This window comes from Pseudomonas sp. B21-048 (assembly GCF_024748615.1).
In the GTDB taxonomy this organism is placed as follows: domain Bacteria; phylum Pseudomonadota; class Gammaproteobacteria; order Pseudomonadales; family Pseudomonadaceae; genus Aquipseudomonas.
In genome coordinates this window covers 4,455,097-4,570,439 of sequence record NZ_CP087168.1, presented here as the reverse complement: position 1 = coordinate 4,570,439, position 115,343 = coordinate 4,455,097, and the positions used below count along the sequence as shown (strand labels likewise).

Genomic DNA, 115,343 nt, shown 5'->3' with positions numbered 1-115,343 from the left:
CACGGTGCACCGGTCGGTGACACCCTGACCTTGAGCTCCACGCCAGACGTTGATGTGCTTCCAGGCTTCAAACGCATTCAGCCGCAGGTGTACGCCGGTCTGTTCCCGGTCAGCTCCGACGACTTCGAAGATTTCCGTGAAGCGCTGCAAAAGCTCACCCTCAACGACTCGTCTCTGCAGTACACCCCGGAAAGCTCCGACGCACTGGGCTTCGGCTTCCGTTGCGGGTTCCTCGGCATGCTGCACATGGAAATCATCCAGGAGCGCCTGGAGCGCGAGTACGACCTGGACCTGATTACCACTGCGCCGACGGTAATTTTCGAGTTGTTGCTGAAAACCGGTGAAACGATTTACGTCGACAACCCGTCGAAGCTCCCGGACCTGTCGTCGATCGAAGACATGCGTGAACCGATCGTGCGGGCCAATATCCTTGTACCGCAAGAACACCTGGGTAACGTCATTACCCTGTGTATCGAAAAGCGTGGCGTGCAGCACGACATGCTGTTCCTCGGTACGCAAGTTCAAGTGACCTACGATTTGCCGATGAACGAAGTGGTCCTCGACTTCTTCGACCGTCTGAAGTCCACCAGCCGTGGCTACGCTTCGCTGGATTACCATTTCGATCGTTATCAATCAGCTAATCTTGTGAAACTGGATGTGCTGATTAACGGTGACAAGGTCGACGCCCTGGCGCTGATCGTGCACCGCGACAATGCGCACTACAAAGGTCGCCAGTTGACCGAGAAGATGAAAGAACTGATTCCGCGCCAGATGTTCGACGTGGCAATCCAGGCCGCCATTGGCGGTCAGATTGTGGCGCGTACAACCGTCAAGGCACTCAGAAAGAACGTATTGGCCAAATGCTACGGTGGTGACGTCAGCCGTAAGAAAAAGCTGCTGGAAAAGCAAAAGGCCGGTAAAAAACGCATGAAGCAGGTCGGTAACGTGGAGATTCCACAAGAAGCCTTCCTTGCAGTGCTCAGGTTGGATAGTTAGGTCCTATGTCACTAAATTTCCCGCTGTTGCTGGTCATCGCCGTGTTCGTCTGCGGCCTGCTGGCGTTGCTCGATCTGCTGTTCCTGGCGCCACGGCGCCGGGCTGCCATTAACTCTTACCAGGGTAGCGTCAGCCAGGCTGACATGGTGGTGGTCGAGAAACTGAACAAAGAGCCGTTGCTGGTCGAATACGGCAAGTCGTTCTTCCCGGTGTTGTTCATCGTGCTGGTGCTGCGTTCGTTCCTGGTGGAACCGTTCCAGATTCCTTCCGGTTCGATGAAACCGACCCTGGACGTCGGCGACTTCATTCTGGTGAACAAATTTTCTTACGGGATCCGCCTGCCGGTGATCGACAAGAAAGTCATCGAAATCGGTGATCCGCGGCGCGGCGATGTCATGGTGTTCCGCTACCCGAGCGACCCGAACGTCAATTACATCAAGCGTGTGGTCGGCCTGCCGGGTGACCAGATTCGCTATACCGCGGACAAGCGTCTGTTCGTCAACGGTGAGTCGATTGCCGAACAACTGGTCGGCTCCGAGCCGGGCACGTTGGGCAGTGCCGAGCTCTACAAGGAAAAACTCGGCGCCGCCGAGCACCTTATCCGCAAGGAAATGAGCCGCTACCGCGCAACGCCGGATCATTCGTGGACCGTGCCTGCCGGGCACTATTTCATGATGGGCGACAACCGCGACAACTCGAACGACAGTCGCTACTGGGATGATCCGAGTATTCCCAAGGATCTGCTGGGCATGGTTCCCGACAAGAACATTGTCGGCAAGGCCTTCGCAGTCTGGATGAGCTGGCCGGAACCCAAACTCAGTCACCTGCCGAATTTCTCGCGGGTTGGCCTGATCAAGTAATCACCCACGGCGCTGTTGAACACAGCGCCGAATGCATTTCTGGAACCGGCATAATCGGCGACAGAAGCATGAAAACAACGATATTCAGGACGTTATTTTTGAACACAGCGTTAATTGTCCCAAGCCTGCGCCGCACCACGGCGATGGCGGTGGAATCCAGCCACGAACTCAGCGTGGGTAAACCGTGAGCGTTTCCTTAAGCCGTCTAGAGCGTCAGCTCGGCTACACCTTCAAAGACCAGGAGCTGATGGTCCTGGCCTTGACTCACCGCAGCTTTGCCGGGCGCAACAATGAACGCCTGGAGTTCCTCGGTGATGCCATCCTCAACTTCGTCGCTGGCGAGGCGCTGTTCGATCGCTTCCCGCTGGCCCGCGAAGGCCAGTTGTCGCGTTTGCGCGCACGCCTGGTGAAAGGTGAGACTCTGGCCGTACTGGCCCGTGGTTTCGACCTGGGTGAATACCTGCGCCTGGGCTCCGGCGAATTGAAAAGCGGCGGTTTCCGTCGCGAGTCGATTCTGGCCGATGCCCTGGAAGCGCTGATTGGTGCGATTTATCTGGACGCCGGCATGGACATGGCGCGCGAGCGCGTGCTGGCCTGGCTGGCCGGAGAGTTCGAAGGCCTGACACTGGTCGACACCAACAAAGATCCGAAAACCCGCCTGCAGGAATTCCTGCAGTCGCGTGGTTGTGAGCTGCCGCGTTACGAAGTGGTGGATATCCAGGGTGAGCCGCATTGCCGAACGTTCTTCGTCGAATGTGAAATCATCTTACTGAATGAAAAAAGCCGAGGTCAGGGTGTGAGTCGTCGTATTGCCGAACAGGTAGCGGCCGCCGCAGCACTGATTGCCCTGGGTGTGGAGAATGGCAATGACTGAAACAACCGCAACGCGCTGTGGCTATGTTGCCATCGTCGGCCGTCCCAACGTGGGCAAGTCCACGCTGCTGAACCACATCCTCGGCCAGAAGCTGGCGATCACCTCGCGCAAGCCGCAGACCACCCGTCACAACATGCTCGGCATCAAGACCGAAGGCACCGTGCAGGCGATCTACGTCGACACCCCGGGCATGCACAAGGGCGGCGAAAAGGCCCTGAACCGTTACATGAACAAGACCGCTTCGGCGGCGTTGAAAGACGTTGACGTAGTGATTTTCGTGGTCGACCGCACCAAGTGGACCGACGAAGACCAGATGGTCCTCGAGCGCGTTCAGTACGTGACCGGCCCGCTGATCGTGGCGCTGAACAAGACCGACCGCATCGAAGACAAAGCCGAGCTGATGCCGCACCTGACCTGGTTGCAGGAGCAGCTGCCGAACGCGCAGATCATGCCGATCTCGGCCCAGCACGGGCATAACCTGGACACGCTGGAACGAGTGATCGCCGAGCACCTGCCGGAAAACGATCACTTCTTCCCGGAAGATCAGATCACTGACCGCAGCAGCCGCTTCCTCGCCGCCGAACTGGTGCGCGAGAAAATCATGCGCCAGTTGGGCGCCGAGCTGCCGTACCAGATCACTGTGGAAATCGAAGAGTTCAAGCAGCAGGGCAAAACCCTGCACATCCATGCCTTGATCCTCGTCGAACGTGACGGCCAGAAGAAAATCATCATTGGCGACAAGGGCGAGCGCATCAAACGCATCGGCACCGAGGCGCGCAAAGACATGGAGCTGCTGTTCGACTCCAAGATCATGCTTAACCTGTGGGTCAAGGTTAAGGGCGGCTGGTCCGATGACGAGCGTGCGTTGCGTTCGCTGGGTTACGGCGACCTGTAAACCCGGTCTGCGCTGCACCGTCGAACCCTGTGGGAGCGGGCTTGCCCGCGATGAGGATGTAGCATTCAGCAGAGATGTTGAATGTAAGTCCGCCATCGCGGGCAAGCCCGCTCCCACATTGGTTTTGGTTGTTTGTAGAACTGCGCTCCTTCATTGAGAACTGCGATTTCCATGTCCCCAACCCAACCCATCGGCCAACCCGCGTACGTCCTTCACTCCCGCGCCTACCGCGAAAGCAGCGCGCTAGTGGATTTCCTTACGCCGCAAGGTCGGCTGCGAGCGGTGTTGCGTAGCGCGCGGGGCAAGGCCGGGACGTTGGCACGGCCGTTCGTGCCGCTCGAAGTCGAGTTTCGGGGGCGGGGTGAACTGAAGAATGTCGGTCGCATGGAAAGCGCCGGTGTTTCCACCTGGCTCAACGGCGAGGCGCTGTTCAGCGGCCTCTACCTCAATGAATTGCTGATTCGCCTGTTGCCCGCTGAAGACCCTCATCCCGCGGTCTTCGATCACTACGCCGCGACCTTGCTCGCCCTGGCCGAAGGCCGTCCGCTGGAGCCGTTGCTGCGCTCCTTCGAATGGCGTCTGCTTGACGACCTTGGTTACGGTTTCGCGCTGAACGCCGACATCCACGGCGACCCCATTGCGCCGGATGGCCTCTATCGCTTGCAAGTGGATGCAGGCCTGGAGCGGGTCTATCTGCTGCAACCGGGTCTGTTCAACGGCTCTGAACTGCTGGCCATGGCCGATGCCGACTGGTCCGCGCCCGGTGCGTTGTCCGCTGCCAAGCGCCTAATGCGTCAGGCATTGGCCGTTCATCTGGGCGGGCGCCCTCTCGTCAGTCGCGAGTTGTTTCGCAAGCCGTAGAACTGTTGATGCTTGCGTCAACAGACCCTGTCTCCCCGTGTATGCTGTGCACCGAACTTTCCCTTCTTCAGGAGCGCTTCCGTGACCACCAGCAATCGCATTCTTCTTGGCGTGAACATCGACCACGTTGCCACCCTGCGTCAGGCCCGGGGCACTCGCTACCCGGATCCGGTCAAGGCAGCGCTGGATGCGGAAGAGGCGGGCGCTGATGGCATCACCGTGCATCTGCGCGAAGACCGCCGACACATTCAGGAGCGCGATGTACTGCTGCTCAAGGACGTGCTGCAAACCCGCATGAACTTCGAAATGGGCGTTACCGAAGAAATGATGGCGTTCGCCGAACGCATTCGCCCGGCGCACATTTGCCTGGTGCCGGAAACCCGTCAGGAACTGACCACCGAAGGCGGTCTGGACGTGGCAGGGCAGGAGGCGCGAATCAAGGCAGCGGTGGATCGCCTGGCGAAGATCGGCTGTGAGGTGTCGCTGTTCATCGACGCGGACGAGCGGCAGATCGAAGCCTCCCGCCGCGTCGGTGCGCCAGCCATTGAATTGCACACTGGACGTTATGCGGATGCCGACACGCCGACTGCAGTGGCCGAGGAGCTGAAGCGCGTGGCCGATGGCGTGGCATTCGGCCTGGCCCAAGGCCTGATCGTTAACGCCGGTCACGGTCTGCATTACCACAACGTCGAGGCTGTTGCGGCGATCAAGGGCATCAACGAACTGAACATCGGCCATGCATTGGTGGCTCATGCGTTGTTCGTCGGGTTCAAGTCGGCGGTGTCGGAGATGAAGGCGCTGATTCTGGCTGCCGCTTCCAAGGCTTAAGATCTTTTGCTTTAAAGCGGTGGGGTTTCCTGGCTCGGCTTGGTCTTGTCGACCCCCGGCACATGCAGGTTGCCCTCCGCGATCTGATTGCCTTCCAGCTGCGGCTGCGTGACCCAGGTCAGGATGTCGTAGTAACGGCGGATGTTCGCCACGAAATGCACCGGCTCGCCGCCCCGGGCGTAGCCGTAACGGGTTTTGCTGAACCACTTTTTCTCGGAAAGACGCGGCAGGATTTTCTTCACGTCCAGCCACTTGTCCGGGTTCAGTCCTTCCTTGGCCGCCAGTTTGCGTGCGTCATCCAGGTGGCCGCTGCCGACGTTGTAGGCTGCCAGTGCGAACCACGTACGATCCGGCTCCTGGATCGACTCGTCCAATTGATCCTTCATGTAGGCCAAGTACTTCGCACCACCCATGATGCTTTGTTTGGGGTCAAGGCGATTGGATACGCCCATTGCTTGCGCCGTGTTCTGGGTCAGCATCATCAATCCGCGTACGCCGGTCTTGGACGTGACCGCCGCTTGCCACAGTGATTCCTGATAGCCGATCGCCGCCAGCAGGCGCCAGTCGACTTTTTCTTTCTTGGCGTACGCCTTGAAGTGCTGTTCGTATTTTGGCAGCCGTTGCTGCAAGTGCTGGGCGAAGGTGGTAGCGCCCATGTAACCGAGTACATCGACGTGGCCGTAGTAACGATCTTTCAGACGTTGCAGGGTGCCGTTTTTCTTCACCTTGTCGAGGTAGGTGTTGATCTCGTTGAGCAGGCTGTTGTCTTCGCCAGCAGCCACGGCCCAGCTCTGATTGCTGGCGTCACCAAGATCGAAGGCGACCCGCACGTTGGGGAAGTAGACTTGGTTCATCGCGACTTCGTTGGAATCGACCAAGGTCAGATCGATCTGGGCTTCGTCGACCATGCGCAGCAAGTCGACCACTTCAACCGCGTCGGACTCTTCGTATTCAATGCCGGGATATTTCTTTTTCAGCTCTGCCAATTGCTCGGCGTGAGTGCTGCCCTTGAGCACCATGATCTTCTTGCCGACCAGATCGCCCGCGTCGGTCGGCCGTGACTGGCCGTTGCGGTAGATGATCTGTGGGGTGACTTCGAGGTAGGAGTGGGAAAATCGCACCTGTTTTTTGCGTTGCTCGCTGCTGACCAGGCCGGCAGCCGCCAGCACCGGGCCATTGGGCTTGCCCACCTGACTGAACAGGTCGTCGAGGTTGTCGGCGGTTTCGATCTTGAGTTCGACCCCCAGATCGTCGGCGAAGTGCTTCACCAGCTCATATTCGAAGCCGGTCTCACCGTTGCGATCCTGAAAGTAGGTTGCGGGACTGTTACGGGTAACCACCCGCAGCACGCCATCCTCCTTTACGCGCTCCAGCGTGTTGGGTTTATCAACACAGCCACTGAGCATCAGGAAGAGTCCGGTTGCGATCAGCCATTTGGCGTACCGCGGACGCAAAGCCGTTGGGGAAAACATCTGCGCAGTATACGCAAAGGACCACGAGCGCCATATCTCGACAGTGAAGGGGTTGTCTGATAGGCAACTGAAAACCGCTTCAGAGCCCGCAGGAATGGGCCCGAACAGCATTTTGTGACAGAAAAAATAACCCTCGGCGCGCACCTGTTCAAGGCCCGAATACCCGGCCCGACGTTCGGGTGCAGCCATGCGTAGCGTTTCGGGTGATGTCGCGGGCAGTTTAGGCTAGAATGCACGGCCTCAAAGCACACCCCTTCCCGAGGCTGTCCCGAAGATGTTGATCCTGCGCGGCGCTCCTGCCCTTTCTGCCTTTCGCCACAGCAAACTCCTTGAGCAACTGAGCCAGAAGGTCCCGGCTGTCAGCAGCCTGTATGCTGAATTCGCTCACTTCGCCGAAGTGACCGGCGTCCTGACCGGCGACGAACAGCAGGTGCTCGCGCGCCTTCTGAAGTACGGCCCAAGCGTTCCAGTACAAGAGCCAACCGGTCGTCTGTTTCTGGTGTTGCCACGTTTTGGCACCATCTCGCCGTGGTCCAGTAAAGCCAGCGATATCGCTCGCAACTGCGGCCTGACCAAGATCCAGCGCCTGGAGCGCGGTATCGCGTTCTACGTCGCCGGCCAGTTCAGCGACGCCGAAGCGCAGCTGATCTCGGACGCGCTGCATGACCGTATGACCCAGATCGTCCTCGGTAACCTCGAACAAGCCGCCGGCCTGTTCAGCCACGCCGAACCCAAGCCCCTGACCGCGATCGACGTGTTGGGGGGCGGCCGCGCCGCGCTGGAAAAAGCCAACACCGAGCTGGGCCTGGCCCTGGCCGAAGACGAGATCGACTATCTGGTCGCAGCCTTCGTCGGCTTGAAGCGCAACCCGCACGACATCGAACTGATGATGTTTGCCCAGGCGAACTCCGAGCACTGCCGTCACAAGATCTTCAACGCCAGTTGGGACATCGACGGTCAGAGCCAGGAAAAAAGCCTGTTCGGCATGATCAAGAACACCTACGTGATGCACAGCGAAGGCGTTCTGTCGGCTTATAAGGACAACGCTTCGGTGATCGTCGGTAACGTCGCCGGCCGTTTCTTCCCGGACCCTGAAACCCGCCAGTACGGCGCGGTACAGGAGCCGGTGCACATCCTGATGAAAGTCGAAACTCACAACCACCCGACCGCGATTGCCCCGTTCCCGGGCGCGTCCACCGGTTCTGGTGGCGAGATTCGCGACGAAGGCGCAACCGGTCGCGGCGCCAAGCCAAAGGCTGGCCTGACGGGTTTCACCGTGTCCAACCTGCAAATCCCGGGCTTCGAACAGCCGTGGGAAGTGCCGTACGGCAAGCCTGAGCGCATCGTTACCGCGCTGGACATCATGATCGAAGGCCCACTGGGTGGCGCCGCGTTCAACAACGAATTCGGCCGTCCGGCCCTGACCGGCTACTTCCGTACCTTCGAACAATCGATCACCACCCCGCGTGGCGACGAAGTTCGCGGTTACCACAAGCCGATCATGCTGGCTGGCGGTATGGGTAACATCCGTGCCGAACACGTGCAGAAAGGCGAGATCACCGTTGGCTCCAAGCTGATCGTGCTCGGCGGCCCGGCCATGCTCATCGGCCTGGGCGGCGGCGCGGCTTCCTCCATGGCCACCGGCACCAGTTCGGCGGATCTGGACTTTGCATCCGTACAGCGCGAAAACCCGGAAATGGAACGTCGCTGCCAGGAAGTCATCGACCGTTGCTGGCAGTTGGGTGAACACAACCCGATCAGCTTCATCCATGACGTTGGCGCGGGCGGTCTGTCCAACGCCTTCCCGGAACTGGTCAACGACGGCAATCGTGGCGGTCGCTTCGAACTGCGCAACATTCCAAACGACGAACCGGGCATGGCCCCGCACGAAATCTGGAGTAACGAATCCCAGGAACGCTACGTTCTGGCAGTCGGCCCGGCGGACTTCGAGCGCTTCCAGGCGATCTGCGAACGTGAGCGTTGCCCGTTTGCCGTGGTCGGCGAAGCCACTGCCGAACCGCAACTGACCGTGACCGATAGCCACTTCGGCAACAGCCCGGTGGACATGCCGCTCGAAGTGCTGCTGGGCAAAGCCCCGCGCATGCACCGTTCGGCCGTTCGCGAAAACGAGCTGGGCGACGATTTCGATCCGTCGACCCTTGAGATCGCCGACTGCGTCGAGCGCGTTCTGCATCACCCGGCCGTGGCCAGCAAAAGCTTCCTGATCACCATCGGCGACCGCACCATCACCGGCCTCGTGGCCCGTGATCAGATGGTCGGCCCGTGGCAGGTTCCGGTGGCCGACGTTGCCGTCACCGCCACCAGCTTCGACGTCTACACCGGCGAAGCCATGGCCATGGGCGAGCGGACTCCGCTGGCACTGCTGAACGCTCCGGCGTCGGGCCGCATGGCCATCGGCGAAACCCTGACCAACATCGCCGCCTCGCGCATCGCCAAGATCTCCGACATCAAACTGTCGGCGAACTGGATGTCCGCCGCCGGTCACCCGGGTGAAGACGCGCGTCTGTACGACACCGTGAAAGCGGTCGGCATGGAACTGTGCCCTGAGCTGGGCATCACCATTCCGGTGGGCAAGGACTCGATGTCCATGGCCACCCGCTGGAGCGACGAAGGCGTCGACAAGACTGTGACTTCGCCGATGTCGCTGATCGTGACCGGCTTTGCGCCGGTGGCGGACATCCGTCAGACCCTGACCCCGCAACTGCGCATGGACAAAGGCACCACCGACCTGATCCTGATCGACCTCGGTCGTGGCCAGAACCGTATGGGCGCTTCGATCCTCGCTCAGGTTCACGGCAAGCTCGGCAAGCAGGCACCGGACGTCGATGACGCCGAAGACCTGAAAGCCTTCTTCGCCGTGATCCAGGGTCTCAACGCCGACGGTCACTTGCTGGCTTACCATGACCGTTCCGACGGTGGTCTGCTGACCAGCGTGGTGGAAATGGCCTTTGCCGGCCACTGCGGTCTGAGCCTGAGCCTCGACGGTCTGGCAGAAACCTCCGCCGACATCGCCGCGATCCTGTTCAACGAAGAGCTGGGTGCCGTGATCCAGGTTCGCCAGGACGCCACTCCAGACATCCTCGCGCAGTTCAGCGCTGCCGGTTTGGGCGACTGCGTGTCGGTGATCGGTCAGCCAATGAACAACGGCGAGATCAGCATCACTTTCAACGGCGATACCGTGTTTGAAGGTCAGCGTCGTCTGCTGCAACGTCAGTGGGCCGAGACCAGCTACCAGATCCAGCGTCTGCGTGATAATGCCGACTGCGCCGAACAAGAGTTCGACGTGCTGCTGGAAGAAGACAACCCGGGCCTGAGCGTCAAGCTCAGCTACGACGTCAATCAGGACGTCGCCGCGCCTTACATCAAGAAAGGCATTCGCCCACAGGTTGCCGTACTGCGTGAGCAGGGCGTCAACGGTCAGGTGGAAATGGCGGCCGCGTTCGATCGCGCCGGTTTCAACGCGATCGACGTGCACATGAGCGACATTCTGGCCGGCCGTGTCGACCTGAACGAGTTCAAAGGTCTGGTGGCTTGCGGCGGTTTCTCGTACGGCGACGTACTGGGTGCCGGCGAAGGCTGGGCCAAGTCCGCGCTGTTCAACAGCCGCGCTCGCGATGCTTTCCAGGGTTTCTTCGAGCGTAACGACAGCTTCACCCTCGGCGTGTGCAACGGTTGCCAGATGATGTCCAACCTGCACGAACTGATCCCGGGCAGCGAGTTCTGGCCGCACTTCGTGCGTAACCGTTCCGAGCAGTTCGAAGCTCGCGTGGCGATGGTACAGATCCAGGAGTCGAACTCGATCTTCCTGCAAGGCATGGCCGGTTCGCGCATGCCGATCGCCATCGCGCACGGTGAAGGCCATGCCGAATTCGCTAGCGAAGAAGCGCTGCTGGAAGCCGATCTGTCGGGTTGCGTGGCGATGCGTTTCGTCGACAACCACGGCAAGGTCACCGAAAACTACCCGGCCAACCCGAACGGCTCGCCGCGCGGGATCACCGGTTTGACCAGCCGTGACGGTCGCGTGACCATCATGATGCCGCACCCGGAGCGTGTATTCCGCGCCGTGCAGAACTCGTGGCGTTCGGAAGACTGGAACGAAGACGCACCTTGGATGCGTATGTTCCGTAATGCTCGCGTGTGGGTTAACTAAGCGCCGTGTACAAGCTCAGTTTTTTTGTTCCGGCCAGTCATGTCGAGGTGGTCAAGAGTGCTGTGTTCGCTGCCGGTGGCGGGCGGATCGGGGCTTATGATCACTGTGCGTGGCAGGTGTTCGGGTTGGGTCAGTTTCGTCCACTGGATGGCAGTCAGCCGTTTATTGGTGAAGCGGGGCAGGTCGAGCAGGTTGAGGAATGGAAGGTTGAGCTTGTGGTCAGCGATGAGTTGATTCGGGCGGTGGTGGTGGCTCTCAAAGAGAGCCATCCCTATGAGACGCCGGCTTACGAGGTGTGGCGGTTGGAGGATTTCTGATCTTTCTGGACCGCTGAAATGAAAAACCCGCTGAAAGTGATTTCAGCGGGTTTTTTGTTGTGCTGGATTTGCCCCCCGTAAGAGCTGCCGAAGGCTGCGATCTTTTGATCCTGGCTCCATTTGTAGGAGCGAGGCTTGCCCGCGAAGACTGACTCTCAGCCGCCAAAAATCCAAACCTTGGCACTCACCCCAGAGCGTGGGAACGATCAACGAATCTGGGAGATTTACGGACGAATCTCGATCATCGTCCCATCCGGTACCAACCCCCAAACCTCGCGCATGTCCATGTTGCGCATGGCGATGCAGCCGTCAGTCCAGTCCAGCGTATGGAACAAGTCTTCGGGGTTGTCTTCAGTGTCCGGTGTGCCATGGATCATGATCATGCCGCCAGGCTCGACGCCTTCGCGCCGGGCGCGGGCGGAGTCGCTGATATTAGGGTAGGAAATGTGCATCGCCAGGTTGAAACGGTCGCTGATCTTGCGCCAGTCCACCCAATAGAAGCCTTCGGGGGTGCGTTTGTCGCCCTCCATCAGCTTCGGCCCCTTGGGGCGTTTGCCCAGGGAAATGCGATAGGTCTTGATCGGCTTGCCATCATTGATCAATTGCAATTGATGGGCTGATTTGAGAACCAGAACTTTTTCGATGACCCTGCCGTCCAGCGTTTCCGCGGAGGAAGCCTGGGTGACAGCGACGAACGATAAGCAAAAAAGAGCAAGCAACCAGCGCATTGAAACGATATCCCTAAGAGGTGTCGCGACTATTTATTTTATAGGTGCTTTTATGGGGAGGAGCTTTAAATGATGGCAGGCTGGACCAGCGGCGGGATCGATTCGGACCGCACGGGGTAGACCTCGGTCCGCCGGTCTGCGAAGAAGTATTCTAAGGTACGGCCCACTGTACGGAAAGCCAGTTCGCTCCAAGGAATATCGGCTTCTTCGAACAGCTGCACTTCCAGGCTCTCGGGGCCCGCGGAAAAATCCAGGTCCACCAGCTCTGCGCGAAAAAATACATGCACCTGGCTGATGTGTGGCACGTCGATCAGCGTATAGATGCTCAGGTTGCGGACCCGGGCGCAGGCTTCTTCGGCAGTCTCGCGAATGGCGGCCTGCTCGATGGTCTCACCGTTTTCCATGAACCCGGCGGGCAGGGTCCAGTAACCGAGCCGTGGCTCGATGGCGCGACGGCACAGCAACACCTTCGAACCCCAGGTCGGCACACAACCGGCGACAATATTGGGGTTCTGGTAATGGATGGTATGACAGCTATCGCAGACAAAACGCAGGCGCGAATCGCCTTCGGGAATGCGCTGGGTCACCGGGTTGCCGCATTGGCTGCAAAATTTCATGCTTGGGTTCCTGAATGCTGCGCCTATCTTGGCGTGCAGCGGTGTCGGTCGGCAAGTTGTCGTTTCGCGACATGAGGCTGTTCGGGGCTTGGGCGGCCGATGCGATTGGTGCATGATGCAGGGTAAGGCACAGATCGAGAAGACTCATGCTGGACGAGCTACTGCACCGGGTAAGCAATCACACGCCGCGTACGCTGGAAACCGACCGACGTTTCCCCGAGGCCGCGGTATTGTTGCCCATCACGCGCAGTGACGAACCGGAGCTGGTCCTGACCCTTCGCGCCAGCGGGCTCTCGACCCATGGCGGCGAAGTCGCCTTCCCCGGCGGTCGACGCGACCCCGAAGACCCTGACCTGATTTTTACCGCCCTGCGCGAAGCCGAAGAAGAAATCGGCCTGCCGCCGGGGCTGGTCGAAGTGATCGGCCCGCTGAGCCCGCTGATCTCCCTGCACGGCATCAAGGTCACGCCCTATGTTGGCGTCATTCCGGATTTCGTCGAATACCAAGCCAACGATGCCGAGATCGCCGCGGTGTTCAGCGTGCCGCTGGAGTTCTTTCGCAAGGACCCGCGCGAGCACACCCACCGCATCGATTACCAGGGCCACAGTTGGTACGTGCCGAGCTACCGCTATGGCGAGTACAAGATCTGGGGGCTGACGGCGATCATGATCGTCGAATTGATCAACCTGCTCTATGACACGAAAATCAGTCTGCATCAGCCGCCCAAAAGTTTTATCAAAACTTGAAGCCATCGCGCGTATGGCATGAACCCGTGAACCCACGGCAGTCTGAGCCCTGAGGACAATAAGATGAAATACCGCCTGGGCGACGCCCGCGTCGACACCCATCCGCAGAGTTGGGTTGCACCCAATGCCGTGCTAGTGGGCAAGGTCAAGCTGGAAGAGGGCGCCAACGTCTGGTTCAGCGCCGTGTTGCGTGGCGACAACGAATTGATCCTGATCGGCAAGAACAGCAACGTGCAGGACGGCACCGTGATGCACACCGACATGGGCTACCCGCTGACCATTGGCACTGGCGTGACCATCGGCCACAACGCCATGCTCCACGGCTGCACGGTGGGCGATTACAGCCTGATCGGTATCAACGCGGTGATTCTCAACGGCGCGAAAATCGGCAAGAACTGCATTATCGGCGCCAACTCGCTGATCGGCGAGGGCAAGGAGATTCCGGATGGTTCGCTGGTCATGGGCTCACCGGGCAAAGTCGTACGTGAGTTGACCGAGCCGCAAAAGAAGATGCTCGAAGCCAGCGCTGCGCACTATGTGCATAACTCGCAGCGTTATGCCCGCGATCTGGTCGAGCAGGAAGAATGAGCATCATTGAACGACCCGTCCCGTCGCCGTGCGTGAGCATTTGTGCGCTGGATGAGGATGACATTTGCACCGGGTGTCAGCGCACGGTGGAAGAAATCACCCGTTGGAGCCGGATGGACAACGCAGAGCGGCGCAAGGTGTTGGGGTTGTGTCATGAGCGGGCGAAGTCGAGTGGGTTGATCTGGATGTTGCCTTCCAAGTCCGATTCCTGAATTTTTGTGGTTAGCGCGGCTTTTGTGGCGAGGGGGCTTGCCCCCGTTGCGTTGCGAGGCGGCGCTAAACCTGCGACCTCATTCTTTCAGTCGTATGGCGTTTGGCGATTTTACGACTGCTGCGCAGCCGAACGGGGCGATGCGGCGTTCCGACAAGCCCCCTCGCCACAAAACTCCCTCGCCACAGGTGATCTGTGTGCTGAAGATGAAGTACCCTGAGCCCCAAATTGACAGGTATCCCCCGCCCCATGTTCTTCCTGATCGCCTACATCAGCAGCGTCGTGCTGATCAACTACGCTTTTTCCTCCGCCCCGCACCTGGACATCATCTGGTCGGCCTGGGGTGGTCTGGTGTTCGTGCTGCGCGACATGGTGCAAACCCGCTTTGGCCACGGCGCGATCGCGGCGATGTTGGTGGCGTTGATACTGTCCTACGTCACTTCCGACCCGTCCATCGCACTGGCCAGTGCCATCGCATTCGCCGTGTCCGAGGGCATCGACTGGCTGGTGTTCAGCATTTCCAAGCGTCCATTGCATGATCGCCTGTGGATAAGTTCGGCGCTGAGCATCCCGCTGGACACCTTCATCTTCTTCGGCATGATCGATGCATTCACTCCGGCCGTGATCCTCACCGCCATGGGCTCGAAGTTCGCCGGTGTGACAGTCGTATGGTTGATCATGGCCTGGCGCTTGCGTAATCAGGCCGTCGTCAGCTGAAGCCAAACCCTCAGGTTCATGTAAAATGCCGCGCTTTCTCCCCCATGGGAAGCGCGCTTCCCTCGATGATCCGCTTCTTTGAGGACCTGAGATGACCCGTATCGGAACTCCATTGTCGCCAACCGCGACCCGCGTATTGCTGTGTGGCTGTGGTGAGTTGGGCAAGGAGGTGGTGATCGAGTTGCAACGCTTGGGCGTTGAAGTGATTGCCGTCGATCGCTACGCCAATGCGCCGGCCATGCAAGTCGCCCATCGCAGCCATGTGATCAACATGCTCGACGGCGCAGCCCTGCGTGCCGTGATCGAAGCCGAGAAACCGCACTTCATCGTGCCGGAAATCGAAGCCATCGCCACCGTGACCCTGGTGGAGCTGGAGTCCGAAGGCTTCACTGTGATCCCGACCGCTCGCGCCGCACAGCTGACCATGAACCGCGAAGGCATCCGTCGCCTGGCCGCTGAAGAGCTGGGCCTGCCGACGTCGCCGTACTACTTCGCCGACACCTTCGAGGACTACAACAAGGCTGTCGAAGATCTGGGGTTCCCATGCGTGGTCAAACCGGTCATGAGTTCCTCGGGCAAAGGCCAGAGCCTGCTGCGCAGCGTCGATGACGTTCAGAAGGCCTGGGATTACGCTCAAGAAGGTGGCCGCGCCGGTAAAGGCCGCGTGATCATCGAAGGCTTCATCGACTTCGACTACGAAATTACCCTGCTGACCGTGCGTCACGTTGGCGGTACCACGTTCTGCGCACCGGTTGGCCATCGCCAGGAAAAAGGTGACTACCAGGAATCCTGGCAGCCACAAGCCATGAGCCCGGTTGCGCTGGCTGAATCCGAGCGCGTTGCCAAAGCGGTGACCGAAGCCTTGGGTGGCCGTGGTTTGTTTGGCGTCGAACTGTTCATCAAAGGTGATCAGGTCTGGTTCAGCGAAGTATCGCCGCGCCCGCATGACACCGGTCTAGTGACCCTGATTTCCCAGGACCTGTCGCAGTTCGCGCTGCACGCACGGGCAATCCTGGGCCTGCCGATCCCATTGATTCGTCAGTTCGGGTCTTCGGCTTCGGCGGTGATTCTGGTGGAAGGGCAGTCGACTCAGACCGCATTCGCCAATTTAGGCGCTGCGCTGAGCGAGCCGGATACGGCGTTGCGTCTGTTCGGCAAGCCTGAGGTCAATGGCCAGCGCCGGATGGGTGTGGCGTTGGCGCGTGATGAGTCGATCGAGGCCGCACGGGCGAAAGCGACCCGTGCTTCTCAGGCTGTTGTTGTAGAGCTGTAAACTTCCTCTCTGATCGTTCCCACGCTCTGCGTGGGAATGCAGCCCGGGACGCTCTGCGTCCCCAAAGCGGACGCGGAGCGTCCGTTGAGGCATTCCCACGCAGAGCGCGGGAACGAGCTTATGAGACTCGATTCAAATCGTTATGCCGCGTCTCCTTCAGGCACAGCACCGCGATCAAACTCAACACTGCCGCTCCCGAAACATACCCGCCGACATAACTCAAACCGCCCATCGCCACCAGTTTTTGCGCAAAGAACGGCGCGGCCGAGGCCCCAACAATACCGCCCAGGTTGTAGGCGGCCGATGCGCCGGTATAGCGCACGTGGGTCGGAAACAGCTCTGGCAGCAGCGCGCCCATCGGCGCAAACGTCACGCCCATCAAAAACAGTTCGATGCACAGGAACAGCGCCACGCCCCAGGTCGAGCCTTGGGTCAGCAGCGGCTCCATCAGGAATCCGGACAGAATCGCCAACGCGCCACCGATGATCAGCACCGGTTTACGCCCGAAACGATCACTCGCCCAAGCTGACAACGGTGTTGCGGCCGCCATGAACAGCACGGCGAAACACAGCAGGGCGAGGAAGGTTTCGCGGGTGTAGCCGAGCGTCGACACACCGTAGCTCAGCGAAAACACCGTCGAGATGTAGAACAGCGCATAACACACCACCATCGCCCCGGCACCCAGCAACATAGGCGCCCAGTATTGGCTGAACAGCTCGACCAACGGAATCTTCACCCGTTCCTGGCGAGCCATGGCGTTGGCGAACACCGGGGTTTCGTGGAGCTTGAGGCGCACATACAGGCCGACCATTACCAGAGCGGCACTGAGCAGGAACGGAATCCGCCAGCCCCACGAACGGAATTGCTCGTCGTTCAGGCTCATGGCCAGGATCAGAAACAGGCCGTTGGCCGCTAGAAACCCGATCGATGGACCGAGTTGCGGGAACATGCCGTACCAGGCGCGCTTGCCTTTGGGCGCGTTCTCCGTGGCCAGCAATGCGGCGCCGCCCCATTCACCGCCGAGCCCCAAGCCTTGGCCGAAGCGCAGCACGCAAAGCAGGATCGGCGCCCAGGCGCCAATGCTGTCGTAACCCGGCAGCACGCCAATCAGCGTGGTACACACGCCCATCAATAGCAGGGAAGCGACCAGTGTCGATTTACGCCCGATGCGGTCACCGAAGTGGCCGAACAGCGCCGAACCCAGTGGCCGCGCAAGGAAGGCGATACCGAAGGTGAGGAACGCCGACAGCATCTGGGCGGTGCCGGAGGTTTGCGGAAAAAACACCGGCCCGATCACCAGCGCTGCCGCAGTGGCATAGACGTAGAAGTCGTAGAACTCGATAGCCGTGCCGATGAAGCTCGCGGTGGCGACTCGGGTGGCGGAGTTGGTCGGTTGTGCAGGCGTGGTTTCGGTATACGTCGTGCTGGTCGTCATGCGGTAATCCCTGACAGTCATGTGCCCCAGTGGAGCGAATTATTATGGTCGAATACCCAGGGATGTGGGTGGAGACACGGTCGCTGTTCAAGGTAGGAACAGTCGTCGCAATGGTGCGGATATTGTCGATGAACTAGCCGGAACCTGCTGCATGCGGGGTAAGCACGTGATTCGGCCGGGAGCTTGGGTAAGCGACTTGATTATAGGAAGGCGGCTAATGATTCAACAAGCAACTTGAAGGATGCGATGGCTTTTGTGGCGCGGGAGCTTGCTCCCGCTCGGGCGCGTAGCGGCCGCAAACGGCTGAATGCATTCTTTCAGGATAATCGCGATGTCTGTGATCGGGCCTGCTTCGCAGCCCAGCGGGAGCAAGCTCGCTCGCCACAGCGATCGTGTCAGATTTTGGAAAGGGCAGGCGCTGAGCTGGTATGCCAGATCAGCACCCGCGTGACGCGATTGTCTTCCGTCTCCAAAATCTCCAGCCGATAACGCCCGATCTTCAGGCACACCGCGCTGTCCGGAATTGTTTCCAGCGCCTCGGTCACTAACCCGTTGAGGGTTTTCGGGCCATCGCTGGGCAGGTGCCAGCCAAGGCTTTTGTTCAGCTCGCGAATCGACGCCGCACCCTCGATGACCAAACGCCCATCGGCCAGCGGGTGGATGTGCGGGTTATCCAGGCTGTGCTGGCTTTCGAACTCGCCGACGATTTCTTCGAGAATGTCTTCCAGGGTCACGATGCCCAGCACTTCGCCGTATTCGTCGACCACCATGCCCAAACGCCGCTGCTGTTTGTGGAAGTTCAACAATTGCAGTTGCAACGGCGTGCTTTCCGGTACGAAGTACGGTTCGTGACTGGCTGCCAGCAGCGCTTCCAGGGTCAGGCTTGAATCCGGCAGCAAATGACGGATCTGCCGGGTGTTGAGCACCGCTTCGACCTGGTTGATGTCGCTGTGAAAGACCGGCAGGCGGGTGCGCCTGTTGTGGCGCAGTTGCTCGATGATTTCTTCGAGGGGGTCGTCCAGGTTGATTCCAGCGACCTCACTGCGCGGCACCAGAATATCGTTGACCGTGATGTTATCCAGCGCGTGGATACCTGACAGCGAATGCGGGCGGCAAGCCGCGTGTTCGTGATCGTCGTGCCGATTTGCCGGTGCCTCGTCTTCGCTTTGCTGCACCACATTGATTTTGCGGGCGAATGGTCGCATCAGCAGTTGGCTGATGGCATTGAGGAGCCAGGCAGCCGGGTAGACAATCTTCAAGGGTATGCCGAGCAGTGTATTACCCAGGGTCAGGACGGCATCCGGATAGCGCACGGCAAGGGTGCGCGGCAGATAGTCGGCGAACACCAGCAGCACCGCGCTGGCACCGAGGCAGGCAATCCATGGACCGTTTTGTGCCCAGGTGAAAATCGCCAGCAAGGTGCTGATGACCACCACCAGTGCGCGGCACAGGGTGTTGCAGAGGATCAGGCTGCTGAGTGGGAAACTCAGTTTGACCACGGGTTTGTCGCTCGAGCGCGAGGCTGTTCGCTGGGCCAGCAAGTGCTGATGCGCAACTTCGATGGCGGTAAACAGCCCTGACCATAAAATCAGCAGGGCCAGCACCGCGAGCATCGGCCCTATGGGCAAGTCGTCCATTAATGCCGCCCGTCAGATATGCAGAATGTATTCGCGGACCAGCTTACTGCCGAAATACGCCAGCATCAGCAGGCAGAAACCGGCAAGGGTCCAGCGGATGGCTTTGTGTCCGCGCCAGCCGAGGCGGTTGCGCCCCCAAAGCAGCACGCTGAATACGATCCAGGCCAGGCACGCCAGCAGGGTTTTATGCACCAGGTGCTGGGCGAACAGGTTCTCGACGAACAGCCAGCCGGAGATCAACGACAACGACAGCAGGCTCCAGCCGGCCCAGAGAAAGCCAAACAGCAGGCTCTCCATGGTTTGCAGCGGCGGGAAGTTCTTGATCAGCCCGGACGGATGCTTGTGCTTGAGCTGATGGTCCTGAACCAGCAGCAACAACGCCTGGAACACCGCGATGGTAAACATGCCGTAAGCGAGGATCGACAAGAGGATGTGGGCGAGAATGCCCGGCTCTTCATCAATGATCTGCACCGTGCCGGCGGGGGCGAACTGTGCCAGCAGCACGGTGGCGGCGCCCAGCGGGAACAGTAATAGCAGCAGGTTTTCCACCGGAATCCGCGAGCAGGCCAGCAGGGTCAGGGCAATGACCGCCGCGGCGATCAGGCTGGCGGCGCTGAAAAAGTCCAGGGCCAGGCCGATCGGTGTCAGCAGATAGCTAATCAGGCTGGCGCTATGGGCCAGCAAGGCCAGCACGCCGAGCGTGACCAGCAGGCGCTTGTTCGCCTTGGCGCCGGTGGCCAGACGAGTGCCCTGATAGAGGGTCGCAGCGGCATATAAGCAGGCGGCGGCGAGGGTGGTAAGCAAACTGGGTGACAAGGGGAGCATAAATCCTGTTAGGCAAGCCCGAAAGGCGCTGAGTTTGGCATAGAACCCCCACGGCACGAAAGACCATGCAACCTGACGGCGAGGTGTCCGCCAGGCGCAGTCTTCGCTATAATCCGCGACCTGCCCACGCCGCAGGCTCGCCGAGCACATGTTTATTCCGGTCTGGGCCGCCATTATCCCGGTCTACACAGGGCCTGAAAGGATCGCGCAATGTTTGAAAACTTAACCGACCGTCTCTCGCAGACGCTGCGCCATGTCACCGGCAAGGCCAAGCTGACCGAAGACAACATCAAAGACACCCTGCGCGAAGTGCGCATGGCGTTGCTCGAAGCCGACGTCGCCTTGCCGGTGGTCAAAGACTTCGTCAACTCGGTCAAGGAACGCGCTGTTGGCACCGAGGTGTCGCGCAGCCTGACGCCGGGCCAGGCCTTCGTGAAAATCGTCCAGGCCGAACTCGAAAGCCTGATGGGCGCGGCCAACGAAGACTTGAACCTGAGCGCCGTTCCTCCTGCTGTCGTATTGATGGCCGGTTTGCAGGGTGCGGGTAAAACCACCACCGCCGGCAAGCTCGCGCGCTTCCTTAAAGAGCGCAAGAAGAAGTCGGTCATGGTCGTGTCCGCGGACGTTTACCGTCCAGCGGCGATCAAGCAGCTGGAAACCCTGGCCAACGACATCGGCGTGACGTTCTTCCCGTCCGACCTGAGCCAGAAGCCGGTCGACATCGCGCAAGCCGCTATTAAAGAAGCCAAACTGAAATTCATCGACGTGGTCATCGTCGATACCGCCGGTCGTCTGCACATCGACGAAGAGATGATGGGCGAGATCAAGGCGCTGCACGCCGCGATCAACCCGGTCGAAACCCTGTTCGTGGTTGATGCCATGACCGGCCAGGACGCCGCCAATACGGCCAAGGCGTTCGGCGATGCACTGCCGCTGACCGGTGTGATTTTGACCAAGGTCGACGGCGATGCCCGTGGCGGTGCCGCGCTGTCGGTACGTGCCATCACCGGCAAACCGATCAAGTTCATCGGTATGGGCGAGAAGAGCGAAGCGCTCGAACCGTTCCACCCTGAGCGTATTGCTTCGCGCATCCTCGGCATGGGCGATGTGCTCAGCCTGATCGAGCAGGCCGAAGCGACGCTCGACAAGGACAAAGCCGACAAGCTTGCTAAAAAGTTGAAGAAGGGCAAGGGCTTCGATCTCGAAGACTTCCGCGATCAGCTGCAACAGATGAAGAACATGGGCGGCCTCGGCGGCCTCATGGACAAACTGCCTAACATCGGCGGCGTGAACCTGGCGCAAATGGGCAGCGCCCAGGGTGCGGCAGAGAAGCAGTTCAAGCAGATGGAAGCCATCATCAACTCCATGACCCCGGCCGAGCGCCGCGACCCTGAGCTGATCAGTGGTTCGCGCAAGCGTCGGATCGCCATGGGTTCCGGCACTCAGGTGCAGGACATCGGTCGCTTGATCAAGCAGCACAAGCAGATGCAGAAGATGATGAAGAAATTCTCCGCGAAAGGCGGAATGGCCAAAATGATGCGCGGCATGGGCGGTATGTTGCCCGGCGGCGGCATGCCGAAAATGTAAAGTATTCACGCAAGGGCTTGCCCTTGCATCTCCCACATGGAAGTGGGATCTCCAGCAAACCCGCACTTGGCGGGAGCTGACTGGCCGTTTTCAACGACGGCTCTATAGCAAATCTGGATGGCGACTGAAAGGTCGCCGGAAAAAGACATTTGCAAAAGTCCGGATATTCCTTAGAATATGCGGCCTTTCGGGCACCTATGCCCGCTGTGCCTTTAGATTTGCAGCACCGACTACAGGAACGATGTTCACATGCTAACAATCCGTCTTGCCCTTGGCGGCTCCAAAAAGCGCCCGTTTTACCACTTGACCGTAACCGACAGCCGCAACCCGCGCGACGGTTCGCACAAGGAACAGGTTGGTTTCTTCAACCCTGTTGCTCGTGGTCAGGAAGTTCGTCTGTCCGTGAACCAAGAGCGCGTAGCCTACTGGCTGAGCGTTGGTGCACAACCTTCTGAGCGTGTTGCTCAGTTGTTGAAGGACGCGGCTAAGGCTGCGGCCTGAGCAATATGAACGCGACGCCAGCTGTTGCTGATGATTTGATCGTTATCGGCAAAATTTATTCGGTTCATGGCGTTCGCGGCGAAGTGAAGGTGTATTCCTTTACTGATCCGACTGAAAACCTGTTGCAGTACAAAACCTGGACGCTCAAGCGCGAAGGCAACGTGAAACAGGTCGAGCTGGTCAGCGGGCGTGGGAACGACAAGTTCCTGGTCGCAAAGCTCAAGGGTCTTGATGATCGTGAAGAAGCACGTCTTCTGGCTGGTTATGAGATCTGTGTGCCGCGCAACCTGTTCCCTGAATTGACTGACGGCGAGTACTACTGGTACCAGCTGGAAGGTCTGAAGGTTATTGATCAACTCGGGCAATTGCTCGGGAAAATCGATCATCTTCTGGAAACCGGCGCCAATGATGTAATGGTGGTCAAGCCTTGCGCTGGCAGCCTGGATGATCGCGAACGCCTGTTGCCCTATACGGAGCAATGCGTGTTGGCTGTCGGCCTTGCCGCGGGCGAGATGAAGGTGGAATGGGATGCGGACTTCTAAACGTGGCTAACCTGCGCGTAGAAGTGATCAGTTTGTTTCCCGAGATGTTCTCCGCCATCAGCGAGTACGGCATCACCAGTCGTGCGGTGAAGCAGGGGCTGTTACAGCTCACCTGTTGGAATCCGCGAGACTACACGACGGATCGACATCACACTGTGGACGATCGCCCATTTGGCGGTGGTCCGGGCATGGTGATGAAGATCAAGCCCCTGGAAGATGCTCTGGTTCAGGCCAAGGCAGCAGTCGGGGAGGCGGCGAAGGTAATTTACCTGTCCCCCCAAGGCCGTCAACTGACTCAGTCGGCGGTGCGCGAGTTGGCGAATCTGGATGCATTGATCCTGATTGCCGGCCGCTATGAAGGCATTGACGAGCGTTTTATTGATGCTCATGTCGATGAAGAGTGGTCGATTGGCGACTATGTACTGTCTGGCGGCGAGCTGCCGGCGATGGTCCTGATCGATGCGGTTACACGACTGCTGCCTGGAGCTTTAGGGCATGCGGACTCCGCCGAGGAAGATTCCTTTACGGATGGTTTGCTGGATTGCCCGCACTACACCCGACCGGAGGTGTATGCGGATCAGCGTGTTCCCGACGTATTGCTAAGTGGCAATCACGCGCACATCCGGCGTTGGCGTTTACAGCAGTCCCTTGGTAGGACCTTTGAACGACGCGCCGATCTTCTGGAAAGCCGCTCGCTTTCTGGAGAAGAGAAGAAGCTGCTCGAGGAATACATCCGCGAGCGGGACGATAGTTAACAACGTATCGATGGTAGATCCGACGATCTACCTTAGGAGCACAGCATGACTAACAAAATCATCCTTGCACTCGAAGCAGAGCAGATGACCAAAGAGATCCCTACCTTTGCCCCGGGCGACACCATTGTCGTTCAGGTGAAAGTGAAGGAAGGCGATCGTTCGCGTCTGCAAGCGTTCGAAGGCGTCGTTATCGCCAAGCGTAACCGCGGCGTAAACAGTGCTTTCACCGTTCGTAAAATCTCCAACGGTGTTGGCGTAGAGCGTACTTTCCAGACCTACAGCCCGCAAATCGACAGCATGGCCGTTAAGCGTCGCGGTGACGTGCGTAAAGCCAAGCTGTACTACCTGCGTGATCTGTCCGGTAAAGCAGCTCGCATCAAGGAAAAACTGGCTTAAGTCCAGCTTCCGATGCCGAATCGCCAGCCTGTTCAGGTTGGTGATTCAAGAAAATGCCTCGTATCGAAAGATACGGGGCATTTTTCGTTATGGGTGCATCTAAAAGGCGGTCGATCAATGCCGGTCAGTCAGTGCGACGTTGGGGGATTTTTTCTGCACACAAAAAAACGCCCCGAACAAGTCGGGGCGTTTTCTTGAGGTGCTTTTGCGTTTAGCGCTTCAGCGAAGCCGGCAGGTGCGGCTGGATCGCCGTCAGTACTGCTTTGAAGCACTTGGTGTTGCCGGCGACGATGTGGCCTTTCTCAAGGAAGTCGTGACCGCCGGTGAAGTCGCTCACCAGGCCGCCAGCTTCCTGGATCAGCAGGGCGCCTGCAGCCATGTCCCACTCGGACAGGCCCGATTCCCAGAAAGCATCGAAACGGCCGGCAGCCACGTAGGCCAAGTCCAGGCTCGCTGCGCCAGCGCGGCGGATGCCGGCGGTCTGGCCAACCAGGGCGCGGAACATACCCAGGTAGTTGTCGAGGTTGTCCATCTGGTCGTCGCGGAACGGGAAGCCGGTACCCAGCAGGGCGCCGTCCAGGCTGGTGCGGCCGCTGACGCGCAGGCGACGACCGTTCAGTTGGGCGCCGCGACCACGGCTGGCGGTGAATTCTTCCTGGCGAACCGGGTCCAGAACAACAGCGTGCTCCAGGCGGCCACGGTATTTGCAGGCAATGCTGACAGCGAAGTGAGGAATACCGCGCAGGAAGTTGGTGGTGCCGTCCAGCGGATCGATGATCCACAGGTATTCTTCGCCTTCGATGCCGCTACCGGCGTGCATGCCGGTTTCTTCACCCATGATCGAGTGATTAGGGTAGGCCTTGCGCAGCGCATCGATGATTTTCTGTTCGGCGGCGCGATCCACCTCGGATACGTAATCCTTGGCGTCTTTTTCGTCGACCTTGATGGTATCCAGGCGCTCGATGGAGCGGAAAATCAATTCACTGGCGCTGCGGGCGGCGCGCAGCGCGATATTCAGCATGGGCTGCATGGATGTGTCACCTAAGGTTGTTAAAGAAAGCCGGGCATTCTATCAGAAAGTTTCTACAGGTGAAGGTCGGTGTTCGCTTTCATAGCTTAACGGTAGGTAGAGCTGTAAGATTCTGCTCCCTATTAAAGTGTTCGAGAGCGCCTCCCTTGCTGCAAAACATTCGTGTCGTCCTGGTCAATACCAGCCACCCCGGAAATATCGGCGGGGCTGCGCGTGCCATGAAGAACATGGGGCTGTCGCGGCTGGTGCTGGTCGAGCCGCGGTTGTTCCCGCATCACGAGGCCGATGCGCGTGCGTCCGGCGCGGGTGACATCCTTGAAAACGCTCAGGTCGTCGCCACTCTGGAAGATGCCTTGGTCGGCTGCAATCTGGTGCTCGGTACCAGTGCCCGTGATCGTCGTATTCCCTGGCCATTGCTCGATCCCCGCGAATGCGGTGTAAAGGTGGTCGAGGAGGCGGAGCAGGGTGCCGAGATCGCATTGGTGTTCGGTCGTGAAGACTCCGGCCTGACCAACGAAGAGCTGCAGCGATGTCATTATCACGTGCACATCCCATCAGACCCTGAGTTCAGTTCGTTGAATCTTGGGGCGGCGGTGCAGGTGTTGAGCTATGAAGTGCGCATGTCCTGGCTGGCGGCTGCAGGTCAGCCGAGCAAGGTCGAGAAGGAAGAAGTGGCGTCCACCAAAAGTGGTGAGCTGGCGACCATGGATGAGCTGGAGCGATTCTATGAGCACCTGGAGCAAACCCTGGTGGCCATCGAATTCCTCGACCCGGAAAAGCCACGGCACTTGATGGCGCGCCTTCGCCGGTTGTACGGGCGCAGCTCGGTCAGTCGGGCGGAAATGAATATATTGCGTGGCATCCTCACGGAAACCCAGAAAGCGGCCCGTGGCGAGCTTCTAAAACGGAAGGATTAATGATGTTCGAGCGTTTGCGTGAAGATATCCAAAGTGTTTTCCATCGTGACCCGGCGGCGCGCAATGCTTTTGAGGTTCTGACGTGCTACCCGGGCATGCATGCCATCTGGATCCATCGCCTGTCGTCAGCGTTGTGGGGTATGGGCTGGAAATGGCTGGCGCGGATGGTGTCGAACTTCGGTCGCTGGTTGACCGGGATCGAGATTCATCCGGGTGCCAAGGTTGGTCGTCGCTTCTTTATCGACCATGGCATGGGCATCGTTATTGGTGAGACCGCCGAGATCGGCGACGACGTCACCCTGTATCAAGGCGTGACCCTTGGCGGCACCAGCTGGAACAAGGGCAAGCGTCACCCGACTCTGGAAGACGGCGTGGTGGTCGGGGCGGGCGCCAAGGTGCTCGGTCCGTTTACGGTGGGTGCCGGGGCCAAGGTGGGTTCCAATGCCGTGGTCACCAAGGCGGTTCCACCCGGGGCAACAGTGGTGGGGATTCCAGGGCGGATCATCGTCAAGTCCGACGATGAGCAGGATGCCAGGCGCAAGGCCATGGCCGAGAAAATCGGTTTCGATGCCTATGGTGTTGGCGAAGACATGCCAGACCCGGTGGCCCGAGCCATTAACCAATTGCTCGATCATCTGCAGGCTGTAGATGGTCGGCTTGAAGGGATGTGCGGGGCGCTGAAGGACCTGGGTAGCAATTACTGTGCGAAAGATCTGCCTGAGCTGCGCGAAGAAGACTTTGCCTGTGTGAAGGACAAGGATCAGAGCCAGGCCAGCTAGGTCGTGCAACGATAACGTGCAATTGCTGGCTGTACATGGCCGGCCTTTGTTATGATGCGCGCGCTCGTTTGCGGGTAAACCTGAGTAAAGCACTAGGTCTTATAGTTGACTTAAATACTCGGGAATTGCATACTCGCCCCATTCCGAACTCCGTGGTAATTGTCCATGCGACTGACTACAAAAGGCCGATACGCCGTGACCGCCATGCTTGATCTGGCATTGCACGCGCAGCACGGGCCGGTGTCCCTGGCCGATATCTCCGAGCGCCAAGGCATCTCCCTGTCCTACCTCGAACAGCTGTTCGCCAAATTGCGCCGCAGCAATCTGGTCTCCAGCGTCCGTGGCCCGGGCGGCGGCTACCAGCTGTCCCGCGACATGCAGGGCATCCAGGTCGCCCAGGTAATCGATGCGGTAAACGAATCGGTCGATGCTACCAAGTGCCAGGGCCAGGGCGATTGCCATCAAGGCGACACCTGCCTGACTCACCACTTGTGGTGCGATCTGAGCCTGCAGATTCACGAATTTCTGAGCGGTATCAGCTTGGCTGATCTTGTCACTCGCCGTGAGGTACAAGAAGTAGCCCAGCGTCAGGACCAGCGTCGTTGCAACAGCAAGGCGCCACGCCTGGACAAGATTGAAGCGTCCGCCGTCGAATGACAGCCAAAGAGCTAGCGGCACGCCAGCCAGCCTGATTTAGGAGATAGTCCATGAAATTGCCGATTTACCTTGATTACTCTGCGACGACCCCGGTTGATCCACGTGTCGCGCAAAAGATGAGTGAATGCCTGTTGGTCGACGGAAACTTCGGTAACCCGGCGTCCCGTTCCCACGTATTCGGCTGGAAAGCTGAAGAGTCTGTCGAGAACGCTCGTCGTCAGGTCGCTGACCTGGTTAACGCCGACCCGCGTGAAATCGTCTGGACCTCCGGTGCCACCGAGTCCGACAACCTGGCAATCAAGGGTGCGGCGCATTTCTACTCCACCAAAGGCAAGCATCTGATCACCACCAAGATTGAGCACAAGGCTGTCCTCGACACCATGCGCCAACTGGAGCGTGAAGGTTTCGAAGTGACCTACCTCGATCCTCGCGAAGATGGTCTGGTCACGCCAGAGATGGTCGAAGCTGCCCTGCGCGACGACACCATCCTGGTGTCGATCATGCATGTGAACAACGAAATCGGCACCATCAACGACATCGCAGCCATCGGCGAACTGACCCGCTCCAAGGGTATTCTGTTCCACGTTGACGCTGCTCAGTCCACCGGCAAGGTCGAGATCGACCTGTCGAAACTGAAAGTCGACATGATGTCGTTCTCTGCCCACAAGACCTACGGCCCTAAAGGCATCGGCGCGTTGTACGTCAGCCGCAAGCCGCGTGTTCGCATCGAAGCGACCATGCACGGCGGCGGTCACGAACGTGGCATGCGTTCCGGCACCCTGGCGACCCACCAGATTGTTGGCATGGGTGAAGCTTTCCGTGTAGCCAAGGAAGACATGGCTGCCGAGAACGTCCGCATCAAAGCCTTGAGCGACCGTTTCTTCAAGCAGGTTGAAGGCCTGGAAGAGCTGTACGTCAATGGCAGCATGACCGCCCGCGTACCGCATAACCTGAACCTGAGCTTCAACTACGTTGAAGGCGAGTCGCTGATTATGGCGCTCAAGGATCTGGCGGTTTCGTCCGGTTCGGCCTGCACCTCGGCCTCGCTTGAGCCTTCGTATGTCCTGCGCGCCTTGGGCCGCAACGACGAACTGGCACACAGCTCGATTCGCTTCACCTTCGGCCGCTTCACCACCGAAGAAGAAATCGACTACGCCGCGCAGAAAGTCTGCGAGGCCGTTACCAAGCTGCGCACTCTCTCGCCGCTGTGGGACATGTACAAAGATGGCGTCGACATTTCGAAAATCGAGTGGGCGGCGCACTGATATTCAAGTCGCCGCAACCGGGCCCTGCGAATCCACGATTGGCAGGGCTTCAAGAGCGACTCCTGATGAGTGAGGATTAAGAATCATGGCTTACAGCGAAAAGGTCATCGACCACTACGAGAACCCGCGCAACGTCGGCAAGATGGACGCGGAAGATCCTGATGTCGGCACCGGCATGGTCGGCGCTCCGGCGTGCGGCGACGTGATGCGCCTGCAGATCAAGGTCAACGAGCAAGGCATCATCGAAGACGCCAAGTTCAAGACTTACGGTTGCGGTTCGGCGATCGCCTCCAGCTCCCTGGCGACCGAGTGGATGAAAGGCAAGACTCTGGATGAAGCAGAGACCATCAAGAACACCCAGCTGGCCGAAGAACTGGCCCTGCCGCCAGTGAAAATTCACTGCTCCGTACTCGCTGAAGACGCTATCAAAGCGGCCGTTCGCGACTACAAGCAGAAGAAAGGCTTGATCTGACTTTCAAGATTTGGCGACGAGTAAGGAGTCACCGATGGCTATCAGCATGACAGAAGCGGCTGCTCAACACGTGCGACGCTCCCTCAACGGGCGCGGCAAAGGTGAAGGGATTCGTCTGGGTGTTCGCACCACAGGCTGTTCCGGCCTTGCCTACGTGCTGGAGTTTGTCGACGAGGTGGTGGCAGAGGATCAAGTGTTCGAAAGTCACGGCGAGAAAGTGATCATCGACCCGAAAAGCCTGGCCTACCTGGACGGCACCGAACTCGATTTCGTCAAGGAAGGGTTGAACGAAGGCTTCAAGTTCAACAATCCCAACGTACGCGGTGAATGTGGCTGCGGCGAAAGCTTCAACATCTGAGGCTTCTTGTGGGTACTCCTTGTCATTTCGCTTTATTTGAGCTGCGACCGAGTTTCAATCTGGATCTCGATCAGCTGGCCACGCGCTACCGTGAGTTGGCGCGCGGTGTTCATCCGGACCGCTTTGCCGACGCTTCCGAGCGTGAGCAGCGGCTGGCGCTCGAGCAATCCGCGAGCCTCAACGAGGCCTACCAGACGCTCAAAAGCCCCCCCAAACGCGCGCGATATTTGCTCGCCATGGGCGGTCGCGAGCTGCCGCTGGAGGTCACGGTGCATGATCCGGAGTTTCTTCTGCAGCAGATGGAGCTGCGTGAAGAGCTCGAAGACCTGCAAGACAGCGCCGACCTGGCGGGTGTCGCAGTGTTCAAGCGTCGCCTGAAGACTGCGCAGGATGAACTGAACGAAAGCTTCGCAGCCTGTTGGAATGATGCTGCGCAACGTGAGCAGGCCGAACGCCTGATGCGGCGCATGCAGTTCCTCGACAAGCTCACCTACGAAGTGCGCCAGTTAGAAGAGCGCCTCGACGATTAACCCAGTGCCGCTCCGGTCGCACGCCTGATATACAGATAAGTCCTGATCACGATGGCCCTACTGCAGATCGCCGAACCCGGCCAAAGTCCTCAACCGCACCAGCGTCGTCTGGCTGTGGGGATCGACTTGGGCACTACCAATTCGCTGGTCGCTGCGTTGCGCAGTGGTCTTTCCGAGCCTCTGGCCGACGCGCAAGGGCAGGTCATCCTGCCGTCTGCCGTGCGTTATCACGCCGATCGCGTCGAAGTTGGCGAGTCGGCCAAACTGGCTGCCGCCTCCGATCCTTTGAATACTGTGCTGTCGGTCAAGCGCTTGATGGGTCGTGGTCTGTCCGACGTCAAGCAATTGGGCGATCAGCTGCCGTACCGTTTTGTCGACGGCGAATCGCACATGCCGTTCATCGACACGGTGCAAGGCCCGAAAAGCCCGGTCGAAGTCTCCGCCGATATCCTCAAGGTACTGCGTCAGCGCGCTGAAGCGACTTTGGGTGGCGAATTGGTTGGCGCAGTGATTACCGTTCCGGCCTATTTCGATGATGCCCAGCGTCAAGCCACCAAGGATGCGGCCAAGCTGGCCGGTCTGAACGTGCTGCGTTTGCTCAATGAGCCAACCGCCGCCGCGGTCGCATATGGTCTGGATCAGCACGCCGAAGGCCTGGTCGCGATTTATGACCTGGGCGGCGGCACCTTCGATATTTCGATTCTGCGCCTGACCGGCGGTGTCTTCGAAGTGCTGGCTACCGGGGGCGACAGCGCCCTGGGTGGCGATGACTTTGACCATGCTATTGCTGGCTGGATCATCGAGAGCGCCGGTTTGTCGGCCGACCTCGATCCGGGTACGCAACGTAATCTGCTGCAAACCGCGTGTGCGGCCAAAGAAGCCCTGACCCATTGCTCGTCCGTCGAAGTTGCTTATGGCGACTGGAAGGCCGAGTTGACCCGTGAAGCCTTCAATGCGCTGATCGAGCCGATGGTTGCTCGCAGCCTGAAAGCCTGCCGCCGCGCGGTGCGTGATTCCGGCGTCGAGCTGGAAGACGTACACGCCGTGGTCATGGTCGGCGGCTCGACGCGCGTGCCTCGCGTCCGCGAAGCCGTTGCGCACGCCTTCGGTCGCGAACCGCTGACTGAAATCGATCCGGACCAAGTCGTGGCCATCGGTGCCGCGATCCAGGCCGATACCCTGGCCGGCAACAAGCGTGACGGCGGCGAGCTGCTGTTGCTCGACGTGATTCCGTTGTCCCTGGGGCTGGAAACCATGGGCGGCCTGATGGAGAAGGTGATTCCACGCAACACCACCATCCCCGTCGCCCGGGCCCAGGACTTCACGACTTATAAAGATGGCCAGTCGGCCATGGCGATTCATGTATTGCAGGGCGAGCGTGAGTTGATCAGCGACTGCCGCTCCCTGGCGCGCTTCGAATTGCGTGGTATTCCGGCGATGGTGGCCGGCGCGGCGAAGATTCGCGTGACCTTCCAGGTCGACGCCGACGGTCTGCTCAGTGTCTCGGCCCGCGAATTGGGTTCGGGCGTCGAAGCCAGCATCCAGGTCAAACCGTCCTACGGCCTGACCGACGGCGAAATTGCCAAAATGCTCAAGGATTCGTTCCAGCATGCCAACGACGACAAAGTCGCCCGCGTATTGCGTGAGCAGCAAGTCGATGCCCAGCGCCTGATCGAGGCGGTGCAGGGCGCTCTGGAAGTTGACGGCGAACGCCTGCTCGACGCCGAAGAGCGCATGGTCATCGAATTGCAGATGCAGGAACTGACCGAATTGATGAAAGGCACCGATGGTTACGCCATCGAGCAGCAGACCAAGCGTTTGTCGCAGGTGACCGATGCCTTTGCTGCCCGCCGCCTGAATTCGACGGTGAAAGCCGCTCTGGCGGGGCGCAACCTGAATGAAATCGAGGATAACTGATGCCGCAGGTCATTTTTCTGCCACACGAGAAGTTCTGCCCGGAAGGCATGGTTGTAGAGGCTGAGCCCGGTATTTCCATTCTCGAACTGGCCCACGAACACCATATCGAGATGGAAAGCGCCTGTGGCGGCGTCTGCGCCTGCACTACCTGCCATTGCATCATCCGCGAAGGTTTTGATTCGCTGGAAGAGGCGGATGAGCTGGAAGAAGACTTTCTTGATCGGGCCTGGGGTCTGGAAGCGCAATCGCGTCTAGGCTGTCAGGCGATCGTCGGGACTGAAGACCTGACCGTCGAAATTCCGAAATACTCGCTCAACCATGCAGCCGAAGCGCCGCACTGATTCAAGGAATCGACATGAGTCTGAAATGGGTTGATGTGCTTGAAATCGCGATCCAGCTGGCTGAAACCAAGCCAGATGTGGACCCGCGTTACGTGAACTTCGTCGATCTGCACAAATGGGTGCTGGCATTGCCGGAGTTCAGTGATGATCCGACCCGCGGTGGCGAGAAGGTGCTTGAAGCCATTCAGGCCGCCTGGATCGAAGAAGCAGACTGAGTCTGCGCCGTACGCAGTTAGGCAATACCCAAGAACCCGCGTATAATTCGCGGGTTTAATTTTTCGCAAATTACCGTTTCTGGAGTTACACCATGGCTGTTCAACGTACTTTCTCCATCATCAAGCCTGACGCTGTTGCAAAAAACGTTATCGGCGAGATCACCACTCGTTTCGAAAAAGCTGGCCTGCGCGTTGTAGCTTCGAAACTGAAGCAACTGTCCAAAGCTGAAGCTGAAGGCTTCTACGCTGAGCACAGCGCCCGTGGTTTCTTCGGCGACCTGGTTGCTTTCATGATCTCCGGTCCGGTTGTCGTTCAGGTTCTGGAAGGCGAAAACGCTATCGCTCTGAACCGTGAGCTGATGGGCGCTACCAACCCTAAAGAAGCTGCTGCCGGCACCATCCGCGCTGACTTCGCTGATTCCATCGACGCCAACGCTGTACACGGTTCGGACTCCGAAGCCGCTGCTGCTCGCGAAATCTCGTACTTCTTCGCAGCTACTGAAGTAACCACTCGCTAAGCATTGGCTTAAGAGTGAAGGTGAATCCATGACTACATCGACTGTAAAAACCAACCTGCTGGGTCTGACTCAACAGGAAATGGAAAAATTCTTCGACTCAATCGGGGAGAAGCGTTTCCGTGCCGGTCAGGTAATGAAATGGATTCACCACCTTGGCGTTGATGATTTCGACGCCATGACGAACGTCAGCAAGGCCTTGCGCGACAAGCTCAAGGCCATTGCTGAAGTCCGCGGCCCCGAAGTGGTCAGCGAGGACATTTCCACCGATGGCACCCGTAAGTGGGTGGTGCGCGTGGCGTCCGGTAGCTGCGTCGAGACCGTGTACATTCCCCAGGGCAAACGCGGCACTCTGTGCGTTTCGTCCCAGGCAGGCTGTGCCCTGGATTGCAGTTTCTGCTCCACCGGCAAGCAAGGTTTCAACAGCAACCTCACCGCCGCCGAAGTGATCGGTCAGGTGTGGATTGCCAATAAATCGTTTGGCAGCATCCCGGCGACCGCCGACCGTGCCATCACCAACGTGGTGATGATGGGCATGGGTGAGCCGCTGCTTAACTTCGACAACGTCGTGGCCGCCATGCATCTGATGATGGATGACCTGGGCTACGGGATCTCCAAGCGCCGCGTGACCCTGTCCACTTCGGGCGTGGTGCCGATGATCGATGAGCTGTCCAAGCACATCGACGTGTCCCTGGCGTTGTCGCTGCACGCACCCAATGACGCATTGCGTAACCAATTGGTGCCGATCAACAAGAAATATCCGCTTAAGATGCTGCTCGAGTCGTGCCAGCGCTATATGTCGTCCCTGGGCGAAAAGCGCGTGCTGACTATCGAGTACACCTTGCTCAAGGACATCAACGACAAGGTTGAACATGCCGTTGAGATGATCGAGTTGCTCAAGAACATCCCGTGCAAGATCAACCTGATTCCGTTCAACCCGTTCCCGCATTCCGGTTACGAGCGCCCGAGCAACAACGCGATTCGCCGGTTCCAGGATCAGCTTCACCATGCAGGCTTCAACGTCACCGTACGCACCACCCGCGGTGAAGACATCGATGCCGCGTGTGGCCAATTGGTAGGGCAGGTGCTGGATCGCACCCGTCGCAGCGAACGTTATATCGCCGTGCGCGAGTTGAGCGCCGAAAACGATATCGCCACAAACGCCGCGAACAATAATTAAGAGAGGATCTCTATGTCCCTGCGCTTCGCGCTGCTTGTGCTGTTGGCCAGCCTTTGTGCTGGTTGTGTCCTGTCGGGCGATTTCAATCCGATGAAGACCAGCAAGGGCCGTGATGAAGCGCGTGCCGCCTACGTGCAGCTGGGCCTGGGGTATCTGCAGCAAGGCATGACCGAGCGCGCCAAAGTCCCGCTGAAGAAGGCTTTGGACCTGGACAGCTCGGATCCTGACGCCAACGCGGCACTGGGGCTGGTGTTCCAGGCCGAGATGGAGCCGGAACTGGCCGATCAGCATTTTCGCAAGGCGCTGTCTTCTCGCCCCGCCGATGCACGAATCCTGAATAACTACGGCAGTTTTCTTTTCGAAGAGAAACGTTACAAAGAGGCGTACGAACGCTTCGAACAGGCCGCCGGCGATACCCTGTATCCTGAGCGTTCGCGGGTTTTCGAAAACCTGGGCATGACCGCTTCAAAGCTTGGCCAGCGTGATCTGGCCCGCCAGCAACTGGAAAAAGCCCTGCGTTTGAATCGCCAACAGCCACGTGCATTGCTGGAAATGGCTGAGTTGTCTTACGAAGACAGGCATTATGTGCCAGCGCGTGACTATTACGACCGTTTTAGCCTGCTCACCGAACAAAATGCACGTAGTCTATTGCTCGGCGTTCGGCTGGCAAAAGTGTTCGAAGATCGCGACAAGGCCGCCAGTTTTGGCCTGCAATTAAAACGACTCTATCCCGGTACGCCGGAATATCAGCAATACCTGTCGGAGCAATGATGAAAGCGGCGCATCCCGAAGTTGTAGCAGCGAATCGCGTTAACCCCGGTGAGACTTTGCGCCAGGCCCGCGAAAGCAATGGCTGGTCGCTGGCCGAAGTGGCCCTCAAGCTCAACCTCACCGTCAATTCCCTGAATCATCTGGAAGCCGGCGCTTTCGACAAGCTGCCTGGGCACACCTTTGCTCGTGGCTATATTCGCGCGTATGCCAAATTGCTCGGCATGGACCAGGCCGTTCTGGTCCAGCAGTTCGACCAATCCACCGGCACCGACTCCCAGGGCAGCAACGTTCACAGCCTGGGGCGTATCGAAGAGCCGGTTCGGGTTTCCCACACCATTTTGCGAATTGTCAGCCTGTTGTTGCTGCTCGCGGTGATTGGCGGTGGTTTTGTCTGGTGGCAGGATCAAACTTCCTCGCGTACCAAGGACCTGGTCGGCCTGAGCCCGGAACACGTTGAAGTCGAAGGTGCCGACGGCACCACCCAGATCCATCCGCTGGACGAGCCGGAAGATCAGGCCGTCGCCCAGGGGCAGGCTGAAGGTGAAACACCTCTTGCGCTGCCTCAGGCCGAGTCTTCGACCGAGGAGCCAGTCAGTGCCGAAACGAGCGCACCGGTTCCAGCGCCAGCGGCTCCAGCTGTAACGCCTGCGGCTGCGGCCCACAGCACTGCTCCGGTGGTCGCGACACTGGCGACACCAGCCCCGGCTGTTCCCGCTGTACCGGCACCGGTTATCACTGCTCCGATTGCTCCGACCGCCCCGGCTTCAGCTCCAGCAACTCCGGTGGCCGGCCAAGGCCAGGTTCAACTGCAATTCACCGCCGATTGCTGGACGCAAGTGACCGATGGCACGGGTAAGGTGCTGTTGAGTGGTCTCAAGCGTAAAGGCGAAAATGTTACTGTCAGCGGCAAACCGCCTTTTTCCGTGCGTCTGGGCTTCGCCCGTGGCGCGCAGGTCAGCTACAACGGGCAGGTGGTTGATGTCGCTCCGTTCACCAGTGGCGAGACTGCTCGCCTGAAGTTGGGTCAATAAGTCATGCACGGCGAATCTCCAATCAAACGTCGCGAATCTCGCAAGATCTGGGTCGGCAACGTGCCCGTGGGCGGCGATGCGCCTATCGCTGTGCAGAGCATGACCAACAGCGACACCAATGACGTGGCCGCCACCGTGGCCCAGATCAATCGTCTGGAAGCCGCTGGCGTCGATATCGTGCGGATTTCCGTGCCGGACATGGACGCCGCCGAAGCCTTCGGCAAGATCAAGCAATTGGTCAAAGTACCATTGGTGGCCGACATCCACTTCGACTACAAGATCGCTTTGCGCGTCGCCGAGCTGGGTGTGGATTGCCTGCGGATCAACCCAGGCAACATCGGTCGTGAAGATCGCGTGCGTGCGGTGGTCGATGCTGCCCGTGATCGCGGGATTCCGATCCGCATCGGCGTCAACGCCGGTTCCCTGGAAAAAGACCTGCAAAAGAAATATGGCGAGCCGACTCCCGCTGCGCTGGTCGAGTCCGCCTTGCGTCACGTTGAACACCTTGAGCGCCTGAATTTCCAGGACTTCAAGGTCAGCGTGAAAGCCTCCGACGTGTTCATGGCCGTCGCCGCCTACCGCCTGCTGGCCAAGGAAATCGTCCAGCCGCTGCACTTGGGCATCACTGAAGCCGGTGGTTTGCGTTCAGGCACGGTGAAATCCGCCGTGGGCCTCGGTATGCTGCTCGCCGAAGGGATTGGCGATACTATTCGCATCTCGTTGGCGGCCGACCCGGTCGAGGAAGTGAAAGTCGGCTACGACATTCTCAAATCCCTGCACCTGCGTTCCCGTGGCATCAACTTCATCGCCTGCCCGAGCTGCTCGCGGCAGAACTTCGATGTGGTCAAAACCATGAACGAGCTGGAAGGGCGCCTCGAAGACCTGCTGGTGCCGCTGGATGTCGCGGTAATCGGTTGCGTAGTCAACGGGCCGGGCGAAGCCAAGGAAGCCCATATCGGCTTGACCGGCGGCACGCCAAACCTGATTTACATCGACGGCAAGCCGTCGCAGAAACTGACGAATGACAATCTGGTGGATGAGCTTGAACGTTTGATCCGCCAGAAAGCGGCCGAAAAGGTCGAAGCCGACGCAGCTGTAATCGCTCGCGGCTGACTCTGACTAAAGAGCCGAATGAATTTAAGGATTTAAAGTGAGCAAGTCTCTGCAAGCCATTCGTGGCATGAACGACATCCTGCCCGAGCAGACCCCCCTGTGGCGTCATTTCGAGGGCACTGTTTCGCGTCTGCTGGATAACTACGGTTACAAGCAGATTCGCATGCCAATCGTCGAGTTCACCGAGCTGTTCAAACGCTCCATCGGTGAAGTGACCGACATCGTCGAAAAAGAGATGTACACCTTCGACGACCGCAACGGCGATTCCCTGACCCTGCGCCCTGAAGGCACGGCGGCCTGCGTGCGCGCGGTGCTCGAACACGGCATCACCGGCGGCGGCCAAGTGCAGAAACTCTGGTACATCGGTCCGATGTTCCGTCACGAACGTCCGCAGAAAGGTCGTTATCGCCAGTTTCACCAGATCGGCTGCGAAGTCTTCAATCTCGACGGTCCGGACATCGACGCCGAGTTGATTGTGCTGACCTGGCGCCTCTGGGGCGAGCTGGGTATCCGCGATGCGGTCAAGCTCGAACTCAACAGCTTGGGCACCAGCGAGTCCCGTGGTCGTTATCGTGAAGCCCTGGTCGAATACCTGTCTGCTCGCCTGGATCAACTGGACGAAGACAGCCAACGCCGCCTGAAGACCAACCCGCTGCGGGTTCTGGATACCAAGAACCCCGACACTCAAGCGGCGTTGGCCGACGCGCCAAAAATGGCCGACTACCTCGACGAGGAATCCCGCGCGCACTTCGACGGCCTCAAGGCTCGTCTGGACGCCGCCGGCATTCCTTACGTGATCAATCCGAAGCTGGTTCGCGGGCTGGATTACTACAGCAAGACCGTTTTCGAATGGGTCACCGACAAGCTGGGCGCCCAGGGCACCGTCTGTGCCGGCGGTCGTTACGACGGTCTGGTGGAGCAGATGGGCGGCAAGCCGACCACGGGCGTTGGCTTCGCCATGGGCATCGAGCGTCTGGTGCTGCTGCTTGAAACCCTGGAACAGATTCCCGAAGAAATCTCCCGTCAGGTCGATGTCTACCTCTGCGCCTTCGGTGAAGCCGCCGAACTCGCCGGTCTGGCCCTGAGCGAGCGTGTTCGTGATCAGTTGCCCAACCTGCGCCTGCAGGTCAATGCCGGTGCCGGCAGCTTCAAAAGCCAGTTCAAGAAAGCCGACAAGAGCGGTGCGCTGTACGCATTGATTCTCGGTGAGGACGAAATGGCCCAGCAAGTGGTAGGTTTCAAACCCCTGCGTGGCCAGGGCGAACAACAAAGCATTGCCTGGGATGCGCTTGCTGCACACCTGGCCACCTGCGTCGTGCAGGGTTGAAGCTGTCAAACAGCCGATTTAGCGATTAAGGAGTATTGGGGTGTCGAGTACCGAAGACGAACATCTGGCGGAGTTGAAGGACTGGTGGACACGCAACGGCAAGCCCCTGGTCACTGGCGGCCTGTTGGCGCTGGTCATCGTGTTCGGCTGGCAGGCCTTTCAGAAGTATCAGAGCAATCAGTCGCAAGGCGCCTCGATTCTCTATCAACAATTGCTCGAAACCACGCTGACGCCTGATGGCAAGCCTGATGCCGCACGTGTTTCGGATCTGGCTGGCAAGCTCAACAGCGAATTCGGCGGCACCGCTTACGCACAATATGGCAGCCTGTTCGTGGCGAAAGTTGCGGTCGACAGCGCCAAGCTGGACGACGCAGTCAGCGAGCTGAAAGCCATTGTCGCCAAACCGGCCAACCCGGCACTCGGCGAAATTGCCCGTCAGCGCCTGGCGCAGGTACTGGCCGCGCAGAACAAGGTCGACGAAGCCCTGAAACTGCTTGAAGGCGATGCCGACAAAGCTTTCCTGGCCACTCGCGAAGAACTCAAAGGCGACCTGCTGGTGCAGTTGGGTCGTACCGACGAAGCGAACACGGCGTATCAAAAAGCCAAGGCGGCACTGTCGGATGAAGCGGCGGTCGGTGGCCTACAAATCAAGCTGGACGACCTGGCCAAAGGGGATGCGTGACGTGATCCGTTGGAAACATGCAGCATTGCTGGCTCTGGCCATAATGGCCGCGGGTTGCAGCAGCAACAGCAAAAAAGAATTGCCACCGGCCGAGTTGACCGACTTCAAAGAAGAAGTGGTTCTGCAAAAGCAGTGGAGTCGTTCGGTCGGTAACGGTCAGGGCGAAACCTACAACATGCTGGTTCCGGCGATCGATGGCGATACCATCTATGCCGCCGACGTCACCGGCGTGGTGATGGCGATGGATCGCAGCAATGGCGACGTCAAATGGAAGAAGGATCTCGAACTGCCTGTCTCCGGCGCCGTTGGCGTGGGGTACGGTCTGGTCATGATCGGCACGCTCAAGGGCGAAATCGTTGCCCTGGATGCCAGCAGCGGTGAAGAGAAATGGCGCGCCCGCGTGACCAGTGAAGTGCTCGCGCCGCCGGCCACCAACGGTGACGTTGTTGTGGTTCAGACCCAGGATGACCGTCTGATCGGTCTGGATGCCGCTACCGGCAACCAGCGCTGGTTGTATGACAGCACGCCAGCGGTTCTGACCCTGCGCGGCACCAGCGCACCGATCGTCACCAACCGCCTCGCGGTGGCTGGCCTGTCGACTGGTAAAGTGGTCGCTCTGGATGTTTCCAACGGCGTGCCGGTATGGGAACAACGCGTAGCGATTCCACAAGGTCGTTCGGAGCTGGAGCGTGTGGTCGATATCGACGGTGGCTTGCTGCTGTCCGGCGGTACACTGTATGTCGCCAGCTACCAGGGGCGTGTCGCGGCACTGGACCTGGAAAGCGGTCGTCAGCTCTGGCAGCGTGATGCTTCCAGCTATGCCGGCGTTGCTCAGGGTTTTGGCAGCGTCTACGTGAGCCTGTCCGCAGGCACCGTTGAAGGCGTCGACGAACGTTCTACCACTGCGTTGTGGAGCAACGATTCGCTGGCCCGCCGTCAACTGTCGGCTCCGGAAGTGTTTTCCAGCTATGTTGCAGTCGGTGATATGGAAGGTTACCTGCACCTGCTGAGTCAGGTGGACGGTCGTTTCGTCGGCCGCGAGCGCATCGACAGCGACGGCCTGCGCGCCCGTCCGCTGGTGGTGGGTGACACGATTTATCTGTATGGCAACAGTGGCAAACTGGAAGCCCTGACCATTAAGTAAAGACTATGCTTGGGGTTTAACCCCCAAGCGGCCCCGTTCTGCGGGGCTCGCAGTGCTTACAGGCGCTGCCCCGAGCACCAGCCGCTGCCTCGCAGCGGCTTTTGTATTTTCTGAAATAACGAAGTGGAGAGCCGCATGGTTCCCGTAATCGCCCTGGTGGGCCGACCGAACGTCGGCAAGTCCACCTTGTTCAACCGCCTGACCAGGACTCGCGACGCCATCGTCGGCGACTTGTCTGGTCTGACCCGTGATCGCCAGTACGGTGAGGCCAAGTGGCAAGGGCGTTCCTACATTCTGGTCGACACCGGTGGTATCTCCGGTGACGAGCACGGTATGGACGAAAAAATGGCCGAGCAGTCGCTGCTGGCCATTGAAGAAGCGGATGTCGTTCTGTTTCTGGTAGATGCCAAGGCCGGTTTCACCGCGGCCGACCAGATGATCGCCGAGCACTTGCGCAAGCGTAACAAGCGTTCATACGTGGTTGCCAACAAGGTCGACAACATCGACCCTGAAATGGCCCGCGCCGAATTCGCCCCGTTGGGCATGGGCCACGCGATCCCGATCGCCGGTGCTCATGGTCGTGGCATCACCCAGATGCTGGAAATCGCCCTGAGCGACTTCCCGAAAGACGAAGAAGAACCGGAAGAAGGCGAAGAAGAGATCGTTGCCGAAGGTGAGGAAGCCAAGCGCATTCCTGGCCCGAGCGAAAAAGACGGTATCAAGATCGCCATTATCGGCCGTCCGAACGTTGGCAAATCGACCTTGGTCAACCGCATGCTCGGTGAAGACCGGGTAATCGTTTATGACCAGCCCGGCACCACCCGCGACAGTATCTACATCCCGTTCGAGCGTAACGACGAGAAGTACACGCTGATCGACACCGCCGGTGTGCGCAAGCGCGGCAAGATCCACGAAGAAGTCGAAAAGTTCTCCGTGGTCAAAACCCTGCAGGCGATCAAAGACGCCAACGTGGTGATCTTCGTGATGGATGCCCGCGAAGGCGTGGTGGACCACGACCTCAACCTGCTGGGCTTCGCCATTGAATCGGGTCGTGCGCTGGTCATCGCGATCAACAAGTGGGACGGCATGACGCCGAGCGAGCGCGACTTCGTGAAGGTCGAGCTGCAACGTCGACTGTTCTTCGTTGACTACGCCGACATCCACTTCATCTCGGCGCTGCACGGCACCGGCGTAGGCAACCTCTACGCGTCGGTACAGAACTCGTTCAAGTCCGCGGTCACCCGCTGGCCGACCAACCGCCTGACCCAGATTCTGGAAGATGCGGTCGGCGAGCACGCGCCACCGATGGTCAACAACCGCCGGATCAAACTGCGTTATGCCCACTTGGGTGGTGCCAACCCGCCGATCATCGTGATCCACGGTAACCAGATCGAGAAGGTGCCGAAGTCTTACGTCCGTTACCTGGAAAACACCTACCGTCGTGTGCTCAAGCTGGTCGGTACGCCGATCCGCATCGAGTTCAAGGGCGGCGAGAACCCGTACGAAGGCAACAAGAACTCGCTCACCGACCGTCAGGTCAACAAGAAGCGCCGCATGATGTCACACCACAAAAAGGCCGACAAAAAGCGCCGCGACAAGCGCTGATTCAGGTGGATATTGATCGTTCCCACGCTCTGCGTGGGAATGCTGCCATGGACGCTCTGCGTCCACCGCGAATGTGACGCAGAGCGTCACGGGATGCATTCCCACGCCGGAGCGTGGGAACGATCAAATTAAAGAAGGGTGCCCATGGGCGCCCTTTTTTTATGGGCGCCGTTTGGGCTATCCTCGGGCTCTCCCGTGCCGCCGTTAGAGCCGGGTGTAGCGCAGGGAATCACCGATGATCACCAGTAAGCTGCCGAATGTCGGCATCACCATCTTCACGCAGATGTCTCAGCTCGCGGCGCAAACCGGGGCGATCAATCTGTCTCAGGGGTTTCCCGATTTCGACGGCCCTCAGGCCCTGCGCGATGCGGTCGGTCGGCATATCGCCATTGGCCACAACCAGTATTCGCCGATGACTGGTCTGCCGGTGTTGCGTCAGCAGATTGCGGCGAAGATCGCTCGCAGCTACGGCGCCCATGTCGATGCCGACAGCGAAGTGACGGTCACCCCCGGCGCAACTCAGGCGATCTTCTGCGCCATTCAGGCGGTGATCCACAGCGGTGACGAAGTCATCGTGTTTGATCCGGCCTATGACAGTTATGAACCTTCGGTGGAGCTGGCCGGTGGTCGTTGCGTGCATGTGCAACTGGGCCTCAACGATTTCAGCATCGACTTCCAGAAGCTTGCCGATGCGCTGAGCCCGCGTACGCGGATGATCATTCTTAACACCCCGCACAACCCCAGCGGCGCACTGGTCAGCCGTGCCGAGCTGGATCAACTGGCGGCGTTGATCCGCGACCGCGACATCTATGTGATCAGTGATGAGGTCTACGAGCACCTGGTGTTCGACGGTGTGCCTCACGTCAGCGTATTGGCCCACGAAGAACTCTATCAGCGCGCATTTGTGGTCAGTTCATTTGGCAAGACTTACCACGTCACCGGTTGGAAAACCGGTTACGTGGTGGCTCCGCCAGCCCTTACCGCCGAGCTGCGCAAGGTTCACCAGTACGTCAGTTTCTGCGGCGTGACGCCGTTGCAATACGCGTTGGCCGATTACATGGCCGAGCACCCGGAACACGTCGAAGAGTTGCCGGACTTCTATCAGGCCAAGCGCGATCTGTTCTGCGATCTGCTGACACCATCGCGCTTCCGTTTCACCCGGGTGGCCGGTACGTATTTCCAGCTGGTCGATTATTCGCAGATTCGCCCGGACCTCAATGACGTCGAGATGGCGCTGTGGATGACCCGCGAACATGGCGTCGCGAGCATTCCGATCTCGGTGTTCTACCAGACGCCACCCGCAGGCCAGCGCCTGGTGCGTCTGTGCTTTGCCAAACGCGAGGAGACCCTGCGTGAAGCAGCGGCAAAACTATGCGTGATCTGAGTACTCTGCCCAATCTGAATGTTGCGCTGATCCAGACCACCTTGGCCTGGCATGATCGTCAGGCCAATCTGCAGCATTTCGAGCCCTTGCTGGAGCAGGCTCGCGGCGCGGACCTGATCATCCTGCCGGAGATGTTCACCACCGGTTTCTCCATGGAATCGGAAACCCTTGCCGAGCCGGAAAATGGCCCCACCAGTAAATGGTTGCGGGTTCAGGCGGCGAAACTGGATGCGGTGATCACCGGCAGCATCATCGTTCAGGTGCCTGACGGTAGCCATCGCAATCGTCTGTTGTGGGCGCGGCCAGACGGGGAGGTGTGGCACTACGACAAGCGTCATCTGTTCCGAATGGCGGGCGAGCACAACCATTTCACCCCGGGCGAGCGTCAAGTGCAGTTCGAATTGAAGGGTTGGCGAGTACGGCCGCTGATTTGCTACGACCTGCGTTTCCCGGTCTGGAGCCGCGACCCGCAAGATACCGATTTGCTGTTGTACACCGCCAATTGGCCGGGCGCCCGGCGCCAGCACTGGAACCGTTTGCTGCCTGCCCGGGCGATTGAAAACCTCTGCTATGTGGCGGCGGTGAACCGCATCGGTATCGATGGCAAAGGCTTTGCGTATACCGGAGACAGTCAGGTGCTGGATTTTCAGGGTGAGACATTGCTCAGCGCAGGCGATGCCGATGGGGTCTTCAAGGTCGTTCTGGACGCGGCGGAACTGGCGGCTTATCGCGCACGGTTCCCGGCAAATCTGGATGCGGATACCTTCGAGTTCACGTAACCGATCGTTCCCACGCTCTGCGTGGGAATGCCTCAAGGGACGCTCCGCGTCCAGTGACGCGGAGCGTCACGGGCTGCATTCCCACGCAGAGCGTGGGAACGATCAGGCCCCGTGGTTCACACCCCGGGGCCTTTTGCATTACAGCGCAGGGCTCTTTACGCCGCTTTTGCTTCCGGCTGGCTCAGGGAGCGGTTCAGCGCGCTGAACAGAGCCTTGAAGCTGGCGGTGGTGATGTTTTCATCGATACCGACGCCGTGCACCGCACGCTCACCATTCACCCGCAGTTCAATATAGGCCGCAGCCTTGGCATTGGTGCCCGCGCCGATGGCGTGTTCGTTGTAGTCCATGATTTCCACCGGAATCGGCAGACCGGCCACCAGCGCTTCCAGCGCGCCGTTGCCCTTGCCACGCCAGTGCAGGTTGGTTTCGCCCTGGCCTTTACTGGAGACTTCCACTTCCACGGCGCTGTGACCGTTTTCTTCCTGCAAGCGATGGCTGACCAGCGCGTACGGGGTGTTGGCCTGCAAGTACTCGCTGTGCAGCAGCGCGTGGATTTGCTGGGCTGTCATCTCCAGGCCCAGACGATCGGTTTCACGCTGCACGACCTGGCTGAACTCGATCTGCATGCGGCGCGGCAAGTTGATGCCGTATTCCTGTTCCAGCAGGTAAGCGATACCGCCCTTGCCCGACTGGCTGTTGACGCGAATCACCGCCTCGTAGCTGCGGCCGATGTCGGCCGGGTCGATCGGCAAGTATGGCACTTCCCACAGGGCGTCCGGTTGCTGCTGGGCGAAGCCTTTGCGGATCGCGTCCTGGTGGGAGCCGGAGAACGCGGTGTGAACCAGGTCGCCGACGTACGGGTGACGTGGGTGCACCGGAATCTGGTTGCACTCTTCGACGACTTTGCGCACGCCGTCGATGTCGGAGAAGTCCAGCTCAGGGTTGACGCCCTGGGTGTAGAGGTTCAACGCCACAGTCACCAGATCGACGTTACCGGTACGCTCACCGTTGCCGAACAGGCAGCCTTCGACACGGTCGGCGCCGGCCATCAGGCCCAGTTCGGTGGCGGCTACGCCAGTGCCACGGTCGTTGTGGGTGTGCAGGCTGATGATCACGCTGTCACGACGATTGATGTGGCGGCCGAACCATTCGATCTGGTCGGCATAGATGTTCGGGGTGGCGCATTCAACGGTGGCAGGCAGGTTGAGGATCACCTTGTGCTCAGGCGTCGGGTTCCACACTTCGATCACTGCGTCGCAGACTTCCTTGGCGAACTCCAGTTCGGTGGCGCTGAAGGTTTCTGGCGAGTATTCAAAAGTCCACTCGGTTTCCGGCTGCTGGGCGGCGTATTTGACGAACAGCTTGGCGGCGTTCACGGCGATGGCCTTGACCCCGTCTTTGTCCTGATTGAAGACAATGCGGCGGAAGGAAGGGGAGGTCGCGTTGTACAAGTGAACGATGGCTTTCTTGGCACCGCGCAGGGATTCGAAGGTGCGCGCGATCAAATCTTCACGGCCCTGGGTCAGCACCTGAATGGTGGTGTCGTCCGGGATGTGGCCGTCTTCGATCAGGGTACGCACGAAGTCGAAGTCAGTCTGCGAAGCGGCCGGGAACGAGGCTTCGATTTCTTTCACGCCGACTTGCACCAGGGTTTTCCAGAAACGCAGCTTCTTGACCGCGTCCATTGGCTCGATCAGCGACTGGTTGCCGTCACGAAGGTCCGAGCTGCACCAGATCGGCGCTGCGGTGATGGTCTTCGATGGCCAGGTGCGATCCGGGATGTCGATGGTCGGGAACGCGCGGTATTTCGAAGACGGGTCTTTGAGCATGCTCATCGGAAAATCCTTATTGTGTGGGCCGAAAAAAGGCGGCCTGCCGGTGGATCAAATGTTCTGGGGATAAAGCGTAAGACGAGGCACCGCGATTCAGCCTGGCAGTCGTGCGCTGACGAGGCACAGGCTGCGGTGCTGGCGAAGCTGAATGAGGGTGTGAGAGGTTTTCATGCCTTCAACCCTAACCGCGGGGGGAAAGGATGGCAAGCAGTCGAAAAAAATTGAGAGGAATACTCGAAAAGTGGAGTTTATTGAGATTTTGTTGCGGTGAATGGCAGAGATTGTATTGATGTTTGCGCGAGGTTTGAGCGATGCGCAATTGAAGGTTGGCGATTGCAGTTCGGTCGACGCAGCTATTCTTAAAGCCTCAACCAGGCGACCAGAAAGCAGGAGTCGGCAATGAACGAGTCGGATTGGAAGCTCTATAGCGCACTGCGTCCGGTAGCCCATGAGCGGATGTGTATTCGGATCATGGAGGAGGTCGAGCGTACGGTGCTGGATAAAAGCCTGGCGCCTTATGAACGTATTGAAGCCAGTGAAGAACTGCTGAAGGCCGGGCAAAAAGAGCTGTATTGGGCGTTTGGCGTTTTCGGTCATTCACGCAATGAAGCGCCTGCTCATTTGCTGGGCCTGTGTACTCATGAGCTAATCACACCTGAAGAGTTGGCTGGTTTCTCGGAGGAAACCCAGGCCTGGATCAAAGAGTGTCTGGCGCACACGGAGGTCCACGGGATTGAGGACCTTGAGGCGGAATAAGCGGCGCCAATGAGGCCGCCTTCGCGAGCAAGCCCGCTCCCACATTTGATCGGCGTGAACACATTTCTGTGCACGCCGAAAATCTAATGTGGAGCGGGCTTGCTCGCGAAGGGGCCATCAGCCTCAACAACTATCTATGGCTGAAACGCCCCAATAAAAATCGCCGGATCCACCCGCGCATCATTCAGGCTGATGTTCCAGTGCATATGCGGCCCGGTCGCGCGCCCGGTGGAGCCGACTTTGCCGACCACGCCACCACGGGCCAGTTGCTGGCCGACCTTCACGTCGATCTTCGACATGTGGCAGAACATGCTGATAAAACCCTGGCCGTGGTCGACGAACACCGTGTTGCCGTTGAAGAAGTAATTACCGATCAGGATCACCTTGCCGGCGGCCGGGGTCTTGATCGGCGTGCCGGCAGGCACCGCGAAGTCGAGGCCCGCGTGGGGATTGCGTTCTTCTCCATTGAAAAAGCGGCGCACGCCAAACTTGCTCGACAGCGGCCCGTTGACCGGTTTGTCCAGCAGCAGATTGCTCGGGGTGTTCGGGCTGAAGCTGCGGTAGGCCTGGATCTGTTCCGCCAGCTCACCCTCGATACGCTTGAGATTCTCCGGGTTCGGATTGACCTGCTGAGTGTTTTTCAGGGTGATGTGCTGTTCCGGGTATTGCTTGCCGCCGACGGTGAAGTTCAGGTTGCGACCACCGCTGCTAAGCGACTGGCTGCCCGGTTTGACAGTCAGCGGCACGCCGACAATGGCCAGCCAGTTGTTCTGTTCCTTGACCACCAATACCGGTTTGCCTTGATAGCTGGCTTTCGGCGCCTGGGCGGAGTTGCCCAGATCCACCACCGCCACGCCACCCGGTACCGGCTTGTTCAACAAGCGAGTGATGTAACTGTCGGCGTGGGCATTGAAAGTCAGGCACAGCAACAGCAGCGGAGCTAAAAAGCGCGGCATGGATCAATCCAGTAAAGAAAGGGTGACGGGCGTCAGGTGATTGTCTTCGACCCGCACGTGCAGTTCACCTTCGCCCAGTTTGGCTTTCAGGCGCTGGCCGGTGTGGGTCTGCGCGGCGCTGCGGATTGCGTTGCCGCGCTCGTCCAGCAGAATGCTGTAGCCACGCGCGAGGGTCGCCAACGGGCTGACCACATGCAGCGTCTGCATCTGACTTTGCAGTTGCAGGCGACGGGACTTAAGCCCTTCACGCATGGCTCGGGGCAGGCGCTCGGCGAGGCTGTCGAGGCGCTGGCGAAGCATCGCCAGTTGTCGCCCCGGATGTTGCCCGGCGAGGCGGGTTTCCAGGCGGATCAAGCGTTCGCGACGGGTATTGAGGCTGCGTTCGAACGCGCGGCGCATGCGCATGTCCAGATCATCCAGACGTTGTGCCTGCTGACGCAGACGTTCCCCTGGGTGGCGCAGACGACGGGCCATGCCTTCCAGGCGCAGCCGGTCACGCATCAAACGGTCGCGGATGCGCATCACCAGGCGTCGGTGCAGACTTTCGACGCGCCGCACCAGATCGTTGGAGTCCGGCGCGAGCAGCTCGGCCGCGGCGGACGGTGTCGGGGCGCGGACGTCGGCGACAAAGTCACTGATCGACACATCGGTTTCGTGGCCGACAGCGCTGACAATCGGCGTCACGCAGGCATCTACGGCGCGGGCCACGGCTTCTTCGTTAAAACACCAGAGGTCTTCCAGAGAACCGCCGCCACGGGCCAGGATCAACGCGTCGAAACCGCGGGCGTCCGCCAGTTTCAGCGCGCGGACAATCTGCGCGGTGGCTTCGCGGCCTTGCACGGCGGTGGGGATCAGCGTCAGTTGGATCTGCGGCGCGCGGCGGCGGAACACACTGATGATGTCGCGGATCACCGCGCCGGTGGGCGAGCTGATGATGCCGATGCGTTGCGGGTGCGCCGGCAGCGGCACTTTGCGCTCGGCGCTGAACAGGCCTTCGGCGCTGAGTTTTTCCTTCAACGCATCGAAGGCCAGACGCAGGGCGCCGTCACCGGCCGGTTCCACGGTGTCGAGAATCAGCTGGTAGTCGCCACGACCTTCAAACAGCGAAACCTTGCCGCGAACCTTGACCGCCAAACCGTCCTTCAGCGCCTGGCGAACCCGCGCGGCGTTCTGTCGAAACAGCGCGCAACGCACCTGGGCGCCGCTGTCCTTGAGGGTGAAATACACATGGCCGGACGCCGGGCGGGCGAGGTTGGAGATTTCGCCTTCGACCCAGATGTTGCTGAACACGTCTTCGAGCAACACCCGCGCGCGGCCGTTGAGCTGGCTGACAGTCAGGACTTCCCGGTCCAGGCCGAGTCTTGCAAAGGGATCTTTAATCATGGGGCGCAGTTTAAAGGCATTCGGCGATCAATCTCCATGAGTCAGCGTAAATCCATTGTGGGAGCGAGCAAGCTCGCTCCCACAATGATCTGCGCAGGATTTGATGAAGTGTTGGACCAGTGCCGTGGGATGTTGCCGACAGGCGAGGGCGACGGTGCTGTGGCAATCGGGATCGGCCAAGGGCAGAAAGTGGATATCCGGCGGCGCGATGTCTTGCATCGATTCCGGCAACAGCGCGATGCCGAACCCGGCCAGGATCAATTGCAGTTGCGTGGTTTTGCGTGACACCACCCGAGCCGCTTGGGGAAAGAACCCCTGGCGCATGCACAACTCGGCGGACAGATAACTCAGGCCGCCACGCTGTGGATGAGGGATGGAAATAAACGCTTCATTCTTCAACTGCGCCAGATCGATGCCTTGCGCGAACTTATCCACAGCCAGCCGATGATTCGGCGGTACCGCCAGTAATAGACGCTCGCTGTACAGCGGAACAATCTGCACCCCTTCACGCTGACGTAATACCGGCAGGCGCAACAGACCCACATCGAGGCGACCTTCGGCTAGTTCTTCCAGTTGCGTCTCGGAGGACAGCTTGACGATGTCCACGGACACACCGGCGTGCCGATCCAGATAGACGCTGATGCCTCGCAGCAGCCGACCGCTCATGGGCACGGTACTGGAATGGCTGAGGCGCAAAGTGCCGAGTTGACCGTTTCCCACCTGAGTGGCCATTTCGCTGGCCTTGGTCAGTTCGTTCAGCAGGTTTCTGGCCCGAGGCAAAAAGGCCTCGCCCGCCGCCGTCAAACGGGGCTGGCGCGCGGTGCGTTCGAACAGCGGGGTTTGCAGCCGGGTTTCCATGTCCTTGATCTGCCGGCTCAAGGCAGATTGAGCAATAAACAGTCGTTCGGCCGCAGCGCTGAAGCTGCCGCTCTCGGCGATTTCCACGAAGTAACGCAATTGACGGGTTGAAAGCACAAGGCATGCCTTTTCGAGATAGGTAGTCGATGTTGAAGATATTAGTCGCAACGCTCGGCGCTGGCTAAAGTCAGCACTGGAATAAAAGGAAGCCGTGTCGATGAATGTGCTGGAGCTGTTAAACCAATGGCCGTGGGGTACGGTGGATTGGCTGGTGATCGGGTTGGGCGTTGCCCTGGCCTACATCGTGTTCGGCATCGCCGGTTTTGGCACCGCGCTGGTGGCGGGGCCGATTCTGATCCTGTTCATGCCGCTGTCGAAAATCGTGCCGCTGCTGGTGTTGCTGGATTTCGTCGCGGCATTCGGCAATCTGCTGCCCTCGCGACGGGATGTAGCGAGGCCCGAATTGCTGCGGCTGCTGCCATGCATGGCAGTGGGCTGCACGTTGGGAGTGATTTTTCTGTTGAACCTGAAATCCGATGTTTTGCTGCTGTTGATGGGGCTGTTTATCAGCGCCTATGCGATTTACAGCCTGTGGATTAAAACCCGTCCGGCGCAATTGTCCGCCGGGTGGGCGGTGCCGATGGGCACGGTGGGCGGGATGTTCGGGGCGCTGTTTGGCAGTGGCGGCTTTTTATATGCGATCTATTTGAACAGTCGGCTGCCCAAGGACGCGGCCCGGGCGACCCAGAGTGCGCTGATCAGTTGCAGCACCGTGGTGCGTTTGAGCCTGTTTGCCATCGCCGGTGTGTATGCCGAGCTACCCTTGTTGGTACTGGCGCTGTGTTTGTTGCCGGCGATGGCGCTGGGGTTGTGGATCGGCCGGCGGTTGACCCTGAAATTGTCCCGCGAGGCATTCGTGCGGCTGGTGACCTGGCTGGTGCTGGCCAGCGGGATTGCCTTGATCGGGCGCTATTTGAGTACTTGACCGGATTTCGTCAGGGATTAAGCTGCCGGCCGACTTGGCGCCATCGCAGAACATCCATTTGACGCAGTAGGCTTGCACCATGAACTCCCAAAGCATCATCGTCCCGAAAATCTCCACCCTGCCGGTACACGAACCCCGGGCCCGGGCGGTCGTGCGTTGGCTGGTGCGCAAGAACATTATTAAAGAAGAACTGACCACCTGTGGCCGCACCGGCAATCGCATGGCCCACGCCATCGCCGACGGTGCCCGCGCGGTGGTCCTGCACCCTGACGCGCTGCCGTTCGGCGAGCCGATCAATGGCCTGGAGATCATCACCAAGCGCTGCATCTATACACCGGCCAAGGGGTTTCTCGAAGAAGCCGGCTGCGCCGAGTGCCGCAAGGAAATCGGCGAAGCGCTGTTTGAAAGCCTGGAAGAGTGGATGCCGGGGCGCACCGATAATTTCACGTGCCCTGAATGCGGACATGAGGATGACATCAACGGGTTTCTGTTCTTGCAGGAATGCGGCTTTTCCAACCTGGGGTTTATCTTCAACAACTGGCTCGAGGCCGGGTTCAAGCAGAGCTTTATCGACGAATTTGCCGATTGGCTGGATCAGCCTGTGAGTTGGGTAAAAGTCGAACTGTAGGAGCGAGCGGTGCGGCGATCCGACTTGCCCGCGAAAGCATCGATTCGGTCTACCTGATGTACCGCGGTGAGGCCTTCGCGGGCAAGCCTCGCTCCTACGGGATTTGTGTGCCAAAACCTCCGTCGATCACTGCGTCGATAATAGACAGAGTTTTACATTGAACCCGAGGGGGTGTCTGACTATAATGGCGCGCTTCCATTTTCCCGCTCGGGAGCCCCCGCGATGCTGCGTATCAGCCAAGAAGCTCTGACCTTCGACGACATTCTTTTAGTGCCCGGTTATTCCGAGGTTCTTCCTAACGAAGTCAGTCTCAAGACCCGCCTTACCCGTGGCATCGAGCTGAACATTCCACTGGTTTCTGCTGCCATGGACACCGTTACTGAAGCCCGTTTGGCAATTGCCATGGCTCAGGAAGGTGGCATCGGTATCATCCACAAGAACATGACCATCGAGCAGCAAGCTGCCGAAGTGCGTAAGGTCAAGCGTTACGAAGCCGGCGTGGTCAAGGACCCGATCACCATCGAGGCTGACGCCACGGTTCGTGAACTGTTCGAATTGACTCGCCAGCACAACATCTCCGGCGTTCCGGTACTGCACGATGGCGACCTGGTCGGCATCGTCACGTCCCGTGACGTGCGCTTCGAAAACCGCATGGACGCTAGCGTCCGTGAAGTGATGACGCCCAAAGAGCGTCTGGTCACGGTCAAGGAAGGCGCCAACAAGAACGACGTCCGAGAATTGTTGCACAAGCACCGCATCGAACGCGTACTGATCGTCGACGACAAATTCGCCCTCAAAGGCATGATGACCGTCAACGACATCGAAAAAGCCAAGGCTTACCCGCTGGCCAGCAAGGACGATCAAGGTCGTCTGCGTGTTGGCGCTGCAGTCGGTACCGGTAAAGACACCGGTGACCGCGTCGCTGCCCTGGTCCTCGCGGGTGTAGACGTGGTGGTGGTCGACACTGCCCACGGTCACTCCAAAGGCGTGATCGATCGCGTTCGCTGGGTCAAACAGAACTTCCCTGAAGTGCAGGTCATCGGCGGCAACATCGCCACCGGCGCTGCCGCCAAGGCCCTGGCCGAAGCCGGCGCTGACGCAGTCAAGGTCGGTATCGGCCCTGGTTCGATCTGCACCACCCGTATCGTCGCCGGTGTCGGCGTTCCGCAAATCAGTGCCATCGCCAACGTCGCCGCTGCCCTTGAAGGCACAGGCGTTCCGTTGATCGCCGACGGCGGCATCCGTTTCTCCGGTGACCTGTCCAAGGCCATCGTTGCCGGTGCCTCCTGCGTGATGATGGGCTCGATGTTTGCCGGTACCGAAGAAGCACCAGGCGAGATCGAACTGTTCCAGGGCCGTTCGTACAAGGCTTATCGTGGCATGGGTTCGCTGGGCGCCATGTCCCAGGCTCAAGGTTCCTCCGACCGTTACTTCCAGGACTCTTCGGCAGGCGCCGAGAAGCTTGTACCTGAAGGGATCGAAGGGCGTGTTCCGTACAAGGGCACCCTGAGCGCCATCATCCATCAACTGATGGGCGGCCTGCGTTCTTCCATGGGCTACACCGGTAGCGCCAACATCGAAGAAATGCGCACCAAGCCTGAGTTCGTGCGGATCACCGGCGCGGGCATGGCCGAGTCCCACGTTCACGACGTGCAAATCACCAAAGAAGCGCCAAACTACCGCGTAGGTTGAGGCTTCCAGCAATAAGTTAAGTAACCGGGGCTGTTTTCAGCCCCGAGTTGTTTCTGATTTTCTTCACCGAACTGCATAGACGAGACTGACCACATGGCCCTCGACATTCACGCCCACCGCATCCTGATCCTCGACTTCGGTTCCCAGTACACCCAGCTGATTGCCCGCCGCGTGCGTGAAATCGGCGTGTACTGCGAACTGCATCCGTTCGACATGGACGACGAAGCGATTCGCGAATTCGCTCCAAAAGGCGTCATTCTCGCCGGCGGCCCCGAGTCCGTGCACGTAGCCGACAGCCCGCGCTGCCCGCAAGCGGTGTTTGACTTGGGCGTACCGGTCTTCGGTATCTGCTACGGCATGCAGACCATGGCTGAACAGCTGGGTGGCAAGGTCGAAGGTTCCGAGCTGCGTGAGTTCGGTTACGCCCGCGTTGACGTGGTCGGCAAGAGCCGTCTGCTCGATGGCATCGAAGACCACATCGACGCCGATGGCCTGTTCGGCCTCGACGTATGGATGAGCCACGGTGACAAGGTCACCAAGTTGCCGGAAGACTTCCACATCCTGGCCAGCACCCCGAGCTGCCCGATTGCCGGCATGTTCAACGATGCTCTCGGCTATTACGGCGTGCAGTTCCACCCGGAAGTGACCCACACCAAGCAGGGCGGTCGCATCCTCTCGCGCTTCATCCTCGATATCTGCGGCTGCGAAGCCCTGTGGACGCCTTCGAAGATTGCTGAAGACGCCATTGCCCAGGTCCGCGCCCAGGTTGGCACCGACAACGTGTTGCTCGGCTTGTCCGGCGGCGTTGATTCCTCGGTGGTTGCCGCGCTGCTGCACAAGGCTATCGGCGACCAGTTGACCTGCGTCTTCGTCGACAACGGCCTGCTGCGCCTGCACGAAGGCGAGCAAGTGATGGCCATGTTCGCCGAGAACATGGGCGTCAAGGTGATTCGCGCCAACGCCGAGGACCAGTTCCTCGACAATCTGGCAGGCGAAAGCGACCCAGAGAAGAAGCGCAAGATCATCGGCCGTACCTTCATCGACGTTTTCGATGCCCAGTCCAACAAACTGGATAACATCAAGTACCTCGCCCAAGGCACCATCTACCCGGACGTGATCGAGTCGGCTGGCGCCAAAAGCGGCAAGGCGCACGTGATCAAGTCGCACCACAACGTGGGCGGCCTGCCGGAAGAAATGAACCTTAAGCTGGTTGAACCCCTGCGCGAGCTGTTCAAGGACGAAGTCCGTCGTCTGGGTCTGGAACTCGGCCTGCCGTACGACATGGTCTACCGTCACCCGTTCCCGGGCCCGGGCCTGGGTGTGCGGATCCTCGGCGAAGTGAAGAAGGAATACGCCGACCTGCTGCGTCGCGCCGACCACATTTTCATCGAAGAGCTGCGTAAAGCCGACTGGTACCACAAGGTCAGCCAGGCATTCGTGGTGTTCCAACCGGTGAAATCGGTTGGCGTGGTGGGCGATGGCCGTCGTTACGCCTGGGTCGTTGCCCTGCGTGCCGTGGAAACCATCGACTTCATGACCGCGCGTTGGGCTCACCTGCCTTACGAACTGCTGGAAACCGTCAGCGGCCGCATTATCAATGAAATCGAAGGCATCTCCCGCGTCACCTATGACGTGTCGAGCAAGCCGCCAGCGACGATTGAGTGGGAGTGATCGTGATTGAGCCTGTGAACCCAGGCTCGAGACGATAGTGGCAAAAGAAGCCCCCGATCGAGAGATCGGGGGCTTTTTGCGTTTCAGGGGATGTGTACCTTGTAGAAACGGATGATGAATTAAAGCGGCAGGCGGCCTTCAAGGTTCATGCCCATACGGCTCAGGGCCCAGGACAGTTCGACAATGTTGGCATACGGCACCTGGTGCACTTCGGTCCATGAGGGGCGATTGATCAGATACTTGCCGTCAACTGTACGCTCGACCAGGGTTCGTATAATTCGGGTGTCCCTGGCGCGATGAATCAGCGTCCAGCTACCGTTCGACTTCTCGAAAGTGAACATGCCTTGGCGGAACAGCAGCCGCTCGAGCTCCTCCTGCGTCCTTTCGAGCAAGGGCAGTGGCGTCTTCAGACTCAGGTCGGCAAGCAGAGTGTCGGAATCTCCGTTTGTGCCTTCGGGCTGCGAGGCAAAACCGCGTCCTACATCGATCCCTTGATCCGTTTCGATCAGCAGTTTTTCTTCCGGTAGCACCTCTTCGATGCGCAAACCGATACCCCCCTGCATTTCGCTGATACCAGCCATGCCCCGAAAGGTATTGGTGTTTTCCTGGTCCGTCAGCACCACCCATTTACCGGCTCCGTTGAGCGATTGGTCAGCCTGCATGATGGTGTGGGTGAGGTAGGTTTTTATCGCTTGTTCATGCATGTCGGGAAGTGGCGAGGCGGGATAGCGGTAGCTCGCCAGACAGTCCGTTGCCTGAATTCGAATACCATTGAGTCGTGCAGCCTTGACCACTTCAAGGGGAGTGAATTGTCCCGAAGGATCGCTTTTCAGCTTTTGCAGAGACATCTCAAGATCGTCGGACAATTCTCCGGAGCTGAAGAATTGATTGAGATCCAGTTGACTGAAATCATTGAGCAGGCGTTGGAAGTAGAGCGTCCTGACACCCTGTCGGGCCAGGGTCGGCATGTTCTCGATGAGAAACCGCATGCTGGCAATGCGATCCTGGCTTTCGCCGATGACCATGCCGGGTGTGGCTTCAAACACTTTCTGAATCAGTTCCGCGGCAGTGGTCGATGGTGTTACGGCAGGAATCGCCGGGCGCGGAGGCAATGAGGGAGTGAAGTTACTTCGGGAAAAGAACTGACGGGCGTCCCGTGACAGCTTGACGCGAGGGGCTGCGATGTATTCGTCGTAAGTGGATATCCCGCGCAGACTTCCGTTGGGCTGACGCATGACTTTGATGTGGTTTTCTCTTATACCCAGTGCCAGTTTTCTGAGGCGGAATCCGCCAGGTGCATCGTATTGTGTGGAGGGGCTTCGCAGAGTGACCTGCGGTGGGATTTGAGCAGGGACCTGCGGTGGGATTTGAACAGGGACTCGCGACGGTCCTGGCTGGGTGTTGCCGCCGCCCTTGAGTCCGGCTCGGGGTGCCAGCTCCCAGTCGCCCTGAGCATTGAGGCGTACCGGTATTGATCCTGAAAACGCTTTCGGGTGCTCGGGATCAATGATGGCCCACGTACCGCCTCCGTTGGCATCGGCTTCGTAGCGCACGTAATAGGCCGTGTCATCGAGCATGATCGCGGTGGAAGGGTTGGAATCGAGTTGATAGATGCCCTGGAATTTTCCGGAATCGGTGCCGGGTGTTTTTCCCTCCAGCAGTTCGTTGGCTTGCCAGTTGTCCGGAATGTCTGGTCGCTGTATTTCGGGCTGCGCCTGGGGAAGGTCTTCGATCAGCGATGCAGCGCCGTCAGCCTCGCCAGCCACTTCCGGCCAGCCCATGGGCTTCATACCCTTTGCAATCAATGCTTCTTTCAGTTCGTCGAGGTTATCCACCGTCATGGACTCGTAAGCGGGCCGAAGCGGAGTATCCAGATTGAGCCTCCCGCCGGGTGTCATCCTGATGACGCTGTCCGCCATTCGACCCTCGGCGTTGCGATAAACCACCAGGATGCTGCTTGTATAGCGTTGAAAGGTGAACATCCCCGGTTCCGGCAACAGTGCTTTCAGTTCTCGTGGGGTTCTGTAGGCCCATGGGGTTTCCATCTGAACGCGCCAGTCGCCTTTGATCAGGTCATGGATGTTGTCGAATTCAGTTCCGTCTGACACGTCATAAACAGGGGAGTCCGGAAAGTCTGCGTACTCCACCGCTAACCCGGGATCGGAGGCGATTGATTGCGCCTGCCCGGCTGCAACATCGTCGATGCGGATGCTCAGGGCGTCGGTCTGTTCGCTGATGCCCCGGTAGCCTCGGAACGTCGCCATGTTCTCCTGATTGACCAGGGCCACCCATTTGGCCAGCTCTTTTAACTCTTCATTGAATTGAATGACCTCGCTGGCAAAAAAACTCCTGGCCATCTGGTAATCCGATTCCCAGGCGAAACCTTCTTTGTTGATGTTGTAGGTCGTCGACATGTCGAGCGCTTGAACCCGGATCCGTTGGGCATTGGCGGCTTTCACCAGTGTCAGCAGATTGAATTTTCCATCGGGATCGTTGCCGGCCTTGATATCGAGTTTCTTCAGGTAGCTTTCCAGTTCTTCCGGCATTTCGCCGGTTCGCGCGAAGGTATCCAGTTCAAGCTGGTTGACGTTCGCCAGCAGCTCCTGGAGATACAGGGTTTTCACTGCGCGTTGGGCCAACGCGGGCATGTTTTCGATCAGGAACTGTTTGCTGCCGATACTGCCTCGGCTCTCGCCGACGACCAGCCCCGGTTTTTCCGTGAGTGCCGCATCGAGCAGATCGGTGGAAGTTTCGATCGGTTGTACCGTAGATATCGGTAGACGAGGATTGGGTGGGTTCAGCTCGTAGTATGCCTTAGCGTCACTGACCAGGTTGCTGCGAGGTTCTTCCTGAGCCAAGTCGAACTCACTCAAGGATTCTGTGAGTTCGTCGAGAGGGGACATGAGTACACTACGGGCGCCGACTGTATCTACATCGGACATGAGCACACTGCGCATGTCTATTGAGCCGATTGTCCATACCCTTCTGAACAGAGCGCGAACGTCTGCCCCACCGAGTGCCCAGGCCCTCATTTCGGGGTCTTCGAGCCCGGGGACATGAACGCCCGGCGTTCGCGCCCATCCTTCGACAACGGGTTCAACTGATGGGCCAGCGGTCGCAATGGGCGGTATGTCCATGCCGCCCCTCAGACCCAACTTGGGAACGACTTCCCATTCTTCAGCGGCAGTCAAAAAACGCACTGGAATCGAGCCTGAGAACGAGTCGGGGTTGGCCGGGTCAACGATTGCCCAATGACTACGGCCATTGAGGTTGTTTTCGTAGCGCGCGTAATAGGCATTGCCCTTTAGCTTGATAGCACTGGAGGGATTGGATGGCAGTCGATGGATCCCCTGGAACTTGCCAGGCTCACGGACCAGTGTTTCATCATCCAGAAGCACATCGATCTTGTAGGCGTCCGGTACGGATGACGGTGAGGCGCTCGTCCCGGTGGTGTCGGGTGAGCCTGTTGCAGGTTCAGACGGCTCCGCCGGTTCTGCCGGCTCGCTAACTGACTCGCGGCTTTCGTCTGGCGTTAATCCTTCGCGATATTCGGCCATTTCACTCGCTTCAGCGGCATCGATCTCGGGGCCGATTTCTTCCATCGAGCCCGGTCCCTTGAGTACGAGCAGGTTGAACAGCACATCGATACTGGCGAACACCGCGCCAAGGACACCGGCCTTGCGCTCTTCGGCCGTCTTCGCATTGACCGCCTGATCGATGTTCAAACCCAGGTTGGCGATGCTGGCCCCGACCAAGGGCAGTGCAATGGGCCAGCCGACGACCGCCATCGGGCCGAATACTTTTACGCCCGCGCTGAGGTAACCGATCCAGAGTTTTTTGCGCAGATCGCCATTGGAGGTCAGCGAGAGATCGGCTTCGGCGAACATCGCGGCTTTGGTCGAGTCGCGCAGCCAACTGAAGGCATCACTGCTGATGATCCGGTTTGTCTTGTTGATCAGGTGATGGTCGTACTTGCCCCAGGTGCTGACCAGCCGGTTCATGAGGTCGGTGATGTTCTCGGCGATGGTCTGGCGATCGGCCAGGGAAAAGTGCGTCATGAACGCCTGGCGCGCAGCGTCCTTGTTCATTTGGAGCAGTATCCAGTAGTGCATGTCCGTCGCAGTTTCCAGCACCTTGAAGGCGACGGTTTCACCGGGCAGGTAAACAATCTGCCGGCCTTTGGGCGCGACAAAACGAAGGATGTTGGTGGCGACGTAGCCGTCGACATCCAGAGCCCGAACGTTATCGGCGCAAGGGTGCTGTGCTTGCAGCAACTGCAGGTTGACGGGCCAGGTGATCGGACCGATGACGGCGTTGGTGACGAACTGGAAGTCATCGTCGCTCAACTGGCGTTTGTCCCGGGCCTTCACCGCCGCAATGAGGAAATTGCACTTGGCCAGGGTGCGGAAGTCAGCGGCGGATGCGTTCCAGTAGGTCGTCAGACGGTCGCGGTACTTCGCGCTGAAATCGATGCTCCAGAATTCCTTCAGCACCTCGTTGCCGTGCAGGCGCACTTCGTTGGTTTCATTGAAGGTCCCGGCGTTCGGCCCGGCGCTGTAGAAGCCCGCATAGACGTCCAGCAGGTCGGCGTTGTCCTGGTCGGCAGTGCGGAAGCGATGGATCACCAGCTGCGTCAGGGTCATGGAACTGGTGGGTGTTGCGTCGACGTGCTCCCAACCGGTGAAGGCTTTCGAGCTGCTTTGGGACGCATCGAATCGGTGGAAGTACACCTGATCCGGATCGAGGCCGGCGATGCCGTATTTTTTCAGCAGGTCGCTGGCAACTTCGTGCGCCGTGTCTTGCAGGCTGGGGCATGTCTGGATGACGGTGGTGGCGATTGCCTTGAGCGCGGCCTTGTCGGCGGCATTGGGCAATGGGCGTGTTTCGGTCGGGTTCATGCTCTCTGTCCTTGAGAAATGGACGTCGAGGATGACCCGTTCGCTCAAGGAATGTGCACTACATAGTTATGCCCATTGTCGATTCAGTACCGTGTAGTGTCAGCGCCGGGCCACATCCGAAAAGTAGAACTTGTCCAGGGTATGTCGCGATTCGGTGTACTCGAACTGCCTGCCATCCTGCAAAAACGTCTGGTTACTAACCACGATCACATGGCTTTGCCCATCGAGGTCCAGGTGTTGCTGGTCGTCCTTGCTGCGTGCGCCTGCCCCACTGCTACCCGCTGACCTTCTTCCACCAACCGGGTGAAACCCTTGCCGGCCAGGTTCACTCGCGCGGGCCTTCGGTTTGCCGGCGATCTGTGGCCTGTCGGTTCAGGTGCTGACACTGATCAATGGCACCCGGGTTTTGCTCGATGCCGACAAGGGCGAGTTGCAGCTGGATCCTGAGCTGGCTGCCATTGAGCAGTTGCAAGCCAATCGTCAGCGACAAAAGAAGCGCCAACAATACGAGCTGGAAAATGCAGGAATGGCCGCCTGTACCCGCGATGGGCATCACTTTGAAATCACCGCCAATATCGCTTCTCTGGCCGAAGCCGAACAGGCCATGACGCTGGGCGGCGAGGGCGTCGGTCTGTTGCGTTCGGAGTTTCTTTATCTGGATCGCAATCATGCGCCAAGCCATGACGAGCAAGCCTCCACCTACAGCGCCATCGCCCGTGCCTTGGGCCCGGCGCGCAATCTGGTGGTGCGAACCCTGGATGTCGGCGGTGACAAACGCGCCCGAGGTGGATTTCTTCTCCATCGGCACCAACGACCTGATCCAATACACCCTGGCCATTGACCGCGATCATCCACGGCTGGCCAGTCAGGCCGATAGTTTTCATCCGGCGGTGCTGCGCCTGATCGCCAACACCGTGAAAGCCGCTCATGCCCATGGCAAATGGGTCGGCGTGTGCGGCGCCCTGGCGTCGGAAAAACTGGCGGTGCCGCTGTTGTTGGGGCTTGGGGTGGATGAACTGTCGGTGAGCGTGCCGTTGATTCCAGCGATCAAGACGACGGTTCGCGAAGTGGACCTGCTGGATTGCCAGACCATCGCCCAGCAGGTGCTGGGGCTGGAAAGTGCCGAGCAGGTACGCGAGGCACTGCGGCTGCACCACGAGGCGACGGTCGATACTTCACTGGTTCTGGAGAACTGAGCATGTTCGAGAAAATGCAGCGGGCGTTCTGGAAAGCGTTGACGCCGGACCTGGTGGTGGATGAGCCGAAAGTGGAGGCTCAGCCTGTTTTCGGCTTGGCCGCGAATGTCGTGGCTGCGCTGGGGGGTGTGGATAACCTCAAGTCGCAACAGCACATGGCGTTGACCCGAGTGCGGGTCGAACTGCGAGATGCGGCGCAGATAGATCGGCAGGCATTGACGGCGGCGGGGGTGCCGGGGGTGATGATGCTGAAGGATGGGGTGGCGCATCTGATCACCGGCCTTCAGCCATAATCGGACCTTTGTGGTGAGGGGCTTGCCTGTGGCGAGGGAGCTTGCTCCCGCTGGGCTGCGGACAATCCTGATGTCGCCACTCTACACAGTGATCGTTCCCACGCTCCGCGTGGGAATGCCTCAAGGGACGCTCCGCGTTCCAGCCACACCGCCGCTGTCGAGCCAGACACCGATGTGACGCAGAGCGTCACGGGCTGCATTCCCACGCAGAGCGTGGGAACGATCATTCAGCAACGTTAGTCCGAAGGCCGAGCCCGCAACCGCCGCCCCATCACATCCAGCACATCGCACCCATCCCGTAACGGAATGGCGCAGAGCAAGGCAAAGTCACTGAGAATCATCGAATCACACTCGACTGAGCCGCGCATGGATATGTTCTCAAGCACCTGGGTTACGGCACGAATTCGATAGCTGGCAGCGTCAGTCAAAATATCGAGCGGCGCGTGGGTATCGACGAACAGGGTGGGCATGTCGGTGCAGTTGCTGGTGAGCGCCATGAAGCGGCTTTTGGGGTGGGGAATGAGTTGCCAGAGAGGGCTCCTACACCCTGCCACTGCATTCGCAGTGACAGCCAAAGACTATCGATGGAACGCATTTCACACCAGTTCATGGAAACCGCTACGACTTGAAGGAAACTTCCGACGATCTTGCCCAGAAATTTCGCCGACTGTAAGACCGCCTTCGCGGGCAAGCCTCGCTCCTACGGAAGCGAGGCAGACCGCTAAATATGGGAACGACGTTAATCCTGTGGGAGCGAGCTCCCACAGGGGCTGTGGTGTTCAACTCCTTAACTGACTGGCATTGGGGCAAGTTCCCCTCACCACACGTGCATTGCCAACCATGATTTGACTGCGTCCATCCGCCGCGCTGCCCTTACTGTTTCTCAACCGCAGGTGTATCGTATTCGCCTTTTGCAGGCCCCTCGCCTGTGGCTGATACGTGAGGTAGTTGAGTTCATGTCCTTTACCCGTCGCCAAATCCTCGGTGGCCTGGCCGGTCTTGTTGTCGTTGGTGTCGGAGCCGGTGGCGCGTCGCGTTACTGGCTGGGCAAAATGGCCGACGCTGACGCCGGCCACGACTATGAGCTGATCGCCGCCCCGCTGGACGTCGAACTGGTGGCCGGGCACAAGACGCCTGCCTGGGCCTTTGGCCCGTCGGCGCCGGGCACTGAGTTGCGCGTGCGTCAGGGCGAATGGCTGCGGGTGCGCTTCATCAACCATCTGCCGGTAGCGACCACCATTCACTGGCACGGCATCCGCCTGCCGCTGGAAATGGATGGCGTGCCGTACGTCTCGCAGCTTCCGGTATTGCCGGGCGAATACTTCGACTATAAGTTCCGCGTGCCTGACGCCGGCAGCTACTGGTATCACCCGCACGTGAACAGCAGCGAAGAGCTCGGTCGCGGATTGGTCGGCCCGCTGATCATCGAAGAGCGCGAGCCCACCGGTTTCAAATACGAAAAAACCTTGAGCCTCAAGAGCTGGCACGTTGATGAAGAGGGCGCTTTCGTAGCGTTCAGCATTCCTCGTGAAGCGGCCCGTGGCGGCACGGCGGGGGGCTTGTCGACCATCAACGGCGTCTCGCAAGCGGTGATCGACTTGCCCGCCGGGCAGATCACTCGCGTACGGTTGCTCAACCTCGACAACACGCTGACGTACCGTCTCAACATCCCCGGCGTCGAAGCGCAGATCTACGCGCTGGACGGCAACCCGATCGAACCGCGCCCACTGGGCAAGGAATACTGGCTGGGTCCTGGCATGCGCATTTGCCTGGCGATCAAAGCACCGCCGGCCGGCGAAGAATTGTCCCTGCGCAATGGCCCGGTACGTCTGGGCACCTTCCGCTCAGTGGCCAATACCGATGCGCCGACCGAGTGGCCGCCAGCGCTGCCCGCCAACCCGGTGGCCGAGCCGGACCTGGCCAATGCCCAGAAACTCAACTTCAATTTTGAATGGGTAGGCTCGGTGTCGGTCAATGTCGACAACGGCAAGCCGCCTAGCCTGTGGCAGATCAACGGCAAGGCTTGGGACATCACCGACAAGACCTGCGCCGATCGACCGATTGCCAAGCTCGAAAAGGGCAAAAGCTATATTTTCGAATTGAAGAACATGACTCAGTATCAACACCCGATCCACCTGCATGGCATGAGTTTCAAGGTCATTGCCTCGAACCGACACAAGGTCATCCCGTACTTCACCGACACGTACCTGTTGGGCAAGAACGAGCGTGCGCAAGTGGCGCTGGTGGCGGATAACCCTGGTATCTGGATGTTCCACTGCCATGTGATCGACCACATGGAAACCGGCCTGATGGCCGCCATCGAGGTGGCGTGATGCGTCAGATTCGCCCCGCAGCGATTATCGACCGCAGCCGTGATCGTGATTTCATGCGCGAAGCTCTGGCCTTGGCCGCTCAAGGCGCGGCGCTGGGTGAAGTGCCGGTGGGCGCGGTGCTGGTGCAGGACGGTGAGATCATCGGTCGCGGTTTCAATTGCCCGATCAGCGGCAACGACCCCAGCGCCCACGCCGAGATGGTCGCGATCCGCGCCGCGGCTCAGGCCGCCAGTAACTATCGTCTGCCGGGCAGTACGCTTTACGTGACGCTTGAGCCGTGCAGCATGTGCGCCGGGCTGATCGTGCATTCGCGGATTGCGCGGGTGGTGTATGGCGCGCTGGAGCCCAAGGCCGGGATTGTGCAGAGCCAGGGGCAGTTTTTTACCCAGGGCTTTTTGAATCATCGGGTGTTGTATGAGGGCGGGGTGTTGGCAGAGGAGTGTGGCGCGGTGTTGAGCGAGTTTTTCAAGGCCCGTAGAGCCAAACCAGCAGATTAGGTGGCGACAGGTAGGCCGCCTTCGCGGGCAAGCCTCGCAGGCTTGCCCGCGAAGCTTTTACTTGCGGGCGACGATGACGGCACGCATCGGTGCCGGCAGCCCTTCAATCGTTTTGCTGTGATCTTGCGGGTCAAGGAAGTCGCTCAACGACTGATACTTCATCCACTCCGTCCCGCGTTGTTCCTCGACCGTGGTCACGCTCACATCCACGCAACGCACGTCGCTGAACCCGGCGCGGCGCAGCCACAGTTCCAGCGCCGGCACCGATGGCAGGAACCACACGTTGCGCATCTGCGCGTAACGGTCTTCCGGCACCAATACCTGCTGCTGATCGCCTTCGATCACCAGCGTCTCCAGCACCAGTTCACCGCCCTTGACCAGGCAATCCTTCAGCGCCAGCAAATGCTCGATCGGCGAGCGGCGGTGATAGAACACGCCCATGGAAAACACCGTGTCGAAGCCTTCCAGATTGGGAGGTAGGTCTTCAAAGGGAAATGGCAAGTGCCAGGCATTGGGCTCGGACAGGTACCGCTGCACGGCCTGGAACTGGCAGAAGAACAGCCAGTTCGGGTCGACGCCGATCACGCTGTCGGCGCCGGCGCCGAGCATGCGCCACATGTAGTAGCCATTGCCGCAGCCGACATCGAGGATGCGTTTGCCTTTCAGGTCCAGGTGCGGAGCTACCCGGGACCACTTCCAGTCCGAACGCCATTCAGTGTCGACATGCACGCCGAACAAATCGAACGGGCCTTTGCGCCAAGGCGACAAACCCATCAGTGCGGTGCGCATTTGGGCGCGGGTCTCAAAGTCGCAATCGGTGTCCAGTGTCAGACCATTCAACAAGTCGACTTCGCTAGGCTGAATCTTCGGCAGCGCGTCCAGCGCACTCTGCCAGCGTTCCAGGTCGCCGTGACCTTTTTCCATTTTCTTGTCGAGTTGTGCTTGCAGGGTGTTGGCCCATTCGGCCAGCGGGGTACCGGCCAGGCGGCGGGCGAGGGGGGACAGATCAATCATGGCAAGGCAATCAACGAGGCAAAGTTAAGACACTGGAACCACGGCACGACTTTCGAGAACCCGGCGGCCAACAGGCGCTCGCGGTGTTCTTCGAGGCTGTCGGGCTTCATGACGTTTTCGATGGCGCTGCGTTTCTGAGCGATTTCCAGTTCGCTGTAGCCGTTGGCGCGTTTGAAGGCCACGTGCAGGTCGGTGAGCAGCGCGTGTTCTTCGGGATCGTTGAAGCGCAGCTTCTCCGAGAGGATCAGCGCACCACCGGGTAACAACGATTGGCGGATGCGCGAGAGCAGCGCGGTGCGCTGGTCCGGGGCGATGAATTGCAGGGTGAAGTTCAGCGCCACCACCGAGGCAGGCTGAAATTGCAGGGCGAGGATGTCGCCCTCAATCACTTCCACCGGCAGCAACTCCTGGAACATCGAGTCCTGGCCGTTGAGGTATTCGCGGCAACGCTCGACCATGGCGGCGGAGTTATCCACAGCGATCACCCGGCAGCCGTCGGTGCGCACGTGCCGGCGCAGGGCCTGAGTCACCGCGCCGAGGGACGAGCCCAGGTCGTAGAGCACGCTGTTGGGCTGGGCAAACTGCGCGGCGAGCACGCCGAGGTTTTCCACGATGGTCGGATAACCCGGCACCGAGCGCTTGATCATGTCCGGGAACACCCGCACCACGTCCTCGTTAAAGGCGAAGTCAGGCACCTGGGTCAAAGGCTGGGCGAAAAGGCGATCGGATTCTTTGCTCACGGCGGTTCCAGCGGCGTAGGTGGAAAAGGCCGGCATTTTAGCCAAATTGACGGGGGGATGCGCGGGTTGTCTGATAAAGCGCGTTTACCCCATGATCGTTCCCACGCTCTATAGAGGACGGTGAACGGATTGAGAAAAAGTCGACGCCGCAATCCCCCATTGCCCCAGCCAGTAGCTGAGGATGATCACGTAAGGCGCGGCATGGAATGGCATCACAAACCGGTTAATGCCAATCACACTGTCAGAAAACACAAACGCCACCGCCCCCGCCGCCGCCAGCAGCGCCGAGCGTTTGGGCACGTCGGTGCCGAGTCGGGCCAGGGCGCGCCAGAGCATGGCGCTGATGGCCAGCCCATAGACGATCACCGGGATCAGCAGCGGTCCCAAGTCATTGGCAATCAGAATCCCCAGCAGCACCGCGCCCACGCTCAACGCGAGGATCAACGGCAACAGCGCCAGACGCCGGCAATCGCTCAAATAAGCCTTCAGATACGCCAAATGCGCGACCAAAAATGCCCCAAGGCCAAACACGAACAAATCCCCCGGCCATGCCAGCAACACGTCGCCGACCAGGGAGAAAATCAAACCCAGGCTGATCCAGCGCCGATAGTCACTGGGCGGTGCATCGTGCAACCAGCCAAGCAAGGCCCACCGCGCCCATCAGCGCCAGAATCAGCCAACCCACGATCAGTTAACCGCGATGGCGCAGTCGAAGGTTTCCACTGCCGGCACTTCGGGTGCCCACGGCTGTGAATAGGTCAGGCGCAAACGGCCAGTGCCGGTGGCGAAGGCCTGGAAGCGCCAGGTCGAAAGGCCGGCGCTGCCGACGACCCCGGCATCTTCCGGGTTGCTATAGACCTCGGGGCTGAGCGCACGCAACACGCCACCGGCCGAATCCTGGATCGTCCAGCGGTAACCCGTGGTCGGGTTGCTTGGCAGGGTCAGGATCAGGTTTTGCCCGTTATGCAGTTTCGCCGGGCATTCGCTTTGTTTTTCCACGGTCACGTTCTGTTTCGATTGCGTGGCGCAAGCGCTCAGCAGGGCGAGGGCGAGGGGAATCAACAGGCGGGTGGGGGACATAAGATCAGCAGCTCCGGCGTTCACGACGAACGGCGAGCATAACTGAAGATGAGACAAAGTGTGACGGTCGAACCGGGGCAGGCTAAGGTTGATCGTTCCCACGCTCTGCGTGGGAATGCATCCTGTGACGCTCCGCGTCACGCTTGTGATGGGACGCGGAGCGTCCCGGGCGGCATCCCACGCAGAGCGTGGGAACGATCAACGACAGGCGCTACATTTCTGTCAGAAAAGAATCTTCGCCACATCCGCAAAGCGCTTGGCAAAGTGCACGGTAATCCCTTCCTTCAGATAATCCGGCAGTTCTTCAAAGCTTCCACGGTTTGGCTCCGGCAGGATCAACTCGAAAATCTTCTGCCGCCGCGCTGCAATCACCTTCTCGCGCACGCCACCAATCGGCAGTACATGCCCGGTCAGCGTCAGTTCACCGGTCATGGCCACGCCTTTTTTCGGCGACTGGTTGCGGGCCAGGGACAGCAGGGCGCTGGCCATGGTCACACCAGCGCTCGGGCCGTCTTTCGGCGTGGCGCCTTCCGGTACGTGAAGGTGCACGAAGGCTTCGTCGAAGAACGTCGGATCGCCGCCAAATTGCTTCAGATGGGAGCTGACGTAGCTGTAGGCAATTTCCGCCGACTCTTTCATCACCTCTCCCAGTTGCCCAGTGAGTTTGAAGCCCCGGTTGAGGGTGTGAATGCGCGTGGCTTCGATCGGCAGGGTCGCGCCGCCCATGCTGGTCCAGGCCAGCCCGGTGATCACGCCGATGCCGGACAGCACTTGTTCGTTGCGGAACACCGGCCGGCCGAGTGAGGTTTCGAGGTCTTTCGGGCCGAGTTTGATCACTGCTTTCGGTTCGTCGAGCAGCTTCATCACCGCTTTGCGCACCAATTTGCCAAGGTTCTTTTCCAGTTGGCGCACCCCCGCTTCACGGGCATAACCGTCGATCAACGCTCTGAGGGCGTTGTCGCTGATGCTCAGGCTGCCTTTGGACACGCCGGCCTTTTCCAGCTGTTTCGGCCACAGGTGACGCTTGGCGATCGCGACTTTCTCTTCGGTGATGTAACCCGACAGGCGAATCACTTCCATCCGGTCCAGCAACGGGCCGGGAATCGAATCCAGGGTGTTGGCGGTGCAGACGAACAGCACTTTCGACAGGTCCAGGCGCAAATCCAGATAGTGATCAAGGAATTCGACGTTCTGTTCCGGGTCGAGGGTTTCCAGCAGCGCCGAGGCGGGGTCGCCCTGATAGCTCTGGCCCATTTTGTCGATCTCGTCGAGCATGATCACCGGGTTCATCACTTCGACGTCTTTCAACGCGTGGACGAGTTTGCCCGGTTGCGCGCCGATGTAGGTGCGGCGGTGGCCCTTGATCTCGGCTTCGTCGCGCATGCCGCCAACGCTGAAGCGATAGAACGGCCGGCCGAGGGATTCGGCGATGGACTTGCCGACGCTGGTCTTGCCCACGCCCGGCGGGCCCACCAGCAGGACGATGGAGCCGCTGATCTCGCCTTTATAAGCGCCGACCGCGAGGAATTCGAGGATGCGGTCCTTGATGTCATCGAGGCCGGCGTGGTGTTTGTCCAGCACCTTGCGCGCGTGTTTGAGGTCGAGTTTGTCCTCGCCGTACACGCCCCAAGGCACCGAGGTCGCCCAGTCGAGGTAGTTGCGGGTCACCGCGTATTCCGGCGAACCGGTCTCGAGGATCGACAGCTTGTTCATTTCCTCTTCGATGCGTTTCTGCGCCTGAGGCGGCAACACCTTGCCCGTCAGACGTTGCTCGAACTGCTCGACGTCGGCGCTGCGGTCGTCCTTGGTCAGGCCCAGCTCTTGCTGAATAACCTTGAGCTGTTCCTTGAGGAAGAACTCGCGCTGATGCTCGCCGATCTTGCGGTTAACTTCGGCCGAGATTTCTTTCTGCAGGCGCGCGACCTCGACTTCCTTGCGCAGCATCGGCAGGACTTTTTCCATGCGCTTGAGCATCGGCACGCAGTCGAGCACTTCTTGCAGCTCGCTGCCCGTGGCCGAGGTCAGGGCGGCGGCGAAGTCGGTCAGCGGTGACGGATCGTTGGGGCTGAAGCGGTTGAGGTAGTTCTTCAACTCTTCGCTGTACAGGGGGTTGAGCGGCAGCAGTTCCTTGATCGCGTTGATCAGCGCCATGCCGTAGGCCTTGACCTCGTCGGTCGGCTCGGTGGGCTGGTGCGGGTATTCGACTTCCACCAGGTACGGTGGGCGATGGTGTTTGAGCCAGGCTTTGATGCGCACCCGGGTCAGGCCTTGAGCGACGAATTGCAGTTTGCCGTTTTCGCGACTGGCGTGGTGCACTTTGACCAGGGTGCCGTATTCCGGCAGGGCTTTGGTGTCGAAGTGGCGCGGGTCTTCCTGGGGCGTGTCCATGAAGAACAGGGCCAGGGAGTGGTGATCGGATTGGCTGACCAGTTCGAGGGTTTCGGCCCACGGCTCTTCGTTGACGATCACCGGCAGTACTTGCGCCGGGAAGAAGGGCCGGTTGTGGATCGGGATGATGTAGACCTTGTCCGGCAGGTTCTGGCCAGGCAGGGCGAGGCCTTTGCCGGTGGTGTGGTGTTCGGCGTTGTCTGTTTCGGCGTATTCGCTCGGGTCTTCGGGGAATTCTTGCTGGTCGGTCATGGGGCACCTGCGCAATAGGGTATGGGTCTTAGATGGGGCAGGCTTTTGGTGGTTTCAATGGCTCTGGATATTTCAGCGTGTGTGTTCAGGGTTTTGACAGGTGCTTGGACTTGGCGGCCTGACAGTCGACCAATCTCTCGAAGATGTACACGATTCAATTGTAGGAGCGAGGCTTGCCCGCGAAGGTGGTGTGCCAGCCGACATCAATGTTGAATGTGAGAAAGCCTTCGCGGGCAAGCCTCGCTCCTACAGGGGGATGTGCAAGTTACCCACAAAAAAGGCGACCCCCTCACAGGAGTCGCCTTTGTTTTAACTGCCGCTACCGCTTATTCCGACAGTTTGTACGCAATCACATAGTCACCTTGCTTGGTGCCCAGCGACCCGTGACCGCCAGCAACAACGAGCACGTATTGCTTGCCGTCTTTACCGGTGTAGGTCATCGGTGTGGTTTGCGCGCCGGCTGGCAGGCGTGCTTCCCACAGTTGCTTGCCGTTTTTCACGTCGTAGGCGCGCAGGTACTGGTCGAGGGTGCCGCTCAGGAAGGCCACGCCACCGGCGGTGGTGAAGGTGCCGCCCAGGCTGGGTACGCCCATGCTCAGAGGGATTGGAACAGGCGCGCTGTCGCGCACGGTGCCGTTCTTGTGCTTCCAGATGATTTTGCTGGTGGTCAAATCGACCGCTGTCACGTAACCCCAGGCTGGCGCCTGGCACGGCAGGCCCATGGGTGAGAGCAGGGGTTCGAGGATGACGCCGTATGGCGCGCCTTTGTTTGGCTGCACGCCTTCGGTTTCGCTTTTACGCGGGCCTTGGGCAGCGATTTCGGCGGCCGGGATCATTTTCGATTTGAACGCCATGTAGTCCGGGTTCATGAAAGCGATCTGGCGCACCGGGTCAACCGAGATACCGCCCCAGTCGAACACGCCGAAGTTGCCTGGGTACACGATCGAACCTTGCAGCGATGGCGGGGTAAACGGGCCATCGTAGCGCAGAGATTTGAAGTTGATCCGGCAGATCAGTTGGTCGAACGGGGTGACGCCCCACATGTCGCGTTCTTTCAACGGAGGCGGCATCAGGTTGAGGTCGGATTTCGGTTGGGTCGGCGAGGTGTGATCACCTTCGACAGCGCCCTGTGGCACTGGCACTTCGTTGATCGGCACGATCGCTTTACCGGTGCGGCGGTCCAGCACGTAGATGCTGCCTTGCTTGGTGGACGCGAGCACTGCCGGTTTCACACCGTCTGCGGTTTTCAGGTCCATCAGGGTTGGCTGGCCGCCCACGTCCATGTCCCACAGGTCATGGTGGGTGAACTGGAAGTGCCAGCGCACCTTGCCGGTGGCGATGTCCAGCGCGGTCAGGCCGGCGGCATGCAATTCCGATTCAGGGGTACGCGCGCCACCGAACTGATCCGGGGTCTGGTTGCCCATCGGCAGGTAGAGCATGCCGAGTTTTTCGTCGACGCTGAACATGGACCACATGTTCGGCGAGTTGCGGGTGTAGGTTTTGCCTTCGGCAATCGGCGAGGTGTCGTCCGGGTTGCCGCTGTCCCAATTCCACACCAGTTTGCCGGTGTGCACGTCGAACGCGCGGATCACGCCGCTTGGTTCGTCGGTAGAAACGTTGTCGGTGACGTGGCCGCCAATCACCACCAGGTCTTTGGTGACCGCCGGTGGCGAAGTGGAGTAGTAACCGCCAGCGGTGAAGCCGCCGATGTTGGCTGTCAGGTCAACCTGGCCACCGTTGCCGAAGTCTTCGCACATTTTGCCGGTGTCGGCGTTCAGGGCGATCAAACGGGTGTCGGCGGTCGGCAGGAAGATCCGGCGCGGGCAGACGCTGGCCACTGGCGCGTTGGCCGTGCCGGTTGGGCTCTGCTCGGAGGCGTAGGCAGCGTCATCGTGATAGGTCACGCCACGGCAGGTCATGTGCGCCCAACCCTTGAAGTTCGCCGCGTTCTGCGTGGAGAGCTTCGGATCGAAACGCCAGAGTTCCTTGCCGGTGTCCGGGTCCAGCGCGATCACCTGGCTGTGCGGCGTGCAGACATAGAGCATGCCGTTGGCTTTGAGCGGGGTGTTTTCGGCGGTGGTTTCGCCCGGGTCGTTCGGGCCCGGCAGGTCGCCGGTGCGGTAGGTCCAGGCGGGCACCAGTTTGCTGACGTTCTGCGGCGTGATCTGCGCCAGTGGCGAGTAACGATCACCATGGGCGCTGCGGCCGTAGGAGTTCCAGTCACCATCGGGCATGGCCGGAGCGGTGTTGGTCATGCCAGGCACGGCGTCACGATCCAGTTCGCCTTTGATTTCACCGGGGTTGGTGAACAGGCTGGCCAGCGCGGCGATACCGGCGATGACCACGGCAGCGCTCAGCACGCCGGTGCCGATCGGGTTGAATTCGCCGGTACGCAATGGGCGACGAAACCATGGCAGCAGCATGACGATGCCGAGGGCAAAGAGCAGCGCCAGACGTGGCACCAGTTGCCACCAGTCCAGGCCGACTTCCCACAGTGCCCAGACGGTACTGGTGAACAGTATCACCGCGTACAGGCTCAGCGCCGCATAACGGTCGGCCAGCAGCAGCCCGCCGGTCAGCATCAGCCCTATACCGGCCAGCAGGTAATACAGCGAGCCGCCGAGCATGCTCAGCTTGATCCCCCCAGCCAGCAAGGCCAGGCCCATTAGTAGAAGCACGATACCGAGCAGGCTCGGCAGCAGACGGCTTCGACTGAAAGCACCATCAGCGCTCATAGTGTGATTCTCCGTGACGTTTTAAGTAGTCCCGCGCAAGTTCACTGTAGATGACGATCTGGCGCGGGCATGGTTCAGGTTGAAAAGTGTTCAGTGGAAGCGATCCCTGCGCGTCTAATCAGAACGACGACTGGATCTTGATCCCGCCAATCAGCGCGTCATCGACCTTGTCCACGCCACCGGGGTGGCGGATGTATTGCAGGTTCGGGCGCACGGTCAGCCAGTTCGTGACGTGCACGCCGTAATAGAGCTCGGCGCTGTATTCGGTGTCTTGCGGCGGCAGGAACGATGGGTCGTCGTAGTCGAAGACGGCGCGGGCCTGATTGGTGGCCTCGGCGTTCTTGCGGTAGGCCGGGTTGACGTGCACACGGGCCAGGGCAAAACCGATATCGTCCCTGGCGCGGGCGTCGAACAAGCCTTTGTAGACGACACCAGCCTGGACGTAGTTATCGACGGCGTTGGTCTTCTTGTCGTGCATCGTGCCGTTGGCGAACACGCTCAGGCCGCGAGAGTTGTCACTGGCGCGGCTGGTCAGCTGCTGCTGAATACCGAGCCACACGCCGTGCTTGCTCGATGCGCTGCGGTAAGCCTCGCCGCTCAGCGCGGCTGGCTGGCCGTTGCTGTCCTTATAGACATCGGTGGCCTTGGCATTGCTGTAGTAATAACCGGCACGGTATTCACCCGGCAGGCCATTGAATTTCGGAGTCCAGACCAGTTCCACCGGCAGGATCGCGCCCTGAGTGCCGCTGCCGCTGAGTTTGAATCCGTTGTCGCGATCAAGGTTGGACGGGTTTTGCTCGTAAGCCCCAACTTGCGCGTAGAGCTCCGGCGTCAAGTGATATTTGACCCGCATCGCCCACTGGCTGACCGGCCAGTTGTACCAGATGCCGCCGACCCAGTTGCCGACCTGCGAGCCGCAAAACGCCAGGTTCTGAAAGTCGCAGGGGAAGCTGTTGAAGTCTTCGCCCTCGCCGAAGCGGCCGACTTTGATGTCGAGCTTCTGATCGAAGAATTTTTGCTGATACCACATCTGCGTCAGGCGCCAGGTCTGGCCACGGCCCCAAACTTCCTGAGCCGAGGTGAAACCACCGACCCGCGGATCGTTGATCCGGTCGTTGCTGATGTTGTTGCCGTTGCGCTCGGTGATGGTCAGCTGAAATTCAGCGTCGTCCCAGCCAAGAATCTTCTGCAAGTCCAGATGGCTGCCAAAGGCGAACTGATCGCTATAGCGCGCGGTGCGGTCGTTGTCGTAGCCACCGTGCAGATTGCTGCCCATTTCACCGGTGTAATCGACCTTGAAGTCGTAGCCCTTTTCCGAAAGTTCGGTACGAGTGCCGTTCCAGTCGCCGAGCATCCACGGCGAATCGCTATCGAAAGCAGGCGCAGCCTGGGTGCAAGTAGCGAGGCTCAACGCGGTGAGCCCGCCGATCAGGTTCAGGGCTTTTCGACTGGCCACAGGGGTAAGACAGCGCTGTCTCGCGAGGTATGAAAATCAGGCATAGAGAAGAAATTCTTGGTCTTTTTCTAAAGGGAGTGAACTGAACGCAGTAGGAGTGAACGGGGGAGAAGCGTTTCAGCAGGACAGGCGTAAGGATAATGTTCTGTAACACATAGAGAAAGGGCTTTTACTGACATGGATCATTTCGGATTTGGTAATAGTCGGCTGCAACTTGTCGCCGCAGTATCTGGCCGTGAAAAAAAGGGCGGACTAAAGCGTCCGCCCCCGGCATGTTTCGTTGCCGTTAAGTCAATAGATAGACCGGGAAGCACTCACACAAATGCATTACCCGTTGGCGGACTTTTTCCAGCAGTGCCACATGGGTCGGTTGCTCAAGCAGATCGGCAATCAGGTTGGCCACTTCGGCGCATTCGGCTTCACCGAAGCCCCGTGTGGTCAGGGCAGGTGTGCCAATGCGAATGCCGCTGGTGATCGCAGGTTTTTGCAGATCGTCGGGGATCGCGTTCTTGTTCAAGGTGATGTGGGCACTTTCGAGCAACGCCTCGGCCTCTTTGCCGGTGATGTTCATCGCGCGCAGATCGAGCAGGAACATGTGGCAGTCGGTGCCCCCTGATACCACCCGCAGGCCTCGCCGCGTAAGGATGTCCGCCATGGTCCTGGCGTTATTGATCACGCGTTGCTGATAGTGCTTGAACTCATCGCCGAGGGCTTCGTTGAACGCCACGGCCTTGGCGGCGATGACGTGCATCAGAGGCCCGCCCTGATAGAACGGGAATATCGTCTTGTCGAGCAGCGCCGCGTATTCGCGTTTGGCCAAAATCAGGCCGCCCCGTGGGCCGCGCAGGGTTTTGTGCGTGGTCGACGTGACGAAGTCGGCAATGCCAACCGGCGAGGGATACAGGCCGGCTGCGACCAGCCCGGCGTAGTGCGCCATGTCGACCATCAAGTAGGCCCCGATTTCATCGCAGATGGCGCGAAAACGCTGGAAGTCGATGGTCCTGGAATACGCCGAGGCACCCGCAATGATCATCTTCGGCCGGTGTTCCCGGGCCAGGGCTTCCATCTGCGCGTAGTCGAGGGTTTCGCCGGATTTTTCCAGGCCGTAAGCGTGCGCGGTGTAGAACTTGCCAGAGAAGTTCACCGAGGCGCCATGGGTCAGGTGCCCGCCATGGGCCAGGGACATGCCCAGGAGGGTGTCGCCGGGGTTCAGCACCGCAAGAAACACCGCCTGATTGGCTTGTGAGCCGGAGTGCGGCTGGACGTTGGCGTAGTCGCTCCCAAACAGTTTGCAGGCGCGTTCGATGGCGAGGCTTTCAATTTCGTCGACCACTTTACAGCCACCGTAATAGCGCTTGCCCGGGTAGCCTTCGGCGTACTTGTTGGTCAGTACCGAACCCTGTGCTTCCAGCACTTCTTTGCTGACATAGTTTTCCGAAGCGATCAGCTCCAGATGGGTTTCCTGACGGTTGCGTTCACTTCTGATCAGGCGGGCGATGGCAGGGTCGAAATTCTGCAGGCTCATGGAGTCATTCCTTGGATAAGTGCTTCGGCCACGAGGGCTGGAGCGAGATGCGGTGACGCGTGTGACAGTCCGCCGCCGACCACAATGGAGTCGTAACGAGCGATCATGGTCGGCTGCCCTCGGTGACGGCGGTGGCTTTGCTTTCTCTGGTGTAGGTCAGTACGAAATGTGCCACGAGTCCGAAGATCAGCCCCCAGAATGCAGCGGCCAACCCCAGGAAACTCATGCCCGAGGCGGTGACCAGGAAGGTGATCAGCGCCGCTTCACGCTGTTTTTCGTCAGCCATGGCGCCGGTCAGCCCGGCGCTGATCGCCCCGAACAGGGCCAGGCCGGCGAGGGAGGCGATCAGCTCTTTGGGCAAGGCAGAAAATACCGACGCCAGGGTCGCGCCGAAGGTGCCCATCAGAATGTAAAACACCCCGCAAGCAATCCCGGCGATGTAACGCTTGTCGCGATCTTCATGGGCTTCGCGGCCGGTGCAGATCGCGGCGGTAATGGCCGCGAGATTGAGACCATGGGAGCCGAATGGCGCCATCAAGATTGAACCGATGGCCGTGACCGAAATAATCGAGCGCGCCGGGGTGTTGTAGCCCGAGGTGCGCATCACCGCCATGCCCGGCACGTATTGCCCGGTCAGGGTGACCAGGGCCAGCGGCAAGCCGATATTGATGATCGCGTACCAGCTCCACTCCGGGGCGATGAAGATCGGGTGGGCGACATCGATGCTGATCGATCCGCTGTTGAGTTCGCCGAACGAGGCCGCCACGGCGCAGCCGACAATCAATACCGACAGGATGGCGTAGCACGGTGAAAAGCGTTTGAAGATCAGGTACGCCGCGATCATCGACAGCACCAGCGCCGGCTGCAGCTTGATTGAGGTGAAGAGTTCGGCGCCGAAGCGAAACAGGATGCCGGCGAGCATGGCGGCGGCGATGGCTTTGGGCAGGCGACTCATCAGTTTGTCGAACGCGCCGGACAGGCCGACCACCGCAATAATCACCGAAGCCACCACATAGGCGCCGATAGCCTGGGGCAGGGAGACCGTGGGCAACATCGACACCAGCAACGCTGCGCCCGGTGTCGACCAAGCCGTAATCACCGGAACCCGCAGACGCCAGCTCAACAACAGGCCGGTTACGCCGCTGCCGATGGAAATGGCCCAGATCCAGGACGACACCTGATCATTGGGCAGGTGCGCTTCCCGAGCCGCCTGAAACACGATGATCAGCGGGCCGGCATAGGAAATGATCACGGCGATTAAGCCTGCGATGATCGCTGACAGGGATAGATCCTTTCTGAGTGTGTCCATGATGTCTCGACTTGGCGTGGCTGGCACGTGGTGATTCAGGCGTGAGATTGAGTCGATTGATTCGATTCGAGATGAGTGTATTTGAATGAATTGAGTTGATTCAATAGGGCGAGAGGCTGTGAGGAGATGTTTTTTTGTTGTCTACGTTCGTTTACTCGCTTTTTTTAATATAACTATTTGATTTTTAAGCAAATATTTTTTGTGCAGAAGTCTCGTGTGAAAAGTGTTGCTCGATTCAATCGCCATATCAATCGACTCAATTTTCCGATTGGGTCGATTTATAAGTTGCCTAACTTCCCTGTGATATGCTCGGATATTCATCATTTCTACGATGGGCAGCGATATTCATGTGGGTTCCTCAGCTAAACGAGTTCGGCCAGCCGATGTATTTGTCGATTGCCGACGCGTTGGCGCGCGATATCAGCAATGGCGTGTTGAACGAAGGTGATCGTCTGCCGACCTTGCGGGAATTGGCCACCACGTTGAATGTCACGCCGGGTACCATCAGCCGGGCCTATAGCGAAGCCCAACGGCGGCGTCTGGTGCAGGGGGAAGTGGGGCGTGGCACTTATGTGCTCAACCAGAAGCAACTGGAATTGCCGGCCAGCAACAATGCCGCCCCGCTGAATCTGGGGCAGTCCGAGTTATTGGATCTTTCGATCATCAAGCCTTACAGCGAAACCCTGGAATACTGGTTGCGCGACGCATTGGTGGGCATGGCCAAGAGCACGGATTTTGCCCGTGCCCTCGATTACGCCCCCGATGGCGGGCATCCGGCTCATCGCGAGGCGGGTGCGCAGTGGCTGCGCCATTCATTGCCCGATGCGCAATGGCAGCAAGTGGTGATCACCGCAGGCGCGCAGCATGGTTTGATGGTCGCGATGAGTGCGCTGACCAACGCCGGTGATCTGGTGCTCTGCGAGGCGCTTTGTTACCCCGGCATCATTTCCCTGGCCCATGGTCTGGAACGACGTCTGCGTGGCGTGCCGATGGACGATGAAGGCATCATTCCCGAAGCGCTGCGCGAACTGTGCCAACGTGAGAAACCGGCGATGCTGGTCTGTGTGGCGACCTGCCAGAACCCGACGGCCGCGATCATGTCGCAAAAGCGTCGGGCGCAAATCGCGGCGCTGGCCGAAGAGTTCGACTTCATCATCCTGGACGATGACATCTACGGTTTTCTGGCCACCGACCCGTCGATCAAACCGCTGTCGGCGTTCGCGCCGGATCGTTCGGTGTACCTGACCAGTCTGTCGAAGTCGATCATGCCGGCCTTGCGGATCGGCTATCTCTATAGCCCGCCGAAACTGTTGTCGCGCCTGACCTCGATGGTGCGCAGCAGCGTCTGGATGCCGTCGCCGTTGACCGCCCAGTTGGCCAGCAACGTGATCACGCAAGGGTTGGATAAAAAGCTGATCCGTATTCAGCGCAGCGAAGCCGCCGGGCGGCAGGCGATCGCTCAGGAAATATTCGCCAAATTTGAACTCAAGACCCAGCCGTACTCCTACCACGTCTGGTTGACGCTGCCCGAGCCCTGGACCAGCGACGAATTCACCATGCTGGCCCGTGCCAATGGCGTATTGGTTCTCAGTGGTACCCAGTTCCAGGCTGAACGTAGCGCAATGACCCGCTGCGTGCGTTTGGTCTTGATGTCGCCCACCAGTCAGGAGGAATTGAGATTTGCCCTGACCAAGCTGGCCAGCCTGATTGATTCGGACCCGCGACGTTATTACTGAGCCGACGGCGCTATCGCCTGAGGTTTGTCCTCAGAGGCTGTCCAACTCGCCTACAGTTAATTCAGCCTCTGACGAATGCCCTTGTCCGTGGCCCTTCCACTGCACGAAGGCCTCCGCTAAGGTGCGCGGCTTCCAATCCTTTCATCGCTCGAAGGCCCGGCATGACCGAACAGAACACCAACCCGCTGCACGGCGTAACGCTGGAACAGATCCTCAACGCCCTGGTTGAACACTACGAATGGTCAGGGCTGGCCGAGCGTATCGATATTCGCTGCTTCAAGAGTGACCCGAGCATCAAGTCGAGCCTGACGTTCCTGCGCAAAACCCCGTGGGCCCGGGAGAAAGTTGAACGCCTGTACGTGAAGTTGATGCGCACCAAGCGACCGGTCTGAGCATGGTCATACCCTCGACGCCAGGTTCTGCCGCGAGGCGTCGTTGTGTTGCCGTGGCTGCGGTTTTGGGCTGGGCGGGTTTGAGCATTCAGATGTACCTGATTCTCTACGCACGCTGGAGTATTGCGGCCAGTCTGTTGGGTGGCCTAGTGAGTTTTTTCAGCTTTTTCACCGTGCTGACCAATACGCTGGTGGCGGTGGTGCTGACCTGTGAACTGACGTCCCGCGAGTCGGCGGCGCGGCGCTGGTTTTTGCAGCCGTGGGTGAGTAGCGGGATTGCCGTCAGCGTCGCCGTCGTCGGTGTAGCGTACAGTCTGTTGTTGCGCCATTTATGGCATCCCGAAGGCTGGCAGTGGCTGGCCGATGAGCTGATGCATGACGTCATGCCGCTGCTGTTTCTGGTTTATTGGTGGTGCTGCGTGCCCAAAGGTACGTTGCGACTGCGGCACATTGCGAGTTGGGTGATCTATCCGCTGGTGTACTTCGGCTATGCATTATGGCGCGGGCATCTGCTGGCGGTTTATCCCTATCCGTTCATTGATGTGGACACGCTGGGTTATCCACAGGTGTTCATCAATGCCGGCGGATTATTGCTAGGGTTTGTGCTGATTGCGCTGCTGGTGATTGGATTGGATCGGTGGCGCGCAGGTCTGAAGTGAACACTGACTGTGGCGAGGGAGCTTGCTCCCTCACCACAAAAAGCATGCAACCACAGTGTTGTGGTTACTCCTCGTCGCTGTCATCCAGTCGCCAGTAACCGACAGCCTTCACAAATTGCTCGTTCAGACCATGCTCATCAAGCAATACCCGGCGAACCTGCCGCGACACCTTGGATTCGGTCGCCACCCACGCATACAGATTGCCAGTAGGCACCTTGATCTGTTGCACGGTGGTCAACAGGTTGTTTCTGCCACCTTCACGCAATACCCAGATCACATCGACCTGGGCGGCGCTTTCCAGGCGTTGTTGTTCGGCGCCGTTTTCCACTTCCACAATCACCAGGGCACGGCGGTTGGCCGGCAGGCCTTCAAGGCGGCGGGCTATGGCGGGCAGGGCGGTTTCGTCGCCGATCAGCAAATAGCTGTCGAAGATGTCTGGCACGATCATCGAGCCCCGCGGCCCGCCAATATGCAGGAACTGGCCGGGTTTGGCCTGCTCGGCCCAGGTCGAGGCAGGGCCATCGCCGTGCAGCACGAAGTCGATGTCCAGCTCCAGCGTGTCCAGGTCGTAACGACGCGGCGTGTAGTCGCGCATCGCGGGCATCGCCCCGTTGTCCTTGCCTGCCCCGAGTACCAGGGTGTCCAGTGCCGCGTGTTCCGCAGCGTTCTGGGGGAACAGCAGTTTGACGTGGTCGTCCGTTCCGAGGCTGACGAAGCCCGCAAGCTCAGGACCGCCCAGCGTAATCCGGCGCATACGCGGGGTAAGGTCGACGACTCGCAGTACTTCCAGACGACGACGCTTGATCTCGTGGCTGACACGGTGAATGGATTGGGATGGCACGATAACGTCGATCATTCGGCGTTCTCCTGAACGGCTTGAGCGGCGGGTTGAGTGGGGGGGCCGTCGACAATGGCTTTGGCGGTATTGTTGAGCAGGTCGCGTACCCGCAGGATTTCTTCCGGGCTCCAGCGACCATGGTGCATTTGCAAGGCATGACGCAGGTTGTGCACCGCTTCGTGAATTTCGGCCGGGCGGTCGTGACCGCGCAATGAACGCTTGCTGACGTCGATGCGCATGCGCACGCCGTCCAGGGCAATCGCTTGTTCACTTAAAGACAGACGTCCGGCGTCGGTGATGCTGTAGCGTTTTTTTTCCGCCCTCGGCGTCGCCCAGGATCATTTCGCTTTCTTCAAGGAAGGTCAGGGTCGGGTAGATCACGCCGGGGCTGGGGCTGTAGGCGCCGTCGAACATGCTTTCGATCTGGCGGATCAGGTCGTAGCCGTGGCACGGCTGCTCGGCGATCAGCGCCAGCAGCAGCAATTTCAGGTCGCCAGGGGCGAATACTCGCGGCCCGCGTCCACCGCGTTCGCGCCCGGGGCCTGGGCGTTTCTCGAAGCCGTCGCGGCCATCGCCGTGTTCGCGGTGAGGGGAATGATGGTCTCTCATTTTTTGCGTTCTCTCTGTCGTGTTTAGATACAACTTAAGATATATCTTAAGCAAATGGAAAGGATCTCCGACCAACGGTACGGAGCGCCGAATCACAGCGGCGATGTCTGAAAAAGCCATTCCTGGAGAAAAAATGGGGGTTTTAGTCCGCGTGAAAAAGTTGAAATTAGTGTTAATTCTCTAAAGTTCCTGTTTCGTCCTTAGTTTGCGACTTGTGTGGTATCGGTCTTACAGACGTTGCAGTGATATGGCCAATTTGTTATTGCCTGTTTTGTCCTGTTTGTAGTCTGTCTCTTACAGCTGTACAGCGACTTTATAACTATTTCAGGTTTTTTCTTTCCGGGGTGATGGCGTTCTGGCTACGTGTTTGTCGGAACTTGCCTGCTTACTTTCCGGATGTATTGCTTGATCATGATCCGGCGTTGAAAGTTCGAGGAGCACAAGGCTGCTCGTGACGGTTTTTGTTCTTCTGGAACTTTCAGTGATCTCGATTCTTTTATAAATAAGGTACTGAAAGATGTTCAAGAAACTCGCAATCGCTGCTCCATTGGCTGTTCTGGCACTGACCTCTTCCGCTGTGTTCGCAGCCGGTGAAGCCCGCCACTCGATCAGCCTCATCGCCCACGTGCCAACCAACGGTTTCTATGTGGTACCGACCGACCCTGATCTGGTCAACAAGGATCAGGACATGAGCTTCAGGCCCGCCACCGGCACCATGGGTGAGGTCAACGGTTTCTTCGACGTGCGCAACAACAACGGTTCGGTACATGCCAGCCTCGAAAGCGTGCCGAAGCTGATTGCCGGTGCCACCACGATCGACCTGCAAGTGCAATTCAACAACAAGGTATTGACTACCACCCCGCAAATGGTGGTGGGTGAAGCCGAGTCCGACGCCAACTACCGTGCCCCACTGAGCATTAAAGCGGTTGGCACTTCCTTTGCGCCTGGTGATTACACCGGTGCCGTCACCATGATGTTCGATGCTGTTCCTCCCATTGCTCTTTGAGTGATCTGAGGCACTAAACGCTTACTTGCATAAGTAACGTAAACCGGTCGGTAACTCATGGTTGTCGGCCGGGTTTTGACTCCTTTGTAATTAGAGTATTCGTTCATGTTCCCGATGACGCCCATCGCGGCAGCGCTTGCGTTGCTGTTATGTAGCAGTGCATTTTCGGCGCCCACTTCTATTGATAATACGCCCAGAAGTTTGTTGGCCCAGGCCAAAGGCTTGCCGGCGGATTTCGAGGAGCATTTTTTCGATGTTCCGTTGGCGGTGCGGGTTGAACTCGATCAGCAACCGCTCGGCGAGGCGATGATTGTGTTGTCTCGCGATGACCGGGTAACGTTGCTCGATTTCACCGATACCAGCGAAAGCCATTTCGGTGCTGGCGTGCGCGAGACCTGGGCCAGTGTCCTCAAGCCCGGCGTGGCGCTGGGCGCCTGCACCGGCCAGTGCCCGGAACAGATGCTGGCGGTTCACTACAACCTTGAAAATTCATTGCTGTCGATCGTCACCGAAAATGCCGAGCGCGACAGCGAAGCCAAGCGTTTTTACGACCAGCCTGAAGGTGGTAGCAGCGGCCTGATGCTGCGCAATCAACTCAACCTCAACGGCGGCCAGGATCAAGATCTGGGCGGTCGGTTTGGCCTGGAAGCCAGTGGCAGCCTGGGCAACTGGAGCCAGACTTTCAACATGCAACTGGCGCGCCTTGGCGGGCCGGACGACAAGCTCTATCACGCCGTGTATGACCTTTACACCCAGCGCGAACTGCAAGGCAGTTTTTTCCGGCTGGGCTATTTCACCCCCAATTCCGAAGGGCTGACCCGTCAGCCTCGTTCGTTCGGCACCAGCCCCGACATCGCCGTGGGCGTGATGTATGGCAGTTCCGACAGCCTGGCGATCGACAGTCCGAAACCCAGCGTTTATCCGGTCTATGTCACCGCCAATCGGCAGGCATCGGTGGAGATTTTTCGAGATGGTTTGCTGATCAACACCCAGTCAGTGCCCGCGGGTTTGCAGACCCTCGACACGCGCCCCTTGCCCGGTGGCATCTATGAAGTGGAAGTAAGACTGATTGAAGACGGCCAAATCACTTCGACCACGCAAGAACTGATTTACAAGCCTAACAACTGGCGTAACCTCGATGAGCGTTGGCGCTACAACCTGTTCGCTGGGCAGGAAAGCAAATTGCTCAGCAATTGGGATCAGCAGGACAGCGGCGACATGACGGCGGGCGCCGCCTTCAACTATTTACTGCATCCAAGGGTCATTCTCGGCCTGTCGGCACGACAGGTGCGCGACAAGCTTCAGTACGGCAGTTCCATCGACTGGAGTCTGGGCAACAGCACCAGTTTCTTCGCCAACCTGTACCAGACCGAAGACCACGGCACCGGCGCCGACCTGCAAGGTCTTTACAACTATGGCGCCGGCAGCCTGGTGATCAGCCACAATCGCAGCTGGCTCGACACTCGCAATACCTACGACACTTTGCCCGACGGTACCCGCGTGCGCCAACGCAACGTGTTCACCGGCCAGACCAGCAACTCATCGCTGGCGCTGAACCACCGGATCAGCCGCAAGAGTTCGCTCAATGCCCGAGTGTCCCACAGCGAGGGCAACGTCGAAGGCACGGGCGTCGATTTGGGCTGGACGCAGCGTACGGTGGTGTTCGGCAGCGATGCCAACTGGCGTCTGTCGCTGTTCGACCGCCCCGGCAGCTACAGCAGCGGCGATGCGCGCAATCGCGGGGTCGACCTGAGCATCAGCGTGGCACTGGGCGGACCGGGCCAACAGATCTCCGGCAGCATCGGCAGCCGCACCGCCCGAGATGGGAGCCGTGACAACAACGGCTCACTCGGTTATCGCAAGGATTTACAGGACCACGTATTGCAGAGCGTCTCGGTGACCGCGCTTACCGATACCTATGGCGTCGGGTTGTCGAGCCTGGCGAACTTTCGCACCGACGCCGTCAATGGCGACGGTTTTATCCAGCGCTCGTCGTTCAACGACAACCTCACCGGCGGCCTGAACCTGGACAGCACACTGGTGGTCGGCGCCCAACGCATGGCGTTGACCAGTCAGCATCAAGGACGGGGAGCGGGAATGATCGTCGACGTCGAGTCCGACATCGACGGCATCGCCTTGCGCGCCGATGACTTGAGTGGTGGCAGCGCGGCCCTGCATCCGGGGCGCAATTTCATTCCGCTCACGGCCTACAAGAACAGTTCGGTGAGCTTTGACTTCGAAGGCAATCACGTGCCGGCGGCCAGCATCGAACCGGCACGCACCCGCTATCACCTGAACAAGGGTGGCGTTGAATACCGCAAGGTGCGGGTGATGAAAACCCTGACGGTGCTTGGTCGTTTGCTTGACCCGCAGGGGCGGCCGCTCAAAGGGCATCACGTGATCAACCACGCCAGTCGTGGGGTCAGTGAGGTCGATGGCTTCTTCTCGATGGAAATGAACGCCGGCTCGCCGACCCTGGAAGTGCGCCATGCCGACCAGTTGCTGTGCCAATTCCGGCTCGATATCGACAAGCACCGAAATGAGAACAATGTGTTGATGATCGGTGACTTGCGTTGCAGCCCCGATACCTTGGCCGATGCAACGTTTATGGTGGAGAGGGCAGGTTGATGAGCGTGTTAAGTCTGAGGGGGGGAAAGAATATCTCTCAAACAGCGCTGATGCTGTTAGGCGGGTTGTGCTGGATACCGGCGGGTGGAGCGACGCTGGACATCGAGGCTGTGTTCACCGCCGATTCCGCTGCCCCGCAAAAAAATGAATTCGTGAACAAAACGCCCTCTCGGGGTTTTTGTGAACTTCTCCCTAAGGTGTGCAGGCAAGAGGGTGTTTTCAGTCTGAGGGCGCCTATTGAATTCGTGGCCAGTGCGCCGGTCCGTGCCCACCATGCCGATCCGCGTCAAGGGGGAATGGCCAAGGTTCCCTCAGCATGGCGAGACGTGACTGTCACCCATTCTTCAGGGGAAACCAGGGTCGTAAAAGTCCGAATCGCCGGTATTGCACATGACGCTCGCATACCCGTGTCTATTGAAGAGTTGACGGGACAAGGAGGCATTCGGGGGTGGGACAGCTTGTGGCAAGGAGGGGGATGGGCCAATGCACCAGCACCGTGCCAAGGGATTGGTCCGTACACCATTACATCGACTCACAGCTACCGCAGTTACTGGAAAGTGCCCGTGGCAGCCGGCATGTGTTCCAAGCAGGCGTTGTTTGATATCCCGATGTCCTTTCAATACAGGGACATTGAATTTGGATATCAGTTGATAACGCCAGATCCTTTAAGCATGCAGTCTGGCAAGTACCACGGATCGATCACATTCAGTGTCGGGCCGGGTCAGGATTTCGATATGGGTGATGTCATGCAACCCAGTGACCCGCTGCTGACCTTGAACTTCGCACTGGACGTTCAGCACACCCTCAAGGTCGATATTCCTCCCGGGGGTGAAAGACTCGAACTGGTTCCGGCCGGCGGCTGGCAAAGCTGGTTGCAGGCGGGACGCAAACCCGTTCGGTTGTTTCGCGATCAGACCTTCCATATCTCCGCGTCGTCACGTTTCAAGATGTATTACGAGTGCGAGGCGTGGGTGACCTTCGATTGCACGATCAAGGACGCTGTTGGCAGGCGCCAGGTCGAGTTGCAGGTCGGCGTCAGTCTGCCCGGTGGCTTGACTGATCTGTCCGGACAGCCGGTCAAGCATCAGCGACTGCGGGCGGGTCCAGAAAATGCGCAGGTATTTCAACCCGGCTTCTATGTGGATAGAGCACCTGGCGTTCTGCACTTTGAAGTGTCGAAGGATGAGGTGGACTGGATGCTCAGTTCCAACGTACAGAGCCCGTATTCCGGCAGGGTCACGGTGATCTGGGATTCGGAAGTCTGATGGGCCGGGCATCGATGAATAGCGGCCGGGAAGTATTCAACGTTATGAGGTTCAAGGAAATGAAACGACTGTTGCTGTTGATGGGATTGAGCGGATTTTCCCTGGGCCTTCAGGCCGGACCGCAGATCAACGTGGGAACGGTGTACGACTATCTGGACAGCGACAAGAGCACCTACCTCAAGCGCGTGTTCAACAGCGGCGACAGCACGGCGTTCGTCAAGGTCAACATCCTGGAGATCATTTACGACGCCGATGGCGGCCACCGTGAAGTACCGGTCAAGGCTCAAGCGGACGGCAGCGGCCGCGATGGCTTGATGGCCAGTCCCGCGCGGCTGATCGTGCCGGCCAACGGTATGCAAGGCACTCGCTTGTTGCACATGGGCGAGCGTGACACCGAGCGCTATTTTCGCGTGCGTTTCGTGCCGGTGGTGCCGGAAAAGGAAGACGAATTCGCCGTGTCGAATGAAGACCGGGAGTCCTATAAGGAGAACCTCTCGGCCGGGGTCAACGTGATGACCGGTTTTGGCACGGTGTTCTTTGTCAGACCAAAAAACAGTCGCTTCGACAGTGTGATCGATGACAGTGCCGGTGTTTACCGGCTGCGCAACAACGGCAACACGGTGGTGGTGATCGATGAATTTCGCAACTGCTCGCTGAAAAACGAAACCGAGTGCGAGCCGACTACCAAGCATCACATTCTGGCGGGAAAAACCTTCGAGTTTGAAAAGAAACCCGGCCGGGAATACCGCTTCAATCTGGTGGAAGGCGCATCCAAAAAGGCACTGCGTATTGCCAGCCAGTAAGTCGGTACGGGTGAGTCACCATGGGGGCTCGCGGTATTTCTTGACGTAACAGGTAACCGAAATGATCAAGCAATCGGCCCTTGCCGTATGGATGGGCGTGATGGCGCTGATGAGTGCCCAGGCATTCGCGGCGCGGGAAGAGCACACCTTCGAGGTGTCGGTGGATATCCCGACCCTGGGCTTTTATGTGATACCGGCCGAGATGAACTGGATACATCTCGAACAGACGTTACCCTGGAATATCCAAACGTCGACGCTGGAGGGACTGCGCAAGAATTTCGACGTCAAGCATGACACCAGCGCGATTCAGGCGCGACTGGAAGCAGAGCCCTATCTGTCCAACGGTCGTGACGATCAGAACATCTATTTGCGTGTCAGCTTCAACGGTAAAGAACTGACCCATGACCCTCAGCCACAAGAGGTGGTGTCTGCCGCGCAGGCTGTTGCGGGTGGGCGTTTTCCTCTGGAAATTCAACCAAGAGTGCCTGCTGGTGGCTACAAGCCGGGCACCTATCATGGAAGCGTTCACTTGGTCTTCAATGCGGCAGCGCCCTGAACCTCAAGATCTCTCATACGAGTGCACTTTATGAACACCGGAACGTATTTGTCTGGTTGGCTGCGCCGTGGCCGCTCACTGGCGTTTCTGACGCTCTTGATTGCGCCGTCCGCCGGGGCGGTAACCCAGGAAATCAGGGCGCTGTTTACGCCTGACTCGGCCAATCCGCAACGCAATCAATTCATCAACAAGACCCCGCTCAGCGGATACTGCGAGCATTACCCCGATGAGTGCCGGGCCAATAATATGTTCAGCATCCGGCTGCCCCTGCGTTTTGAGTCTGTAAAGGCAATGCAGCCCGATGACTCAGAGCGTAACAGCGCGATGTTCAGGATACCGGCACAATGGCGCGCATTGACGGTTACGCACGCTGAGACAGGGCAATCGGAGAAAGTTGAGGTACGTATTGCGGGGTTTGGTTCCCAATACGTTCTCAGTGATACAGCGGTCAATTTGACCGGCGCTCCGAACGTGCTGCTAGGTCACCAGAGTTTGTGGGGAAGCAGCAGTTGGGTGTATGCCGCGCCGCCTTGCGTATACAGCGGTGTCGGTTTGTATGGGGATTCACATTACGCTTTTTTCTGGAAAACTCCGGTTGACGGCACCTGTGTCAAAACAGCACGTTTTCCAATTCCGGCCATGTCCTACAGCTATCTGGATTTTGCCTACGAACTGCGCACGCCTAACCCGCTGGGTATGTCATCAGGGCTGTACAACGGTGCCTTGAGTTATAGCATCGGCCCCGGTGCAGATTTTGACTTCGGCGACATCATGCAGCCGAGCGACTCCGACCTGACCCTGGATTTCGTACTGGATGTGCAACACACGTTAAAAGTCGACATTCCCCCGGGTGGTGAAAAAGTCCGGATGGTGCCCGCCGGCGGCTGGCAGAGCTGGTTGCAAGGGGGGCGCAAGCCGACGCGGATCTTCCGTGATCAGACGTTCAACATTTCCGCCAGTTCTCGTTTCAAGATGTACCTGGAATGTCAGTTCGGACCGGGCAGGTATTGCTACATGAGTGACGGCAACAACGTCTCCGTTCCGATAGAGGTCAGCGTCAGTTTGCCTGCCGGCCTGACGGATACCAGTGGCCGGCCGGTCAATCGGCAGGAACTGAAAACAGGGCCCGCCGCCGGGGTGGTGTTTCAACCCGGTCAGTACGTGGATCGAAAACCCGGAACCTTGCACTTTGAGTTGCACAAAGAGGCGATTGATGCAGTGCTCTTACCGAGCACCGGTAAGCACTATCGTGGAACCGTGGTGGTTGTCTGGGATTCGGAAGTCTGATGGCGAGGGCAATGATGAATTGCCCCGGGCCTGAAATCCGCAGCAGATCCTGCGAGCCGGGATTTCAGGTGCCAGGACAAAAATACACGGCTACGGGTACTGCCCCGCTTTCCTCAGCGCCGCCCGAGTCAAACGCCTCGATAACTCTTTTTCATCGTCCGCCAGGTCAACCAGCAGCCTGTTGTAGTTGTCCTCGCTCATGGGCTTATCGGCAAACACCACGGTTTCCGGCACCGGCAAATCGTTCATGAGCTCCCTGAGCCGATTGCGCAGTTCGGCTCTTTGAGGGGCTGTCAGAGCTGCCGAGGCCGCCCATTCCTGCTGGGTGGAACGCAACGTTTCCAGCTGATCGAGCAGACCCAGATAGCGCTGTTTGTTCGCATTGATTCGGACCGGGTACTGTTCGCCGAGGTAAGTTTCCCAAAAGTCCTGCTCGAGCATTTTGTTCACCAGGCCATCACCTTCGCCCAGGGCCAGTACGGTGTCATAGGCTTGATCGATCATCGCATCGGTGACCCCGGATACGGGCCTGAACAGCATGCCTTCCGATTGCCAGGGCAAACCTAAACGCGTCGCCAGACCCGTCTGGTAAGCCAGGTAGATTTCCACATCGTCGGGGTTGCCACCTCGGCTGGCAACGTCGGCCCGGGCAATGTCGTTCACTTGCGCAAGTTGTGCCGCGCCTTTGGCCAGTGTCACCAGTTTCTGCTCAAGTTGCGCCGGGTCGGTGGAATAGGAATAGGCTTCGGAGGCGAGCACTTTGATGCCCATGTTGTTGAACAACTGCGCACCGGCATCGGCACAGTCCACCGGCGCGATGGCCATGGTGAACAGCTCCTGGCGCAAACGGGTGTCGATTTGCACGGCATCGAGCATGCGCCAGACCCGCTGCAACAACTGATCCCTGGCCGGGCCACCGGCCCGATAGTCCGCGGAGTGCTGGGTATCGAGCAGTACTGCCATGAATCTTTGGGACTCGGGTTCGTCGATCAGGTCCGACCAGAGGTTGGCGCGGTCGACTCCCCAACCGGGCGCATCGTTCCAGTGGTCGATGCTGTAATTGGTGCTGATCGCCGATTCTATCTGGCTGTTCGAAGGCACGACGGGCTCAGGGGGCAAGGCCATCGAGCGACGGATTGCCTGGTAGCGCACCTGATTGATCTCCGACAGATTACCGACATCCAGTCGGGTACGCGCCACTACCCAGGCTTGTGGCGAACCGGGAACCACCTCGGGAATCTGGCCAATGGGATTGTCCCGCATGTCGAGTAAAAATCCGCGCGGTCTGGGCCGGCTCAGGGTCCCTTTGGGCCATGTCGTGATCACGGTGTCTTTCAATCCCAAGACCTTCAGGCGCGGCATATGGGTGATGTCGATGGACCTGCCCAACGGGTTCTCATCAAGTCTGAGTATCTCCAGGTAGGTCAGACGCTTGAGGCGTTCGACGGCAGTGGCGTCCAGCACGATCTCGTTGTGACTCAACCGTAGACGTTCCAGGCTGTGCATGGAGTCGATGGTTTCGGGCAGACCGGTCAGTTCGCAGCCTTTGGCGCTGAGTTCGCGAAGGTTGGGGAAGTCTTTCAGCAAGCCGGTCGGTTTACTCGAAAAGCGTGTGTTGTCGAGTTTCAGCACCGTGACTTTGTCCAGAAATTTCCTCAGTTCCGGTGGTTTCGGCCACTCGGCTTCCAGGTCCAGAGGTAGTAGCTCTCTTGAGAGATCCAGCGCATAGCCATCCGGATCGGTACGATTGCCGAGTTCGGTGTTTTTTCGCTGAAAACAGTCGAGCAGCCGTTCGGCGATGTGTCTGCGACCACCACGCAAAGGAAGCGGGTTATCCGCATCCAGACCGGCGGATTGGAATTCCCACTGATCGATAATATTGCGCAGTTCAACCAGATCGTTTTCCTCTGCCTCCAGGACCTTCGTCGGTTCTCCCTTTTCGATCAGTGCATCGGCAAAGGCATCGACTTCGCTGTCGCTGAAATGCGGGTGTAGGTCGTGAATCCGCTCGTGCAAGGTTTGCCCGTCCCTGCTCAGTCCACCACCACGAACCAACAGCATCGTTTCATGCTCGGCAATCGGGCGAATGGGCGGCATGGCCAGGACTGTTCGACGTTCGCTCGGTGGTGCGGACTTGGCGATGATCCATTGCCTGAAAAAATCGCTGTCGCCGGGCCTGTAGCCCAACGCGGTTTGTCCCTGCTTGCCCATGGCATGGAGCAGGGAGGTCAGAAAACCGTCGGCGTTATGGATTGGCTGATTCGAACCATCGCGCACCTGGTATTTTCCGGCATCGTCTCGAATCATTACCCGAGTCCGCGTTGCATCCTCCGGCCCTGTGCCGCAACGAAGTTCGCCATCGAATGCACCCTGACGGATCTCGATACGCAGGTCGCCGAAGGTGTCGGTGTTGATTCGCAAGGTTCCGAGTACCAGGCGTTCGGTATCGATGTTGCTTAATGTGTTGTGGTACAAGCCTTGCGCGGCGCGGACCGTTTGCGTTTCGAATTGCAGTTCGCGTGCGCGATTTTTCAGACGCAGGGGCAGGCGATTGTTCTGCGCAATCTGCTGGCGTTCAGCCGCTGTCGCGTGGGCCAGAATTTTGTCAGCAATGTTTTGCGGTAAATCGGGATATTCGGCGAACAGTGCATCGGTGACGGGAGGTAACCCTACCTCGGCGTTTGCAGGCGATCCCAGGCGTTGCAGGGTATCAGTCAGCAGCGGTGGCGGTGGGGTGTTCTCTACGTGCATCCGGCGTAGCTCTGCTTCATCCGTGCCGCTGATCTGGCGGGCCGCTTCCAGTTGCGCGTCGCTGAAACCATCGGTGGCATGGCCGAGACGGCGCATCTGTGTCGTACCTTCCCAGTCCCGCGGGTTTTCCGTTTCGCTGATCCACGCACCCTTGCCGTTGTGCCGCAGGGCAGGGGCGTAGGCGTCGGGTCGTTGTGGATGCCGGATGCGGTGCTGTTTGGTGACCGGGTCTTGCTGCACTTCGAAGTGCTGATCGTCCAGTCGGATGATTTGCTGACCTTGATGCTGATAAATACCCTGTTCATCGGGCTTGACGCTTTTTGGCAAGACCAGGTCCGGCTGTTTGTAGGGGGTGAGGTCGGGGTTCCACAATCGCGTCTGGCCATTGGTCATTTGCACCGGTTTCAACCCTTCGAAAAACGGCGAAAGTTTTGCCCGTACCGCATTGCCGATCGCAGCCCCGGCCGCGAAAGCAGCCAACTGGGCAATGCTCTCCAACACGTTGACGATCTGTTCGCCGGCCTCGGCAAAGCGGCCTTCGGTCAGGTCGACAATGCCTTCGATCACTTCATCGGTCAGTTGGCAGACGGTGTAGACCAGCATTGCTTCGCCCAGGACGGGCACAAAGGGGGTCACTACCAGCAAGGCAACATTGAGGATGTCCGAGAGCATTTTTTCCAGGTTGTCCCACCAGGCCCAACGTGCCATGCGGTCGGCGTATTCGGTAGAAATTGCGATGTCCCGTGCATCGTTGAATATTTTGTTGAGCCGCTGACGGTAGAGGTAATTCCACAAGTCACCGCGGAACGGGGTCTCGCGATCGACCCTGATGCTCGACACACTGAATTGCAGATTGGGGTTGTCCACTGGCATTTCGCGCCAGGTGGGCAGGTCAGAACCTGGCGGCACCGGTTGCCACTTCACTTTGCTCAGGCGGTCATTCAAACCGGCAAAGAAATGTCCGCGTTGCTGATGGGGTACGAACTGGCTGAAGAACTGTTGATAGTGGGTAGCGGATGTCCCGTCACGTAACTGACGTGTGAGTTCGGACATGAATTCCAGGGACGATGCGTATTGCCTGAGCGGATGCTCCGGGTCGTTGGGAACATACGCAATCACCGGGATGGGGCCGGTGGCGGTGGATGTATCGGGAGCGATCAGGACAATGCCGGTCAGGCGCGTGTCCATCATCTGCAGGTTGTAATAACTGACAGGCCGACCGTTCCATCTCAGTGAGGCGCGATCATCCAGCATGCCTAGCACGACATCATAAGCCGGCCGGGCGATGTCGTTTTTCATCAGGGCCATTTGCGCCGCGACTTTCAGCGCGTTTTTCTGGCTGAGCGTGACGATGTGGTGCAGGTAGTCACTGGCCACCGGATTGCTCGACAGCAGATACTCGTTCAGGCGCTGTTGGTATCGGGCGCCGATATCCAGTTCGCGACACAGCGATTTGAACTGATCGACGCTCAATTTGTGTGTGAGGTGTATTGCCCCGAAATGCCCGCGTTCGTCGGGGCGGGTGATGAACCCTGAGTCTTGGGTAAACGTCTCGTCGCGGGAAAAGTTGTGCAGGGCGGCATCCAGCAGTGAAACGGTTCGGCTGGTCTTTGCGCCTGAAAAATCATGCACCCACCATGACGTTTTCACGGGCATGTACAGCCGCAGCCAAGTCTCCTCGACGTCATTTTCGATGCCGAAGCGCTCCTTCAACGCCTGTTGCAGCAAGGGTTTGGCAAAGGCACGGACATCTTGCAGATTGCCAAGCGCCCGATCGACTTTGTTTTGAGCATCCCAACTGCGCTCGATGTCTTTTTTCAGTTCCAGCTGCGCGTCGGGGGAAGCCGTCCTGTACCCATCAGGAATTTTCAGCGGGTGCGCCTTCAACTCACCGACTCTTCGCGCCGAAGTGCTCGCGAGCCAAAGGGGAATGGCGTTTTTGATCAAGTCGTGGTGAATGCTTTTATCGGGGAAGATGAGTGACGCCTGGTCTGACTGTTGTCGAGTCAGGGGAAGAATGGTCATTGCTGGATCGTCCATGATCGAAAGTGGAGCGACCAGACTAGGTAAACGCATTGCTCAAAAAAAGCTCAAGAATTCATTCGATACGGCCCCGGTTGCGACTCGAATCCCCCAAAAACCAGAAGTGAAAAATATAGGATTACCGCCACACTCGGTACTTAACGGCCAACCGTCGTCTCGGTTGTCTGGCACATCGTGTGGGTGCCTGGTTGCAGGTATGGCGTAAGAATCGGCGCCATCCCCTTGAGCACTTGTACCGGTAACGCCGAGGTGAACTTGAAGTTCTCCGCCGAGCGCCCGGGCACATAAGCGGTCAGGGTACCGAAATGGCGATCGCCGATGTAGAACACGAAGGTTGCCGTGCGGTTGATCGATTTTGAACTGAGAATCCGCCCGCCAGAACCGATGGCCTCAATGCGGTTGTCGCCGGTACCGGTTTTGCCGCCCATGCCCAACGGGCTGCCGTCAGCCAGTTTGAAACTGCCCGCCACGCGTTTGGCCGTACCGGCATCCACCACTTGCGACAAAGCCTCGCGCATGGCCGTTGCCACCTCGGAAGGCATCACTCGTTTGCCGACGACCGGGTCATTGATCAGGCGGGTTTCATAGGGCGTATCGGCCGCAAAGTGCACGCTGTCAATACGTAGCGTCGGCATGCGCACACCGTCGTTGAGGATAGTGCCGATCAACTCCGCCAATGCCGCCGGGCGGTCACCGGAACTGCCGATGGCGGTGGCCAGCGAGGGCACCAGGTGATCGAACGGATAACCGACTTTCTGCCAGCGCTGGTGAATGTCGAGGAACGCCTCGATCTCCAGCATGGTGCGGATCCGGCTGTCGCGGGCACCCTTGTGCCGGCTCTTGAACAGCCAGCTATAGACTTCCTGACGCTCGAACTGGCTGGCTTTGACGATCTGGCTGAACTTGGCGTCGGGGTTGTTCAGCAAGTAGCCGATCAACCACAGGTCCAGCGGATGAACCTTGGCGATGAAGCCTTGATCCGGCAGGTCATAGCTGCCAGGGCCATAACTCAGATAGAGGCGTTCGAGGCGTTCATCGGTCAGTTTTTCATTGAGCTTGACGCCTTTGAGGTGCGAGCGAACGAAGGTGTTGAAGCTTTCCTGGTCGGCCTGGGGGAATAGATAACGATGCACGGCGGCCATGCGAATCGGGGTCGGGCGCATGCCGTCGAGAAAGGTTTCGAGCCGCGCCTGGGTGTCTTTGTTGCGGTATTTTTTCCAGAACTTCAGCAGGAACGAGGTGCCTTCCTTGTCGGCGAATGAGGCCAGGTATTCCTGACGCCGAGGGTCGCGATCGTCCTTGAGCAATTCGGCGCTGTTGTTGGGACCGGAATAGGTGGTGTAGCGCACCAGGTCACGCATCAGCCGAATGAACGGCAGGTTGATCGACTCACGAATGGCATCACGCAGGGTCGGCAGGCGGCCGTTGTCTTCCTTGCGAAAGTTATTGAAGGTATGCAGCCCGCCACCCGTGAAAAAGGCCTCGCCAGGGCTGGCGGAGTATTTGCGATCCAGCGCGGCATTCAGCATGTTCGGCAGGTTTCGGTCTTTGTTCTGAATCAGGTAATCGACGGCCCAGAGGCTTAGACGGTCCTGGTCCGGGACCTCGACTTTTTTCAATTCAGGGACGGTCATCGCTGCGTACTTATCGTGCAGCTCGGCGATGATTTGCAGGTAGGTGGTGAGCACGCGCATTTTTGCCGTGGAGCCCAGTTCCAGCTTGCTGCCTTCATTGATGTCGAACGGCTGGTCGGTGCTGTCGGTCTGCACCCGTACCCGCGAGCCGTCCGGTGTCAGTTCGAACAGGGTGAAGCTGTAGCGCACCTGCGCGGTGCTGGTGGGTGTGAGCAGACGTTCGCCAATCAGGCCGATTTCCGCTGCATAAGTGGGGTCGGCCAGATGCTTGAGGTACGCGGTGGCCTGGGATTGCAACTCGCCTTGCAGGGTACTGGTGGCTGACAGGTCGAGGCGGTCGAGGTCATACAGCGGACGATTGAGCAACCCGCCCAGACGGCTGCGCGCCACGCTGATGCCTTTGTTGGTTTCGATCGGTTGAATGGTGGGCTGGGTGGCCCAGTCGCGGTAAATCACTTTGCTGGCCAATGCTGCTGTCGCGAGAGGCGCATCGATCACGCCATTTTGTGCCAGCAGGCGAATATGGCTGTCGGTGAGACTGGCCAATTCATCACGGCCCTTGGTCAAGTAATGGGAAGGGCGACGCTGGGCAATCATCAATGACAGCATTTCACGCAGGGCCAGGCCTTTTTCCGAGAGACTTTTCGGGTCTGTCTCGCTACTGGCCAGTTGTTCGTTGGCCTTGTTGAAATCAGCGCCATACCAGACGCGCAGGCCCTCGGCCATGCCATGCACTTCGCCGTGACCCGGCACCGCCGACAGCGGAACACTGTTGAGGTAGTCGCGAACGACATTCTGCCGGGCCTGGAGGGTTTCCGGGCCCGCCTGATAGGCCCGCACGCTGGCGGAAATCATTTGCCGGATTTTCTCCGCGCCCGACATTGTCAAGCCATCGGGCGAGTGTCGATATTTCTCCAGCTGTGTCGCCAGCGTACTGCCGCCCGCCGACTGCCCGGGCAGGCGCAACAGCTTGGCGACCTGGGACCATGCCGCCATGCCGAACCGTGGCCAGTCCACGGCGGGGTTGGCCAAGGGTTGACGGGGATCGAGCAAAAAGCGGTTTTCGATAAACAGCAAGCTGTTGACCACCACTGGAGGAATCGCCGCGAAGCTTGAATAGAGCTGCTGGGGGTACTTGAACTGGTACAGAGGTGCCGCGCGGCAATCGGTGATCGACAGCCCGGCCTGGATTTTCTCGGCATAGGGCACGAAAAAGCCCTTGTCGCTGTACTTCATCAGTGCCGGCGAAAAGCGGGTTTGTGCCGCCACCACGTAATCGCGCTTGAGCAGACGCGGCAGAAACTCACCCATGGCGCTGTAACCCAGGCGTTGATCGAACGGGCCTGCACCAGGGTAGCGAATCGCGTCGCTGGGGCCGGGGTGCAGTTCGTACTTCAGCGAAGCGGCATATTGGCTGATTTCCCGGGCCTGAAACTTGGAGGTGCGCATTTCCTTGGCCGCAGCGAGGCCCAGGACAATCAGGATAATCAGCAGCAACAACCAGAATGCCCCCCAGCCGTGTCGGGAACGACGGGGTTTTTCAGGTAAAGGCGCTTCATCCTCTCGTTCAGTCGGAACCACGGTTTTACTCGAATCGGTTTGCCACAAAGCGCCCATAGTCGACTGATCCATTCACGCAGATTGATCGGACTTGTTTGAAGCTTAGACGGTGGTTGGCGTTGGTGAAAAAATTGTGAATAACCAAATGTCGAGTACGCACTATTCCTTGTGGCGAGGGAGCTTGCTTCGGCCAGGAGGCTTGCTGTGGCCAAAGGGTTTCCTGTGACGAGGGGCTTGTCGGAACGCCGCAACAGCCCCTCATCACAAGGGGGATGTTGTCTGTAATAGCCGAGCTAGACGTATCAAAGAGGTAAATGCTGCCTAGGTAGGGGCATGACGATGCACCCTTGCTGTGCAATACTCGGCGCCGTTTCAGTGGCGAATAAATCCTACGTAAGTCAGGTAATGCCCCTCCGAAAACCGCGCTTTTGCCGAGAGTTCTGGCTGAATGTTGTGGTTTATAGAGTGAAAAACCCTATCGGAAGCTTTTTATACTGCACGCCCCGCTGATTTTGCAGGTGTTGTCCTGCAAGACGCGTCTGCTCACGAAGCAGGTTCGGTTTCGCAGAAGCGCTGGCCTATCGGTCGGCGCTTCAACACTCGGCGGGTCACATCCAATAACAAGACGAGGTTGTACCTATGCCAGTCGGCAATCACCTGCCTCACGGCGAGACCGCTCAGGGCGGCCCGCTTAAACGCGAACTCGGCGAACGGCATATTCGCTTGATGGCGCTCGGTGCCTGTATCGGCGTCGGCCTGTTCCTGGGTTCGGCCAAGGCCATTGAAATGGCCGGACCGGCCATCATGCTCTCCTACATCATTGGCGGTCTGGCGATCCTGGTGATCATGCGCGCCCTCGGCGAGATGGCCGTGCACAACCCGGTCGCCGGTTCATTCAGCCGTTATGCACAAGATTACCTCGGCCCATTGGCAGGCTTTCTGACCGGCTGGAACTATTGGTTCCTGTGGCTGGTGACCTGCGTCGCGGAAATCACCGCGGTGGCAGTGTACATGGGCGTCTGGTTCCCCGACGTGCCGCGCTGGATCTGGGCACTGGCGGCATTGATCAGCATGGGCTCGATCAACCTGATCGCGGTGAAAGCCTTTGGTGAATTCGAATTCTGGTTCGCCCTGATCAAGATCGTCACCATCATTGCGATGGTGCTCGGCGGCATCGGCATCATCGCTTTCGGTTTCGGCAATGACGGCGTGGCGTTGGGGATTTCCAATCTCTGGGCTCACGGCGGCTTCATGCCCAACGGCGTGCAAGGCGTGTTGATGTCCTTGCAAATGGTGATGTTCGCCTACCTCGGCGTCGAGATGATCGGCCTGACTGCCGGTGAAGCGAAGAACCCGCAGAAGACCATTCCCAATGCGATCGGCTCGGTGTTCTGGCGGATTCTGCTGTTCTACGTCGGTGCCTTGTTCGTGATCCTGTCGATCTACCCGTGGAATGAAATCGGCACTCAGGGCAGCCCGTTTGTGATGACCTTCGAGCGTCTGGGCATCAAGACCGCCGCCGGCATCATCAACTTCGTGGTGATCACCGCTGCGCTGTCGTCCTGCAACGGCGGTATCTTCAGCACCGGGCGCATGCTTTACAGCCTGGCGCAGAACGGCCAGGCCCCGGCCGGTTTCGCCAAGACCTCGAACAACGGCGTGCCGCGTCGTGCTTTGCTGCTGTCGATCGGTGCCTTGCTGCTGGGCGTGTTGCTCAACTATCTGGTGCCAGAGAAAGTCTTCGTCTGGGTCACCGCGATTGCCACCTTCGGCGCGATCTGGACCTGGGCGATGATCCTGCTGGCCCAGCTCAAGTTCCGCAAAGGCCTGAGCGCCAGCGAACGTGCCGGCCTGAAATACCGCATGTGGCTGTACCCGGTCAGTTCTTATCTGGCACTGGCATTTTTGGTGCTGGTGGTCGGCCTGATGGCGTACTTCCCGGACACTCGGGTGGCACTGTATGTCGGGCCTGCTTTCCTGGTGCTGCTGACGGTATTGTTCTACATGTTCAAGCTGCAACCGACCCATGTGTCGCAAGGTGCGGTGCGTTCGGCTTCGTAAGTCGTAACGCCAGAAATGCCAAAGCCCCGGTCGAGATGACCGGGGCTTTTGCATTGTGGAAGGTGGCGTGATCCGTGGGCCATTGCAAAAGGCTGGATATTACCGAATGTCTCAGTGGTCTATAGCGAATGAACGGGAGGGCGTGGCCGCTGGTCTGCCGGGCAGCTCGCGCGCCAGAACGCCCCCTGATGGCGGTCTGGTGAACATCTACACTTCGATTTTCAGGAGTGTGAAACGTGAAGGTTTCGCTGATTGTCCCGGTGTTCAATGAAGAGCAGGCGATCAGTCTGTTCCATCAGGCGGTGCGTCGCGAATTGAAACTTGACGCGTGCGAAGTCGAGATCGTGTTCATCAACGATGGCAGTACCGATCGAACAGCTGAGCAAGCCCAGGCGCTGGCACAGGTTGATGAACAGGTATTGCTGATCAACTTTTCGCGCAACTTTGGCAAGGAGCCGGCGTTGTTTGCGGGGTTGGAATACGCCACCGGCGATGCAGTGATCCCCATGGACGTCGACCTGCAGGATCCGATCAGCGTCATCCCGCGGTTGATTACCGAGTGGCAAAAGGGCGCCGATGTGGTGCTCGCCAAACGCCGCAATCGTGACAGTGACAGTTATTTGAAACGCCACAGCGCATCGCTCTTCTATCATTTGCTGAACAGAATTTCCTACACCCGGATCGAAGAAAACGTCGGGGATTTCCGGCTCATGGACCGCAAGGTGGTCAATGTGATTCGCGCGCTTCCCGAGCATCAGTTGTTCATGAAGGGCGTTCTGTCCTGGGCCGGGTTCACCACGGCGGTGGTCGAATACGAACGGGCCCGGCGAGTGGCAGGACGCAGCAAGTTCAATGGCTGGAAACTGTGGAACCTGGCGCTGGAAGGCATTACCTCGTTCAGTACTGTGCCATTGCGGTTGTGGACTTACATCGGTGGCGGCATTTCGATCTTCGCGGTGCTGTATGCGGTGTACATGGTGCTGGACAAGATTTTCTTCGGCAACAACGTCCCCGGTTACCCCTCGCTGATGACGGCCATTCTGTTTCTTGGCGGTGTCCAACTGATCGGAATCGGCATCCTCGGTGAGTACGTCGGCCGCATCTACATCGAAGCCAAGCACCGGCCCCGTTATGTGGTCAAAGACGTCATTGGCGGCAAAGACCGGATCGGGCTTTAGCATGGGCAGACTCGGCGACTTTTTCAGCAAAGAACTCGGGCGTCGTCGGGTCTGGCTGTTTTTTCTGGTCGCGACCCTGATTTATGTCATTCCGCTGATCCTCGCGGACTATCCCTACATCGATGACAACTGGCGCTCGCTGTCGGCGGGTACTGCCTGGGCGGGGCAGGGGCGGTTATTCACCGAGCTGTTCTACAACCTGCTGACCTTCAGCAATGCCGCGCCGAACATCTTTCCGTTGCCGCTGTTGATCGCCACGCTGGCCATGGCTTTTGCGTTGACCAGCCTGACATTCCATTACTACCCGCAGCCGACGATGTCTTGCTGCCTGGTGCTGTTGCCGCTCTGGTACAACCCGTTTTTTTTGCAGAATTTGTCTTATCAATACGACGGACCGGCCAACGCGTTGAGTCTGGTGGCAATGATCTACGCGATCACTTTTCGTCATCCCTCGCGCATTCTGCAATGGCTGGTGCCGGCCTTCCTGATTGCTCTGGCGCTGGGGCTTTATCAAGTGAGCCTCAATGTGTTTCTGGGCCTGTGTTGCCTGGAACTGCTCAGGGGCGCGAATGACAGATGGGCCTGGCGGCAGTGGTACGAATTGATCGGCTGGAAATTCGCCCAGGCAGGACTCGGCGGGTTGATCTACAGCGTCACGGCTTATCCGTACATGAACCACGATCGCGCGTTATTGCTGAACTGGGCAGCCGAGCCTTTGCTGCAACTTGAAATCAACATCGGTCGGGTGCTGGAAAAAGTCACGCTGCTGTTTCACGGTGGATTCACTTGGGTGTTCGCCGTGCTGCTGTTGTGTGCCCTCGTGGGTAGCGCACGGTTAGCCAGCAATGTGATGGAGCGCCACGACACCGGGCTGAGAAAAATCGTGATGGGGCTGGTGTGCGTGCTGACAGTGCCGGTCGTGACCTTGCTGGTGTCGGGGGCTGCGCTGTTTTTCCGGGATTTCAATGAAGGTGCCAGAACCTTGATGGGTTTCGCGGTGTTGCTGGTGCTGTTGTTTTATTTGAGCCATCTGGCGCTGGCGCCCATTCATGAGCGGCTGACGCTGCTGTTGGCGGTGCCTCTGCTGGCCATGCTTTCGTTGTCTTACGCCTATGGCCGCGTGCTGACGGTGCAGAACACCTTTGCCTCCAGCGCGTTGTTTTCCCTGGGGCATGACATTGCGGCCCAGCGGCAACTGTACGAGGCCAAGCGCATTTACCTGTCGGTGAGTTATTCCGATCACTGGCTGGTGGGGGCCGCGGGTTCGTTCAAGCAGATGCCGGTCTTGCATTATCTGCTGAACATCAACTTCTTCATGTTGGCCGAAAACCTGCCGAAGGCGGGCATCACCAACGTGGAGGTAGAGAGGGAACGGCGTAACGCGACCCTGGTGGGTTACCAGGGTTATCCGCCGCTGGTGGAGAGCAAGTTCTATCGCATCTATCTGCTGGGCGATTACGGTTTTATCGTCATGAAAGAGCCGACCCCGGTCACCACGCTGCAGTGGTGAGCCTGGTGATTACCTCTTCGATCCCCCCCGAAAGTTTTTCATCCCGGATGGCCGACAGGGCAGGTCTGGTGGCGGTGATCGTCCTCGCGTTGTTCGCAAGGTTTCATTCCATCACCGTGCCGGTCATCTGGTATGACGAGGCCTACAGTCTGCTGCTGGCCGAGGGTTCGCCTGCGTATATCTGGGCTACGACGGCGCGGGATGTTCATCCGCCGCTTTACTACGTTTTGCTTCATTTCTGGATGTTACTGTTCGGTAATGGTGTGTTGGCTGCGCGGTCTCTGAGCGCACTGGCCGATGTCGGCACGCTGTTGCTGTGCATTAAATTGATGAGCCTGGTGGCAACGCGAAAGGCGACCTGGATAGCGGCAGTGTTGTTGGCATTGCTGCCGATAGCGGTGCGCTACAGCCAGGAAGTGCGAATGTACACCTTGCTCGGCTTCTGGCTGATGGGCGCGACCGTGGCGTTGGTGTGCTGGCTCAAGGCACCGGAGCAAAAGCGTTGGCCGATCTTTTACGGGCTGCTGATGACAGCTGCTTTCTATACGCATTACTTCGCCGCGCTGTGCGTTTTGGTGCATTGGCTGTGTTGGTGGCGAGCGCGAGATGGCGGTCGGTCTGCGGCAATACCGTTTCGTGCGTGGGTCGTGGCCAATAGCGCAATCGTTGTTTTGTTTCTGCCATGGATACCTCATTTCATCGATCAATTGCTGCGAATGGACGGGCTCGAGTGGATACCGCCGCTCACCTGGCAAACAGCGCTGACCTTCGTTTGGCAACTGGTGATGATGGGGGATTCGGCCAGTTATTCATTCTTATGGCGCGTCCTGCCCTCGGTGTTGATTGTTGTTTGCGCCGCGGCGGCGGTGCTCAAGACACGCGATGAGCGACCTTTCAGCATTTTGCTGGTGGGCTATTTCTTTGTGCCGGTGCTGACCGTTTTTCTGGTGTCGCTGATCGTGCCGGTATTCAATGCCAGATACCTGGTGTTTGCCGCCGCCGCGTTGCCTCTTATCGTTGCGCTCGCGCTGGACAGGTGGAGTGAACGCCATAGCGCTCTTGCCGCTGTCGCCATGGCTTTGGTTTTATTGGCAGAAGGCCACGGGCTTTCGGCGGTCTACGCGCAAACGGATGAGATGAACGGGACAAGCATTCGCAAGGACGCAAAACTGGACGCCGTGGTCGCAGGTCTTGGTCGCGAAGTCCATCCGGGTGACGAGATTGTGGTGGATAACCTGTATTGGTACTTGCCGTTCACGTACTACAACTCGACCGGTATTCAGCCGAGGTTATACGTGGTCAAAACACCGACAGGCACCCTTTGGGGAACCGCCGAATACGGTGGTTGGGCACTCATTCCCCGTCATTTGCGTTCGATTCTCTTCGACGATTTTTCAACCTTGAAACCGAATGCCAAACGGATCTGGTGGGTAACGGGCTACGCGCGTCCTGAGCATGACGCGTTATTCCCCAGCCACTGGAAACAAGTGCAGAGGTTAAAGGAAGGGGACAGCGAAGCTCGTCTGTTCATCCTCGACGCAGCACCAGCCCCCCTTGAGGTTGACGTCAGAACGCATCCATCAGCACAACAATACAATCCCTCGCCTGGTAACCGTTGATCTGCGGCACCAGACGCCGAAAATGCTCAGACTGGCAATGAGCATCCAGCGCCGCCTTATTCGGCCATTGTTCAACGAAGATAAAGTGCCCGGGGCTTTCTGATCGATGAACAGGTCGTAAGCAATGCAATCAGGTTCCAGTCGAGTCTTCTCGACCAGTTCGGCGTACCACGGGCGAACGGTTTCAATGTATTCGGGTTTGATGAAATCTTGAGCGATTACTTTAAGCAAGATCCTTCCTTGGTGTTAAGCCCACCTCCCGATGAGGTGGGCGTTCAAACAATGGTTACGCGGCAGGCATTCTGCGCCTGGAGAAAAATCGAAAACAACCCGTATTGTGATTAATTCCTTGCTCGGCTGGTCAGACAGCTATTTTCGATTGCCGTACCGGTAACTCAACTCGAAAGGTGCTGCCCACCCCGACTTTGCTACGCACCGAAATATCGCCCTGGTGTTTTTTCACGATGCCATAGGACAGGGACAACCCGAGCCCTGTCCCCTGGCCCACCGGTTTGGTGGTGTAGAACGGGTCGAATATTTTCTGCAGATTGTCCGGCTCGATGCCTATTCCCGTGTCCGCGACCTCGATCGACACCGTTTCACCTTCAAGCCCGGTGCGTAGCGTGATGGTGCCCCGTTCCGGCCCCATCGCCTGAGAGGCGTTGACGATCAGGTTCATGATCACCTGATTGATTTGCGATGGCAGGCATTCGATGTCGGGCAGGTCTTGAAACTCTTTCACCACATCGGCCTTGTACTTCAGTTCATTGGCAACGATGTTCAGAGTCGACTCGATACCTTGTTGCAGATTGGTCCATTGCCATTCCTGATTGGCGTCCGCGCGGGAGAAGTCTTTCAGATCCTTGACGATCCGCCCGACCCGGCCGATGCCTTCCTTGGACTCCTTGATCAGCAGCGGAATGTCTTCGCGCAGAAAGTCCAGTTCCACCCGTTCACGTAATTGACCGAGACGTTCGATGACCTCGCTTGAACCAATGGCGTTCTCCGCCTCCCGATAGGCATCAAGCATTTCCTGCAGTTGCTTGAAGTAGCCATCGAGGGCGCCGAGGTTGGAGGAAATGAAGCCGATGGGATTATTGATTTCATGGGCGACGCCTGCCGCCAGTTGCCCCAGCGAGGCGAGTTTTTCCGACTGCACCAGTTGGCTTTCCAGTTGCTTGCGCTCGTCGATTTCCCGCTGCAACGCCTCGCTGGCCTGCTTGAACTGGTCCGTGCGCTGATCCACCAGATGCTCCAGATGGCTCATTTGAATAGACGCTCGTTCGGTCATTTCCCATTTGGTGAGCAGAGTGTTGGCCATCTGCTGGACTTCAATATTATCGAACGGTTTTTTCAGGATCAGCAGGCGGTCATGGGCGTGCAAGCGCTCCAGCAGTTCATCCCACGAATAGTCGGAATAGGCGGTACACACCACCACTTGCAGTTGTGGGTCTTCTTGCCACAGGTGTTCGATGGTCTGTGCGCCGTCCCAACCCTCGGGCATGCGCATGTCGACGAAGGCCAGGGCGTAGGGACGTTTTTCCTTCAATGCCTGAACGAGTTTGCCCAGGCCCTCTTGGCCGCCATAAGCAGAATCCAGCTCGTACAGAGCGTCGGCGGACTTCACTTCACTGCCAAACAGCGCGGCCTCCATTTCGTCCAGCTCTGCATGCTGCGCTGATGTCGGGGTGAGGATCTTGCGAAAGTCTTCGTGGATGGATGGCGTGTCGTCGATCAGCAGAATACGTCGGTTCGAAAGATCGCTCATGCTTCCTCCATGACGGGTTTCAACGGGATCTGCAAAGTGAACAGTGCACCTTTGCCCGGCCCATCGCTGTGGGCGGTGAGATGGCCATTCATCTCGATCGCGGCCAGGGCACAGCTGTGCAGGCCGAAGCCGTGACCTTCCTTGCGGGTGGTAAAACCGTGGGCAAAGATCCGCGTCATGTTCTCTGGCTCGATGCCTTCGCCGTCATCCTTGACGCTGATTTGCAGGATCGTGTCTTCGACGACTTTCACCCCAAGGGTCATTTGCCGCGGGCGATTGCTGAGGTCAGTCATGGCGTATTTGGCGTTGCTGATCAGGTTGATCAGGATCAGCAATAACCGGTGCTTGTCGCCCATGACCTGTGGGACGTCGCCGTACTCCTTGACCACCGTGACGTGATGCCGGGTCAGGGCGCCGGCGTTCATCCGCAGGGCGTCCTCCAGCAATTCGCTGATGTGCAGCGGTTCCATCAGGCTGTTGGCGCCTGCGTAGGACTGCTGGGTGGCGACGATGTCCTTGATGTGATCGACGCTTTTGCTCAGTTGCGCGAGTTCGTCGGCCATGCCCTGTTGTTCAAGGGCAATGGCATCCACCAATTGGTTCAGGTAACCGGGCAGCAGTTTTCCTTTCTCGTCCTGGGTCAAAAAAGCGCCCAGGTCGTCTTTATGTGTATTGATCAGCTGCATCGCCTTGCCCAATCCCTGGGTCTTGCTGCCACGCAGCTTACGGGTGACCAGGTCGGCCGAGATGTTCACGCTGTTGAGTACGTTGCCGACGTTGTGCAGCACGTTAGTGGCGATTTCAGCCATGCCGGCTTGGCGCGCGGTGTCGAGCAGTTCGCTCTGGGTATCCTTGAGTTCGCGGGTGCGCTCTTCGACCCGTTGTTCGAGGACGTCGTTGGCGGTTTGCAGTTCCTTGTTGACCCGGTTGATCTCCCCGAAACTGCGCATCAAGCGGATTGCCAGGTACACCAGCACCAATACCAGCAACGTCGAAAACACCAGCATGTAGAAGTGGTAGCGCCGGTTGGCTGCATCGGTTTGCTGCTGATCCTGGTTCAGCAGAGCAGTAATGTCGTCCAGTCGTGCGGCCACAGGAACGGCTTCGATGTTTTCCAGCAGCCGATTGACCACGGGTTGTTCGCGCAGGATCAGCGCGATGTGATTGCTCAGAACATCGATCGGGCTATGAAACTGCTCCGGTAATCGCTCCTTGTTCACCCCCAGTTTGTTCAGCCCGACCAGGATGTCGGCCGCTCTTTCGTCGGAGGTGACCTGGGCGAACTCCAGACTGCTGAGCAGCAAGTCGTAGGTGTCGGTGGCAATGTTCTGGAGTTGCAGTTTGTCTTCGTCGAGCAACCGGGTAAGCGGCTCCTGGATGTCGTCTTCGGCGGTGGGCAAAAACGCCAGTGAGTTGCGCAGCACCGCGTTGTGGGATTTGAACTGCTCCACCAGCCGGGTTTTTTCCTGAACGGCGGTGCGGTATGCGTCATGGCCGGAATGCCAGATGGGGTCATTGCGGCCGTGATTGGACTCCATGGTCTCGAATTGCTCCCACAACTGGGTCATCTCGTTCAGCGGTGCAACCAGCGGATCGTAATTGTGGCTGATGGCAATTCTGGCCTTGAGAATCTCGGTTTCCCACTGCGCATTGAGCTGTTTGATCTGGCCGATCAGTCCCCGGGACTCGGCGTACGTCGAGGTCTGGTCGGAGCTTGATTTGAGGTACAGAAACAGCAGTGTCGAGGCCAATAGCAAGGCCACGCCACTGAGCAATGCCAGGTTGCGACGGTGGTATGTTTTCATAAAGGTTTGCCTCCCCACTCACCGGTCAGGGTCTTGAGGAATTTGATGATCAAGGTCTTGTCCTGGTCGGAAGGCACGCGCCCCAGCTGGAACTTGAACATCACGTCTACCGCTTCTTCGAGCGTCTTGGCCGAGCCGTCGTGAAAGTACGGCGCGGTCACGGCGACGTTGCGCAGGCTCGGAACCTTGAATACGTTGCGGTCTTCTTCCGCCTTGGTCACCAGATAGCGCCCCAGATCGGCTTCAGTGGGGTTGCCTCGAATCTGGAAGTAATCGCCCATGACCCCGAATTTCTGGAACATGTTGCCGCCGATATTCACCCCCTGATGGCAGGCGATGCAGCCGTAGTCCTTGAAGCGTTGGTAACCGTACTTTTCATCGATCGTCAGAATCTCGGTATTGCCCAGCAGGTATTGGTCGAAACGCGAGTTGGCGCTGATCAGCGTGCGCTCGTAGGTGGCCAAGGCATTTTGCACATTGTTCATGGTCACGCCGTCCGGGTAGGCCTTGGCGAACGCGCTTTTGTAAGCCGGGTCGGCGACCAGTGTCTGAACGACATGCTCCCAATGACTGCCCATTTCGCTGGGGCTCTGCACCACTTCGTGGGCCTGTGTTTCCAGGGTGTCGGCGCGGCCGTTCCAGAATTGCCGGAAATTCAGACTGGCGTTGAACACGCTCGGGGTGTTGATCGTCAGGGGATCGCCTTTGAAGCCGATAGACAACGCCTTGTCGTCGGCGCCTCCGCTTTCCAGGCGATGGCAACTGGCGCAGGACAGGCTGTTGTTGACCGACAGGCGTGGTTCGTTGAACAACCGACGACCGAGTTCGACTTGCAATGGATTCAGCTCAGGCACCGCGGGCAAGGGTTTGAGCGGTTCGTCCAGCGGTGCTCCGTTGGCTATCAGACAACATCCGAGTAGAGGCGCGAAAAACAGGGAGTAGAAGGGGCTCGACATCTTATGATTCCTTGCGCAGGGAGCCTGGGTGTCGTTGCACATCGTTCATTTGGTGCTGGATGGAGCGGACTGCACAAATCTCAGGTATTGCACGAAGGCCTCCGGCTCCACGGCTTTGCTGAAGTAGTAACCCTGGCCTTCTTCACACTGAAGGGCCTTGAGAAAATTCAACTGTTCGAGGGTTTCCACCCCTTCGGCAATGACGGTCAGTTTGAGGCTCTTGCCCAGGCTGATGATGGCGCTGACCAAGGCGGCGTCATTGCTGTCGCGGCTCAAGCCACGAATGAATGACTGGTCGATTTTCAACACGTCGATGGGAAACCGTTGCAGGTAACTCAGGCTGGAATAGCCGGTGCCGAAGTCATCGATGGCCAGCCGTACGCCCAATGCCTTGAGCCGATTCAGCGCGACCATTGTGGCATCGACGTTCTGCATCAATACGCCTTCGGTAATTTCCAGCTCCAGCAAGGCAGGTTCCATACCGGTTTGTTTGAGTATCTGTTCGATACCTTCGACAAAATCCCGTTGTCGGAAATCGATGGCCGACACATTCACCGACATATACAGCCTGGGCAGACCATTCGCTTGCCAGGCTCGGGCTTGTCGACAGGCTTGGGTCAGCACCCATTTGCTCAACGGTACGATCAAGCCACTGTCTTCGGCCACACCAATGAAATTTGTCGGGTAAATCCAGCCATGCCCAGGCTTTTGCCAGCGGATCAATGCCTCGGCACCGACTACCTTACCGCTGCCCAGGTCGAGTTTGGGCTGGTAGTGCAGGACAAACTCGTTGCGCTCCAGTGCCAGACGAATGCCCGACTCGATGCTCTGCTGTTCCCGTGCGCGCTGGTTCATCTCATCAATGAAAAAGCTGAAATCGTTCGGGCCGCTTTCCTTGACGTTGCGCATGGCGGTTTCGGCTTTCTTGATCAGTGCGATGGCGTCGAAACCGTCCTCGGGATAGATGCTGATGCCCAGGCTGGCCGTCACGCTCAGGTCGTGGCCGGCAATGTGTTGAGGCGCGCGGATGGCGTTCAAGAGCTTTTCGGCGATGCCCTTGGTCTGTTGGGGGTGATGGATGTCAGCCAGGATCACCACAAACTCATCGGAGCCGTAGCGAAACACCGAGTCGGACGCGCGCACGCAAGCCACCAGGTTTTGCCCGACGCGTTTGAGCATCTCATCACCCGTGGGGTGACCCAAGGCATTGTTGATGCGCTTGAAGCGATCGAGCCCCAGAAACATCACGGCCAGCTGTTTGTCATGGCGTCTGGACAAGGCCAGTGACTGGTTCAGCCGGTCGCCCAGCAAGGTGCTGTTGGGCAGCTCGGTCAATACGTCGTACTGCAACAAGTGCGATACCTTGAGCAGCTCATGGACCCGGGCCTCGATGGTTTGCTCCAGGGTCAGCACTTTCATGGCCGCGTCCTGCGCCATCTGCCACTTCCAGGTCAGGGCGCTGGCCATCTGGCGGATTTCCAGGCTGTCGAAAGGTTTTTTCAGCACCAGCAATTGATCGCCGAATTCCAGTCGTTCGTCCATGGCTTCCCAGGTGTAATCGGAGAACGCCGTGCACAGGGCGATTTGCAGATGCGGATCGGCCTTCCAGAGCTGTTCGATGGTTTCCAGACCGTCCCAGCCAGGCGGCATGCGCATGTCGGTGAACGCCATGGCGTAAGGGCGACCTTGTGCCTGGGCACGCTTGACCAGTTCGAGCGCTTCCTGGCCTTGATAGGCGGAGTCGAGCTGGAATACCAGCCGTGCCGACTGCTGGCTGCCGAACAGCGCTGCTTCAGTGTTGGCGAGTGTGTGTTCGTCGTCTGTATCCGGACCGAGAATCTTGCGAAAGTCCTGATGAATTGAAGGCGTGTCGTCGATGATCAGAATGCGCCGGTTAGCCTGGACGAACGGATTTTTCATTCCTTGTCCTCCGTGGCACGCCGCGGGTCGTCGGGCATCGTTCCGGTTCCGTGGTTGACGTGCACGATGCTCCCGGCCTTCAGCAACTCGGCGGCCTGCTGGCTGCTGACTGCTTGGCTGAAGTAGTAGCCCTGTGCGTTCATCGGTGAGCCGGTGGCCATCAACGAACTGCGTTGCTCCTGGGTCTCGACGCCCTCGGCGATAATGCCGATCCCTACTTCGCGGGCAAAGTTGATGATGGCCCGCAAGGTGGTTGCACTGGCCGGGTCGCGTGCGGCCATGTCGATGAAGGTCTGGGCGAGTTTCAGGTGATTGACCTGATAAGTCTTTAGGTAATCGAACGAGGAGTATTCGGTGCCGAAGTCGTCGATGGCGATTTTCACCCCCAGCTCACGCAGGCGCGGCAGTACATCGTTGTGCGTCCACTTGGTCTGGGCCAGGGTCGCTTCGGTGACGTCGAAACGCAGGTCCCACGGGCACAGTTCCCAGCGCGCGGTGGTGCGCAACACGTCATAGATCAGCTCGGGACCGCTCTTGAGCTGGGCCAGGGACAATTTTATCGCCACCACCGGTGGCGCCATGCCTTCGTCTCGCCACTGGCGCATTTGCCGACAGGCGCCTTCCAGCACCCAGTGACCGAGGCCGATGATGATGCCGGTTTTCTCCGCCGCGGGCAGGAACGCCGGGGCTTCCAGCAACCCGCGCTGGGGGTGGTTCCAGCTGACCTGCGCTTCCATGCCGAGGATTTTGCCACTGCTCAGGTCCACTTCCGGCCAGTAACGCAGTTCGAGTTCGTCGTGCTCGATGGCCTTTTTCAGGTCGTTGGCAATGGTCATGCGCTCGACCACTTCCTGATTGATCTCCTCGGAATGGAAGTGGTACTGGTTGCGGCCCTTTTCCTTGGAGCGATACAGCGCCATGTCGGCCTGGGTCAACAGGCTGTCGGCGCTGAGGCTGACTGGCGCGTAGCTGCTGATGCCGATGCTGACCGAGACCCGCACATCATTGCCGGCCAGGGAGTAGGGCAGCACCAGTGCATCGCGGACCTTGGCGGCCAGGGCCGCTGATTGGGTCGGGTCGCCGACGTCCAGTTGCAGTATCGCGAACTCGTCGCCACCCAGGCGGGCGACCACGTCGTTTTCGCGCACGCAGTTTTTGATGCGACTGGCGACCTCCTGCAACAACAGGTCGCCCACCGGGTGGCCCAGGGTGTCGTTGATGCGTTTGAAGTGATCAAGGTCCAGGTAAAACATGGCGAAGGGGGTGGCCCCGCGCCGGGCGGCGGCGAAAGCCTGGTGCAGCCGCTCGATCAGTGTCGCGCGGTTGGCCAGCCCTGTGAGCCCGTCGGTGCGGGCCAGCAGGGCGATTTTTTCCTCGGCCAGTTTGCGTTCGGTGACGTCGATGATGATGCCTTCGACTTCCAGCAAGCGGCCTTCATCGTCACGCACCGGGATATAGCGGTTTTCGACCCAGCGCCAGTCGCCGTCGCCGGTGCGCATCCGGAATTCGATGGAAGCACCTGCCGCATGGCGGTCCAGCACCCGGGCCATGGCCGTATCGACTTTTGATTGATCGTCGGGATGGATCAGCTCCTGCGCCCAGTTGGAGGACGCTACCAGGGCCGCCGCAACGTGGCCGTATTTGGTGATGTTGTGGGAGATGTACATCAACGGAAACGACGGTTCGCCCCGCAACCGATACAGAATGGTCGGGCTGTTCTGCACGATGATGTTAGCGTCGGACAGCTCCCGGGTGCGCTCTTCGACCGCGTTCTCCAGCAAGGACATTTTCAGTGCTGCGTCTTCGGTCATTTGCCACTTGGCGGTCAATGCACTGGCCATCTGGCGGATCTCGATGGCATCGAAGGGTTTTTTCAGGATAAGCAGGCGATCGCCCAGCTCCAGGCGCTCGGCGATGTCTTCCCAGGAATAGTCGGAATACGCGGTGCAGAGCGCCACCTGCAGCTTGGGATCGACTTGCCACAAGCGTTCGATGGTTTCCAGACCGTCCCAGCCCGGCGGCATGCGCATGTCGATGAAGGCCATCGCGTAGGGCGAGTCATTCGCCAGCGCGGTCTCGACCTTGTCCAGCGCTTCGCGGCCCTGAAATGCGGAATCGATGACGAAACTCTGCATTGATACCGACGCCGGGGTACCGAACAAGGCGTTTTCGGCGCTGATCAGGCTGTCGTCTTCGATCGATGGCGGGCTGAGAATCTTGGCAAAATCCTCATGGATCGACGCGGTGTCATCGACGATGAGAATCCGACGATTGATTCGCGCAAGCAGCGTATTCACTGACATGCGCCTGGACCGACAGCAGGTTGGTGCAATGAGCTCATAGAGGGTATCCCTTCCCTGATCGCTGGATGGAGCGAGTATCGTTCTGGATCCGAGTGATCTGAGCATAGTCGTCCGGCCGGCACTTCGCCCGGTTGACTGAAACGAATCATTTCCTGGGTCGGGCCGAAAATCATCTAGCCTGTAGGTCAGGCTCGGGGAACGTCAGGATGTTGGCCCCATGCGCGCGACAAAGACACCCGTTTTGACTTGAGGTAATGCCATGGAAGCGCAACTCCCCACGACTGTGACCGATAAACCCAAGTTATTGCTGGTCGACGATGAGGAGTCGATTCTCAACAGCCTGCGCCGCCTGCTGCGTGGTCAGCCTTACGAGGTACTGCTGGCCACCAGCGGTGCCCAGGCCCTGGAGATCATGGCGCAGCAGCCGGTCGATCTGGTGATGACGGATGCGCGCATGCCTAATATGGACGGCGCCACGCTGCTGGCTCACGTCCACCAGCGCTATCCCGACACCACCCGGATCATGCTGACCGGTTATGCCGATCCGTCGGCCATTATCAAAGCCATCAATGAAGGGCAGATTCACCGTTACATCAGCAAACCCTGGCACGATGAAGAAATGCTGCTGACCTTGCGACAATCACTTGCCTATCAACATTCCGAGCGTGAACGCTTGCGTCTGGTGCAGGAGACGTGGGATCAGAACGAGAAACTGAAGCAGCTCAACGCCACCCTGGAAAAACACGTCGCGGCCCGCACCAGCGAGCTGCAACAGACCGCCGACATGCTGGACCTGGCCTACGAAGAGCTCAAACGCAGCTATGTCACCGGCACCGAAGTGTTTTCGTTGCTGGCCAACCTGCGCCTGCCGCCCGCCAAACAGACTAACCGGCAGATCATCGAACTGGTGCGGGTGTACTGCAAACTGCATGGCCTGGACGAAGGCAGCAGTCGAGACCTGACCATGGCGGCGGCGCTCTACAACATCGGCAAGTTGAGCTGGACCGACAGCATGATGAGCACGCCCTCGGACCTGCTGCATCACAACGACCGCGAGCGCTATCGGGGTTATCCGAAGCAGAGTGAGTCGCTGCTGATGACGCTCGACCCAATGAAGGACGCTGCTCGGCTAATCCTGCATCATCAAGAGCGTTGGGATGGCAGCGGTTTTCCTGATCGGCTCAAGGGCGAAGCGATTCCGTTTGGTTCGCGGTTGCTGAAACTGGCGGTGGATTTCATCGAGTTGCAGCGCGGGTTGATCCTTGAACGGCAGATGAACAGTGACGAAGCCCTGGTGTATATCCGCCAATACGCCGGTCGTTTCTACGACCCGGAACTGGTCGAGGATTTCATTCAGGTCTGCGCCACTTATCTGAGCGACGTGACGCTGGCCGATCCGACAGTCAAGGTGCTGACCACCCGGGGTCTGGTGGCAGGCATGATCCTGGCGCGTAATCTCAATGCCGACAACGGCATGCTGCTGCTCAATGCCGGCAAGGTGTTGAATGGGCCTCTGGTGGAGAAGTTGATCGCTTTCGAAGCGATGGAAGGTGCCAAGTACAGCATTTTCGTGAAAGTGCCGGATGAAGTGGAGGGCGCACTTCTGGAGACGAGTTGAGCTTCCTGGCCTTTGCACGGACCCAATGTGGGAGCCCCCTCGCCACACAAGCCCCTCCCACATTTGACACCTGGCAGATAAGTTTTCGGCGTGACGAATAACCGGCGCGCATGTGATCCTTGCTGTTTTTACCCAAGGCCAGTCTGATCCATGACGCTTTCATCCGACGCTTCGCCCCGCCTCATCCGCATTGCCGCTGCCTTGCTGATCGGCCCCGACGGTCGCACCCTGCTGGTGCGCAAGCGCGGTACCCAGGCGTTCATGCAGCCGGGAGGCAAGATCGAAGTTCATGAGCAACCGGTCCATGCCCTCGCCCGTGAACTGGAAGAGGAACTGGGGCTGGTCATCGATCCGGCGCATGCCGCCTACCTGGGGCAGTTCTCGGCACCGGCCGCCAATGAGCCGGGTCATGTCGTACAGGCCGAACTCTTTCAGCTGACCATCGATTCGCACGTTTGCCCGGCGGCGGAGATCGAAGAGGTGCGCTGGATCGATCCGGCCACTGACGGCGAAATCACGCTGGCGCCATTGACACGGGACCTGATCTTGCCGTTTTATCGAGCCTCACTGATCGAAACTGCCTGATCGTACAAGGACGGAGGATGCCCATGATCCCGCTTCAAGACTTGCTGATTTTTGCCGCCGCGGCGCTGCTGATGGTGCTCACGCCCGGGCCGAACATGATCTACCTGATCTCGCGCTCGATCTGCCAGGGGCGCAAGGCCGGAGTGACCTCGTTGCTGGGCGTGGTCGCGGGGTTTTTAGTGCACCTGTTCGCCGCCGCCGCGGGTTTGACCGCGGTATTCCTGGCCGTTCCGGTGGCCTATGAAGTATTGAAGTGGGCCGGCGCCCTGTACTTGCTGTGGCTGGCCTGGCAGGCGGTCAAGCCCGGTGCGCGCTCGCCGTTCGAGGCGCAGCAGCTGCCGGCGGATTCGTCGCGCAAGTTGATCACCATGGGCTTTCTTACTAGCGCGCTGAACCCGAAGATCGCGGTGTTTTACCTGTCGGTGTTTCCGCAGTTCATCTCGCCTGAGCATGGCTCGGTGTTCACCCAAAGCATCATCCTCGGCCTGACCCAGATCAGCGTGAGCTTCAGCGTCAATCTGCTGATCGCGCTGTTTGCCGCGGGCATCGCGTCCTGGTTCGTCAACAACCCGAACTGGCTGGCGATGCAGCGTTATTTTATGGGGTTTGTGCTGTCCGGGCTGGCGTTGCGCTTGATGCTTGAGCAGCGGCGAGCCGTGTGAAGACGTGGATTCAACGGCTTGATGCCAGCCATGCCCTGGATTATCGGGCGCTGATGCTTGAAGCCTATGAGGTGCATCCCCAGGCATTCACTTCCAGCGTGCGCGAGCGCGCGGTGATGCCGTTGGGTTGGTGGGAATCGCGCCTGACCAGCACGTTGGATGTTGTGCTCGGTGCGTTCGAGGACAGCCAATTGGCGGGCATTGTCGGCCTGGCCTTTGAGTCTCGGGAGAAGGCCCGGCACAAGGCAACGTTGTTTGGCATGTACGTGACCAGCAAGGTTCGGCAGCGCGGGCTCGGTTATCAACTGGTCCAGGCCGCGTTGGCTGAAGCGCAGACCCATCAGGGCCTGCGGGTGATCCAGCTGACCGTCACCGCCGGCAATGAAGCCGCGTTCAAGCTGTATCAGCGTTGCGGCTTCGTGCAATTCGGCCTTGAGCCGCTGGCGGTGCGGGTCGGCGAAGACTACTTCGACAAGATCCATATGTGGCGCGAGCTCACCCCTGAGCCTTGATCGTTCCCACGCTCTGCGTGGGAATGCAGCCCGGGACGCTCCGCGTCCCTTCCAGAGCCGAACGCAGAGCGTCCGTTGAGGCATTCCCACGCGGAGCATGGGAACGATCATCCTAGACTTGTCGCTGCTCGCTCCTAAAGGGAATAGGTTGCTCTATCGGACGGCACTCACCCCATCCAGCGTCGAAAACGACGTGTCCTTGGCCGTCAGCAAAAAGTCGCGCATGTACGGCGCGTCCAGCATGTCGGCGCGAATCCCGGCATACAGCGTCGCGAACAAGCCTTTCTCGCCCAGTCGCTTGGCCTTCACATAACCCCGTGAGCTGTATTCATGCAGTGCCCAATGAGGCATGCCGCAGACGCCGCGACCACTGGCCACCAATTGCATCATCATCACCGTCAGTTCCGAGGTGCGCACCTGCGCCGGTTCGATGTCAGCCGGCTCCAGAAAGCGGGTGAAGATGTCCAGCCGATCGCGCTCAACCGGGTAGGTGATCAAGGTTTCGGTGAGCAAGTCTTCGGGCACGATGTACGGCTTGCTCGCCAAGCGATGCTGGTTGGCTACCGCGAGCATGGCTTCGTAGGTGAACAGCGGCACATAGGTGATCCCGGCCAGTTCCAGCGGATCGGAAGTCACCACCAGATCCAGATCGCCTCGCGCCAATGCCGGTAGCGGGGCGAAGGAGAAGCCCGAAGCCAGGTCCAGCTCGACTTCCGGCCAGGCATCGCGGAACTGGTCGATGGTCGGCATCAACCACT

Annotated in this window: 94 protein-coding genes and 6 pseudogenes (2 of these 100 only partly in view); 65 read left to right on the top strand and 35 right to left on the bottom strand. The window is 59.0% G+C overall.

What is annotated here, in order from left to right; genetic code table 11:
* The 6 genes from lepA to pdxJ all read left to right on the top strand — a co-directional run.
* Positions 1-996, top strand: partial view of a translation elongation factor 4 gene (gene lepA, locus LOY56_RS21355; protein ID WP_258617006.1) — the 3' portion only. Its footprint begins 804 nt before the window's first position; only the last 996 of its 1,800 coding nucleotides appear in the window; the start codon falls outside the window, past its left edge; it ends in the stop codon at positions 994-996.
* A gap of 5 nt (positions 997-1,001) precedes the next feature.
* Positions 1,002-1,856, top strand: a complete 855-nt coding sequence (gene lepB, locus LOY56_RS21350) for a signal peptidase I (protein WP_258617005.1) — start codon at positions 1,002-1,004, stop codon at positions 1,854-1,856.
* Positions 1,857-2,040: 184 nt separating this feature from the next.
* Complete coding sequence (gene rnc / locus LOY56_RS21345; RefSeq protein ID WP_007905528.1) at positions 2,041-2,730, top strand: ribonuclease III; 690 nt, start codon at positions 2,041-2,043, stop codon at positions 2,728-2,730.
* On the top strand, positions 2,723-3,625 hold the full coding sequence (gene era / locus LOY56_RS21340) for a GTPase Era (RefSeq protein ID WP_258617004.1): 903 nt from the start codon (positions 2,723-2,725) through the stop codon (positions 3,623-3,625). The genes rnc and era overlap by 8 nt, the downstream gene beginning before the upstream one ends.
* 171 nt (positions 3,626-3,796) lie before the next feature.
* Positions 3,797-4,486 carry a DNA repair protein RecO gene (gene recO / locus LOY56_RS21335; protein WP_258617003.1) on the top strand — a complete coding sequence of 230 codons (690 nt, stop codon included), beginning with the start codon at positions 3,797-3,799 and terminating at the stop codon, positions 4,484-4,486.
* An 81-nt stretch (positions 4,487-4,567) separates the two neighbouring features.
* Entirely contained in the window at positions 4,568-5,314 is a 747-nt protein-coding gene (gene pdxJ, locus LOY56_RS21330; RefSeq protein ID WP_258617002.1) for a pyridoxine 5'-phosphate synthase, read from the top strand.
* An 11-nt stretch (positions 5,315-5,325) separates the two neighbouring features.
* Here pdxJ and mltF read toward each other — a convergent pair whose 3' ends face one another.
* The gene (mltF, locus tag LOY56_RS21325) at positions 5,326-6,786 is read right to left on the bottom strand and encodes a membrane-bound lytic murein transglycosylase MltF (RefSeq protein WP_258617001.1); all 1,461 of its coding nucleotides are present in this window, start codon (positions 6,784-6,786) and stop codon (positions 5,326-5,328) included.
* A 274-nt stretch (positions 6,787-7,060) separates the two neighbouring features.
* Between mltF and purL the strand changes: the two genes are divergently transcribed.
* Both purL and LOY56_RS21315 read left to right on the top strand, forming a co-directional pair.
* Positions 7,061-10,957 carry a phosphoribosylformylglycinamidine synthase gene (gene purL, locus LOY56_RS21320; RefSeq protein ID WP_258617000.1) on the top strand — a complete coding sequence of 1,299 codons (3,897 nt, stop codon included), beginning with the start codon at positions 7,061-7,063 and terminating at the stop codon, positions 10,955-10,957.
* Between the two features lie 5 nt (positions 10,958-10,962).
* Positions 10,963-11,274, top strand: a complete 312-nt coding sequence (locus LOY56_RS21315; protein ID WP_038981681.1) for a YqfO family protein — start codon at positions 10,963-10,965, stop codon at positions 11,272-11,274.
* Positions 11,275-11,498: 224 nt separating this feature from the next.
* Here LOY56_RS21315 and LOY56_RS21310 read toward each other — a convergent pair whose 3' ends face one another.
* Both LOY56_RS21310 and LOY56_RS21305 read right to left on the bottom strand, forming a co-directional pair.
* Positions 11,499-12,002 (bottom strand): murein L,D-transpeptidase family protein, encoded by a 504-nt coding sequence (locus LOY56_RS21310; protein ID WP_258616999.1) that lies wholly within the window; start codon positions 12,000-12,002, stop codon positions 11,499-11,501.
* 65 nt (positions 12,003-12,067) lie between these two features.
* Entirely contained in the window at positions 12,068-12,619 is a 552-nt protein-coding gene (locus tag LOY56_RS21305) for an NUDIX hydrolase (RefSeq protein WP_258616998.1), read from the bottom strand.
* A 146-nt stretch (positions 12,620-12,765) separates the two neighbouring features.
* On the opposite strand from LOY56_RS21305, the gene LOY56_RS21300 reads away from it, so the two are divergent.
* From LOY56_RS21300 to purT, 5 genes are all read left to right on the top strand, one after another.
* Positions 12,766-13,365 carry a CoA pyrophosphatase gene (locus LOY56_RS21300; RefSeq protein ID WP_258616997.1) on the top strand — a complete coding sequence of 200 codons (600 nt, stop codon included), beginning with the start codon at positions 12,766-12,768 and terminating at the stop codon, positions 13,363-13,365.
* Between the two features lie 63 nt (positions 13,366-13,428).
* Positions 13,429-13,953 carry a gamma carbonic anhydrase family protein gene (locus LOY56_RS21295; RefSeq protein ID WP_258616996.1) on the top strand — a complete coding sequence of 175 codons (525 nt, stop codon included), beginning with the start codon at positions 13,429-13,431 and terminating at the stop codon, positions 13,951-13,953.
* Complete coding sequence (locus tag LOY56_RS21290) at positions 13,950-14,165, top strand: DUF1289 domain-containing protein (protein ID WP_258616995.1); 216 nt, start codon at positions 13,950-13,952, stop codon at positions 14,163-14,165. Before LOY56_RS21295 ends, LOY56_RS21290 begins: the two co-directional genes overlap by 4 nt.
* Before the next feature lie 248 nt (positions 14,166-14,413).
* Positions 14,414-14,881 (top strand): preQ0 transporter, encoded by a 468-nt coding sequence (locus LOY56_RS21285; protein ID WP_258616994.1) that lies wholly within the window; start codon positions 14,414-14,416, stop codon positions 14,879-14,881.
* A 91-nt stretch (positions 14,882-14,972) separates the two neighbouring features.
* A complete protein-coding gene (purT, locus tag LOY56_RS21280; protein ID WP_258616993.1) occupies positions 14,973-16,154 on the top strand; it encodes a formate-dependent phosphoribosylglycinamide formyltransferase in 1,182 nt (393 codons plus the stop codon).
* A gap of 118 nt (positions 16,155-16,272) precedes the next feature.
* On the opposite strand, the gene LOY56_RS21275 is transcribed toward purT, so the two are convergent.
* The 3 genes from LOY56_RS21275 to LOY56_RS21265 all read right to left on the bottom strand — a co-directional run bounded on the left by LOY56_RS21275 (position 16,273) and on the right by LOY56_RS21265 (position 20,051).
* Positions 16,273-17,589: an MFS transporter gene (locus tag LOY56_RS21275; RefSeq protein ID WP_258616992.1), complete on the bottom strand. Its 1,317-nt coding sequence runs from the start codon at positions 17,587-17,589 to the stop codon at positions 16,273-16,275.
* A gap of 395 nt (positions 17,590-17,984) precedes the next feature.
* Positions 17,985-19,226 carry a transporter associated domain-containing protein gene (locus LOY56_RS21270; protein WP_258616991.1) on the bottom strand — a complete coding sequence of 414 codons (1,242 nt, stop codon included), beginning with the start codon at positions 19,224-19,226 and terminating at the stop codon, positions 17,985-17,987.
* A gap of 12 nt (positions 19,227-19,238) precedes the next feature.
* Positions 19,239-20,051 (bottom strand): inner membrane protein YpjD, encoded by an 813-nt coding sequence (locus LOY56_RS21265; RefSeq protein WP_258616990.1) that lies wholly within the window; start codon positions 20,049-20,051, stop codon positions 19,239-19,241.
* 210 nt (positions 20,052-20,261) lie between these two features.
* Here LOY56_RS21265 and ffh point away from each other — a divergent pair, with 210 nt between their 5' ends.
* The 5 genes from ffh to rplS all read left to right on the top strand — a co-directional run bounded on the left by ffh (position 20,262) and on the right by rplS (position 23,832).
* The gene (gene ffh, locus LOY56_RS21260) at positions 20,262-21,638 is read left to right on the top strand and encodes a signal recognition particle protein (RefSeq protein ID WP_258616989.1); all 1,377 of its coding nucleotides are present in this window, start codon (positions 20,262-20,264) and stop codon (positions 21,636-21,638) included.
* A gap of 249 nt (positions 21,639-21,887) precedes the next feature.
* Positions 21,888-22,139, top strand: a complete 252-nt coding sequence (rpsP, locus tag LOY56_RS21255) for a 30S ribosomal protein S16 (protein WP_007944872.1) — start codon at positions 21,888-21,890, stop codon at positions 22,137-22,139.
* A 5-nt stretch (positions 22,140-22,144) separates the two neighbouring features.
* Positions 22,145-22,681, top strand: coding sequence for a ribosome maturation factor RimM (rimM, locus tag LOY56_RS21250; protein WP_258616988.1), 537 nt, complete (start codon positions 22,145-22,147; stop codon positions 22,679-22,681).
* Complete coding sequence (trmD, locus tag LOY56_RS21245) at positions 22,663-23,436, top strand: tRNA (guanosine(37)-N1)-methyltransferase TrmD (protein ID WP_177409327.1); 774 nt, start codon at positions 22,663-22,665, stop codon at positions 23,434-23,436. The genes rimM and trmD overlap by 19 nt, the downstream gene beginning before the upstream one ends.
* A 45-nt stretch (positions 23,437-23,481) precedes the next feature.
* Positions 23,482-23,832 (top strand): 50S ribosomal protein L19, encoded by a 351-nt coding sequence (gene rplS, locus LOY56_RS21240; RefSeq protein WP_003175895.1) that lies wholly within the window; start codon positions 23,482-23,484, stop codon positions 23,830-23,832.
* A gap of 211 nt (positions 23,833-24,043) precedes the next feature.
* Here rplS and suhB read toward each other — a convergent pair whose 3' ends face one another.
* Positions 24,044-24,862, bottom strand: a complete 819-nt coding sequence (suhB, locus tag LOY56_RS21235; protein WP_038981724.1) for an inositol-phosphate phosphatase — start codon at positions 24,860-24,862, stop codon at positions 24,044-24,046.
* A gap of 146 nt (positions 24,863-25,008) precedes the next feature.
* On the opposite strand from suhB, the gene trmJ reads away from it, so the two are divergent.
* The 21 genes from trmJ (at position 25,009) to LOY56_RS21130 (ending at position 43,844) form a co-directional block, all read left to right on the top strand.
* Positions 25,009-25,779 (top strand): tRNA (cytosine(32)/uridine(32)-2'-O)-methyltransferase TrmJ, encoded by a 771-nt coding sequence (gene trmJ, locus LOY56_RS21230; protein WP_258616987.1) that lies wholly within the window; start codon positions 25,009-25,011, stop codon positions 25,777-25,779.
* Positions 25,780-25,781: 2 nt separating this feature from the next.
* Positions 25,782-26,558 (top strand): serine O-acetyltransferase, encoded by a 777-nt coding sequence (gene cysE, locus LOY56_RS21225; protein ID WP_258622827.1) that lies wholly within the window; start codon positions 25,782-25,784, stop codon positions 26,556-26,558.
* Between the two features lie 165 nt (positions 26,559-26,723).
* Complete coding sequence (gene iscR / locus LOY56_RS21220) at positions 26,724-27,215, top strand: Fe-S cluster assembly transcriptional regulator IscR (protein ID WP_007903581.1); 492 nt, start codon at positions 26,724-26,726, stop codon at positions 27,213-27,215.
* A gap of 50 nt (positions 27,216-27,265) precedes the next feature.
* Entirely contained in the window at positions 27,266-28,480 is a 1,215-nt protein-coding gene (locus LOY56_RS21215; RefSeq protein ID WP_052967501.1) for an IscS subfamily cysteine desulfurase, read from the top strand.
* 85 nt (positions 28,481-28,565) lie between these two features.
* Complete coding sequence (gene iscU, locus LOY56_RS21210) at positions 28,566-28,952, top strand: Fe-S cluster assembly scaffold IscU (RefSeq protein WP_003443374.1); 387 nt, start codon at positions 28,566-28,568, stop codon at positions 28,950-28,952.
* Between the two features lie 34 nt (positions 28,953-28,986).
* Complete coding sequence (gene iscA / locus LOY56_RS21205; protein WP_007903589.1) at positions 28,987-29,310, top strand: iron-sulfur cluster assembly protein IscA; 324 nt, start codon at positions 28,987-28,989, stop codon at positions 29,308-29,310.
* 8 nt (positions 29,311-29,318) lie between these two features.
* On the top strand, positions 29,319-29,840 hold the full coding sequence (hscB, locus tag LOY56_RS21200; RefSeq protein WP_258616986.1) for a co-chaperone HscB: 522 nt from the start codon (positions 29,319-29,321) through the stop codon (positions 29,838-29,840).
* A 51-nt stretch (positions 29,841-29,891) separates the two neighbouring features.
* Complete coding sequence (gene hscA, locus LOY56_RS21195) at positions 29,892-31,757, top strand: Fe-S protein assembly chaperone HscA (RefSeq protein WP_258616985.1); 1,866 nt, start codon at positions 29,892-29,894, stop codon at positions 31,755-31,757.
* On the top strand, positions 31,757-32,098 hold the full coding sequence (gene fdx / locus LOY56_RS21190) for an ISC system 2Fe-2S type ferredoxin (RefSeq protein WP_008014719.1): 342 nt from the start codon (positions 31,757-31,759) through the stop codon (positions 32,096-32,098). The genes hscA and fdx overlap by 1 nt, the downstream gene beginning before the upstream one ends.
* A 14-nt stretch (positions 32,099-32,112) precedes the next feature.
* Entirely contained in the window at positions 32,113-32,313 is a 201-nt protein-coding gene (gene iscX, locus LOY56_RS21185; RefSeq protein WP_050681789.1) for a Fe-S cluster assembly protein IscX, read from the top strand.
* 92 nt (positions 32,314-32,405) lie between these two features.
* Positions 32,406-32,831 carry a nucleoside-diphosphate kinase gene (gene ndk / locus LOY56_RS21180; protein ID WP_007916882.1) on the top strand — a complete coding sequence of 142 codons (426 nt, stop codon included), beginning with the start codon at positions 32,406-32,408 and terminating at the stop codon, positions 32,829-32,831.
* Positions 32,832-32,859: 28 nt separating this feature from the next.
* Positions 32,860-34,008, top strand: a complete 1,149-nt coding sequence (gene rlmN, locus LOY56_RS21175) for a 23S rRNA (adenine(2503)-C(2))-methyltransferase RlmN (RefSeq protein ID WP_007903600.1) — start codon at positions 32,860-32,862, stop codon at positions 34,006-34,008.
* A gap of 12 nt (positions 34,009-34,020) precedes the next feature.
* Positions 34,021-34,779 (top strand): type IV pilus biogenesis/stability protein PilW, encoded by a 759-nt coding sequence (gene pilW, locus LOY56_RS21170; RefSeq protein ID WP_258616984.1) that lies wholly within the window; start codon positions 34,021-34,023, stop codon positions 34,777-34,779.
* The gene (locus LOY56_RS21165; protein ID WP_258622819.1) at positions 34,779-35,810 is read left to right on the top strand and encodes a RodZ family helix-turn-helix domain-containing protein; all 1,032 of its coding nucleotides are present in this window, start codon (positions 34,779-34,781) and stop codon (positions 35,808-35,810) included. The genes pilW and LOY56_RS21165 overlap by 1 nt, the downstream gene beginning before the upstream one ends.
* A 3-nt stretch (positions 35,811-35,813) precedes the next feature.
* Positions 35,814-36,923 carry a flavodoxin-dependent (E)-4-hydroxy-3-methylbut-2-enyl-diphosphate synthase gene (gene ispG, locus LOY56_RS21160; protein WP_010457850.1) on the top strand — a complete coding sequence of 370 codons (1,110 nt, stop codon included), beginning with the start codon at positions 35,814-35,816 and terminating at the stop codon, positions 36,921-36,923.
* A gap of 37 nt (positions 36,924-36,960) precedes the next feature.
* Positions 36,961-38,250 (top strand): histidine--tRNA ligase, encoded by a 1,290-nt coding sequence (gene hisS, locus LOY56_RS21155; RefSeq protein WP_258616983.1) that lies wholly within the window; start codon positions 36,961-36,963, stop codon positions 38,248-38,250.
* A gap of 40 nt (positions 38,251-38,290) precedes the next feature.
* Entirely contained in the window at positions 38,291-38,932 is a 642-nt protein-coding gene (locus tag LOY56_RS21150; RefSeq protein WP_258616982.1) for a tetratricopeptide repeat protein, read from the top strand.
* Positions 38,925-40,076 carry an outer membrane protein assembly factor BamB gene (gene bamB / locus LOY56_RS21145; RefSeq protein WP_258616981.1) on the top strand — a complete coding sequence of 384 codons (1,152 nt, stop codon included), beginning with the start codon at positions 38,925-38,927 and terminating at the stop codon, positions 40,074-40,076. Before LOY56_RS21150 ends, bamB begins: the two co-directional genes overlap by 8 nt.
* A 135-nt stretch (positions 40,077-40,211) precedes the next feature.
* Positions 40,212-41,681, top strand: coding sequence for a ribosome biogenesis GTPase Der (gene der / locus LOY56_RS21140; RefSeq protein ID WP_038981746.1), 1,470 nt, complete (start codon positions 40,212-40,214; stop codon positions 41,679-41,681).
* A gap of 235 nt (positions 41,682-41,916) precedes the next feature.
* Positions 41,917-43,065 (top strand): pyridoxal phosphate-dependent aminotransferase, encoded by a 1,149-nt coding sequence (locus LOY56_RS21135; protein WP_258616980.1) that lies wholly within the window; start codon positions 41,917-41,919, stop codon positions 43,063-43,065.
* Complete coding sequence (locus LOY56_RS21130) at positions 43,053-43,844, top strand: amidohydrolase (RefSeq protein WP_258616979.1); 792 nt, start codon at positions 43,053-43,055, stop codon at positions 43,842-43,844. Before LOY56_RS21135 ends, LOY56_RS21130 begins: the two co-directional genes overlap by 13 nt.
* 155 nt (positions 43,845-43,999) lie before the next feature.
* Here LOY56_RS21130 and leuA read toward each other — a convergent pair whose 3' ends face one another.
* Positions 44,000-45,679, bottom strand: coding sequence for a 2-isopropylmalate synthase (gene leuA, locus LOY56_RS21125; RefSeq protein WP_258616978.1), 1,680 nt, complete (start codon positions 45,677-45,679; stop codon positions 44,000-44,002).
* 396 nt (positions 45,680-46,075) lie between these two features.
* Between leuA and LOY56_RS21120 the strand changes: the two genes are divergently transcribed.
* Positions 46,076-46,432 (top strand): hypothetical protein, encoded by a 357-nt coding sequence (locus tag LOY56_RS21120; RefSeq protein WP_258616977.1) that lies wholly within the window; start codon positions 46,076-46,078, stop codon positions 46,430-46,432.
* A 134-nt stretch (positions 46,433-46,566) separates the two neighbouring features.
* On the opposite strand, the gene LOY56_RS21115 is transcribed toward LOY56_RS21120, so the two are convergent.
* The 3 genes from LOY56_RS21115 to LOY56_RS21105 are packed head-to-tail and all read right to left on the bottom strand — an operon-like array spanning position 46,567 to position 49,746.
* Positions 46,567-47,388, bottom strand: a complete 822-nt coding sequence (locus LOY56_RS21115; RefSeq protein WP_258616976.1) for a M23 family metallopeptidase — start codon at positions 47,386-47,388, stop codon at positions 46,567-46,569.
* 3 nt (positions 47,389-47,391) lie between these two features.
* The gene (gene xseA, locus LOY56_RS21110; protein WP_258616975.1) at positions 47,392-48,771 is read right to left on the bottom strand and encodes an exodeoxyribonuclease VII large subunit; all 1,380 of its coding nucleotides are present in this window, start codon (positions 48,769-48,771) and stop codon (positions 47,392-47,394) included.
* Positions 48,772-48,798: 27 nt separating this feature from the next.
* Positions 48,799-49,746 carry a LysR family transcriptional regulator gene (locus tag LOY56_RS21105; protein ID WP_258616974.1) on the bottom strand — a complete coding sequence of 316 codons (948 nt, stop codon included), beginning with the start codon at positions 49,744-49,746 and terminating at the stop codon, positions 48,799-48,801.
* Positions 49,747-49,846: 100 nt separating this feature from the next.
* Between LOY56_RS21105 and LOY56_RS21100 the strand changes: the two genes are divergently transcribed.
* The 4 genes from LOY56_RS21100 (at position 49,847) to guaA (ending at position 54,605) form a co-directional block, all read left to right on the top strand.
* Positions 49,847-50,614, top strand: coding sequence for a sulfite exporter TauE/SafE family protein (locus LOY56_RS21100; RefSeq protein WP_258616973.1), 768 nt, complete (start codon positions 49,847-49,849; stop codon positions 50,612-50,614).
* Between the two features lie 79 nt (positions 50,615-50,693).
* Positions 50,694-51,242 (top strand): hypothetical protein, encoded by a 549-nt coding sequence (locus tag LOY56_RS21095; RefSeq protein ID WP_050682715.1) that lies wholly within the window; start codon positions 50,694-50,696, stop codon positions 51,240-51,242.
* Positions 51,243-51,464: 222 nt separating this feature from the next.
* Complete coding sequence (gene guaB / locus LOY56_RS21090; protein ID WP_258616972.1) at positions 51,465-52,934, top strand: IMP dehydrogenase; 1,470 nt, start codon at positions 51,465-51,467, stop codon at positions 52,932-52,934.
* 93 nt (positions 52,935-53,027) lie between these two features.
* Positions 53,028-54,605 (top strand): glutamine-hydrolyzing GMP synthase, encoded by a 1,578-nt coding sequence (guaA, locus tag LOY56_RS21085; protein ID WP_258616971.1) that lies wholly within the window; start codon positions 53,028-53,030, stop codon positions 54,603-54,605.
* 119 nt (positions 54,606-54,724) lie between these two features.
* Here guaA and LOY56_RS21080 read toward each other — a convergent pair whose 3' ends face one another.
* The 3 genes and pseudogenes from LOY56_RS21080 to LOY56_RS21070 all read right to left on the bottom strand — a co-directional run bounded on the left by LOY56_RS21080 (position 54,725) and on the right by LOY56_RS21070 (position 59,832).
* Entirely contained in the window at positions 54,725-59,503 is a 4,779-nt protein-coding gene (locus LOY56_RS21080) for a membrane-targeted effector domain-containing toxin (protein WP_258616970.1), read from the bottom strand.
* Between the two features lie 99 nt (positions 59,504-59,602).
* A pseudogene (locus tag LOY56_RS21075) lies at positions 59,603-59,761 on the bottom strand (UTRA domain-containing protein); the annotation flags it as partial.
* The gene (locus tag LOY56_RS21070) at positions 59,710-59,832 is read right to left on the bottom strand and encodes a hypothetical protein (protein WP_258616969.1); all 123 of its coding nucleotides are present in this window, start codon (positions 59,830-59,832) and stop codon (positions 59,710-59,712) included. The pseudogene LOY56_RS21075 and the gene LOY56_RS21070, both read right to left, overlap by 52 nt.
* On the opposite strand from LOY56_RS21070, the pseudogene LOY56_RS21065 reads away from it, so the two are divergent.
* Both LOY56_RS21065 and LOY56_RS21060 read left to right on the top strand, forming a co-directional pair.
* Positions 59,832-60,699: pseudogene (locus tag LOY56_RS21065) on the top strand (putative PEP-binding protein); the annotation flags it as partial. The gene LOY56_RS21070 and the pseudogene LOY56_RS21065 sit on opposite strands and share 1 nt — an antisense overlap.
* Before the next feature lie 2 nt (positions 60,700-60,701).
* Positions 60,702-60,992 (top strand): PTS transporter subunit EIIB, encoded by a 291-nt coding sequence (locus tag LOY56_RS21060; protein WP_258616968.1) that lies wholly within the window; start codon positions 60,702-60,704, stop codon positions 60,990-60,992.
* A gap of 236 nt (positions 60,993-61,228) precedes the next feature.
* Here the strand turns inward: LOY56_RS21060 and LOY56_RS21055 are convergent, their stop codons facing one another.
* On the bottom strand, positions 61,229-61,489 hold the full coding sequence (locus LOY56_RS21055) for a short-chain dehydrogenase (protein WP_258616967.1): 261 nt from the start codon (positions 61,487-61,489) through the stop codon (positions 61,229-61,231).
* 459 nt (positions 61,490-61,948) lie between these two features.
* Between LOY56_RS21055 and LOY56_RS21050 the strand changes: the two genes are divergently transcribed.
* The gene (locus LOY56_RS21050; RefSeq protein ID WP_258616966.1) at positions 61,949-63,325 is read left to right on the top strand and encodes a multicopper oxidase family protein; all 1,377 of its coding nucleotides are present in this window, start codon (positions 61,949-61,951) and stop codon (positions 63,323-63,325) included.
* Complete coding sequence (tadA, locus tag LOY56_RS21045) at positions 63,325-63,822, top strand: tRNA adenosine(34) deaminase TadA (protein ID WP_008014671.1); 498 nt, start codon at positions 63,325-63,327, stop codon at positions 63,820-63,822. The genes LOY56_RS21050 and tadA overlap by 1 nt, the downstream gene beginning before the upstream one ends.
* A gap of 57 nt (positions 63,823-63,879) precedes the next feature.
* Here the strand turns inward: tadA and cmoB are convergent, their stop codons facing one another.
* From cmoB to LOY56_RS21000, 9 genes and pseudogenes are all read right to left on the bottom strand, one after another.
* Complete coding sequence (cmoB, locus tag LOY56_RS21040) at positions 63,880-64,836, bottom strand: tRNA 5-methoxyuridine(34)/uridine 5-oxyacetic acid(34) synthase CmoB (RefSeq protein WP_258616965.1); 957 nt, start codon at positions 64,834-64,836, stop codon at positions 63,880-63,882.
* The gene (cmoA, locus tag LOY56_RS21035; protein ID WP_258616964.1) at positions 64,833-65,612 is read right to left on the bottom strand and encodes a carboxy-S-adenosyl-L-methionine synthase CmoA; all 780 of its coding nucleotides are present in this window, start codon (positions 65,610-65,612) and stop codon (positions 64,833-64,835) included. The genes cmoB and cmoA overlap by 4 nt, the downstream gene beginning before the upstream one ends.
* 72 nt (positions 65,613-65,684) lie before the next feature.
* Positions 65,685-66,261 (bottom strand): annotated as a pseudogene (locus tag LOY56_RS21030) (lysoplasmalogenase).
* Between the two features lie 2 nt (positions 66,262-66,263).
* On the bottom strand, positions 66,264-66,656 hold the full coding sequence (locus LOY56_RS21025; protein WP_258616963.1) for a protease inhibitor I42 family protein: 393 nt from the start codon (positions 66,654-66,656) through the stop codon (positions 66,264-66,266).
* A 222-nt stretch (positions 66,657-66,878) separates the two neighbouring features.
* Positions 66,879-69,296 (bottom strand): endopeptidase La, encoded by a 2,418-nt coding sequence (lon, locus tag LOY56_RS21020; RefSeq protein WP_258616962.1) that lies wholly within the window; start codon positions 69,294-69,296, stop codon positions 66,879-66,881.
* A gap of 326 nt (positions 69,297-69,622) precedes the next feature.
* Complete coding sequence (locus LOY56_RS21015) at positions 69,623-72,031, bottom strand: glucose/quinate/shikimate family membrane-bound PQQ-dependent dehydrogenase (RefSeq protein WP_258616961.1); 2,409 nt, start codon at positions 72,029-72,031, stop codon at positions 69,623-69,625.
* Positions 72,032-72,149: 118 nt separating this feature from the next.
* A pseudogene (locus tag LOY56_RS21010) lies at positions 72,150-73,531 on the bottom strand (carbohydrate porin).
* Positions 73,532-73,773: 242 nt separating this feature from the next.
* Positions 73,774-75,012, bottom strand: coding sequence for a serine hydroxymethyltransferase (gene glyA, locus LOY56_RS21005; RefSeq protein ID WP_258616960.1), 1,239 nt, complete (start codon positions 75,010-75,012; stop codon positions 73,774-73,776).
* 103 nt (positions 75,013-75,115) lie between these two features.
* Positions 75,116-76,321, bottom strand: a complete 1,206-nt coding sequence (locus tag LOY56_RS21000) for a benzoate/H(+) symporter BenE family transporter (RefSeq protein WP_258616959.1) — start codon at positions 76,319-76,321, stop codon at positions 75,116-75,118.
* Between the two features lie 347 nt (positions 76,322-76,668).
* On the opposite strand from LOY56_RS21000, the gene LOY56_RS20995 reads away from it, so the two are divergent.
* From LOY56_RS20995 to LOY56_RS20985, 3 genes are all read left to right on the top strand, one after another.
* Positions 76,669-78,057 carry a PLP-dependent aminotransferase family protein gene (locus tag LOY56_RS20995; protein WP_258616958.1) on the top strand — a complete coding sequence of 463 codons (1,389 nt, stop codon included), beginning with the start codon at positions 76,669-76,671 and terminating at the stop codon, positions 78,055-78,057.
* 161 nt (positions 78,058-78,218) lie between these two features.
* Positions 78,219-78,449, top strand: coding sequence for a VF530 family DNA-binding protein (locus LOY56_RS20990; protein WP_007941719.1), 231 nt, complete (start codon positions 78,219-78,221; stop codon positions 78,447-78,449).
* 2 nt (positions 78,450-78,451) lie between these two features.
* Positions 78,452-79,108, top strand: coding sequence for a Pr6Pr family membrane protein (locus LOY56_RS20985; RefSeq protein WP_258616957.1), 657 nt, complete (start codon positions 78,452-78,454; stop codon positions 79,106-79,108).
* Positions 79,109-79,172: 64 nt separating this feature from the next.
* Here the strand turns inward: LOY56_RS20985 and LOY56_RS20980 are convergent, their stop codons facing one another.
* The gene (locus tag LOY56_RS20980; protein ID WP_258616956.1) at positions 79,173-79,964 is read right to left on the bottom strand and encodes a siderophore-interacting protein; all 792 of its coding nucleotides are present in this window, start codon (positions 79,962-79,964) and stop codon (positions 79,173-79,175) included.
* Positions 79,961-80,555, bottom strand: a pseudogene (locus LOY56_RS20975) (PadR family transcriptional regulator). Before LOY56_RS20975 ends, LOY56_RS20980 begins: the two are co-directional and overlap by 4 nt.
* Before the next feature lie 517 nt (positions 80,556-81,072).
* Between LOY56_RS20975 and LOY56_RS20970 the strand changes: the two are divergent.
* The 6 genes from LOY56_RS20970 (at position 81,073) to LOY56_RS20945 (ending at position 88,100) form a co-directional block, all read left to right on the top strand.
* A complete protein-coding gene (locus tag LOY56_RS20970; protein WP_258616955.1) occupies positions 81,073-81,561 on the top strand; it encodes a fimbrial protein in 489 nt (162 codons plus the stop codon).
* Between the two features lie 105 nt (positions 81,562-81,666).
* Positions 81,667-84,189 carry a CS1-pili formation C-terminal domain-containing protein gene (locus LOY56_RS20965; RefSeq protein WP_258616954.1) on the top strand — a complete coding sequence of 841 codons (2,523 nt, stop codon included), beginning with the start codon at positions 81,667-81,669 and terminating at the stop codon, positions 84,187-84,189.
* Complete coding sequence (locus tag LOY56_RS20960) at positions 84,189-85,454, top strand: hypothetical protein (RefSeq protein ID WP_258616953.1); 1,266 nt, start codon at positions 84,189-84,191, stop codon at positions 85,452-85,454. The genes LOY56_RS20965 and LOY56_RS20960 overlap by 1 nt, the downstream gene beginning before the upstream one ends.
* 59 nt (positions 85,455-85,513) lie before the next feature.
* Positions 85,514-86,257: a molecular chaperone gene (locus LOY56_RS20955; RefSeq protein WP_258616952.1), complete on the top strand. Its 744-nt coding sequence runs from the start codon at positions 85,514-85,516 to the stop codon at positions 86,255-86,257.
* Positions 86,258-86,318: 61 nt separating this feature from the next.
* On the top strand, positions 86,319-86,813 hold the full coding sequence (locus tag LOY56_RS20950) for a fimbrial protein (protein ID WP_258616951.1): 495 nt from the start codon (positions 86,319-86,321) through the stop codon (positions 86,811-86,813).
* 30 nt (positions 86,814-86,843) lie between these two features.
* Positions 86,844-88,100, top strand: coding sequence for a hypothetical protein (locus LOY56_RS20945; RefSeq protein WP_258616950.1), 1,257 nt, complete (start codon positions 86,844-86,846; stop codon positions 88,098-88,100).
* Positions 88,101-88,190: 90 nt separating this feature from the next.
* On the opposite strand, the gene LOY56_RS20940 is transcribed toward LOY56_RS20945, so the two are convergent.
* Both LOY56_RS20940 and LOY56_RS20935 read right to left on the bottom strand, forming a co-directional pair.
* On the bottom strand, positions 88,191-92,876 hold the full coding sequence (locus LOY56_RS20940) for a dermonecrotic toxin domain-containing protein (RefSeq protein WP_258616949.1): 4,686 nt from the start codon (positions 92,874-92,876) through the stop codon (positions 88,191-88,193).
* 155 nt (positions 92,877-93,031) lie between these two features.
* Positions 93,032-96,145, bottom strand: coding sequence for a transglycosylase domain-containing protein (locus LOY56_RS20935; RefSeq protein WP_258616948.1), 3,114 nt, complete (start codon positions 96,143-96,145; stop codon positions 93,032-93,034).
* 582 nt (positions 96,146-96,727) lie between these two features.
* Between LOY56_RS20935 and LOY56_RS20930 the strand changes: the two genes are divergently transcribed.
* From LOY56_RS20930 to LOY56_RS20915, 4 genes are all read left to right on the top strand, one after another.
* Positions 96,728-98,149 (top strand): amino acid permease, encoded by a 1,422-nt coding sequence (locus LOY56_RS20930; protein WP_258616947.1) that lies wholly within the window; start codon positions 96,728-96,730, stop codon positions 98,147-98,149.
* 236 nt (positions 98,150-98,385) lie between these two features.
* Positions 98,386-99,327, top strand: coding sequence for a glycosyltransferase family 2 protein (locus tag LOY56_RS20925; RefSeq protein WP_258616946.1), 942 nt, complete (start codon positions 98,386-98,388; stop codon positions 99,325-99,327).
* 1 nt (position 99,328) lies between these two features.
* Positions 99,329-100,837 carry a glucosyltransferase domain-containing protein gene (locus tag LOY56_RS20920; protein WP_258616945.1) on the top strand — a complete coding sequence of 503 codons (1,509 nt, stop codon included), beginning with the start codon at positions 99,329-99,331 and terminating at the stop codon, positions 100,835-100,837.
* 47 nt (positions 100,838-100,884) lie between these two features.
* The gene (locus tag LOY56_RS20915; protein WP_258622816.1) at positions 100,885-102,456 is read left to right on the top strand and encodes a glycosyltransferase family 39 protein; all 1,572 of its coding nucleotides are present in this window, start codon (positions 100,885-100,887) and stop codon (positions 102,454-102,456) included.
* On the opposite strand, the pseudogene LOY56_RS20910 reads toward LOY56_RS20915, so the two are convergent.
* The 6 genes and pseudogenes from LOY56_RS20910 to LOY56_RS20885 all read right to left on the bottom strand — a co-directional run bounded on the left by LOY56_RS20910 (position 102,404) and on the right by LOY56_RS20885 (position 111,208).
* Positions 102,404-102,687: pseudogene (locus LOY56_RS20910) on the bottom strand (putative quinol monooxygenase). The gene LOY56_RS20915 and the pseudogene LOY56_RS20910 sit on opposite strands and share 53 nt — an antisense overlap.
* A gap of 130 nt (positions 102,688-102,817) precedes the next feature.
* Complete coding sequence (locus tag LOY56_RS20905) at positions 102,818-104,224, bottom strand: ATP-binding protein (protein WP_258616944.1); 1,407 nt, start codon at positions 104,222-104,224, stop codon at positions 102,818-102,820.
* Positions 104,221-106,029, bottom strand: a complete 1,809-nt coding sequence (locus LOY56_RS20900) for a HAMP domain-containing histidine kinase (protein ID WP_258616943.1) — start codon at positions 106,027-106,029, stop codon at positions 104,221-104,223. The genes LOY56_RS20905 and LOY56_RS20900 overlap by 4 nt, the downstream gene beginning before the upstream one ends.
* Positions 106,026-106,985, bottom strand: a complete 960-nt coding sequence (locus tag LOY56_RS20895; protein ID WP_258616942.1) for a cytochrome-c peroxidase — start codon at positions 106,983-106,985, stop codon at positions 106,026-106,028. The genes LOY56_RS20900 and LOY56_RS20895 overlap by 4 nt, the downstream gene beginning before the upstream one ends.
* 45 nt (positions 106,986-107,030) lie before the next feature.
* A complete protein-coding gene (locus LOY56_RS20890) occupies positions 107,031-108,905 on the bottom strand; it encodes a bifunctional diguanylate cyclase/phosphodiesterase (RefSeq protein ID WP_258616941.1) in 1,875 nt (624 codons plus the stop codon).
* Positions 108,902-111,208 carry an EAL domain-containing protein gene (locus tag LOY56_RS20885; protein WP_258616940.1) on the bottom strand — a complete coding sequence of 769 codons (2,307 nt, stop codon included), beginning with the start codon at positions 111,206-111,208 and terminating at the stop codon, positions 108,902-108,904. The genes LOY56_RS20890 and LOY56_RS20885 overlap by 4 nt, the downstream gene beginning before the upstream one ends.
* Positions 111,209-111,467: 259 nt before the next feature.
* Here LOY56_RS20885 and LOY56_RS20880 point away from each other — a divergent pair, with 259 nt between their 5' ends.
* The 4 genes from LOY56_RS20880 (at position 111,468) to LOY56_RS20865 (ending at position 114,585) form a co-directional block, all read left to right on the top strand.
* Positions 111,468-112,826, top strand: coding sequence for an HD domain-containing phosphohydrolase (locus tag LOY56_RS20880; RefSeq protein WP_258616939.1), 1,359 nt, complete (start codon positions 111,468-111,470; stop codon positions 112,824-112,826).
* A gap of 150 nt (positions 112,827-112,976) precedes the next feature.
* A complete protein-coding gene (locus LOY56_RS20875) occupies positions 112,977-113,411 on the top strand; it encodes an NUDIX domain-containing protein (protein ID WP_258616938.1) in 435 nt (144 codons plus the stop codon).
* 23 nt (positions 113,412-113,434) lie between these two features.
* Positions 113,435-114,073 carry a LysE family translocator gene (locus LOY56_RS20870; protein ID WP_258616937.1) on the top strand — a complete coding sequence of 213 codons (639 nt, stop codon included), beginning with the start codon at positions 113,435-113,437 and terminating at the stop codon, positions 114,071-114,073.
* On the top strand, positions 114,070-114,585 hold the full coding sequence (locus tag LOY56_RS20865; RefSeq protein WP_258616936.1) for a GNAT family N-acetyltransferase: 516 nt from the start codon (positions 114,070-114,072) through the stop codon (positions 114,583-114,585). Before LOY56_RS20870 ends, LOY56_RS20865 begins: the two co-directional genes overlap by 4 nt.
* 153 nt (positions 114,586-114,738) lie before the next feature.
* On the opposite strand, the gene metR is transcribed toward LOY56_RS20865, so the two are convergent.
* Positions 114,739-115,343, bottom strand: the 3' portion of a protein-coding gene (metR, locus tag LOY56_RS20860) for a transcriptional regulator MetR (protein ID WP_258616935.1). It continues 313 nt past the right edge of the window; the window shows 605 of its 918 coding nt (coding positions 314-918); its start codon lies off the right edge, out of view — the gene reads right to left on this strand; its stop codon occupies positions 114,739-114,741.

Excerpts from the sequence above, each read along its gene's own strand:
- LOY56_RS20905 (WP_258616944.1), bottom strand. The coding sequence starts at position 104,224 with ATGAGCGATCTTTCGAACCGACGTATTCTGCTGATCGACGACACGCCA.
- bamB (WP_258616981.1), top strand. The coding sequence starts at position 38,925 with ATGCGTGACGTGATCCGTTGGAAACATGCAGCATTGCTGGCTCTGGCC.
- LOY56_RS21275 (WP_258616992.1), bottom strand. The coding sequence starts at position 17,589 with ATGACGACCAGCACGACGTATACCGAAACCACGCCTGCACAACCGACC.
- ispG (WP_010457850.1), top strand. The coding sequence starts at position 35,814 with ATGCACGGCGAATCTCCAATCAAACGTCGCGAATCTCGCAAGATCTGG.
- LOY56_RS21115 (WP_258616976.1), bottom strand. The coding sequence starts at position 47,388 with ATGCCGCGCTTTTTAGCTCCGCTGCTGTTGCTGTGCCTGACTTTCAAT.
- LOY56_RS21000 (WP_258616959.1), bottom strand. The coding sequence starts at position 76,321 with ATGGACACACTCAGAAAGGATCTATCCCTGTCAGCGATCATCGCAGGC.
- LOY56_RS21265 (WP_258616990.1), bottom strand. The coding sequence starts at position 20,051 with ATGCTCCCCTTGTCACCCAGTTTGCTTACCACCCTCGCCGCCGCCTGC.
- LOY56_RS20955 (WP_258616952.1), top strand. The coding sequence starts at position 85,514 with ATGAAACGACTGTTGCTGTTGATGGGATTGAGCGGATTTTCCCTGGGC.
- LOY56_RS21100 (WP_258616973.1), top strand. The coding sequence starts at position 49,847 with ATGAATGTGCTGGAGCTGTTAAACCAATGGCCGTGGGGTACGGTGGAT.
- iscU (WP_003443374.1), top strand. The coding sequence starts at position 28,566 with ATGGCTTACAGCGAAAAGGTCATCGACCACTACGAGAACCCGCGCAAC.
- pilW (WP_258616984.1), top strand. The coding sequence starts at position 34,021 with ATGTCCCTGCGCTTCGCGCTGCTTGTGCTGTTGGCCAGCCTTTGTGCT.
- leuA (WP_258616978.1), bottom strand. The coding sequence starts at position 45,679 with ATGAGCATGCTCAAAGACCCGTCTTCGAAATACCGCGCGTTCCCGACC.
- LOY56_RS21310 (WP_258616999.1), bottom strand. The coding sequence starts at position 12,002 with ATGCGCTGGTTGCTTGCTCTTTTTTGCTTATCGTTCGTCGCTGTCACC.
- fdx (WP_008014719.1), top strand. The coding sequence starts at position 31,757 with ATGCCGCAGGTCATTTTTCTGCCACACGAGAAGTTCTGCCCGGAAGGC.
- xseA (WP_258616975.1), bottom strand. The coding sequence starts at position 48,771 with ATGATTAAAGATCCCTTTGCAAGACTCGGCCTGGACCGGGAAGTCCTG.
- recO (WP_258617003.1), top strand. The coding sequence starts at position 3,797 with ATGTCCCCAACCCAACCCATCGGCCAACCCGCGTACGTCCTTCACTCC.
- LOY56_RS20875 (WP_258616938.1), top strand. The coding sequence starts at position 112,977 with ATGACGCTTTCATCCGACGCTTCGCCCCGCCTCATCCGCATTGCCGCT.
- hscA (WP_258616985.1), top strand. The coding sequence starts at position 29,892 with ATGGCCCTACTGCAGATCGCCGAACCCGGCCAAAGTCCTCAACCGCAC.
- LOY56_RS20895 (WP_258616942.1), bottom strand. The coding sequence starts at position 106,985 with ATGTCGAGCCCCTTCTACTCCCTGTTTTTCGCGCCTCTACTCGGATGT.
- LOY56_RS20950 (WP_258616951.1), top strand. The coding sequence starts at position 86,319 with ATGATCAAGCAATCGGCCCTTGCCGTATGGATGGGCGTGATGGCGCTG.
- purL (WP_258617000.1), top strand. The coding sequence starts at position 7,061 with ATGTTGATCCTGCGCGGCGCTCCTGCCCTTTCTGCCTTTCGCCACAGC.
- der (WP_038981746.1), top strand. The coding sequence starts at position 40,212 with ATGGTTCCCGTAATCGCCCTGGTGGGCCGACCGAACGTCGGCAAGTCC.
- mltF (WP_258617001.1), bottom strand. The coding sequence starts at position 6,786 with ATGTTTTCCCCAACGGCTTTGCGTCCGCGGTACGCCAAATGGCTGATC.
- LOY56_RS20930 (WP_258616947.1), top strand. The coding sequence starts at position 96,728 with ATGCCAGTCGGCAATCACCTGCCTCACGGCGAGACCGCTCAGGGCGGC.
- LOY56_RS21025 (WP_258616963.1), bottom strand. The coding sequence starts at position 66,656 with ATGTCCCCCACCCGCCTGTTGATTCCCCTCGCCCTCGCCCTGCTGAGC.
- cysE (WP_258622827.1), top strand. The coding sequence starts at position 25,782 with ATGTTCGAGCGTTTGCGTGAAGATATCCAAAGTGTTTTCCATCGTGAC.
- LOY56_RS21165 (WP_258622819.1), top strand. The coding sequence starts at position 34,779 with ATGAAAGCGGCGCATCCCGAAGTTGTAGCAGCGAATCGCGTTAACCCC.
- ndk (WP_007916882.1), top strand. The coding sequence starts at position 32,406 with ATGGCTGTTCAACGTACTTTCTCCATCATCAAGCCTGACGCTGTTGCA.
- guaA (WP_258616971.1), top strand. The coding sequence starts at position 53,028 with ATGGCCCTCGACATTCACGCCCACCGCATCCTGATCCTCGACTTCGGT.
- tadA (WP_008014671.1), top strand. The coding sequence starts at position 63,325 with ATGCGTCAGATTCGCCCCGCAGCGATTATCGACCGCAGCCGTGATCGT.
- LOY56_RS20885 (WP_258616940.1), bottom strand. The coding sequence starts at position 111,208 with ATGTCAGTGAATACGCTGCTTGCGCGAATCAATCGTCGGATTCTCATC.
- guaB (WP_258616972.1), top strand. The coding sequence starts at position 51,465 with ATGCTGCGTATCAGCCAAGAAGCTCTGACCTTCGACGACATTCTTTTA.
- LOY56_RS20940 (WP_258616949.1), bottom strand. The coding sequence starts at position 92,876 with ATGACCATTCTTCCCCTGACTCGACAACAGTCAGACCAGGCGTCACTC.
- LOY56_RS20900 (WP_258616943.1), bottom strand. The coding sequence starts at position 106,029 with ATGAAAACATACCACCGTCGCAACCTGGCATTGCTCAGTGGCGTGGCC.
- glyA (WP_258616960.1), bottom strand. The coding sequence starts at position 75,012 with ATGAGCCTGCAGAATTTCGACCCTGCCATCGCCCGCCTGATCAGAAGT.
- LOY56_RS21295 (WP_258616996.1), top strand. The coding sequence starts at position 13,429 with ATGAAATACCGCCTGGGCGACGCCCGCGTCGACACCCATCCGCAGAGT.
- LOY56_RS21285 (WP_258616994.1), top strand. The coding sequence starts at position 14,414 with ATGTTCTTCCTGATCGCCTACATCAGCAGCGTCGTGCTGATCAACTAC.
- era (WP_258617004.1), top strand. The coding sequence starts at position 2,723 with ATGACTGAAACAACCGCAACGCGCTGTGGCTATGTTGCCATCGTCGGC.
- LOY56_RS20980 (WP_258616956.1), bottom strand. The coding sequence starts at position 79,964 with ATGATCGACGTTATCGTGCCATCCCAATCCATTCACCGTGTCAGCCAC.
- rlmN (WP_007903600.1), top strand. The coding sequence starts at position 32,860 with ATGACTACATCGACTGTAAAAACCAACCTGCTGGGTCTGACTCAACAG.
- rpsP (WP_007944872.1), top strand. The coding sequence starts at position 21,888 with ATGCTAACAATCCGTCTTGCCCTTGGCGGCTCCAAAAAGCGCCCGTTT.
- LOY56_RS21305 (WP_258616998.1), bottom strand. The coding sequence starts at position 12,619 with ATGAAATTTTGCAGCCAATGCGGCAACCCGGTGACCCAGCGCATTCCC.
- LOY56_RS21290 (WP_258616995.1), top strand. The coding sequence starts at position 13,950 with ATGAGCATCATTGAACGACCCGTCCCGTCGCCGTGCGTGAGCATTTGT.
- LOY56_RS20915 (WP_258622816.1), top strand. The coding sequence starts at position 100,885 with ATGGCCGACAGGGCAGGTCTGGTGGCGGTGATCGTCCTCGCGTTGTTC.
- LOY56_RS21080 (WP_258616970.1), bottom strand. The coding sequence starts at position 59,503 with ATGAACCCGACCGAAACACGCCCATTGCCCAATGCCGCCGACAAGGCC.
- LOY56_RS21135 (WP_258616980.1), top strand. The coding sequence starts at position 41,917 with ATGATCACCAGTAAGCTGCCGAATGTCGGCATCACCATCTTCACGCAG.
- LOY56_RS21270 (WP_258616991.1), bottom strand. The coding sequence starts at position 19,226 with ATGGACGACTTGCCCATAGGGCCGATGCTCGCGGTGCTGGCCCTGCTG.
- trmD (WP_177409327.1), top strand. The coding sequence starts at position 22,663 with ATGGGATGCGGACTTCTAAACGTGGCTAACCTGCGCGTAGAAGTGATC.
- LOY56_RS20870 (WP_258616937.1), top strand. The coding sequence starts at position 113,435 with ATGATCCCGCTTCAAGACTTGCTGATTTTTGCCGCCGCGGCGCTGCTG.
- LOY56_RS21120 (WP_258616977.1), top strand. The coding sequence starts at position 46,076 with ATGAACGAGTCGGATTGGAAGCTCTATAGCGCACTGCGTCCGGTAGCC.
- lepB (WP_258617005.1), top strand. The coding sequence starts at position 1,002 with ATGTCACTAAATTTCCCGCTGTTGCTGGTCATCGCCGTGTTCGTCTGC.
- rimM (WP_258616988.1), top strand. The coding sequence starts at position 22,145 with ATGAACGCGACGCCAGCTGTTGCTGATGATTTGATCGTTATCGGCAAA.
- suhB (WP_038981724.1), bottom strand. The coding sequence starts at position 24,862 with ATGCAGCCCATGCTGAATATCGCGCTGCGCGCCGCCCGCAGCGCCAGT.
- LOY56_RS21130 (WP_258616979.1), top strand. The coding sequence starts at position 43,053 with ATGCGTGATCTGAGTACTCTGCCCAATCTGAATGTTGCGCTGATCCAG.
- cmoB (WP_258616965.1), bottom strand. The coding sequence starts at position 64,836 with ATGATTGATCTGTCCCCCCTCGCCCGCCGCCTGGCCGGTACCCCGCTG.
- rplS (WP_003175895.1), top strand. The coding sequence starts at position 23,482 with ATGACTAACAAAATCATCCTTGCACTCGAAGCAGAGCAGATGACCAAA.
- LOY56_RS20920 (WP_258616945.1), top strand. The coding sequence starts at position 99,329 with ATGGGCAGACTCGGCGACTTTTTCAGCAAAGAACTCGGGCGTCGTCGG.
- purT (WP_258616993.1), top strand. The coding sequence starts at position 14,973 with ATGACCCGTATCGGAACTCCATTGTCGCCAACCGCGACCCGCGTATTG.
- LOY56_RS20880 (WP_258616939.1), top strand. The coding sequence starts at position 111,468 with ATGGAAGCGCAACTCCCCACGACTGTGACCGATAAACCCAAGTTATTG.
- LOY56_RS20985 (WP_258616957.1), top strand. The coding sequence starts at position 78,452 with ATGGTCATACCCTCGACGCCAGGTTCTGCCGCGAGGCGTCGTTGTGTT.
- ffh (WP_258616989.1), top strand. The coding sequence starts at position 20,262 with ATGTTTGAAAACTTAACCGACCGTCTCTCGCAGACGCTGCGCCATGTC.
- cmoA (WP_258616964.1), bottom strand. The coding sequence starts at position 65,612 with ATGCCGGCCTTTTCCACCTACGCCGCTGGAACCGCCGTGAGCAAAGAA.
- LOY56_RS21050 (WP_258616966.1), top strand. The coding sequence starts at position 61,949 with ATGTCCTTTACCCGTCGCCAAATCCTCGGTGGCCTGGCCGGTCTTGTT.
- LOY56_RS21215 (WP_052967501.1), top strand. The coding sequence starts at position 27,266 with ATGAAATTGCCGATTTACCTTGATTACTCTGCGACGACCCCGGTTGAT.
- LOY56_RS21060 (WP_258616968.1), top strand. The coding sequence starts at position 60,702 with ATGTTCGAGAAAATGCAGCGGGCGTTCTGGAAAGCGTTGACGCCGGAC.
- LOY56_RS20890 (WP_258616941.1), bottom strand. The coding sequence starts at position 108,905 with ATGAAAAATCCGTTCGTCCAGGCTAACCGGCGCATTCTGATCATCGAC.
- lon (WP_258616962.1), bottom strand. The coding sequence starts at position 69,296 with ATGACCGACCAGCAAGAATTCCCCGAAGACCCGAGCGAATACGCCGAA.
- LOY56_RS21095 (WP_050682715.1), top strand. The coding sequence starts at position 50,694 with ATGAACTCCCAAAGCATCATCGTCCCGAAAATCTCCACCCTGCCGGTA.
- LOY56_RS20945 (WP_258616950.1), top strand. The coding sequence starts at position 86,844 with ATGAACACCGGAACGTATTTGTCTGGTTGGCTGCGCCGTGGCCGCTCA.
- LOY56_RS21015 (WP_258616961.1), bottom strand. The coding sequence starts at position 72,031 with ATGAGCGCTGATGGTGCTTTCAGTCGAAGCCGTCTGCTGCCGAGCCTG.
- iscR (WP_007903581.1), top strand. The coding sequence starts at position 26,724 with ATGCGACTGACTACAAAAGGCCGATACGCCGTGACCGCCATGCTTGAT.
- iscA (WP_007903589.1), top strand. The coding sequence starts at position 28,987 with ATGGCTATCAGCATGACAGAAGCGGCTGCTCAACACGTGCGACGCTCC.
- LOY56_RS21300 (WP_258616997.1), top strand. The coding sequence starts at position 12,766 with ATGCTGGACGAGCTACTGCACCGGGTAAGCAATCACACGCCGCGTACG.
- LOY56_RS20965 (WP_258616954.1), top strand. The coding sequence starts at position 81,667 with ATGTTCCCGATGACGCCCATCGCGGCAGCGCTTGCGTTGCTGTTATGT.
- LOY56_RS20995 (WP_258616958.1), top strand. The coding sequence starts at position 76,669 with ATGTGGGTTCCTCAGCTAAACGAGTTCGGCCAGCCGATGTATTTGTCG.
- LOY56_RS20960 (WP_258616953.1), top strand. The coding sequence starts at position 84,189 with ATGAGCGTGTTAAGTCTGAGGGGGGGAAAGAATATCTCTCAAACAGCG.
- LOY56_RS20935 (WP_258616948.1), bottom strand. The coding sequence starts at position 96,145 with ATGGGCGCTTTGTGGCAAACCGATTCGAGTAAAACCGTGGTTCCGACT.
- LOY56_RS21055 (WP_258616967.1), bottom strand. The coding sequence starts at position 61,489 with ATGGCGCTCACCAGCAACTGCACCGACATGCCCACCCTGTTCGTCGAT.
- LOY56_RS20990 (WP_007941719.1), top strand. The coding sequence starts at position 78,219 with ATGACCGAACAGAACACCAACCCGCTGCACGGCGTAACGCTGGAACAG.
- LOY56_RS20970 (WP_258616955.1), top strand. The coding sequence starts at position 81,073 with ATGTTCAAGAAACTCGCAATCGCTGCTCCATTGGCTGTTCTGGCACTG.
- iscX (WP_050681789.1), top strand. The coding sequence starts at position 32,113 with ATGAGTCTGAAATGGGTTGATGTGCTTGAAATCGCGATCCAGCTGGCT.